This window comes from Paenibacillus sp. FSL K6-1217 (assembly GCF_045040735.1).
GTDB lineage: Bacteria > Bacillota > Bacilli > Paenibacillales > Paenibacillaceae > Paenibacillus_AQ.
In genome coordinates, this window is the sequence record NZ_CP150271.1 from 5,127,251 (window position 1) to 5,242,593 (window position 115,343).

111 protein-coding genes, 1 tRNA gene, 6 rRNA genes and 2 riboswitches (1 of these 120 cut by a window edge) are annotated in these 115,343 nt (G+C 51.7%); of the genes, 96 read left to right on the forward strand and 22 right to left on the reverse strand.

Annotated elements, in window-relative coordinates; translation table 11 throughout:
• The 5 genes from jag to MHH28_RS22660 form a co-directional block, all read right to left on the reverse strand.
• A protein-coding gene (gene jag / locus MHH28_RS22640) for an RNA-binding cell elongation regulator Jag/EloR (protein ID WP_405105765.1) crosses the window boundary here: on the reverse strand, positions 1–185 show its 5' portion. It extends 550 nt beyond the left edge of the window; 185 of the gene's 735 nt are visible here — the first part of the coding sequence; it begins with the start codon at positions 183–185; its stop codon lies beyond the left edge, outside the window.
• Entirely contained in the window at positions 182–1,120 is a 939-nt protein-coding gene (locus MHH28_RS22645) for a YidC/Oxa1 family membrane protein insertase (protein ID WP_405105767.1), read from the reverse strand. The genes jag and MHH28_RS22645 overlap by 4 nt, the downstream gene beginning before the upstream one ends.
• An 87-nt stretch (positions 1,121–1,207) precedes the next feature.
• A complete protein-coding gene (gene rnpA / locus MHH28_RS22650) occupies positions 1,208–1,558 on the reverse strand; it encodes a ribonuclease P protein component (RefSeq protein ID WP_405105769.1) in 351 nt (116 codons plus the stop codon).
• A 356-nt stretch (positions 1,559–1,914) separates the two neighbouring features.
• On the reverse strand, positions 1,915–2,049 hold the full coding sequence (gene rpmH, locus MHH28_RS22655) for a 50S ribosomal protein L34 (RefSeq protein ID WP_039295761.1): 135 nt from the start codon (positions 2,047–2,049) through the stop codon (positions 1,915–1,917).
• 98 nt (positions 2,050–2,147) lie between these two features.
• On the reverse strand, positions 2,148–2,342 hold the full coding sequence (locus MHH28_RS22660) for a hypothetical protein (protein ID WP_405105772.1): 195 nt from the start codon (positions 2,340–2,342) through the stop codon (positions 2,148–2,150).
• Positions 2,343–2,799: 457 nt separating this feature from the next.
• Here MHH28_RS22660 and dnaA point away from each other — a divergent pair, with 457 nt between their 5' ends.
• The 6 genes from dnaA (at position 2,800) to gyrB (ending at position 9,124) form a co-directional block, all read left to right on the forward strand.
• Complete coding sequence (gene dnaA / locus MHH28_RS22665) at positions 2,800–4,146, forward strand: chromosomal replication initiator protein DnaA (protein WP_405105774.1); 1,347 nt, start codon at positions 2,800–2,802, stop codon at positions 4,144–4,146.
• 196 nt (positions 4,147–4,342) lie between these two features.
• Positions 4,343–5,485: a DNA polymerase III subunit beta gene (gene dnaN, locus MHH28_RS22670; protein WP_173134714.1), complete on the forward strand. Its 1,143-nt coding sequence runs from the start codon at positions 4,343–4,345 to the stop codon at positions 5,483–5,485.
• 47 nt (positions 5,486–5,532) lie between these two features.
• The gene (yaaA, locus tag MHH28_RS22675; protein WP_340945799.1) at positions 5,533–5,763 is read left to right on the forward strand and encodes a S4 domain-containing protein YaaA; all 231 of its coding nucleotides are present in this window, start codon (positions 5,533–5,535) and stop codon (positions 5,761–5,763) included.
• A gap of 20 nt (positions 5,764–5,783) precedes the next feature.
• The gene (recF, locus tag MHH28_RS22680; protein ID WP_405105777.1) at positions 5,784–6,902 is read left to right on the forward strand and encodes a DNA replication/repair protein RecF; all 1,119 of its coding nucleotides are present in this window, start codon (positions 5,784–5,786) and stop codon (positions 6,900–6,902) included.
• Positions 6,903–6,918: 16 nt separating this feature from the next.
• Positions 6,919–7,167 carry an extracellular matrix regulator RemB gene (gene remB, locus MHH28_RS22685; RefSeq protein WP_036728071.1) on the forward strand — a complete coding sequence of 83 codons (249 nt, stop codon included), beginning with the start codon at positions 6,919–6,921 and terminating at the stop codon, positions 7,165–7,167.
• A gap of 46 nt (positions 7,168–7,213) precedes the next feature.
• A complete protein-coding gene (gyrB, locus tag MHH28_RS22690) occupies positions 7,214–9,124 on the forward strand; it encodes a DNA topoisomerase (ATP-hydrolyzing) subunit B (RefSeq protein ID WP_405105779.1) in 1,911 nt (636 codons plus the stop codon).
• Between the two features lie 91 nt (positions 9,125–9,215).
• Here the strand turns inward: gyrB and MHH28_RS22695 are convergent, their stop codons facing one another.
• Positions 9,216–10,112, reverse strand: a complete 897-nt coding sequence (locus MHH28_RS22695) for a YheC/YheD family protein (RefSeq protein WP_405105781.1) — start codon at positions 10,110–10,112, stop codon at positions 9,216–9,218.
• Positions 10,113–10,407: 295 nt separating this feature from the next.
• Here MHH28_RS22695 and gyrA point away from each other — a divergent pair, with 295 nt between their 5' ends.
• From gyrA to MHH28_RS22725, 6 genes are all read left to right on the forward strand, one after another.
• Positions 10,408–12,951: a DNA gyrase subunit A gene (gyrA, locus tag MHH28_RS22700; protein ID WP_405105783.1), complete on the forward strand. Its 2,544-nt coding sequence runs from the start codon at positions 10,408–10,410 to the stop codon at positions 12,949–12,951.
• 159 nt (positions 12,952–13,110) lie between these two features.
• Positions 13,111–14,211, forward strand: coding sequence for an HD-GYP domain-containing protein (locus MHH28_RS22705; RefSeq protein WP_405105785.1), 1,101 nt, complete (start codon positions 13,111–13,113; stop codon positions 14,209–14,211).
• Between the two features lie 433 nt (positions 14,212–14,644).
• Positions 14,645–16,205 (forward strand): 16S ribosomal RNA (locus tag MHH28_RS22710).
• Positions 16,206–16,541: 336 nt separating this feature from the next.
• Positions 16,542–19,467, forward strand: a 23S ribosomal RNA gene (locus MHH28_RS22715).
• A 132-nt stretch (positions 19,468–19,599) separates the two neighbouring features.
• Positions 19,600–19,716, forward strand: a 5S ribosomal RNA gene (gene rrf, locus MHH28_RS22720).
• Together the 16S, 23S and 5S rRNA genes form the textbook arrangement of a ribosomal RNA operon.
• Before the next feature lie 275 nt (positions 19,717–19,991).
• Positions 19,992–20,411 (forward strand): hypothetical protein, encoded by a 420-nt coding sequence (locus MHH28_RS22725; protein WP_405105787.1) that lies wholly within the window; start codon positions 19,992–19,994, stop codon positions 20,409–20,411.
• A gap of 80 nt (positions 20,412–20,491) precedes the next feature.
• Here MHH28_RS22725 and MHH28_RS22730 read toward each other — a convergent pair whose 3' ends face one another.
• Positions 20,492–21,016: a hypothetical protein gene (locus MHH28_RS22730; RefSeq protein WP_405105789.1), complete on the reverse strand. Its 525-nt coding sequence runs from the start codon at positions 21,014–21,016 to the stop codon at positions 20,492–20,494.
• Between the two features lie 222 nt (positions 21,017–21,238).
• Here MHH28_RS22730 and MHH28_RS22735 point away from each other — a divergent pair, with 222 nt between their 5' ends.
• The 10 genes from MHH28_RS22735 (at position 21,239) to rsmI (ending at position 28,945) form a co-directional block, all read left to right on the forward strand.
• Positions 21,239–21,424, forward strand: coding sequence for a sigma factor G inhibitor Gin (locus MHH28_RS22735; protein WP_405105791.1), 186 nt, complete (start codon positions 21,239–21,241; stop codon positions 21,422–21,424).
• A 218-nt stretch (positions 21,425–21,642) separates the two neighbouring features.
• Positions 21,643–23,265, forward strand: coding sequence for an aminotransferase class I/II-fold pyridoxal phosphate-dependent enzyme (locus MHH28_RS22740; RefSeq protein ID WP_405105793.1), 1,623 nt, complete (start codon positions 21,643–21,645; stop codon positions 23,263–23,265).
• Positions 23,266–23,907: a dTMP kinase gene (gene tmk / locus MHH28_RS22745; protein WP_405105795.1), complete on the forward strand. Its 642-nt coding sequence runs from the start codon at positions 23,266–23,268 to the stop codon at positions 23,905–23,907.
• Between the two features lie 115 nt (positions 23,908–24,022).
• Entirely contained in the window at positions 24,023–24,352 is a 330-nt protein-coding gene (locus MHH28_RS22750) for a cyclic-di-AMP receptor (RefSeq protein WP_036723983.1), read from the forward strand.
• A gap of 38 nt (positions 24,353–24,390) precedes the next feature.
• Positions 24,391–24,834, forward strand: a complete 444-nt coding sequence (locus MHH28_RS22755; protein WP_405105797.1) for a YaaR family protein — start codon at positions 24,391–24,393, stop codon at positions 24,832–24,834.
• Positions 24,835–24,851: 17 nt separating this feature from the next.
• Positions 24,852–25,826: a DNA polymerase III subunit delta' gene (gene holB / locus MHH28_RS22760; protein ID WP_405105799.1), complete on the forward strand. Its 975-nt coding sequence runs from the start codon at positions 24,852–24,854 to the stop codon at positions 25,824–25,826.
• Positions 25,827–25,974: 148 nt separating this feature from the next.
• Positions 25,975–26,775, forward strand: a complete 801-nt coding sequence (locus MHH28_RS22765) for a stage 0 sporulation family protein (protein WP_405105802.1) — start codon at positions 25,975–25,977, stop codon at positions 26,773–26,775.
• 31 nt (positions 26,776–26,806) lie between these two features.
• A complete protein-coding gene (gene yabA, locus MHH28_RS22770) occupies positions 26,807–27,169 on the forward strand; it encodes a DNA replication initiation control protein YabA (protein WP_405105804.1) in 363 nt (120 codons plus the stop codon).
• Between the two features lie 97 nt (positions 27,170–27,266).
• Complete coding sequence (locus tag MHH28_RS22775; RefSeq protein ID WP_405105806.1) at positions 27,267–28,043, forward strand: tRNA1(Val) (adenine(37)-N6)-methyltransferase; 777 nt, start codon at positions 27,267–27,269, stop codon at positions 28,041–28,043.
• On the forward strand, positions 28,040–28,945 hold the full coding sequence (gene rsmI / locus MHH28_RS22780; RefSeq protein ID WP_405105808.1) for a 16S rRNA (cytidine(1402)-2'-O)-methyltransferase: 906 nt from the start codon (positions 28,040–28,042) through the stop codon (positions 28,943–28,945). Before MHH28_RS22775 ends, rsmI begins: the two co-directional genes overlap by 4 nt.
• A 786-nt stretch (positions 28,946–29,731) precedes the next feature.
• On the opposite strand, the gene MHH28_RS22785 is transcribed toward rsmI, so the two are convergent.
• On the reverse strand, positions 29,732–29,986 hold the full coding sequence (locus tag MHH28_RS22785) for an AbrB/MazE/SpoVT family DNA-binding domain-containing protein (protein ID WP_019914502.1): 255 nt from the start codon (positions 29,984–29,986) through the stop codon (positions 29,732–29,734).
• 275 nt (positions 29,987–30,261) lie between these two features.
• Here MHH28_RS22785 and MHH28_RS22790 point away from each other — a divergent pair, with 275 nt between their 5' ends.
• From MHH28_RS22790 to MHH28_RS22850, 13 genes are all read left to right on the forward strand, one after another.
• A complete protein-coding gene (locus MHH28_RS22790) occupies positions 30,262–31,545 on the forward strand; it encodes an HD domain-containing protein (protein ID WP_405105811.1) in 1,284 nt (427 codons plus the stop codon).
• A 54-nt stretch (positions 31,546–31,599) separates the two neighbouring features.
• A complete protein-coding gene (locus tag MHH28_RS22795) occupies positions 31,600–32,370 on the forward strand; it encodes a TatD family hydrolase (RefSeq protein ID WP_405105813.1) in 771 nt (256 codons plus the stop codon).
• Positions 32,371–32,568: 198 nt separating this feature from the next.
• Positions 32,569–32,796, forward strand: a riboswitch (cyclic di-AMP (ydaO/yuaA leader).
• A 289-nt stretch (positions 32,797–33,085) separates the two neighbouring features.
• Entirely contained in the window at positions 33,086–34,246 is a 1,161-nt protein-coding gene (locus tag MHH28_RS22800; RefSeq protein WP_405105815.1) for a 3D domain-containing protein, read from the forward strand.
• A gap of 162 nt (positions 34,247–34,408) precedes the next feature.
• Positions 34,409–34,960: a ribonuclease M5 gene (gene rnmV, locus MHH28_RS22805; RefSeq protein ID WP_405105817.1), complete on the forward strand. Its 552-nt coding sequence runs from the start codon at positions 34,409–34,411 to the stop codon at positions 34,958–34,960.
• Entirely contained in the window at positions 34,957–35,841 is an 885-nt protein-coding gene (gene rsmA, locus MHH28_RS22810) for a 16S rRNA (adenine(1518)-N(6)/adenine(1519)-N(6))-dimethyltransferase RsmA (protein ID WP_405105819.1), read from the forward strand. The genes rnmV and rsmA overlap by 4 nt, the downstream gene beginning before the upstream one ends.
• A gap of 75 nt (positions 35,842–35,916) precedes the next feature.
• The gene (gene yabG / locus MHH28_RS22815; RefSeq protein ID WP_405105821.1) at positions 35,917–36,825 is read left to right on the forward strand and encodes a sporulation peptidase YabG; all 909 of its coding nucleotides are present in this window, start codon (positions 35,917–35,919) and stop codon (positions 36,823–36,825) included.
• Positions 36,826–37,097: 272 nt separating this feature from the next.
• On the forward strand, positions 37,098–37,373 hold the full coding sequence (gene veg / locus MHH28_RS22820) for a biofilm formation stimulator Veg (protein WP_036696386.1): 276 nt from the start codon (positions 37,098–37,100) through the stop codon (positions 37,371–37,373).
• A gap of 324 nt (positions 37,374–37,697) precedes the next feature.
• Positions 37,698–37,874: a small, acid-soluble spore protein, alpha/beta type gene (locus MHH28_RS22825; RefSeq protein ID WP_173140693.1), complete on the forward strand. Its 177-nt coding sequence runs from the start codon at positions 37,698–37,700 to the stop codon at positions 37,872–37,874.
• Between the two features lie 156 nt (positions 37,875–38,030).
• Positions 38,031–38,885: a 4-(cytidine 5'-diphospho)-2-C-methyl-D-erythritol kinase gene (gene ispE, locus MHH28_RS22830; RefSeq protein ID WP_405105824.1), complete on the forward strand. Its 855-nt coding sequence runs from the start codon at positions 38,031–38,033 to the stop codon at positions 38,883–38,885.
• Between the two features lie 111 nt (positions 38,886–38,996).
• On the forward strand, positions 38,997–39,824 hold the full coding sequence (gene purR, locus MHH28_RS22835) for a pur operon repressor (RefSeq protein WP_405105826.1): 828 nt from the start codon (positions 38,997–38,999) through the stop codon (positions 39,822–39,824).
• A 210-nt stretch (positions 39,825–40,034) separates the two neighbouring features.
• Complete coding sequence (gene spoVG, locus MHH28_RS22840; RefSeq protein WP_036696395.1) at positions 40,035–40,322, forward strand: septation regulator SpoVG; 288 nt, start codon at positions 40,035–40,037, stop codon at positions 40,320–40,322.
• A gap of 244 nt (positions 40,323–40,566) precedes the next feature.
• On the forward strand, positions 40,567–41,967 hold the full coding sequence (gene glmU, locus MHH28_RS22845; protein ID WP_405105829.1) for a bifunctional UDP-N-acetylglucosamine diphosphorylase/glucosamine-1-phosphate N-acetyltransferase GlmU: 1,401 nt from the start codon (positions 40,567–40,569) through the stop codon (positions 41,965–41,967).
• A 108-nt stretch (positions 41,968–42,075) separates the two neighbouring features.
• Complete coding sequence (locus MHH28_RS22850; protein WP_019914487.1) at positions 42,076–43,029, forward strand: ribose-phosphate diphosphokinase; 954 nt, start codon at positions 42,076–42,078, stop codon at positions 43,027–43,029.
• A gap of 101 nt (positions 43,030–43,130) precedes the next feature.
• On the opposite strand, the gene MHH28_RS22855 is transcribed toward MHH28_RS22850, so the two are convergent.
• Entirely contained in the window at positions 43,131–43,337 is a 207-nt protein-coding gene (locus tag MHH28_RS22855) for a hypothetical protein (RefSeq protein WP_379254216.1), read from the reverse strand.
• An 85-nt stretch (positions 43,338–43,422) separates the two neighbouring features.
• Between MHH28_RS22855 and pth the strand changes: the two genes are divergently transcribed.
• The 47 genes from pth (at position 43,423) to MHH28_RS23090 (ending at position 96,400) form a co-directional block, all read left to right on the forward strand.
• Positions 43,423–43,983: an aminoacyl-tRNA hydrolase gene (pth, locus tag MHH28_RS22860; protein ID WP_405105832.1), complete on the forward strand. Its 561-nt coding sequence runs from the start codon at positions 43,423–43,425 to the stop codon at positions 43,981–43,983.
• A 90-nt stretch (positions 43,984–44,073) separates the two neighbouring features.
• The gene (locus tag MHH28_RS22865; RefSeq protein ID WP_405105834.1) at positions 44,074–44,304 is read left to right on the forward strand and encodes an anti-sigma-F factor Fin; all 231 of its coding nucleotides are present in this window, start codon (positions 44,074–44,076) and stop codon (positions 44,302–44,304) included.
• A gap of 132 nt (positions 44,305–44,436) precedes the next feature.
• Positions 44,437–47,961 carry a transcription-repair coupling factor gene (gene mfd, locus MHH28_RS22870; RefSeq protein WP_405105836.1) on the forward strand — a complete coding sequence of 1,175 codons (3,525 nt, stop codon included), beginning with the start codon at positions 44,437–44,439 and terminating at the stop codon, positions 47,959–47,961.
• Positions 47,948–48,991: a peptidylprolyl isomerase gene (locus MHH28_RS22875; RefSeq protein WP_405105838.1), complete on the forward strand. Its 1,044-nt coding sequence runs from the start codon at positions 47,948–47,950 to the stop codon at positions 48,989–48,991. The genes mfd and MHH28_RS22875 overlap by 14 nt, the downstream gene beginning before the upstream one ends.
• 455 nt (positions 48,992–49,446) lie before the next feature.
• Complete coding sequence (spoVT, locus tag MHH28_RS22880; RefSeq protein WP_405105841.1) at positions 49,447–49,989, forward strand: stage V sporulation protein T; 543 nt, start codon at positions 49,447–49,449, stop codon at positions 49,987–49,989.
• Positions 49,990–50,212: 223 nt separating this feature from the next.
• Positions 50,213–51,865, forward strand: coding sequence for an oligosaccharide flippase family protein (locus MHH28_RS22885; RefSeq protein WP_405105844.1), 1,653 nt, complete (start codon positions 50,213–50,215; stop codon positions 51,863–51,865).
• Positions 51,866–51,937: 72 nt separating this feature from the next.
• Positions 51,938–53,437: a nucleoside triphosphate pyrophosphohydrolase gene (gene mazG, locus MHH28_RS22890; protein ID WP_405105846.1), complete on the forward strand. Its 1,500-nt coding sequence runs from the start codon at positions 51,938–51,940 to the stop codon at positions 53,435–53,437.
• A gap of 286 nt (positions 53,438–53,723) precedes the next feature.
• Positions 53,724–53,996 (forward strand): HU family DNA-binding protein, encoded by a 273-nt coding sequence (locus tag MHH28_RS22895; RefSeq protein ID WP_405105848.1) that lies wholly within the window; start codon positions 53,724–53,726, stop codon positions 53,994–53,996.
• Positions 53,996–54,274, forward strand: a complete 279-nt coding sequence (locus MHH28_RS22900) for an RNA-binding S4 domain-containing protein (RefSeq protein WP_036723951.1) — start codon at positions 53,996–53,998, stop codon at positions 54,272–54,274. Before MHH28_RS22895 ends, MHH28_RS22900 begins: the two co-directional genes overlap by 1 nt.
• Before the next feature lie 159 nt (positions 54,275–54,433).
• Positions 54,434–54,718, forward strand: a complete 285-nt coding sequence (yabP, locus tag MHH28_RS22905) for a sporulation protein YabP (protein ID WP_405105850.1) — start codon at positions 54,434–54,436, stop codon at positions 54,716–54,718.
• Positions 54,715–55,284, forward strand: coding sequence for a spore cortex biosynthesis protein YabQ (gene yabQ, locus MHH28_RS22910; protein WP_405105852.1), 570 nt, complete (start codon positions 54,715–54,717; stop codon positions 55,282–55,284). Before yabP ends, yabQ begins: the two co-directional genes overlap by 4 nt.
• Positions 55,285–55,309: 25 nt before the next feature.
• On the forward strand, positions 55,310–55,645 hold the full coding sequence (locus tag MHH28_RS22915) for a septum formation initiator family protein (RefSeq protein WP_405105854.1): 336 nt from the start codon (positions 55,310–55,312) through the stop codon (positions 55,643–55,645).
• 125 nt (positions 55,646–55,770) lie between these two features.
• Entirely contained in the window at positions 55,771–56,271 is a 501-nt protein-coding gene (locus tag MHH28_RS22920; protein ID WP_036696437.1) for a S1 domain-containing RNA-binding protein, read from the forward strand.
• A gap of 519 nt (positions 56,272–56,790) precedes the next feature.
• Positions 56,791–59,298, forward strand: coding sequence for a stage II sporulation protein E (gene spoIIE, locus MHH28_RS22925; protein WP_405105856.1), 2,508 nt, complete (start codon positions 56,791–56,793; stop codon positions 59,296–59,298).
• Positions 59,299–60,035: 737 nt separating this feature from the next.
• Positions 60,036–60,782: a hypothetical protein gene (locus MHH28_RS22930; RefSeq protein WP_405105858.1), complete on the forward strand. Its 747-nt coding sequence runs from the start codon at positions 60,036–60,038 to the stop codon at positions 60,780–60,782.
• Positions 60,772–61,710 carry a serine/threonine protein kinase gene (locus tag MHH28_RS22935; RefSeq protein WP_405105860.1) on the forward strand — a complete coding sequence of 313 codons (939 nt, stop codon included), beginning with the start codon at positions 60,772–60,774 and terminating at the stop codon, positions 61,708–61,710. The genes MHH28_RS22930 and MHH28_RS22935 overlap by 11 nt, the downstream gene beginning before the upstream one ends.
• A 79-nt stretch (positions 61,711–61,789) precedes the next feature.
• Positions 61,790–63,232: a tRNA lysidine(34) synthetase TilS gene (gene tilS / locus MHH28_RS22940; RefSeq protein ID WP_405105862.1), complete on the forward strand. Its 1,443-nt coding sequence runs from the start codon at positions 61,790–61,792 to the stop codon at positions 63,230–63,232.
• Between the two features lie 45 nt (positions 63,233–63,277).
• On the forward strand, positions 63,278–63,817 hold the full coding sequence (hpt, locus tag MHH28_RS22945) for a hypoxanthine phosphoribosyltransferase (RefSeq protein ID WP_036696450.1): 540 nt from the start codon (positions 63,278–63,280) through the stop codon (positions 63,815–63,817).
• A 111-nt stretch (positions 63,818–63,928) separates the two neighbouring features.
• Complete coding sequence (ftsH, locus tag MHH28_RS22950; protein WP_405105865.1) at positions 63,929–65,974, forward strand: ATP-dependent zinc metalloprotease FtsH; 2,046 nt, start codon at positions 63,929–63,931, stop codon at positions 65,972–65,974.
• Between the two features lie 243 nt (positions 65,975–66,217).
• Positions 66,218–67,156 carry a quinolinate synthase NadA gene (nadA, locus tag MHH28_RS22955; protein WP_036723934.1) on the forward strand — a complete coding sequence of 313 codons (939 nt, stop codon included), beginning with the start codon at positions 66,218–66,220 and terminating at the stop codon, positions 67,154–67,156.
• Between the two features lie 39 nt (positions 67,157–67,195).
• On the forward strand, positions 67,196–68,812 hold the full coding sequence (nadB, locus tag MHH28_RS22960; protein WP_405105867.1) for an L-aspartate oxidase: 1,617 nt from the start codon (positions 67,196–67,198) through the stop codon (positions 68,810–68,812).
• Positions 68,802–69,674 (forward strand): carboxylating nicotinate-nucleotide diphosphorylase, encoded by an 873-nt coding sequence (nadC, locus tag MHH28_RS22965; RefSeq protein ID WP_405105869.1) that lies wholly within the window; start codon positions 68,802–68,804, stop codon positions 69,672–69,674. Before nadB ends, nadC begins: the two co-directional genes overlap by 11 nt.
• Positions 69,674–70,441, forward strand: coding sequence for a type III pantothenate kinase (locus MHH28_RS22970; protein WP_405105871.1), 768 nt, complete (start codon positions 69,674–69,676; stop codon positions 70,439–70,441). Before nadC ends, MHH28_RS22970 begins: the two co-directional genes overlap by 1 nt.
• A 51-nt stretch (positions 70,442–70,492) precedes the next feature.
• Positions 70,493–71,377, forward strand: a complete 885-nt coding sequence (hslO, locus tag MHH28_RS22975) for an Hsp33 family molecular chaperone HslO (protein ID WP_405105873.1) — start codon at positions 70,493–70,495, stop codon at positions 71,375–71,377.
• A gap of 9 nt (positions 71,378–71,386) precedes the next feature.
• Positions 71,387–72,331, forward strand: coding sequence for a peptidylprolyl isomerase (locus MHH28_RS22980; RefSeq protein ID WP_405105875.1), 945 nt, complete (start codon positions 71,387–71,389; stop codon positions 72,329–72,331).
• A 173-nt stretch (positions 72,332–72,504) separates the two neighbouring features.
• Positions 72,505–73,443, forward strand: coding sequence for a cysteine synthase A (gene cysK, locus MHH28_RS22985; RefSeq protein ID WP_405105877.1), 939 nt, complete (start codon positions 72,505–72,507; stop codon positions 73,441–73,443).
• A gap of 165 nt (positions 73,444–73,608) precedes the next feature.
• Positions 73,609–75,234, forward strand: coding sequence for an anthranilate synthase component I family protein (locus MHH28_RS22990; RefSeq protein WP_405105879.1), 1,626 nt, complete (start codon positions 73,609–73,611; stop codon positions 75,232–75,234).
• Entirely contained in the window at positions 75,231–75,812 is a 582-nt protein-coding gene (gene pabA / locus MHH28_RS22995) for an aminodeoxychorismate/anthranilate synthase component II (RefSeq protein WP_405105881.1), read from the forward strand. The genes MHH28_RS22990 and pabA overlap by 4 nt, the downstream gene beginning before the upstream one ends.
• Positions 75,809–76,687 carry an aminotransferase class IV gene (locus MHH28_RS23000; protein ID WP_405105883.1) on the forward strand — a complete coding sequence of 293 codons (879 nt, stop codon included), beginning with the start codon at positions 75,809–75,811 and terminating at the stop codon, positions 76,685–76,687. Before pabA ends, MHH28_RS23000 begins: the two co-directional genes overlap by 4 nt.
• Positions 76,684–77,541 (forward strand): dihydropteroate synthase, encoded by an 858-nt coding sequence (folP, locus tag MHH28_RS23005; protein WP_405105885.1) that lies wholly within the window; start codon positions 76,684–76,686, stop codon positions 77,539–77,541. The genes MHH28_RS23000 and folP overlap by 4 nt, the downstream gene beginning before the upstream one ends.
• 33 nt (positions 77,542–77,574) lie before the next feature.
• The gene (folB, locus tag MHH28_RS23010) at positions 77,575–77,937 is read left to right on the forward strand and encodes a dihydroneopterin aldolase (RefSeq protein WP_076082833.1); all 363 of its coding nucleotides are present in this window, start codon (positions 77,575–77,577) and stop codon (positions 77,935–77,937) included.
• A gap of 9 nt (positions 77,938–77,946) precedes the next feature.
• A complete protein-coding gene (gene folK, locus MHH28_RS23015; RefSeq protein WP_405105887.1) occupies positions 77,947–78,498 on the forward strand; it encodes a 2-amino-4-hydroxy-6-hydroxymethyldihydropteridine diphosphokinase in 552 nt (183 codons plus the stop codon).
• Complete coding sequence (locus MHH28_RS23020; protein WP_341183134.1) at positions 78,450–78,659, forward strand: helix-turn-helix transcriptional regulator; 210 nt, start codon at positions 78,450–78,452, stop codon at positions 78,657–78,659. The genes folK and MHH28_RS23020 overlap by 49 nt, the downstream gene beginning before the upstream one ends.
• A gap of 45 nt (positions 78,660–78,704) precedes the next feature.
• A complete protein-coding gene (dusB, locus tag MHH28_RS23025; protein WP_405105889.1) occupies positions 78,705–79,721 on the forward strand; it encodes a tRNA dihydrouridine synthase DusB in 1,017 nt (338 codons plus the stop codon).
• A 224-nt stretch (positions 79,722–79,945) separates the two neighbouring features.
• Positions 79,946–80,425, forward strand: coding sequence for a transcription elongation factor GreA (gene greA, locus MHH28_RS23030; RefSeq protein WP_405105891.1), 480 nt, complete (start codon positions 79,946–79,948; stop codon positions 80,423–80,425).
• A 164-nt stretch (positions 80,426–80,589) separates the two neighbouring features.
• A complete protein-coding gene (gene lysS, locus MHH28_RS23035) occupies positions 80,590–82,104 on the forward strand; it encodes a lysine--tRNA ligase (RefSeq protein WP_405117216.1) in 1,515 nt (504 codons plus the stop codon).
• 407 nt (positions 82,105–82,511) lie between these two features.
• Positions 82,512–84,072: ribosomal RNA gene (locus tag MHH28_RS23040) — 16S ribosomal RNA — on the forward strand.
• 232 nt (positions 84,073–84,304) lie between these two features.
• Positions 84,305–87,232 (forward strand): 23S ribosomal RNA (locus tag MHH28_RS23045).
• A gap of 122 nt (positions 87,233–87,354) precedes the next feature.
• Positions 87,355–87,471: ribosomal RNA gene (rrf, locus tag MHH28_RS23050) — 5S ribosomal RNA — on the forward strand.
• Between the two features lie 423 nt (positions 87,472–87,894).
• Positions 87,895–89,352, forward strand: coding sequence for an IMP dehydrogenase (guaB, locus tag MHH28_RS23055; protein WP_405105893.1), 1,458 nt, complete (start codon positions 87,895–87,897; stop codon positions 89,350–89,352).
• Positions 89,353–89,479: 127 nt separating this feature from the next.
• Positions 89,480–90,874 carry a D-alanyl-D-alanine carboxypeptidase family protein gene (locus MHH28_RS23060; RefSeq protein ID WP_405105895.1) on the forward strand — a complete coding sequence of 465 codons (1,395 nt, stop codon included), beginning with the start codon at positions 89,480–89,482 and terminating at the stop codon, positions 90,872–90,874.
• Between the two features lie 118 nt (positions 90,875–90,992).
• Positions 90,993–91,874 (forward strand): pyridoxal 5'-phosphate synthase lyase subunit PdxS, encoded by an 882-nt coding sequence (pdxS, locus tag MHH28_RS23065; RefSeq protein ID WP_405105897.1) that lies wholly within the window; start codon positions 90,993–90,995, stop codon positions 91,872–91,874.
• Between the two features lie 18 nt (positions 91,875–91,892).
• Entirely contained in the window at positions 91,893–92,477 is a 585-nt protein-coding gene (pdxT, locus tag MHH28_RS23070) for a pyridoxal 5'-phosphate synthase glutaminase subunit PdxT (RefSeq protein WP_405105899.1), read from the forward strand.
• 90 nt (positions 92,478–92,567) lie between these two features.
• Positions 92,568–93,857 carry a serine--tRNA ligase gene (gene serS / locus MHH28_RS23075; protein ID WP_405105901.1) on the forward strand — a complete coding sequence of 430 codons (1,290 nt, stop codon included), beginning with the start codon at positions 92,568–92,570 and terminating at the stop codon, positions 93,855–93,857.
• A gap of 65 nt (positions 93,858–93,922) precedes the next feature.
• Positions 93,923–94,011, forward strand: a tRNA-Ser gene (locus tag MHH28_RS23080).
• A 134-nt stretch (positions 94,012–94,145) separates the two neighbouring features.
• Positions 94,146–94,379, forward strand: a complete 234-nt coding sequence (locus MHH28_RS23085; RefSeq protein WP_405105903.1) for a hypothetical protein — start codon at positions 94,146–94,148, stop codon at positions 94,377–94,379.
• Between the two features lie 461 nt (positions 94,380–94,840).
• Positions 94,841–96,400 (forward strand): IS1182 family transposase, encoded by a 1,560-nt coding sequence (locus MHH28_RS23090; protein WP_405105905.1) that lies wholly within the window; start codon positions 94,841–94,843, stop codon positions 96,398–96,400.
• 112 nt (positions 96,401–96,512) lie between these two features.
• Here MHH28_RS23090 and MHH28_RS23095 read toward each other — a convergent pair whose 3' ends face one another.
• The 3 genes from MHH28_RS23095 to MHH28_RS23105 all read right to left on the reverse strand — a co-directional run bounded on the left by MHH28_RS23095 (position 96,513) and on the right by MHH28_RS23105 (position 98,397).
• Positions 96,513–97,115, reverse strand: a complete 603-nt coding sequence (locus MHH28_RS23095; protein WP_341027853.1) for a DUF1906 domain-containing protein — start codon at positions 97,113–97,115, stop codon at positions 96,513–96,515.
• A gap of 188 nt (positions 97,116–97,303) precedes the next feature.
• The gene (locus tag MHH28_RS23100; RefSeq protein ID WP_405105907.1) at positions 97,304–97,861 is read right to left on the reverse strand and encodes a hypothetical protein; all 558 of its coding nucleotides are present in this window, start codon (positions 97,859–97,861) and stop codon (positions 97,304–97,306) included.
• A 314-nt stretch (positions 97,862–98,175) separates the two neighbouring features.
• Entirely contained in the window at positions 98,176–98,397 is a 222-nt protein-coding gene (locus tag MHH28_RS23105; RefSeq protein WP_405105909.1) for a hypothetical protein, read from the reverse strand.
• Positions 98,398–98,542: 145 nt separating this feature from the next.
• Between MHH28_RS23105 and MHH28_RS23110 the strand changes: the two genes are divergently transcribed.
• The 3 genes from MHH28_RS23110 to MHH28_RS23120 all read left to right on the forward strand — a co-directional run bounded on the left by MHH28_RS23110 (position 98,543) and on the right by MHH28_RS23120 (position 99,374).
• The gene (locus tag MHH28_RS23110) at positions 98,543–98,752 is read left to right on the forward strand and encodes a hypothetical protein (protein WP_405105911.1); all 210 of its coding nucleotides are present in this window, start codon (positions 98,543–98,545) and stop codon (positions 98,750–98,752) included.
• Between the two features lie 78 nt (positions 98,753–98,830).
• Entirely contained in the window at positions 98,831–99,196 is a 366-nt protein-coding gene (locus MHH28_RS23115) for a hypothetical protein (protein WP_405105913.1), read from the forward strand.
• Positions 99,197–99,209: 13 nt separating this feature from the next.
• Positions 99,210–99,374, forward strand: a complete 165-nt coding sequence (locus tag MHH28_RS23120; protein WP_200869261.1) for a hypothetical protein — start codon at positions 99,210–99,212, stop codon at positions 99,372–99,374.
• Here MHH28_RS23120 and MHH28_RS23125 read toward each other — a convergent pair.
• Positions 99,367–99,648, reverse strand: a complete 282-nt coding sequence (locus tag MHH28_RS23125) for a hypothetical protein (protein WP_405105915.1) — start codon at positions 99,646–99,648, stop codon at positions 99,367–99,369. The two genes, MHH28_RS23120 and MHH28_RS23125, sit on opposite strands and share 8 nt — an antisense overlap.
• A gap of 248 nt (positions 99,649–99,896) precedes the next feature.
• Between MHH28_RS23125 and MHH28_RS23130 the strand changes: the two genes are divergently transcribed.
• Positions 99,897–100,511, forward strand: a complete 615-nt coding sequence (locus MHH28_RS23130) for a recombinase family protein (protein WP_405117218.1) — start codon at positions 99,897–99,899, stop codon at positions 100,509–100,511.
• 79 nt (positions 100,512–100,590) lie between these two features.
• On the opposite strand, the gene MHH28_RS23135 is transcribed toward MHH28_RS23130, so the two are convergent.
• Both MHH28_RS23135 and MHH28_RS23140 read right to left on the reverse strand, forming a co-directional pair.
• Positions 100,591–101,457, reverse strand: coding sequence for a septal ring lytic transglycosylase RlpA family protein (locus tag MHH28_RS23135; protein WP_235218517.1), 867 nt, complete (start codon positions 101,455–101,457; stop codon positions 100,591–100,593).
• Positions 101,458–101,613: 156 nt separating this feature from the next.
• On the reverse strand, positions 101,614–102,351 hold the full coding sequence (locus MHH28_RS23140) for a hypothetical protein (protein ID WP_405105917.1): 738 nt from the start codon (positions 102,349–102,351) through the stop codon (positions 101,614–101,616).
• A 187-nt stretch (positions 102,352–102,538) separates the two neighbouring features.
• Here MHH28_RS23140 and MHH28_RS23145 point away from each other — a divergent pair, with 187 nt between their 5' ends.
• The 6 genes from MHH28_RS23145 (at position 102,539) to MHH28_RS23170 (ending at position 106,055) form a co-directional block, all read left to right on the forward strand.
• Entirely contained in the window at positions 102,539–102,811 is a 273-nt protein-coding gene (locus MHH28_RS23145) for a hypothetical protein (protein WP_405105919.1), read from the forward strand.
• 83 nt (positions 102,812–102,894) lie between these two features.
• Positions 102,895–103,485 (forward strand): hypothetical protein, encoded by a 591-nt coding sequence (locus tag MHH28_RS23150; protein ID WP_405105921.1) that lies wholly within the window; start codon positions 102,895–102,897, stop codon positions 103,483–103,485.
• A 10-nt stretch (positions 103,486–103,495) separates the two neighbouring features.
• Positions 103,496–103,879: a DUF2326 domain-containing protein gene (locus tag MHH28_RS23155; protein ID WP_405117220.1), complete on the forward strand. Its 384-nt coding sequence runs from the start codon at positions 103,496–103,498 to the stop codon at positions 103,877–103,879.
• A gap of 470 nt (positions 103,880–104,349) precedes the next feature.
• The gene (locus MHH28_RS23160) at positions 104,350–104,691 is read left to right on the forward strand and encodes a hypothetical protein (protein WP_076162064.1); all 342 of its coding nucleotides are present in this window, start codon (positions 104,350–104,352) and stop codon (positions 104,689–104,691) included.
• A gap of 12 nt (positions 104,692–104,703) precedes the next feature.
• Positions 104,704–104,856, forward strand: coding sequence for a small acid-soluble spore protein P (locus MHH28_RS23165; protein WP_036698929.1), 153 nt, complete (start codon positions 104,704–104,706; stop codon positions 104,854–104,856).
• A gap of 104 nt (positions 104,857–104,960) precedes the next feature.
• On the forward strand, positions 104,961–106,055 hold the full coding sequence (locus MHH28_RS23170) for a DUF6612 family protein (protein ID WP_405105924.1): 1,095 nt from the start codon (positions 104,961–104,963) through the stop codon (positions 106,053–106,055).
• 76 nt (positions 106,056–106,131) lie between these two features.
• Here the strand turns inward: MHH28_RS23170 and MHH28_RS23175 are convergent, their stop codons facing one another.
• Positions 106,132–106,707, reverse strand: coding sequence for a GNAT family N-acetyltransferase (locus tag MHH28_RS23175; RefSeq protein WP_405105926.1), 576 nt, complete (start codon positions 106,705–106,707; stop codon positions 106,132–106,134).
• 41 nt (positions 106,708–106,748) lie between these two features.
• Positions 106,749–107,258, reverse strand: coding sequence for a tRNA adenosine(34) deaminase TadA (gene tadA, locus MHH28_RS23180; RefSeq protein WP_405105928.1), 510 nt, complete (start codon positions 107,256–107,258; stop codon positions 106,749–106,751).
• A 299-nt stretch (positions 107,259–107,557) separates the two neighbouring features.
• Here tadA and MHH28_RS23185 point away from each other — a divergent pair, with 299 nt between their 5' ends.
• Both MHH28_RS23185 and rluF read left to right on the forward strand, forming a co-directional pair.
• Positions 107,558–109,888 carry an ATP-binding protein gene (locus MHH28_RS23185; protein ID WP_405105930.1) on the forward strand — a complete coding sequence of 777 codons (2,331 nt, stop codon included), beginning with the start codon at positions 107,558–107,560 and terminating at the stop codon, positions 109,886–109,888.
• On the forward strand, positions 109,875–110,576 hold the full coding sequence (rluF, locus tag MHH28_RS23190; protein WP_405105932.1) for a 23S rRNA pseudouridine(2604) synthase RluF: 702 nt from the start codon (positions 109,875–109,877) through the stop codon (positions 110,574–110,576). The genes MHH28_RS23185 and rluF overlap by 14 nt, the downstream gene beginning before the upstream one ends.
• A gap of 73 nt (positions 110,577–110,649) precedes the next feature.
• Here the strand turns inward: rluF and motB are convergent, their stop codons facing one another.
• Together motB and motA are read right to left on the reverse strand one after the other, a co-directional pair.
• Positions 110,650–111,477 carry a flagellar motor protein MotB gene (gene motB, locus MHH28_RS23195; RefSeq protein ID WP_405105934.1) on the reverse strand — a complete coding sequence of 276 codons (828 nt, stop codon included), beginning with the start codon at positions 111,475–111,477 and terminating at the stop codon, positions 110,650–110,652.
• Complete coding sequence (gene motA, locus MHH28_RS23200; protein WP_405105935.1) at positions 111,461–112,261, reverse strand: flagellar motor stator protein MotA; 801 nt, start codon at positions 112,259–112,261, stop codon at positions 111,461–111,463. Before motA ends, motB begins: the two co-directional genes overlap by 17 nt.
• Before the next feature lie 203 nt (positions 112,262–112,464).
• On the opposite strand from motA, the gene MHH28_RS23205 reads away from it, so the two are divergent.
• Positions 112,465–112,758 carry a hypothetical protein gene (locus tag MHH28_RS23205; RefSeq protein WP_405105937.1) on the forward strand — a complete coding sequence of 98 codons (294 nt, stop codon included), beginning with the start codon at positions 112,465–112,467 and terminating at the stop codon, positions 112,756–112,758.
• Positions 112,759–112,970: 212 nt separating this feature from the next.
• On the forward strand, positions 112,971–113,246 hold the full coding sequence (locus MHH28_RS23210; RefSeq protein ID WP_405105939.1) for a 4a-hydroxytetrahydrobiopterin dehydratase: 276 nt from the start codon (positions 112,971–112,973) through the stop codon (positions 113,244–113,246).
• Positions 113,247–113,377: 131 nt separating this feature from the next.
• Here MHH28_RS23210 and MHH28_RS23215 read toward each other — a convergent pair whose 3' ends face one another.
• The 3 genes from MHH28_RS23215 to MHH28_RS23225 form a co-directional block, all read right to left on the reverse strand.
• Positions 113,378–113,734 (reverse strand): c-type cytochrome, encoded by a 357-nt coding sequence (locus tag MHH28_RS23215; protein ID WP_405105941.1) that lies wholly within the window; start codon positions 113,732–113,734, stop codon positions 113,378–113,380.
• Positions 113,735–113,861: 127 nt separating this feature from the next.
• Positions 113,862–114,347: a GNAT family N-acetyltransferase gene (locus tag MHH28_RS23220; RefSeq protein ID WP_405105943.1), complete on the reverse strand. Its 486-nt coding sequence runs from the start codon at positions 114,345–114,347 to the stop codon at positions 113,862–113,864.
• Between the two features lie 254 nt (positions 114,348–114,601).
• Complete coding sequence (locus tag MHH28_RS23225; protein WP_405105945.1) at positions 114,602–115,093, reverse strand: C40 family peptidase; 492 nt, start codon at positions 115,091–115,093, stop codon at positions 114,602–114,604.
• A 4-nt stretch (positions 115,094–115,097) separates the two neighbouring features.
• Positions 115,098–115,240: riboswitch (cyclic di-AMP (ydaO/yuaA leader) on the reverse strand.
• Positions 115,241–115,343 lie beyond the last annotated feature (103 nt).

Genomic DNA, 115,343 nt, shown 5'->3' on the forward strand with positions numbered 1-115,343 from the left:
GGTGCGGCTTCCGGGATCAAGGTTAATTCCACCTTGGCTCCCTTCGCACCGATCAATCCAAGGAATCCTTTTGACGGCTGTTCAAGTACGTTGACCGTTACCCGGTCCTTGTGAACTCCAAGCTGATTAAGTCCCCGTTCTACAGCTTCTTCAATGGTTTTCCCTGTCGCGACGACTTTGCTCATTTTGACTTTTTGACCCCCTTCTTCCCGTTGCTTCCGTTTGCTCTGGCATTGGGAGTTACATCTTTGCGGGCGTTAGAGTTGCTGGTCTTGTTCTTCGTCAGGTTAACATCCTTGCTCTTGCTGTTGCCTGCATTGGCAGCAGCGGTGGCAGCGACAAGTGCTGCTTTGTGCTTATCATTGTTGCGGTACAGGAAGTAGTTCTGAATAATAGTGTACAGATTACTATAGAACCAGTACAGCGGAAGTGCGGACGGGAAGTTGTAGGACATGATGAAAATCAGAACCGGGTATACCATCATCATGAACTGCATTGGACCCTGCTGTTGTACCGGGTTCATTTTGGTCATCATACGGGTCTGGATGAATGTCGTTGCAGCGGCAAGGAGCGGCAGGATGAACAGGTGATCGGGTTTGCCGAGCTGCAGCCACAGGAAGTCATGCAGTCTAAGATCCGGATTGTAATAGATTGAGTTGTATAGGGCGATGAAGATCGGCATTTGCACGATCAGCGGCAGACAGCCCGCCATCGGATTGACCTTGTTCTCCTGGAACAGGCGCATCGTTTCCTGCTGTACCTTTTCGGGCTCATCTTTATATTTTTTCTTAATCTTCTCAAGTTCCGGCTGAATTGCCTGCATGGCGCGCGAACTCTTCACCTGCTTAATGGTAAGCGGCAGAATCAGCGTACGGACAATGATAACCATTACAAGAACGGCTAGACCATACTGGCCATCGAACCATTTCGCAAAAGTATCCAGGGCAATGGCGAAATAATACACTACATTACTCTGCCAGAAGCCTCCATTTTTCAAATCCTCCGTAGTGTGCGTCACTGTTGTCGCAGACGGAGAGCATCCCGACAGAACAGCGATCATTAGAACCATTAACCCGAGGAGAAGAAACATTTTTCCTCGCTTAGTCTTCATTAGAGACACTTCAAAACCCCTCTCATAAACATTCCATTGCACCGTAAATCATAACATAATTATGGATACAAATAAACAAGCCCTCTTCAGGCTCTTTTACTTGCGTAAAGCCTTGAGCAGCTTGGCTTTGCGCAGCACATGCAGCACGCTTTTCTCCAGCTCTCCGTAATCCTTCGACAGCGCTCCTTTTCTGACGATGAACACGATGTCCAGATTTCCGGCAATTTCCGCCTCATGATGGCGGACAATCTCCTTGACCAGCCTTCTCATCCGGTTACGGACTACGGCATTCCCGACCTTCTTGCTGACGGATATGCCTACCCGGAATCGCTCCACCTCTCTTCGGGGGAACCAATACACCACATACTGATGATTCGCAAATGACTTCCCATGGCGGTACACTCGGCTGAAGTCGGCACGGTTTCGTAATCGTAAACTTTTGTGCACGGGAATCTCCTATTCAAATACCGGAATTGCCCCAGGCTCCGGAATTTCATCTTCTAATTAGTATTGTCATTCAAGGCAGACCATAAACGGTAACCGCTGCGGTCCTGGAGGCACCCTGTTAGACAAGTATAAACGGCTTGTGGAACCTGCAATTTAAAAAAAGCCCCGCAGTAGCGTTATCATCCCCTGCAGAGCCTATCATTTATTGTTGCAGCAGCAGAAGTAGTGCCCGGTTATCCGCCCGCTGAGCGTCATCCAATTCTGCGCTATATATAGAAGAGAAATAAAAATACCTAATCATTTATACAAATTCAGCGTAAAAAAGGACCACAGCAGTGGTCCCAAAGTGGCCTATCTTACGCACTCAAAACTTTTCTGCCTTTCAAGCGGCGGGCTGCCAGCACTTTGCGGCCGTTTTTCGTGCTCATTCTTTTGCGGAAACCATGCACCTTCTTGCGTTTGCTCACATTTGGTCTGAATGTCGGTCTCATGTATTGCACCTCCCTTACAGGAACATAATTACTGTCATATTAGCAGAAACGGACTAAGCCGCCCTTAAAGTAGGGACAGTATCTACAAGTATTATCAATTAAATTTGGAGACATATCCTCACAGAAAACACCTTTATATATTTAAACACATCATTGCCGTAAAAGTCAACCTTGTCTCTCTCTCCCTCTTTTTTCAGCTTCCTTCTTTTTCTTGATACCGCCTCTATACCCGCCGCAAATTTATCCCCAGCATGCCCGCCCCCGCAGATCTTACCTAATAACCGCTTATCCACAACGGGGCACTTCCAAAATAATAATCCACAGGCCTGTCCAGTTATCCACCTGTGATTAATTGTGAGCAGAATTTGCTCACAGGTGAGCACAACCTGTGTATAAAAAAAATCGCGTCTCCGCAAAATCTGTCGAACGGTAAACAAATTATCAACAATATGTAGTGGTGTGCTTAAAAATTATACACAAGTGATTGAATTTGTGGATAAAATAGCGTGGCTCATTGAAAAATAAGGGGCGTTTTGCTATGATGGTATTACTTTTGAATGTGAATAGATTTGTTTGTTCAATAAATTATCAACAAGCTGTGGATAAAGTTGTGAACAATTCAAGTTTATCCATATTTTTTTGTCTCTTGAACTTGCATACTGGGGATAAGATTCAGCACCAACCCATTTTCTTCGACATTTCCACTCATGGCTGATGCCACATTTGGAAGATTTAAAGGAGTGACAGTCTGTGGACAGCCATACTTCCGAATTATGGCAGCAAATTTTATCGATTATTCAAACCAAACTAAGCAAGCCGAGCTTTGATACCTGGTTCAAGGCCACCAAGGCCATGACGTTCAATTCCCAGGCTCTTATCATCTCGGCGCCTACAACCTTTGCCGTAGAATGGCTGGAAAGTCGCTATACCAAACTGGTAGGAGCAACGGTATACGAAGTTACCGGACAGCAGGTGGACGTCAAATTTGTAATTGAAGAGAGCAAGCCCTCCGAGCCTGTTGTTCAGCAAAGCGCGCCTACTCCTGTCGTTTCACGGGAAGAAGCACAGACCCATTTGCTCAATCCGAAATACACCTTCGACACGTTCGTGATCGGTTCAGGCAACCGTTTTGCGCATGCAGCCTCGCTTGCTGTAGCCGAAGCGCCAGCCAAAGCCTATAATCCCCTGTTTCTGTATGGAGGCGTAGGTCTCGGAAAAACTCACCTGATGCATGCGATCGGCCATTATGTGCTGGAGCATAACCCCAACAATAAGGTGATTTACATCTCCTCCGAGAAGTTCACGAATGAATTCATTAACTCTATCCGTGATAACCGCGGCGAAAGCTTCCGCAACAAGTACCGCAATGTTGACATTTTGCTGATTGACGACATCCAATTCCTGGCCGGCAAAGAGTCAACGCAGGAGGAATTTTTCCATACGTTCAATGCCCTTCATGAAGAACGCAAGCAAATTATCATCTCAAGCGACCGGCCTCCGAAGGAAATTCCCACGCTGGAAGAACGGCTGCGTTCCCGGTTTGAATGGGGTCTGATTACAGATATTCAGCCTCCCGATCTCGAGACGCGGATTGCCATTCTGCGCAAGAAGGCCAAGGCGGAGAACCTGGATATCCCGAACGAAGCCATGATGTACATCGCCAACCAGATCGACACGAATATCCGGGAGCTTGAAGGTGCGCTGATCCGTGTAGTGGCTTATTCTTCGCTGACGAACCAGGATGTGACAACACATCTGGCCGCCGAAGCGCTGAAGGATATCATTCCTTCGAGCCGTCCGAAGATGATCACCATCAACGATATTCAGCAAAGGGTCGGTGAATACTACAATTTGCGCATGGAGGACTTCAAAGCGCGGAAACGCACGAAGGCCGTCGCTTTTCCAAGGCAGATTGCCATGTATCTCTCCCGTGAGCTGACCGATTATTCGCTGCCCAAGATCGGCGAGGCCTTCGGAGGACGCGATCATACGACTGTTATCCATGCCCATGAGAAGATTACGCAGCAATTAAAGGTGGACCAGGAGCTCTACAAAGTGGTAAATAATCTTTCGGAGAAAATTAAAAATCCTTCCTAAGAGGAACAAAGAGCCTATACACAATCTATACACATGTGGGTAGGCTTAATTTTATGCTGTTTAGCGACTTATCCACATAAACGGAGCCCCTACTACTAATACTATTAAATAACTATAATAATTCATCTTCTAAGAGCAGGTTTCAAAGAGGAATTACGTACACCCATTTCCCAATTTTTCAGCTAGGAGTGAAATCATGAAAATCAGCATTCTCAAAAATGAACTCAACGAATCCATAGGACATGTCTCTAAGGCGATCTCCAGCAGAACCACAATTCCTATTCTGACCGGCATTAAGTTTGAGGTCAGCCATCAGGGCGTTACCCTGACTGCAAGCGATACGGATATTTCCATTCAATCCTTCATCCCTGCCGAGAATGACAGCCAGACGATCGTCAAGGTAGAGCAGCCGGGCAGTGTAGTGCTTCCCGCCAAGTTTTTCGTTGAGATTATCAAGAAGCTGCCCTCCAAAGAAATTCACATGGAAGTCAAAGAAGGCTTCCAGACCTACATCTCCTCCGGTTCTACGGAGATCCAGATTGTGGGCCTTGATCCTGAAGAGTTCCCTGTTCTGCCAAGCATTGAGGAGAATGAGACCATCTCCATGCCCGGTGATCTGCTGAAGAATATGATCAAGCAGACCGCTTTCTCCATCTCCACCCAAGAGACAACACCGATCCTGACAGGCATTCTGTGGAATCTGGCCGACAATGAATTCAAGTTCACGGCTACCGACCGCCACCGGCTCGCCACCAGAGCTGCACACCTGGAAGGTACCGAGAGTATCCAGTTTGCGAATATTGTCATTGCCGGCAAAACGCTGAACGAGCTCAGCAAAATTATCCCTGATCAGAATATGCTGGTGGATATTGTCGTCGCCGATAACCAGGTCCTGTTCAAAATCGACAAAGTGCTGTTCTATTCGCGGATTCTGGATGGCATTTATCCGGATACTTCTAGAATTATTCCAACCACCTACAAAACAGAACTAACTTTGGACACTAAAAAATTAAGCGAATCGATTGACCGCGCTTATTTGCTGTCCCGTGAAGAAAAAACGAATATCGTCCGCATGCAGACCCTGGAGAACGGCGATGTGGAGATCTCCTCCAGCTCGTCAGAGCTGGGTAAGGTCCGTGAGGAGCTGGAAGTGATCGATTTCAAAGGCGAGCCGCTGCGCATCTCCTTCAACTCCAAATATATGCTGGATGTGCTGAAGGTCGTGGAGAGCGAGCAGCTCGTGATCGCCTTCACCGGTATGATGAGTCCGATCATTCTGCGGCCGCTCGACGAGAGCCGCAGCCTGTATGTGATTTTGCCGTACCGGACAACTAATTAACGCCCTGTTCATCAACATGTGGATAAGTGGCTGAAAGGATTAAAATCATGAAAAAAATAGTTATCCACAGTGGATATATTAAGCTCGACCAGTTCCTGAAGCTTGCAGATTGTGTATCCACAGGGGGAATGGCCAAGGCGCTGCTGCAGGAAGGGCATGTGCAGGTGAACGGAGAGGTTGAAGAACGCCGTGGCCGGAAGCTCTACCCGGGTGATAGAATAGAGGTACAGGATAACGGCGTGTTTGAAGTTGAGGGCGGCGGAGTCAAGGAGGAGTAACCCTAAGGAGGAACAGGCTCTTGTTTGTCAAAAATATCGGACTGCAGGATTACCGTAACTATGGGCTGCTGCGTCTTGAGCATCTGGGCGATGTGAATCTCATTCTCGGGCAGAACGCCCAGGGCAAAACCAATCTGATGGAGGCTCTGTTTGTCCTTGCGATGACCAAAAGCCACCGGACCTCCAAGGACAAGGAGCTGATCTCTTTCGATGCCCCGTCGGGCTCCGCACAGATTGTTGCTGAAGTGGAGCGTAAATACGGGGATCTCAAGCTTGAGCTGACCCTGTCCCCGCAGGGCAAGAAGGCCAGAATTAACGGGCTGGAGCAGCGCCGGCTAAGCGAATTCGTAGGCTCGCTGAATGTGGTGATGTTTGCTCCGGAGGATCTGGAGATTGTCAAAGGCACTCCGGGAATCCGGCGGCGGTTCCTTGACATGGAGATTGGCCAGGTCCAGCCGAGCTACCTGTTCCATCTGCAGCAGTATCAGAAAATTCTCGTCCAACGGGGCAATCTGCTGAAGCAGCTATGGGGCAAAGAGGCTGGCGGCAGGGAGCTTCTGGACATATGGGATGCCCAACTTGTAGAACATGGTGTTAAAATCGTCAAAAAAAGGAAACAATTCATAAAGAAGCTGCAAATATGGGCAGAAAGCATCCACCGGGGCATCACAAACGGCGGAGAAGAGCTCAAACTGCTCTATGTCCCCTCGTTTGGTGAGCGTGAAGAGGAAGATGAAGCTGTCTTATTGGACAATTTTATGTTAAAGTTATCACAAACAAGAGATCAGGAAATCAGGCGCGGCATGACGCTGACGGGTCCCCATCGGGATGACCTGTCCTTTTTTATCAACGGAAGAGAGGCTCAGGTCTACGGTTCCCAGGGACAGCAGCGTACGGCAGCTTTATCGCTCAAGCTGGCGGAAATTGAACTGATCCATGAGGAGATCGGAGAATATCCTGTGCTGCTTCTTGATGATGTTTTGTCCGAACTTGATCCCTATCGTCAGACCCAGCTCATCGAAACCTTTCAGAGCAAGGTGCAGACCTTCATCACCGCTACCGGTGTAGAGGGACTGAATGCTGATAAATTAAAGGGTGCAATCCTGTATCATGTTCATGGCGGCAAAGTGGGGCTATAAAGAGCGGAGGAAGACCATGTATATTCATTTGGGCGGAGAAAAAATTATTCGATCCTCAGAGCTGATTGCTATATTTGATATATCGATTGAGAAATCCTCCAAGGTATCGAAGCAGTTTATGACTCATTCCCAGCAGGATAAGAAGCTGGAACGCATTGGTGAAGAGGAAGCGAAGTCTATTGTCGTAACCAGGAATACTGTCTACTACTCCCCGATCTCCTCCTCCACTCTCAAAAAAAGAGCCAAGATCTTGTTAGAAATATAAGGTTCCACAAGTTACATGAGATAATCTGAAAGAAGTAGGTGAAGGCATGTCAATGAATCAACCGACATATGATGAGAGCCAGATTCAGGTACTGGAAGGGCTGGAAGCGGTCCGGAAACGTCCCGGCATGTACATTGGCTCCACCAGCACCAAAGGTCTGCATCATTTGGTCTGGGAGGTTGTCGATAATAGTATCGATGAGGCGCTGGCAGGTTTTTGCGACCGGATTCAAGTCATAATTACTGAAAATAATAGTGTGACTGTTATTGACAACGGGCGGGGAATTCCTGTCGGTGAGAACGTCAAGCTGAAGAAGTCCACGCTTGAAGTGGTCATGACTGTCCTGCATGCGGGCGGTAAGTTCGGCGGCGGGGGTTACAAGGTGTCCGGCGGTCTTCACGGCGTAGGGATATCTGTGGTTAACGCCTTGTCCGAGAAGGTAGTCGTTACCGTCAAGCGTGACGGGCATGTCTACCAGCAGGAATACAACCGCGGCGTGCCGCAATATGACATCCGAGTGATTGGGGATACAGAGGAGACGGGGACCACCACCACCTTCCACCCGGACCCGGATATTTTTACCGAAACCACTACTTTTGAATACTCCACGCTCCTTACCCGTATCCGGGAGCTGGCCTTCCTGAACAAGGGCATTGAGTTGTCACTGCTGGATGAACGGACCGGGGTCAACAATACGTTCAAGTATGAAGGCGGTATTGTGGAGTATGTGAAATACCTTAACGAGAAAAAAGAAGCTCTTCATGAGGATCCCATCTACGTGGAAGGCTCACGGGATATGATCGCGGTTGAAGTGGCTCTCCAATATAACGATTCATACACAGAGAACATCTATTCGTTCGCTAATAATATCAATACCCATGAAGGCGGAACGCATGAATCCGGCTTCAAGAGTGCCTTGACGCGGATCATTAATGACTACGCACGCAAGGCCGGCGTAATCAAGGACAGCAGTCAGAATCTGACCGGGGATGATGTCCGGGAGGGTCTGACGGCGATTATCTCGGTCAAGATTCCTGAGCCGCAGTTCGAAGGCCAGACCAAGACAAAGCTCGGCAACAGTGAAGTCCGCGGGATTGTAGAATCGCTATTCGGCGAGAAGCTGCAGGAGTTCCTGGAAGAGAACCCTGCCGTTTCGCGCAAGGTGCTAGAGAAGTCATTGCAGGCTTCCCGTGCCCGTGAAGCGGCCAAAAAGGCCCGTGAGCTAACCCGCCGCAAGAGCGCGCTTGAAGTCAGTGCCCTGCCGGGCAAGCTGGCGGATTGCTCCTCCAAGGATGCATCCATCAGTGAGCTGTACATCGTCGAAGGTGACTCTGCGGGCGGATCTGCCAAGCAGGGCCGGGACCGTCATTTCCAGGCCATCCTGCCGCTGCGCGGCAAGATCCTGAACGTTGAGAAGGCCCGGCTGGACCGGATCTTGTCCAATGCGGAAATCCGGGCAATTATCACTGCTCTCGGAACCGGGATCAGCGATGATTTCGATCTCTCGAAGGCGCGTTACCACAAGGTGGTTATCATGACCGATGCGGACGTTGACGGTGCCCATATCCGAACGTTGCTGCTGACCTTCTTCTACCGTTACATGCGGAAGATTGTCGATGCGGGATATATCTATATCGCCCAGCCGCCGCTCTTCAAGATCGAGCGCAACAAGGTTGTGCGCTATGCACAGAGCGAGCGGGAGCGTGATGAGATCATTTCCACCTTCGGCGAGAACGTGAAGGTTAACGTTCAGCGCTACAAGGGTCTCGGTGAGATGAACGCCGCTCAGCTCTGGGACACTACGATGGACCCTGAGAGCCGCACCATGCTGCAGGTGACCATTGAGGATGCCATGCTGGCGGACAGTATCTTTGACACCCTGATGGGGGACAATGTCGAACCGCGCCGCGAATTCATTCAGGAGCATGCACAATCGGTCAAGAACCTGGATATTTGATCAGTTTACAGCGAACCTCCGGATCATCCCTTGCGGGTGAAGCCGGAGGTTTTTTATAACAATAAGAGGCTTGCCAGTTGAATACATAGAGCTATACGTTGGATACGCGGGATACGCGCTTGCGGCGGCTGGGCACGGCCTTCCGGCTGGGCTTCAACCGCCCGTAGGCCACAGCATAACGGTGTATTCTCCGGTAGATCGCTTTGTTCGGGAACAGTTTGAAAACAATGAGTGAGGGTAAGGTGTTGACTTCAAGCAGCCATAGATCGTGATGCTGGTCCATAGCTACATCAAGCCCGAGCTCTTTGAGGCCCGGATAAGCCGTTTCGAGCTGCGCCCCGATTCTGACGCCCAGAGATTTCAGCTGCTGGATGGTTGCAGACATTTCGTCAGAACTCATATGCTCCTTGAACAGGGTATCTACCGGGAAAACACTGCCCCCGCTGTGATAATTCGTAATCACCTTCTGCGGCGCGGCGACCCGGCCAAGCATGCCTGTAGACTCCCAGCTGCCCTGAGGATTCTTCTGGGTAAGCACGCGCAGGTCGAAGGGACGGTTCTGATGCTGAAGCAGATCAATGCCTTGCTGGATCAGGTAGGTGCGGTCTCCAACCCGGGGCAACAGCGCAGCATGAAGCTCCTCGGGGCTATGAAAGACCTCGGCATCCTTTGCATAGCGCAGGATATACATCAGCTTCGGCTCTGCCGGTACTTCTGCTTCACTGCTTTCGGATTCTGCTTCCGGCTCATCGGTATCAGGCTGCTGCCCGCTGGGACTTAAGTGCACTATCCTTTGCTCGGCTCTCATCACTCCGCTGCCATAGGTGCCGCGGTCGGGTTTGATATATACCGTGCCGTGCAGATGAAGCATTTCTTTAAGCTCCTCCAGGCCGTATTTACGCGTTTCGGGAATGTAGACCGAGAGGTGACGGTTTTGCAGAATGACTTTCGTTTTTGCCCATTTACTGGACACGCGCTGAATCTTCATGTTCTGCCTCCGTTTCTTTACGCATAGCGAATTTTCAGGACAAGAAAGCTAAATAATGTTATAATATAAGGATATGAGATTATGCTTTTTGGGACGAAAACAGGGGCATGAAGCCAATCCTCTTGTCTCTACAGTCTATGTACTGAAGACAGCAGCGGAGAGGGCGTATATCCTTATCCGTACTAAAAGAAAATCAATATAGACGATAACAGGCTATCATGTTTAATTGTGCTGGTTTTGTGAAAGTAATATAATATAGGGTAGCGGTTTTTAACTGAAGGAGGTCCACCAACTCATGGCTGAACAAAATAACCCGCAAATCAGGGATCGGGACATTGGCGTGGAAATGCGCGAATCCTTTATGGATTACGCAATGAGCATCATTGTAAGCCGGGCTTTGCCGGATGTGCGGGACGGACTCAAGCCTGTTCACCGACGCATTTTGTTTGCGATGTCGGAACTTGGAATGTCCTCGGATAAGCCACACAAGAAGTCAGCTAGAATCGTCGGTGAGGTTATCGGTAAGTATCACCCTCACGGTGACTCGGCAGTCTACGAAACAATGGTACGTATGGCACAGGATTTCTCCATGCGCTATATGCTTGTAGACGGTCATGGTAACTTCGGTTCCATCGACGGAGATATGGCAGCTGCGATGCGTTATACCGAAGCGCGCCTGTCCAAAATTGCCGGAGAAATGCTCCGTGATCTGAACAAGGAAACGGTTGATTTCGCTCCCAACTATGACGGCGAAGAGAATGAGCCTGTAGTTCTGCCTGCACGTTATCCCAACCTGCTGGTCAATGGTGTAGGCGGGATTGCGGTGGGTATGGCTACCAACATTCCTCCGCATAATCTCGGTGAGGTCATTGACGGAGTACAGGCGATGATCAAGAATCCGGATATTACACCTATGGAGCTTATGGAATATATTCAAGGCCCGGATTTCCCGACAGCCGGTTATATTTTGGGCCGGGAAGGAATCCGTCAGGCTTACCGCACCGGACGCGGATCGGTTACCATGCGTGCCAAAGCGGTCATTGAAGAGAATAACGGCAAGGCAAAGATTATTGTGCATGAGCTTCCTTACCAGGTGAACAAAGCCCGGCTCGTAGAGAAGATTGCGGAGCTGGTGCGTGAGAAACGCATCGAGGGCATTACGGATCTGCGTGATGAGTCTGACCGTAACGGAATGCGCGTAGTGGTTGAATTGAGACGGGATGTGAACCCGAGCGTTGTACTCAACAATCTCTACAAGCATACCTCTATGCAGTCCACCTTCGGGATCAACATGCTGGCGATCGTCAATAAGGAGCCGAAGATTCTGAACCTGCGTGATGTACTGTATCACTATTTGCAGCATCAGATCGAAGTCATACGCCGCCGGACCATCTTCGACCTCAAGAAGGCGGAAGCACGGGCACACATTCTGGAAGGTCTGCGGATAGCACTGGATCATCTGGATGAGGTTATTGCCCTGATCCGCGCCTCACGCACCACCGACATTGCCCGTGAGGGCCTGATGGAGACCTTCAGTCTGAGCGTAGAGCAGGCCCAGGCGATCCTCGATATGCGGATGCAGCGCCTGACCGGTCTGGAACGCGAGAAGATTGAGAATGAATATAACGAATTATTGGCCAAAATCGCTGAATACCGTGAGATTCTGGCTAACGAGCATCTCGTGCTGGATATTATCAGCAATGAGCTGCAGGAGATTCGGGATAAGTACTCCGATGACCGCCGTACAGAAATTACGGTTGGGGAAGAGAGTATTCTTGACGAGGATCTGATCCCGCGTGAAGAGGTTGTAATTACAATCACCCACACCGGTTACATTAAGCGTCTTCCGGTCAACACCTACCGCAGCCAGAAGCGCGGCGGGCGCGGTGTCATCGGGATGGACACCAAGGACCAGGATTTTGTGGAGCATCTCTTCGTGAGCAACTCCCATAACTACCTGATGTTCTTCACCGATAAGGGTAAGGTGTACCGGATCAAGGCCTATGAGATTCCGGAGCTTGGACGCACTGCCCGGGGGACGCCGATCATCAACCTGATTCAAATTGAGCAGGGTGAGAAGATCAGCGCGGTCATCCAGGTGGAGGAAGCAGACAGCGATAAATACCTGTTCTTCGCTACCCGTGAGGGAATTGTGAAGAAGACGCCTCTGGAAGATTACAATAACATCCGCAAGGGCGGCCTGATTGCCATCAATCTCCGTGAAGAGGATTCACTGATTGAAGTGAAGCTGACCGACGGTGAGCAGAATCTGATTATCGGGACTGCACGCGGAATGTCGATTACCTTCTCGGAGAATGATGTGCGCTCAATGGGCCGCAGTGCTACCGGAGTGAAGGGGATTACGCTTGATTCCAATGACCATGTCATTGGCATGGACTGCGTAGATCCGGAGCTTGAGGTGCTGATCGTAACCACCAAGGGCTACGGCAAGCGGACGCCCGCCGGTGACTACCGGTCCCAGACCCGTGGCGGTAAGGGTATCAAGACGATTAACCTTACGGACAAGAACGGGCCGGTTGTCGGGCTGAAGGTTGTCAAGCAGGACGAGGACCTGATGATTATTACGACCAGCGGTACCCTGATCCGTACCAGTATGGACGGAATTTCTACAATGGGCCGGTACGCACAGGGCGTGAAGCTGATCAACATCCGCGAGGATGATGCAGTGGCCACACTGTGCAGAGCGGACAAAGAGGACGAGGAGCTGTCAGAGCACGAGGACGGCGAAGACTTCATTCAAGAAGTTCCGGCAGAAGGCGATGGCGAAGCCAGCCAGCCTGAAGCGGACGCTGTGGACGAAGACGACAATCTCGAATAATATTTTGCAGGAGAGCATGGGTTTCTGATCTACAGAAGCCTATGCTCTTTTTTTGCACCCTCGCAATGAGTAAACGGGAATTCTCTATCTAGCCGCTTCCCGGGTTCCATACTATAATTAGAGAATTACAGGTGTCACCGACATAAAGGGGCTTAAGGTATGCCAAACATATCCGTTGGAGAGATCAAAGCGGGTTCAAAGATTATTAAGGATGTAATCACTCCTTTAGGAGGAGTATTGTTCGGGAAGGGCAAGATCATTCTGCCCCGGGATATTGAGATTTTGCAGGCTTTTTTGATCGGACAGGTTGAGGTTGAAGGGGCGCAAGGAGAAGACAAGACGACAGAGAGCGCAAAACCGGCAGTGAAGCAACAAGCCGCCAAGACAGGTGCCCTGATTAATGAGTCGGTGCTGGCCAAGAGTAATTCACCGCTTCATGATGAGTATGAGAAAATGCTGGTGCTGATCAAGCAGAGCTACCGTGCAGCCGCCGCTGCGGCACTTCCGATCTTCGAGCTGCGGAGTCAGCTTGAGCTGCTGATTACCCATTTGAAGGACTATCATGTCTTAAAGTTTGCCCCGCGCGTGCTGTTAGATCAGGAATATAATTATCATAATGCGGTCTTGTCTGCCCTGACTTCTTATAGGATCGCCCAATGGTGCGGATATCCCCAGAAGGATTGGCTGCAGGCTGCTTTTGCCGGCTTACTGCATGATATCGGCAACATTAAGGTAGACGAAGCGCTGCTGCAGAAGCCGACTCCCCTAAGCGGTACAGAGATCGACGAAGTTCGCAGACATACTACATACGGGTATCAGCTGCTGCGCAATGTCACAGCGATTAACGAGGGGGTCAGACTGGCCGCCTTGCAGCACCATGAGAAGATAGACGGGTCAGGCTATCCGCTTAGGCTGGATGGCTCCCAGATTCATTTCTACGCCAAGATTGTTGCCGTCGCCGATATCTTCCATGCCATGACACTGGGAAAAGCCTACAGAAAGGCGCAGTCGCCTTATCTGGTACTGGAGCAGCTGCAGAAGGAGAGCTTCGGCAAGCTAGATCCGGTGATTGTTCAGACCTTCATTCAAAAGACTACGGACTTATACAACGGTACACGGATACGGCTCAGCGACGGACGTCATGGGGAAATCATATTTACCGACCGTAACAACCCGACAAGACCCATGGTTCAGGTTGAAGGCAACATCGTTAATCTGGTCAATGAACGGGAACTGCATATTCAGGAGATTATTGCTTAAGCACGCGGATAGAGGAGCTGAGAGCTATGCTAACTTGTTAGCCAGGCTATGGCCGGTTATGGAGAGCATAGCTTAAGATAATGAATTGAAAATAATGCTTGCAACGAATCTCTATACATGATATATTCTATTTCTGGCCGCGAAACATCAACGCCTGCTCGACAAGAAGTTGAAAAAAAGAGCTTGCATTGATCGGTTGGATGTGATATATTATAAGAGTTGCTGGTGACGCGGTAAGCGGCGCTGACAACGAGCTTGATCTTTGAAAACTGAACAACGAGTGAGTACCCGGAAATCACTTCGGTGAGATCCAAAATTAGAGAATGTAACAATTCTCGTCAGATGTTTCAAAATGAGCAATCGCTCTTTTCGATAGTTTTCGGATGGTTATTTCCTCGAAGTGATTCGGGTGAAGTAGCCGCTCGGGAAAACCTAATTGGAGAGTTTGATCCTGGCTCAGGACGAACGCTGGCGGCGTGCCTAATACATGCAAGTCGAGCGGAGTTTGAAAGGAAGCTTGCTTCCTTTCAAACTTAGCGGCGGACGGGTGAGTAACACGTAGGCAACCTGCCCTCAAGCCTGGGATAACTACCGGAAACGGTAGCTAATACCGGATAATTTCTTTCTTCTCCTGAGGAGAGAATGAAAGGCGGAGCAATCTGCCGCTTGGGGATGGGCCTGCGGCGCATTAGCTAGTTGGTGGGGTAACGGCCCACCAAGGCGACGATGCGTAGCCGACCTGAGAGGGTGAACGGCCACACTGGGACTGAGACACGGCCCAGACTCCTACGGGAGGCAGCAGTAGGGAATCTTCCGCAATGGGCGCAAGCCTGACGGAGCAACGCCGCGTGAGTGATGAAGGTTTTCGGATCGTAAAGCTCTGTTGCCAGGGAAGAACGTCCGGTAGAGTAACTGCTGCCGGAGTGACGGTACCTGAGAAGAAAGCCCCGGCTAACTACGTGCCAGCAGCCGCGGTAATACGTAGGGGGCAAGCGTTGTCCGGAATTATTGGGCGTAAAGCGCGCGCAGGCGGTTATTTAAGTCTGGTGTTTAAACCTTGGGCTCAACCTGAGGTCGCACTGGAAACTGGGTGACTTGAGTACAGAAGAGGAAAGTGGAATTCCACGTGTAGCGGTGAAATGCGTAGATATGTGGAGGAACACCAGTGGCGAAGGCGACTTTCTGGGCTGTAACTGACGCTGAGGCGCGAAAGCGTGGGGAGCAAACAGGATTAGATACCCTGGTAGTCCACGCCGTAAACGATGAGTGCTAGGTGTTAGGGGTTTCGATACCCTTGGTGCCGAAGTTAACACAGTAAGCACTCCGCCTGGGGAGTACGGTCGCAAGACTGAAACTCAAAGGAATTGACGGGGACCCGCACAAGCAGTGGAGTATGTGGTTTAATTCGAAGCAACGCGAAGAACCTTACCAGGTCTTGACATCCAACTAACGAAGCAGAGATGCATCAGGTGCCCTTCGGGGAAAGTTGAGACAGGTGGTGCATGGTTGTCGTCAGCTCGTGTCGTGAGATGTTGGGTTAAGTCCCGCAACGAGCGCAACCCTTGACTTTAGTTGCCAGCAGGTAGAGCTGGGCACTCTAGAGTGACTGCCGGTGACAAACCGGAGGAAGGTGGGGATGACGTCAAATCATCATGCCCCTTATGACCTGGGCTACACACGTACTACAATGGCCGGTACAACGGGAAGCGAAGCCGCGAGGTGGAGCCAATCCCAGCAAAGCCGGTCTCAGTTCGGATTGCAGGCTGCAACTCGCCTGCATGAAGTCGGAATTGCTAGTAATCGCGGATCAGCATGCCGCGGTGAATACGTTCCCGGGTCTTGTACACACCGCCCGTCACACCACGAGAGTTTACAACACCCGAAGTCGGTGGGGTAACCCGCAAGGGAGCCAGCCGCCGAAGGTGGGGTAGATGATTGGGGTGAAGTCGTAACAAGGTAGCCGTATCGGAAGGTGCGGCTGGATCACCTCCTTTCTATGGAGAATCGTTTCCTGCAACGGAAACATTCAAATCGGAAGCTTTGCTTCCACAATGAACCCTTGGGTTCGAATACTCACTCGTTGGTCAGTTTTGAGAGCTCAAACTCTCAAAAGTCTGTAACTTCGATCGACACAGCCGTGTTCGACCCGAACTTACAGCATCTTGATCCTTGAAAACTGGATACCGAAACGAATTTGCGTTTTAGAACATTCCTTTAAGCTGAACTTGTGTAAACAAGTTTTGAATTAATGGCGATGCTACGATGATCTTGAAGGAAATACAGACGTTGAAGAGATTCATTGTCCGATATTTTCCTGACGGAAAAATCGAGGTTAAGCTACTAAGAGCACACGGAGGATGCCTAGGCGCCAGGAGCCGACGAAGGACGTGGCGAACAACGAAACTGCCTCGGGGAGCTGTAAGCAAGCTTTGATCCGGGGGTGTCCGAATGGGGAAACCCAGCTGTGGTAATTCGCAGTTACTCGTATCTGAATACATAGGATGCGTAGAGGCAGACCAGGGGAACTGAAACATCTAAGTACCCTGAGGAAGAGAAAACAATAGTGATTCCGTCAGTAGCGGCGAGCGAACGCGGAACAGCCTAAACCAAGGGGCTTGCCTCTTGGGGTTGTGGGACGTCTCCCATGGAGTTACAAAGGAATCGAGTAGGCGAAGAGGTCTGGAAAGGCCCGCGATAGAGGTAAAAGCCCTGTAGCCCAAACTGTGTTCCCTCCGAGACGGATCCCGAGTAGTGCGGGGCACGTGAAACCCCGTATGAATCCAGCAGGACCATCTGCTAAGGCTAAATACTACCTGGCGACCGATAGTGAAACAGTACCGTGAGGGAAAGGTGAAAAGCACCCCGGAAGGGGAGTGAAATAGAACCTGAAACCGTGTGCTTACAAAAAGTCAGAGCCCGTTTTAGGGGTGATGGCGTGCCTTTTGTAGAATGAACCGGCGAGTTACGTTTAACATGCAAGGTTAAGGTGAGAAGCCGGAGCCGCAGCGAAAGCGAGTCTGAATAGGGCGACTAAGTATGTGGACGTAGACCCGAAACCGTGTGATCTACCCCTGTCCAGGGTGAAGGTGCGGTAACACGCACTGGAGGCCCGAACCCACGCATGTTGAAAAATGCGGGGATGAGGTGGGGGTAGCGGAGAAATTCCAATCGAACTCGGAGATAGCTGGTTCTCCCCGAAATAGCTTTAGGGCTAGCCTCGGTGAATGGAGTGGTGGAGGTAGAGCACTGATTGGGTGCGGGGCCCGCAAGGGTTACCAAGCTCAGTCAAACTCCGAATGCCATTTACTTCTTGCCGGGAGTCAGACAGTGAGTGCTAAGATCCATTGTCAAAAGGGAAACAGCCCAGACCATCAGCTAAGGTCCCCAAGTGTGTGTTAAGTGGGAAAGGATGTGGAGTTGCACAGACAACCAGGATGTTGGCTTAGAAGCAGCCACCATTGAAAGAGTGCGTAATAGCTCACTGGTCGAGTGACTCTGCGCCGAAAATGTAACGGGGCTAAACACACCACCGAAGCTATGGCTAGATGCGTTGCATCTGGGGTAGGGGAGCGTTGTATACGTTGAAGGTGTACCGTAAGGAGCGCTGGAGAGTATACAAGTGAGAATGCCGGTATGAGTAACGAAAAGATCAGTGAGAATCTGATCCGCCGAAAGCCCAAGGTTTCCTGAGGAAGGCTCGTCCGCTCAGGGTAAGTCGGGACCTAAGGCGAGGCCGACAGGCGTAGTCGAAGGACAACAGTTTGAAATTACTGTACCACCGTAATCCGCTATGAGCGATGGGGTGACGCAGGAGGGTAGTGACGCGGACTGATGGATGTCCGTCTAAGCAGTGAGGCTGGTGTGCAGGCAAATCCGCACATCGTAAGGCTGGGCTGTGATGGGGAGCGAAAATTATAGTAGCGAAGGTCATGATCTCACACTGCCAAGAAAAGCCTCTAGTCAGGAGAAGGTGCCCGTACCGCAAACCGACACAGGTAGGCGAGAAGAGAATTCTAAGGCGCGCGGAAGAACTCTCGTTAAGGAACTCGGCAAAATGACCCCGTAACTTCGGGAGAAGGGGTGCCTCGGTAGGGTGAATAGCCCGAGGGGGCCGCAGTGAAAAGGCCCAAGCGACTGTTTAGCAAAAACACAGGTCTGTGCGAAGCCGCAAGGCGAAGTATACGGGCTGACGCCTGCCCGGTGCTGGAAGGTTAAGGGGAGCGGTTAGGGGTTAAACCCGAAGCTGTGAACCGAAGCCCCAGTAAACGGCGGCCGTAACTATAACGGTCCTAAGGTAGCGAAATTCCTTGTCAGGTAAATTCTGACCCGCACGAATGGCGTAACGACTTGGGCGCTGTCTCAACGAGAGATCCGGTGAAATTTTAATACCTGTGAAGATGCAGGTTACCCGCGACAAGACGGAAAGACCCCATGGAGCTTTACTGCAGCTTGATATTGAATTTGGGTACGATCTGTACAGGATAGGTGGGAGCCGTTGAGGCAGGAGCGCAAGCTTCTGCGGAGGCGCCGTTGGGATACCACCCTGATCGTATCTAGGTTCTAACCTGGTGCCCTTATCGGGTACGGGGACCGTGTCAGGCGGGCAGTTTGACTGGGGCGGTCGCCTCCTAAAGAGTAACGGAGGCGTTCAAAGGTTCCCTCAGAATGGTTGGAAATCATTCGCAGAGTGCAAAGGCATAAGGGAGCTTGACTGCGAGACCTACAAGTCGAGCAGGGACGAAAGTCGGACTTAGTGATCCGGTGGTACCGCATGGAAGGGCCATCGCTCAACGGATAAAAGCTACCCTGGGGATAACAGGCTTATCTCCCCCAAGAGTCCACATCGACGGGGAGGTTTGGCACCTCGATGTCGGCTCATCGCATCCTGGGGCTGAAGTAGGTCCCAAGGGTTGGGCTGTTCGCCCATTAAAGCGGTACGCGAGCTGGGTTCAGAACGTCGTGAGACAGTTCGGTCCCTATCTGTCGTGGGCGCAGGAAATTTGAGAGGAGCTGTCCTTAGTACGAGAGGACCGGGATGGACGTACCGCTGGTGCATCAGTTGTTCCGCCAGGAGCATGGCTGAGTAGCTACGTACGGACGGGATAAGCGCTGAAAGCATCTAAGCGTGAAGCCCCCTCAAGATGAGATTTCCCAAGTCAGTAAGACCCCTTGAAGACGACGAGGTAGATAGGTTGGAGGTGGAAGTGCAGCAATGCATGGAGCTGACCAATACTAATCGGTCGAGGGCTTATCCAAAAATTCTAACGCGCAGATTCGTTTCGGATTCAGTTTTCAGGCGATCAAGCCTGGAATGACTCGCATACACATTCATCGGCACAGCCGTGAACGACCGAATGTGATGCTCGGCGCTTGTTCCACAAGCGCACGTTTGGTGGCGATAGCGGAGGGGTTCCACACGTACCCATCCCGAACACGACCGTTAAGCCCTCCAGCGCCGATGGTACTTGGACCGAAGGGTCCTGGGAGAGTAGGACGTTGCCAAGCACACATGAGCCATTGTCGAAAATTCGACAATGGCTTTTTTTGCATTCCAGCATATATGAAAAGCTATAAAAAAGCAGGAAGAGATACGGAATATTAGTATAAAAACGCTTACAAACGAGTGACATTTTTGTTACCGACGAGACGATGGTTCCAAGTATAATGGAAAAGTGCAATAAATAAGCAAAAGCCTTAATACGAATGAACTACGTATAAATTCTAATTTGGAATTTTCTTGCGTCTTTAGATGCATGGTAGAGGTAAGGAGGATTTAAGGTATGAAGCGAACCCATCCTTTGTGGATATTAGTTATTCTTTGTATAGTTGGAGTAATGCTGGCGGGTTGCGGAACGAAAGAGCCGGCTTGGGATACTTTTAACGGTGCACTCAATGAGGAGGACTTCCCTGTTCCGAATGAGGCAAGCTCTCCCGACAGAACAACTACAAACGTAGCCATGGACTATGTGCGGTACTCCCTGCCGGGGTTGAAGGAGAAGAAAGGCGTGCCGGAGCCTTATCTGGAGGCCATTAAGGCGTGGGGCTGGGAAGAGCAGGAACAGAATGCAGACGATTCCGGGAGCTCCCGTGTTTTTCAGAAAGAAGGACTTATTGTACACCTGACCGTACATGATGACTACTTCATCGTGATGATTCCAAAGGAAAAGAAGGTCACGACCAAAGGCCTGAAGAACAGATAAAAAATCGCCGTCCGATTATGGATGGCGATTTTTTGTGTGAGCGGCCGCTTAAATTCAGCGCTATGTATATCTGGGTGGGATTACTGGGCGTAATAGGAGGCATCTGCTGCATTGAATTTGAGCATCCCGTCCTTGGCTACTCTATTCAGACGCAGTAGCGCATATAGACGGGGCAGCAGCAGCCACAGGTGGCATACCGCCAGAGAGACTGTGAAGGCGGGCGGAGCCCAGACGATGAAGAGTGCAGCTATACAAAGACCGATCCAGAGGTTATGCAGCTGTACGGTGCGGAAGATGCCATAGTTGATGTATTGATCAGGCATATAACCGGGCCAGGGCAGGCGCAGGGACGATCTCCAGCGTTTGGCGATAGGGTGTCCGGTGATCAGCAGCACGGAGCGTGAGATGACATACTGAATCCACAGCATGACAGGTGCGGCGATAATCATGAAGAGGATACTCAGCCAGGACATAAAGATACTTTCGAGCACAAGACATACAAGGGGAAGGGCGATATAGACCCGTAGCAGAAATGCTGTAATAGTAACTTTTTTGATAAGCTTGTATTGATAGAATGTGGCGGCACCCTTGGTGTTTGGTTCCATACCTGAAATTCGGACCTCCTCGCAAGTTCTCTTGTTATTAATATCGGCCTGTTCCTGCGTTTTGTTAAACAACAGGATCAGATTCACCTGCAAATTCACCGAATGGGGATCAGGCGAATATATATATTTTAGGCTATGAAGGATTAGGAAAAAACTATGAAAAGGTTTAAAATGATAGAAGGTGTACCATACTGTTCTTAAAAGAGTCAAGGTGGGATGAAAATGGAACAGCAAACCGGGCAAGCCTGCATTATCTGCGGGCAGGAAAAGGAAGAAGGCATTGTGATTGTCTCGCATTTCATCTGTGAGGACTGTGAGAGTGAGATGGTCCGTACAGAGGCTGAGGATGTGAAGTACGATTTTTTCATTAGCCGGATGAAGAAGATCAATCTGCGAATGCATGCTTAATGCACGAAGCGCAGTACCTGTAACAAGCACCAAATAAAGATCGGGCGGTGAATCTGTGTCGCGTTGGCTGCAAATACAAAGCTCCTTTTAACGGCTTCTCCGCCCTGACCGGGTGAGGGGAGCCGTTTTTATTGCTTGTGCCTTCCTTTGCGGAAGTGATAGGCGTTTGGGTGTATTTGCGTTAAAATAGAAGGTAACCCCCAGGGAAGGAAGAACTTATGGATAAGCTACAGCCTGGCAGGGCGCCTGTATACGAAATGCTGGAACAATATAGACTTAAGGGTAATATATCTTATCATGTGCCGGGTCACAAGAACGGTGAGGCTTACCGGAGTACTGTCAGTGCAGAGAGTGCAGGGTATCTCACGGAAGTGATGCGTTACGATGTGACGGAAATTACCGGAACAGATGATCTTCATCACCCGGAAGGGGTGATCCGGGAAGCGCAGGAGCTGGCAGCCGATTGTTACGGCGCGGAGGAGAGCTACATGCTGGTAGGCGGCAGCACCGCCGGTAATCTGGCTCTGATCCTGACGGTCTGTCCGGAGCCAGGAAGGCTGCTTCTCTTGCAGCGCAACGTCCACAAGTCCGTGATCCACGGACTGATGCTGGCGGGAGCGCGTGCAGTCTTCCTGGAGCCGCAGGTTGACCCGGGCAGCGGCCTCGCCGTGGCTCCGTCTGCCGAGACGGTGCAAGCGGCCCTGGCCGCTTACCCGGAGGCAGCCGGCGTCCTGGTGACTATGCCGAATTACTACGGCATGGGCAGTGACCTTGCGCCCCTCGCGCAGGCCTGTCACAAGAGCGGCGTGCCGCTGCTTGTGGATGAGGCGCACGGGGCGCATTACGGGCAGCACCCCGCGCTTCCGGCCGGGGCGCTTGCGGGGGGCGCGGACGGCGTGGTGCAGTCCACGCACAAGATGCTGACGGCGCTGACAATGGGCGCCATGCTGCATGTGCAAGGGCCATGGCTTGACCGCGCGCTGCTGCGGCAGCGCCTGGCCATGGTGCAGAGCTCCAGCCCATCCTACCCCGTGATGGCTTCGCTCGATCTGGCCCGGCGCCTGCTGCACAGCAGCGGCGCCGCTGTCTTCACGGCGGGGCTCGCCGCCGTGGATATCCTGCGGCGCGGCCTGACGGCGCTGCCGCGCTTCGGGCTGCTGCAGCCGGCTTCGCTGCAGCAGCCTCTCTGCGGCGATGCGGGCGCCGCAGGGGTGAATACGCCGCCGCTGCGCGGGGCGGCGTACGAGACCCAGGACCCCTTTAAGGCGGTCATTTATGACGCCGCTGGGGTCCTGGGGGGCTTCGAGCTGCAGCGCAGGCTCGAAGAGAGGGGGATCGTGCCGGAGATGAGCGACGACCGGCACGTGGTTCTGGCCTTCAGCCTCGGCTCGAAGGCTGAGGAGGCAGCGGCGCTGCTTGCAGCGCTGCAGGAGATTGCGGCGCAGACCTCCCTGGTAGCGCCGCAGAGGGGCGGTACCGCAGCCCAGGCAGCGTCATATCATAACACAGAAGAGGATTCACTCTCCCCAGGCGATATTTCCACGTGGAACAATTTTGACATTCCGGCAGTATCAGCTCCGGTTCAGTTCTCTACAAGGCCGGTGCCGACCGGTGAGACACAAAGCATAGCACTTGAGGCAAGCGCAGGCAGGCTTGCGGCTGAGATGGTTATACCCTATCCTCCTGGCATCCCGCTGCTATATCCCGGAGAGCACATTACAGAGTCTGTCCTGGGCAGGCTGCTCAGCCTGCGTGAAGGCGGAGCGAAATTCCAGGCCTGTGCTGATCCGGCCTTGCAGCATATTAGAGTATACAACATTCAGAAGGGCGGAGAAGTATAAGTGAAGCGAGAAGGATTCTTCATTACACTGGAGGGAGGCGACGGCTCCGGTAAAACAACTGTACTCGGCCGAGTGGCAGCTTATCTGCAGAACCATTCCATGCCCTACTTAATCACCCGTGAACCGGGAGGAATTGAGATTGCCGAGAAGATCCGTTCTATTATCCTGGACCCGTCGCATACGGCTATGGATGCCCGGACAGAGGCACTCCTGTATGCGGCAGCAAGAAGCCAGCATTTGGCGGAGGTGGTCGAGCCTGCCCTGCAGGAGGGGATTACCGTGCTCTGCGACCGTTTTGTAGACAGCAGCCTGGTCTATCAGGGGTACGCCAGAGGGCTGGGCATCGAAGAGGTGTGGGGAATTAACCGGTTTGCGACCGGCGGGAGAATGCCCGATCTTACCTTTTACCTAGATGTTGATCCCGAGGTGGGCCTGTCCCGGATAGCCGCCAATCAGAACAGAGAGGTGAACCGGCTGGATCTGGAGAGCCTTGAGTTCCATCAGAAGGTGCGTACGGGGTATGAGCTGGTCATCGGCTCTGATCCGCAGCGGATTGTGGTGCTTGATGCCAATCGCCCCATCCATATGGTGGAGCAGGATATTGTAAGGGTGCTGAAGGACAGGATATTAAAGGATTTCTAAGGTGTTTTGTCAAATAGAACATAGAGGTATAATGATTAAACAGAGCTTCGCTGCAGATTAAGCTGATGCTGTGCGGAAAGCCCTGTGAACATAACTAATAGGAGGGGATACGAAGATGAATTTGATCATTGCAATTATCCAGGATAAAGACAGCAACCGGCTATCCAGTGAACTGGTGAAGGCGAACTTCCGTGCCACCAAGCTGGCCAGTACAGGCGGATTTCTCCGTGCGGGCAACACTACCTTTCTGATTGGGGTAGATGATATTCAGGTGGATGCCGTACTCAGTGTAATCCGTAACAGCTGCAAAGTGCGCGAGCAACTGGTCACTCCGGTAACGCCGATGAGCGGAACGACAGATTCCTATTTGCCGCTTCCTGTCGAAGTGCAGGTGGGCGGAGCTACCGTATTCGTACTTCCCGTCGATCGTTTCGAGCATTATTGAGCATAATGAGCATTAGACCATAAGGGCGGTAGATATCCTTGAAGATCAACCCGGGCTACAGGCCCTTAAAAAGTGAAATGCTGACCACGGAGGCTGAGAGGCGGCCGGTTCAGCAAAAAAACTTCAATGATGTATTTCAACAGCAAAGCCAGCAGAAAACTATAGATGAGTTGAACCGTCAGATTAAAGATATTCAGCTGCAAGGCGACCGGCTCTCCAAATCCATGACCGTGCGTGAGCTGGCAATCTACCGGAACCTGATCAAGCGGTTCCTGGAGGAGACAGCCCGCCGCGGAGTGATCCTGAAGGACACCAAAGGCTGGGACCGGCGGGGCCGCGGCAAACGCTACAAGCTGCTGGAGGAGATTGACGCCTCGCTGCTGAACATGGCAGATGATTTGCTCGACAGTGAGCAGGGCCGGATTGATCTCCTTGGACGGGTTGGAGAAATCCGCGGCATGCTGATTAATCTTTCTTTCTGACAAACTTGGAGGAACCTATGTCTTTTCATGAACTATTAGGCCAGGAGGACGCCAAGCGGCTGCTTCAGAATGCCTTGCGTAAGGATGCGGTCAGCCATGCCTATCTGTTCACCGGTCCGGCAGGCAGCGGGCAGGTGAAGATGGCGCTGACCTTCGCCCAGGCCATATTCTGCACTAACAGCAAGGATGATGCCTGCGGGGAGTGTCTGGAATGCCGCAAGGTGGAGCATGGCAATCATCCGGATCTAACGCTGCTGCGTCCCGACGGGGCCAGCATTAAGATTGACCAGATTCGTGATCTTCAGCGTGTTTTTTCCTACCGCTCGGAAGGGATTAACCCGAAGGTTTATATTATAGAAGGAGCGGACAAAATGACGGTGCAGGCCGCCAACAGTCTGCTGAAATTTCTGGAGGAGCCGCCTGCCCCGGCGGTTGGTATTCTGATTTCGGATAACAGCAGTTCCCTGCTTCCGACGATCCAGTCCAGAACCCAGCGCATTCCGTTCAGCCCGCTGCATCCGGATATTATGCTGCAGGCGTTGTCCGGGGAAGGGGTTCCGGTGCCGCTGGCGCGCTGCGCGGTATCACTGACTGCCGGTCTTGACGGCTGCAGGGAACTTTTGGCACAGAATTGGTTTGCAGAAATGAGAAATCTAGTGTTACAATTAGCGAAGGAGTCTCTGGGCAAGGGCAGCTCCGCGGTGGCAACCGCAGGACCGAAGCTGTTCAAGACAGGACTTGGTGAACATTTGGATATTCTCTTCAGCATGTTCCACTTATGGTTCAAAGATATGCTATACTTCCTGTACCGAAAGCACGAAAGTATCGTTTTCATAGATCAGTTAGACTTTATTTCCAAGGCTGCCCGTCAGCGGAGTACGGAACAATGGGTGGCTTACATGGAATTTGCGGCGGAGAGCAAGCGGAAGCTTCGTTCCAATGCCAATGCCCAGCTTTGTCTGGAGCAGTTCTTAATCCGACTGGAAAGCTAAAGGTTCGGATTATTTATGATACATCCTCCGGATACATCCTTAGCGCCTGGAAGTACGGGTTTAGCGGACGAGGAAGGACAAGCATGAGTCATTAGGGAAGCAGTCTTGCTTAAGGGTTCCTTTTACCGTCAAACAAGGGGGTTAATTTTTGTACAGCGTAGTAGGTGTCCGCTTCAAAAAAGCGGGTAAAATATATTATTTTGATCCACTTGATTTCCCGATTGAACGCGATCAATGCGTAATTGTTGAGACTGCAAGAGGGGTCGAATACGGTAAGGTTGTCGTTGGCAAAAAAGAGGTGCAGGAAGCAGATGTTGTACTGCCGCTCAAGAAAGTCATGCGCATTGCCGGTGAAACCGACGCGCGCGTGGTGGAAGAGAACAAAAGTGCTGCTAAGGATGCTTTTACCACCTGTTTAAATAAAATCCGCGATCATGGCCTCAAAATGAAGCTGGTGGATGTGGAGTTTACGTTTGACCGCAACAAAATTATTTTTTATTTCACGGCCGAGGGCCGCGTGGATTTCCGCGAGCTGGTAAAGGATCTGGCCAGTATTTTCCGTACCCGCATTGAACTCCGGCAGATTGGTGTACGTGATGAAGCCAAAATGCTAGGCGGACTTGGACCCTGTGGACGGGTGCTCTGCTGTTCCTCCTGGCTTGGTGATTTCGAGCCGGTGTCCATCAAGATGGCGAAGGATCAGAATCTGTCGCTTAACCCGACCAAGATCTCGGGATTATGCGGACGGCTGATGTGTTGTCTGAAGTTTGAGCATGATAACTATGAGAGCACGAAGGAAGAAATGCCGGCTGTAGGCAAAATGGTCGTTACCTCACTGGGTGACGGTAAGGTCGTCGGTATCAATGCCGGAAGCCGCACGGTTCATGTGCAGCTGTTTGAAGTGGGCAAAGTTAAAGAACTTCCAATGGATGATGTTGTCGTCAAGTAAACCATTATAAGGTTACTTTCGGGGTGGAAACTTGGAGAAGAAAAATATATTTGCACACATGCAGGAGATGGAAGCGCAGATGGATGAGATGCGCACCACTCTGGGCGATTGGAAGCAGACGGTCAAAGAGCTGATGGAAGCCAATCAGAAGCTGAGTCTGGAGAATGAACAGTTGCGTATCATATTGAAAAGAGAAGCGCCTGTAGATAAGGCTGCGCTGTCTGCGGAGGCAGAGGCTATACTTGCTGCCGAAGGGAAAGCGGAGGTTGTCGGGGAAGGCTACGATAACCTGGCCCGGCTGTATCACGAAGGCTTTCACATCTGCAATGTCTACTTCGGGCATTTGCGGACGGAAGGCGATTGTCTGTTCTGCCTTTCTTTTCTTAATAAATGAGGATATCCAGCCGTAGGAGATTGTCGCCTACGGTTTTTTTGAATATAAGGCTATGCTTCCGAAGCATACACTCAACCCAAACTTTTAGGAGATTACAATGACCCATTCATTTAACAATACATCTGTACCCCTACGTGAAGCAGAACGGATCGATGACCTGCTCACCCATGATCTGAGAATTATCCAGAGTGACGAAGTATTCAGCTTCTCGATGGATGCCGTGCTGCTGGCCCGGTTCGCCAGTGTACCGCCGCGCGGACGTGTGCTTGATCTGTGTACGGGCAACGGGGTCATTCCTATGTTGCTGACTACGCGGACGAAGGCTTCGATTGAAGGTATAGAGATTCAGCCCCGTCTGGCGGATATGGCCCGGCGCAGTGTATCGCTTAACGGCTTGGAGGAGCGGGTACAGATTCATGAGGGTGATTTGCGGGAGCTTCATCATACCGCAGGCTATGGCGTATATGATGCGATCACAGTTAATCCCCCTTATATGCCGCTGAACGGGAGCGACCTGAAGCTGAATTCCCATCAGGCGATGGCCCGCCATGAGATCGGCTGCACGCTGGAGGAGGTCATTCAGGCCTGTGTCCGGCTGGTCCGTACCGGAGGCAAAGTCAGTATGGTGCATAAGCCGCAGCGTCTCGTGGACATTATCAGCCTGATGCGCAAGCACCGGCTGGAGCCGAAGCTGATCCGTTTTGTGCATCCCCGTGCCCATCTGGAGGCGAACATGGTTCTAATCGAGGCCGCGCGGGACGGGAAGCCGGAGGTGCGTTTACAACCGCCTCTAATCGTATATAATGAGGACAATCAATACTGCCCTGAGATTATGGATATTTACTACGGAAACAAAGAGGATGCCAGCCAATGACTATACAATGCCAAAGCAGCTTTCAAAATAACCATGACGGAGCGAAGCCGGAAGGCTGCGGCTGCCTGTATCTGGTGGCTACGCCGATCGGCAATCTGGAGGATATGACCTACCGTGCAGTACGTACGCTGAAGGAATGCGATATTATCGCCGCTGAGGATACGAGACAGACGCGTAAACTGCTGAGCCATTTCGAAATTACACCTTCCATGCTGTTCAGTTACCATGAGCATAACAAGGCCGCCAGTGGCCCGGAGCTGATACGCTATATAATAGAAGGTAAAAATCTGGCACTCGTCAGCGATGCCGGTCTGCCGGCGATTTCCGACCCTGGTGCTGAGCTGGTAGCTCTGGCTGTCAGCCATCAGATTCCGGTGATTCCGGTGCCTGGGGCGAATGCCGCATTATCGGCTTTGATTGCCTCAGGACTGCCCACCGCCAGCTTCACGTTCATCGGCTTCCTGCCCAGAGAGCGCAAGGATATCCGGGCCGTTCTGGCACCTCTCCGTTCTGCACAGGGGACACTGCTCTTCTATGAGTCTCCGCACCGCGTGGCCAAGACCCTAGTTCATTTGCAGGAGGCCTTCGGCAACCGCCGGATTACACTGGCCCGTGAGCTGACCAAGCGGTATGAGGAGTTCCTGCGCGGATCGATTGAGGAGTGTCTGGCATGGCTGGAGGAGCATCCCCCGCTTGGCGAGTATGTAATCGTGCTTGAGGGAGAGAGCAAGGAGGAGGCGGAGCTGGCCGAGTCTTCCTGGTGGCGCCAGCTGAGTACTGAGGAGCATGTGGCTCATTATGAGGCCTCAGGCTTAACGCGTAAGGATGCTATGAAAAAAGCAGCGTCCGACCGTGGCTTGGCCAAGCGGGATATTTATAACGAACTCCTGGAGCGGAGTTAGAACACTGTGGTGTTGTAGTTATTAAAATTCCAGTAAAAGCCTAAAGATGGGTTTAACCATTTGAACATCCAATGAAATAAATGTATTCCTTACACTTATATGGAAAATATCTGTTCAGAATATAGTTATTCAAATTTTTCAAGACATTTTTTTTATCATTGATTCACGCCTTAAGTAACTAGTACCTCATCAGATTTAAAATAGTGGAGCAGATGCAATTCCCCTTCAAATTGCATCTTTTCCAAGCGGGGGTTGTTCTTTAGGGGCGTTTGGCTTAGCGTAACGGACTGAGGCGCTCTTATCCGGGAAGAAAGTCGTCACTTGGGCGATTAACGGACCCCAAGGACCTTATCCCCTGCAATTCAGCTCCAAAACGACTCGTAGAAGGATGATAAGGTCGCCTGAGTCCGTTACGCTGCATAAGGTGGCGTTCTCGTGGGAATAAGGTCTTTTCGGTCCGTTAGATTTTTTGGGATGATAGGGTTGCATTATCTGACACTGCGCATGACAAGGCCTGAGGAATCACCGCAGGGAGGCCGAAAAGGGCCGGTCCACCGCCGAACCCCGCTTCCTTCCGCGTCCGCTGCAGAGATCCGCCAAGCTTCCGGGTGTCCAGAGGGCCGGGGCCCTTGGGGAGGGTTTGGGAGGGTAAGAGTCAAAAGGGGCACCGGGGGAAAGTCCCCGAAAAACACATAAAAAAATACCTCCCGCGCGAACGGGAGGCCAAGGAGATATAAAAAGGTTAGAATTAACAATTGGATTAGTTCCTATTATACCCTATTTAATTTAGTTTGTCACAGGGGTAGGGATAGCCGAAATGCATTCATGACAAACAATTTTACCTTTGAAGTAAGTTACATTCTCAGCATTGCCGCAGAAAATGCAAGCAGGTTCGTATTTCTTAAGCATGATCCGCTCACCGTCCACGTAAATTTCGAGCGCATCTTTTTCTCCAATGCCCAGGGTGCGACGCAATTCAATTGGAATAACGACCCGTCCAAGCTCATCTACCTTACGTACAATTCCTGTTGATTTCATCATTACAATCGTTGCTCCTCTCAATGTTCAAAAGCGTCAATATTCGACATTCTTCACTGTTTTATGATATTTATAATACCAACCATTCCCAAAACAGTCAACCTTTTTTCAGGTTAATTTTAAGGAATCTTTTGAGACCACATTTATTCCGCGATTGATCAGGCAAATCATCCTAAAAAAGCGTATAAAGGTTTTTGTCGATTTGTCAGTCGTTTAATCGCTAATATTCGACAAAGAGCGACAATATATTATATAAAACAAGAAAAGGAGACGATTTCATGAAGCAACCGCTGTCAGAAGAGAAGGTATTTAAGGACCCGGTTCACAACTACATCCATGTACAGGACACCATTATCTGGAGACTGATTAATACCATGGAGTTCCAGCGGCTGCGGCGCATCCGGCAGCTTGGCACCTCGTACCTGACCTTTCACGGGGCCGAACACAGCCGGTTCTCCCACTCTCTGGGTGTATATGAGATTACGCGGAGGATTATCTCCCAATTTGAACGGAGCGGCTACAAGGACTGGATGCCGGAGGAGAGACTGCTTACCCTGTGTGCGGCGCTGCTGCATGATCTGGGGCATGGCCCCTTTTCCCACTCTATAGAAGAAGCTTTCGAAATGGATCATGAAGACTGGACCTGCCGCATCATTCTGGAGGATACGGAGATCACGGCGATTCTGCGTGATGTGGCTGAAGATTTCCCCGGTAAAGTGGCTTCGGTCATCTCCAAAACCTATGAGCACGAAATTGTTGTCAATTTGGTGTCGGGGCCGCTTGATGCGGACCGGATGGATTATCTTCTGCGGGATGCATATTATACAGGGGTGAATTACGGCACCATCGACATCGACCGGATTCTGCGGATGCTGCGCCCTTATGACGGCCGGGTGGTTGTGAAGGAATCAGGAATGCATGCGATTGAGGATTACCTGATGTCACGGTACCAGATGTACTGGCAGGTCTATTTCCACCCTGTAACACGCAGCTCGGAGATTATTCTGCGGCAGATTCTCCGCCGGGCCAAGGAGCTGGTGCAGCAGGAGCATGCTTTCCGGTTCATGATTGAGCCGCTAAGCGACCTGTTCAGCGGAGAGGTCACGGTAGAGCAGTATCTCCTGCTGGATGAAGCCTTGATGCAGACGGCCTTCATGCAGTGGACGCTGGAGGAGGATGCCATCCTGAGCGACTTGTGCAGCCGGTTTATCCATCGTAAACTGTATAAATATGTGGAGATGGAGCATCTGGATGCAGGCACGATTGACGAAATCCGCCGCAGCTTCGCCGATGCCGGACTACGGCCCGATTATGACCTGGAAATTGATTATCCCACCGATCTTCCATATGATGTGTTCCGTCCGGGAGACGGTTTTGACAGCAAACAGATTCTGCTTCTGGACAGGCATGAGCGGCTGCGGGAAATCTCCGAGGTCTCGGATATTGTACGCTCCATCAGCGGCATTCACCGCGGCAGATACCATTTATATTTTCCGCAGGACAGGCTGCAGCAAGCCCTTCCACAGCTCCCGCCGTCCATCGCAGAGATTTTTGCCAAATAATCAGCTTAAGCTTGGAATTATAGATAGAACAACAGGCCGAAAGGATGTAATGAAATGCAGTTATTCGACACACATACCCATCTGGATGCTCCGCAATTCGACGAAGACCGCGAAGAGGTCATTGCCCGGGCGCTGGAAGCTGGAGTCAGCAAGATGATCAACATCGGCTTTAACCGGGACACGATACCGACGACTATGCAGCTTGCCGAGAAATATGATTATATTTATGCAGCCGTAGGCTGGCATCCCCAGGATGCCATCAGTATGAAGGACGGAGACCTGGAATGGATTGCCTCCCTGTGCGCTCATCCCAAGGTGGTCGCCATCGGGGAGATCGGGCTGGATTATTACTGGGACACCTCCCCTAAGGATGTGCAGCATGAAGTATTCCGCAAGCAGATCGGGCTTGCCCGTGAGCTGAAGATGCCGATCTGTATTCATAACCGTGATGCGCATGAAGATGTGATCCGCATCCTCCGTGAGGAGAAGGCGGACGAGGTTGGCGGCGTAATGCATTCCTTCTCCGGCAGCTGGGAAAGTGCCAAGATGTGTCTGGACCTGGGCTTCCATCTTTCCTTCGGAGGACCGATTACGTTTAAGAATGCAAGGGTGCCCAAAGAGGTGCTTGCCCAGACTCCGCTGGACCGGCTGTTGATCGAAACGGACTCGCCTTACCTGACTCCGCACCCGTATCGGGGCAAGCGAAATGAGTCCGCTCATGTGAGACTGGTAGCGGAGGCAGCCGCGGCAATAAAAGGGATTGAATTACAGGAATTGGCGGAAATTACGTATGCGAACGCACTGGAACTATTTGGAATACTCTGAAAACAGGAGTAAAATCGGTGAAAAATGAAGTATAGCGGATATATTAAACTTTTATGACGCCAAAACGGCCGAATATTACAATATTTTAATCAATTTTTTACGTAAACGTGGTTGAATCGTCCTTTACAACATGTATCAAAACAGGATATCATCTTTTCAGTGCAGTGAGCTGTTGTAACTGTGACAGTCACTTTTTCATGGATCGTCTCGCTGAGTCTCCGAACGGAGAACGGGGGAACCAATAATGCTCTGCCGCATGAACGTACAAGAGTAAGACACAGAATTGCCGCAGGCATTATTTGATTTCTTTACGTGGTCTTTGGGGTGAATTTGAGGGCAACCGCCGTGAGCGGGTGACCTAAGATAGGGCGTCTCTCTTATGCCCGAACCCGACAGCTAACCCCGTAAGCGCAAGTAAGAGAGGAAACCTCGTGCATAAGCATTCCGACGTATTTGACACCGGAGAAGCCACGAAAGAGTCCTCTAATGAGCTCTTTTTAGGCTTCTTTTGTTTTGAATAATGCGAATGCTCCCGGCATACTGTTATATAACAGATCTCCGGAAGTCATTATGCCGAGCAGGCGATCCATGAGCAGGAAACGCTGAAGGAAGTGCGGGCGTATCCTGTTGCAATCTCAAACCTAGTTTCGTCAGAAGTGATACAGTCACCTTGAACTAACTTGGACGACGGGGCTATGTAAGGAGGATGGAGAGAGTGGGCGTATTCCAACCAGAGGTATCCCATGATTCGCAATCATCCAGCAGGTCTTTCGCATTACGGTTGAAGCAAGTAAATCCCCGCGTAGTTTTACTTGCCGGTGTGGCAGCGATTGTGATCGCACTGTTAATTCTGCTGTACGTACACGGTCAGAGCAAGAAAGAAATTACTCTAGTAATAGACGGACAGGTACAGACACTGGAGACGCGGGAAGCGCTGTTCAGTGATGTGCTGGCTAAGGAACAGATTTCGCTGCAGGCGCATGATGAATTATCTATTGGCCTTAGTGATGAAATAAAAGACGGCGACCGTATCGTGATTAACACTGCGCAAAAGTTCGCTCTTACCGTAGACGGGAAGACCGAGACGTTATTTACGACCGAGGATACCATTGGTCAGGCCATCGACAAATTGGGCTACAGCCTGGAAGGCCTAGACAAGATTTACCCTTCGCTAGAAACCGCAGTATCTGCCGACATGGAAATCAAAATTGTCCGTATTAACAAGGATGTGGTTCAACGGACAACCAATTTGCCTTTCCGGGTAATCAAGACAGCAGACCCCTCGTTGACCAAGGGAACCGTAAGAGTGGCACAGGCAGGTAAGCCGGGCGTCATGATCCAGCACATCGAGAAGATCTATCAAGATGGCGAGCTGGCATCCATGCGCATGATCGGCAAGGAAGTACAGACGGTAACCAAGGATAAAGTCATTGCCATTGGAACCAAGCCGCTTCCCAAACCCGTTCCTGTTGTTGCCAAAGTTTCCAAACCTGTAACAACCTCCAAGTCATCTAAAGCCAGCGCAAAGGCCAGCAATGTTACCAGTAAGGCTGGTGTGGATTTCGAATACAAAAGAATGATTAAGAACGTATCGATGACCGCGTATTCCTCGCAGGAACCGGGTATCGGAACACGTACCGCCTCCGGCACACGCGTAACGGAAGGCCGCACTATAGCTGTAGATCCAAGGATTATACCGATTGGCTGGTGGGTGTACATTGAGGGATTAGGGTTTCGCCGAGCAGAGGATACCGGCGGTGCCATCAAAGGCAACAAGGTGGACGTCTATTACGATTCACTGAGCCATGCCCGTAATTTCGGCCGTAAGTCGCGGACACTCTATGTGATCGGACCTGTGAAGCCGGAGTTGAACTAGGGCGGAAAGTCTTTTGCAAATTAGCGGTTAATACGATATAGTGAGGGAAGCACTTACGAAACTCTAGAGAGCTGCCGCTCATCACTTATACATTCTTTAGCCAAAAAGAAGGGGAGCGAATCCTCTTCTTTTTGCGTTCTGGAGTAAGGAGTAAAATTATTTATGATTAAAGAGCTAATTGTGGTTGAAGGGAAAAGCGATACCGTTGCCGTTAAGCGTGCGGTAGAGGCAGATACGATTGAAACCGGGGGCTCGGCCGTGGACCGCAAGGTCATTGCCAAGATTACACTAGCTATGGAGCGCAGGGGAGTAATCATTCTTACAGACCCCGATCATGCCGGAGAGCGAATCCGCAAAATCGTCGCGGCCAAGGTGCCGGGCTGCAAGCATGCCTTCATCCCGGAGAAGGATGCCACCCGTAAGGGGGATATTGGGATCGAGAACGCGTCGCCTGAGGCTATCCGCCATGCGCTGGAGCATGTGCATACCTCCTTCGAGGGAGCGCCGGCCATCATTGGGCTGGACGAGCTCATGGCTGCAGGGCTGATGGTGCATCCCCGGGCGGCCGAGCGCAGAATGCAGCTTGGCAATCTGCTCGGTATCGGTTATTGCAATGGCAAGCAGCTGTACAAACGTCTGGCGATGTTCGGCATTACCCGCGAAGAATTCGCGCAGGCCCTCGCCCAAATTGATCAGGGAGGCATTACTTCATGAGCGGTACCGAGAACATCTCGTCCCCAACAAGAACCAAAGCGATAATTCAGCGTTACGGCTTCTCCTTCAAAAAAAGCCTGGGCCAGAACTTTCTGATTGATCAGAATATTCTGGACAAAATAGTGGATGCTGCCGGTCTTGATAGTACAGCCGGTGCGCTGGAGATCGGCCCGGGTATCGGAGCCTTGACGGAACGGCTCGCAATGACGGCCGGAGCCGTCACTGCGGTGGAGATTGACCGCAGGCTGATTCCTATCCTTAGGGATGTCTTGTCGCCCTATCCCCATGTGAAGGTCCGTAATGATGATGTGCTCAAGGTGAACCTGCAGGAGCTGTTCGCCGAGGATTTCGCGGGCAGGGACCGGGTAAGTGTCGTAGCCAACCTGCCGTATTATGTGACTACACCTATCCTTATGAAGCTGCTGGAAGAGAAGCTGCCGCTGGATAACATCGTCGTGATGATCCAGAAGGAGGTTGCCGAGCGTATGGCGGCGTCTCCGGGCGGCAAGGAGTACGGCAGCCTGAGTATTGCCGTGCAGTATTACAGCGAGCCTGAGCTGGTCTGTATCGTGCCGCGTACGGTGTTCATCCCGCAGCCGAATGTAGAGTCTGCGGTGATACGCCTGAAGGTCAGAGAGCGTCCTCCGGTGGAGGTAGCCGACGAGAAGCATTTCTTTGGTGTGATTCAGGCGTCCTTTACCCAGCGGCGCAAGACGATTGCCAATAATCTCAAGGCCCGCTTCTTCCCGGAAGAAGGGCGTGAGCGCCTGGAGGCGCTGCTGGCTGAAGCTGGCATTGAGCCCTCACGGCGCGGCGAGACGCTCAGCATTGAGGAGTATGCGCGGCTCAGCGCGGTTCTTCTGGCTGCCGGAATCGAATAGAATACAATAAACCCTCCGGCTGGATGAACCAACCGGGGCCTTTGCCCATAACATGGGGTAGAGGTGGTGGTTGTAATGAATCTAGGAGACTTGGTCATTCGTAAATCCTATGGCGGCGATGTGACCTTCCGGATAGACAATATACTGCAGAATAGAGCGGTCATCAAGGGGACGGAGTTCCGTCTGTTGGCGGATTCCCCGCTGGAGGATCTGGTGCAGGTGCCGCCTACACGGGTTACCGAGCGGGGACAGCGTGCGCAGATCAAGGCAACAGAATCTCTGACCTGGCTGCGCAAAGACCGGCAGGTCCAGAGCCAGCGGAGCGGAGAAAGTGTATCGGGGTCCACAGGAACCTGGGGCCAATCTCCGAAGGAAGCGGCTTATTTTGAAGTGCCGGGCAAGGTCCTGCATCTGGATGGAGATGCGCTCTATCTGAAGAAGAGCCTGAGTCTCTACGAGCAGCTGCGCATCCCGGCGGAGGGACATCATGTCCATGAATCCAAAATGGCGGAGACGCTGTACCGTCTGCTGCCTAGTGTACGTCCCGATATCGTAGTGATTACCGGCCATGATGGAGTACTTAAGCAACAACAGAATTATGATCTGTACAGTCTGAGCAGCTATAAGAATTCACAGAATTTCGTGGCAGCCATTCGGGTAGCCCGTGAATATGAGCGGAATTTCGATGCCCTGACAATCGTAGCCGGAGCCTGCCAGTCGCACTTCGAGGCGCTCTTAGGCAATGGTGCCAACTTCGCCAGCTCGCCGGGCCGCATCCTCATTCATGCTCTGGACCCGGTGTATATTGCTGCCAAGGCCTCATTCACTTCCATCCGGGACACGGTGAACTTAAGCGATACCCTTAACCATACGATCAGCGGTAATCAGGGGATGGGCGGAATTGAGACACGCGGCAGCTTCCGTATCGGAATGCCCCAACTGCAGAATCTGGCTACGCTGAAGGTTGCCCCTTCGGTGCTGTAACCGGATAAGGGATAACTGAACAGGTGGCAGGAACAGGGTAGGCATTCGTGCTTATCCTGTTTTTGTTGGAGCAGGGCGGCAGCCTTCGGCAGAAGGACAGGCTATGAAGCAGCCGCAATCATTACCGCTAACAAGGTGCTTATGACAGGACTTCCATCGTCAAAAAAAATTCCGTTGACATCTTTTTTCTCATCATCTATAATTATTTATTTAATTTGACAAAGGGTTAAAGAGGTTGTATAATGGACAAGGAAAGAGGTGGTCGTCAGGCAATGGCTAATAACGCGCTGTTGGAAATTAAACGCAGTCTTGAAGCTCACGTCGGTCATAAGATCACGTTGCGGGCTAACGGTGGCCGTCGCAAGACCGTTGAACGCACCGGTGTCCTGGAAGAAACGTACCCTTCTGTATTTATTGTCAAACTCGATCAGGAGCAGCAGACATTCAAGCGGGTCTCCTATAGCTACGCCGATATACTTACTGAATCTGTGGAAATCACAGTTACCGAAGACGATGGGCAGATGCGGATTATGTATATCAAAGCTTAGCGTCATGACAGTCTCCCTGTAGGGGGGCTGTTTTTTGATAGAATTTTTATGTTTTGGGGTCCCCGCAAAGTACCTGAGTCATCACCTACGCTAAAGCCCCACTTTGGGGGGTTATTTTGAAAGATAAGAATTTATATGCTTCGCGCTATCATTATCCTTATCTTTCTCGCTGAAACGGTACCGTCCTTACAAAGGACGGCAATGCCGTTTCCACTTGCATGGCGGAAAGCTTCCTGAATTATGCTGGATGACACTTGCCCCTTGGCTGCATACTACATAGGCAGTACGTTCATCATAGGGCAGTATACAAGGGAGGAATTTGTAATGAGCCGCAGAAGACGGAGCATGATGTCGGAGGAATTGAAGACGGAGCTGGCCAAGGAGCTCGGGTTCTACGAAACGGTCGAGCAGGAGGGCTGGGGCGGAATCCGCGCGGTCGATGCGGGGAATATGGTCAAGCGGGCCATTCAGCTGGCAGAGCAGGCTGCGCGGAAATCGTAGCTGATGGCGGCATGGATGCCGCACCGGGTATCGCCTAATGGCGGTACCTTTTCTGCTTGATAGAACCGGATGTTTATTTAATGGACTTCACTGCCAGTTTCTCATATAATATGTTAAGTTGTTTTGTACGGGAAAAGCTGAGGGTGGGTGAACGCCTTGAAAATGTATGAGAAGGCACCGGCAAAAATTAATCTGATGCTGGATGTGCTGCATAAGCGGGCTGACGGATTTCATGAAGTGGAAATGATAATGACGATGGTCGATCTGGCGGACCGGCTGGAGCTGTCGGAGCTGAAGCGGGATTCGATTATTATCTCAAGCCAGGCCGGATATATTCCGCTGGATGAGAAGAATCTGGCCTTCCAGGCTGCAAGGCTGATCAAGGACCGGTATAACGTCAGAAGCGGCGTACATATTCATCTGGACAAAAGAATTCCGGTTGCTGCCGGCCTCGCCGGAGGCAGCAGCGACGCCGCAGCCACGCTGCGCGGCCTGAACCGGCTCTGGCGCCTCGGCATCCCGGTGCAGGAGCTGCAGGAGCTGGGCGCCGAGCTGGGCTCGGACGTCCCGTTCTGTGTCACAGGAGGCACCGCCCTGGCTACGGGCAGGGGAGAACGGCTGACGAGAATCGCGAATCCGCCGCAATGCTGGGTCATTCTGGCGAAGCCGCCGATCAATGTATCGACGGCTGAAGTATACGGACGCGTGCGCGCCGCCAACATAACGGTCCATCCGTCTGCGCTCCGGATGCAGCAGGCCCTGGAAGCCGGTGACTTCTCAGCCGTCTGTGCAGGCCTCGGCAACGTGCTGGAGGATGTGACCTTGAAGCTGCACCCTGAGGTGCAGCAGCTCAAGGAAGCGATGCTGAAGCTGGGTGCGGACGGCGTACTGATGTCGGGAAGCGGCCCGACCGTATTCGGCCTGGTCTCCAAGCAGTCCAAGGTGGCAAGAATCTATAACGGACTGCGCGGATTCTGCAAGGAAGTCTATGCCGTGCGTTCACTGAGCTAGGCGGAACGGAACCGTCCTCTGAAAAGGGTGGCAAAGCGGTTTCCGCTTGTGCAAATCCGTACAATAATGATATTATTCATAGTAATATTCGGTTTTGGCGAGGAGCATTCCGTGAAAAAACTTAAACGAAGCCAGCGGTTAGTTGACATGACCCAATTTTTACTGGAGAAGCCGCATGATCTCCTGCCGCTGTCCACATTTGCAGAGCGGTATGGTGCGGCGAAGTCATCGGTCAGCGAGGACCTGGCTATTATAAAAGAGGTATTTGAAGGCGAAGGGATGGGCGAGCTGCAGACACTGGCCGGGGCAGCGGGCGGAGTACGTTATATTCCCCGGATGCCTATGGACATGGCGCTTGCCTTCGTGAACCGTCTGTGCGGGCAGCTTGAGCAGAGTGACCGGATTCTGCCGGGCGGTTATCTGTATATGTCCGATCTGCTCGGCCTTCCGTCCCTGATGGAGCAGGCGGGCAAGATCATTGCCACCGCCTTCTACGGCGTGGAGATTGATGTGGTTATGACGGTGGAGACCAAAGGGATTCCGCTCGCTTATGCAACGGCTGCACAGCTGGGACTGCCGGTTGTGCTGGTCCGCCGTGACCATCAGGTAACAGAGGGCTCGGCTGTAAGCATTAACTATGTATCGGGTTCCCATAAGAGTATTCATACGATGTCCCTGTCCAGACGGGCGCTGCGCGAGAAATCAAGGGTGCTGATTGTCGATGACTTCATGAAGGCGGGCGGCACCGTACGCGGAATGGTCGATCTGCTGGGTGAGTTCAATGCAGAGGTGGCGGGTGTAGGTGTGCTCGTAGAGTCCGGCGCCGTGGAGAATGAAGAACGGCTGCTGCATGACTACGTGTCGCTGGTGAAGCTGACCGAGGTGGACTCCAAGGTACGGCGCATTTCGGCCTTCCCGGGCAACTATTTCTCCTCCTGAAAGAGCGGCAAGCCCTGATTCTGAAAATTGGTGCATAATGTCGAATCGGTGAGGATTCTTAAGATAACTGCACGAAATCTGTCGAAATCGAAGGTTGGGCAAAAATAATCTTCTTAATCAGGCATTATTTGGAATGAAAAAGAAGGAATTCGCATTGCTGTGTGGAATTATACACCAAGTCTCTGATGGAAAAAGGTGGTGAACACACACATGCAAATTACGGATGTCAGACTCCGCCGCGTCAACTCTGAGGGGAGAATGAAAGCAATCGCATCCATTACAATCGATAACGAGTTTGTTGTTCATGACATTCGCGTCATCGACGGGAATAACGGGATGTTTGTTGCAATGCCCAGCAAGCGTACACCTGACGGAGAATTCCGCGATATCGCACACCCGATTTCTTCGGGAACGCGCGAAAAGATTCAATCTGCGGTTCTGGCCGAGTACGAACGTGCCGCTACGGAGGAAGAAGAAGTTATTGAAGAGGGAGCCTGAGCTGTTGAAGCACTGACTTCCTAGGATGTGCTGCCTCCCCAGGGCAGCATTAGCCCATACCGTTTTGTATGTTTCGGGGTCCCCGCAGAGTACCTGGGTCAGCCTCGAAGCCAAAGCCCCACTTTGTGGGGGGATTTTATTGGGGTTCGAAGAAAAGGGAACCATGCAGGCATGGTTCTCTTTTCTTTTTGCCCGGAATGAGATATATTCAGTAGTGAGTTCAAGAAGTAGGAGGTTGGCATTCTTGAAAAGAATGGCTGTTGTACTTGCTGCAGGTCAAGGCAAGCGCATGAAATCTAAATTATACAAGGTGCTGCACCCTGTCTGCGGTAAACCGATGGTAGGGCACGTGCTTGATACAGTGAAGGCGACCGGATGCCAGCGTAACGTAATTGTCGTAGGGCACGGCGCCGAGAAGGTTAAGGCATACTTAGGCGAGGATGCCGAATATGTACTGCAGGATGTCCAGCTTGGAACCGGCCATGCCGTCAAGCAGGCCAAGGATCTTCTTGGCAGTGAAGAAGGAACCACGATTGTCATCTGCGGAGATACGCCGCTTGTCATGAGCGAGACGCTCGAAGGCATGATGGCGCTGCATGAAGCGCAGAATGCTGCTGCAACTGTCCTTACTGCGGTGATGGAACAGCCAGCCGGATACGGCCGGATTATCCGCGGCGAAGACGGCGGAGTGCTGAAGATTGTGGAACAGAAGGACTGCACGGAGAGTGAAGCGGCGGTTCACGAGATCAATACAGGAACGTATTGTTTTGATAACGCCAAGCTCTTTGCCGCGCTGGAGAAGGTTACGAACACCAATAACCAGCAGGAATATTATCTGACGGATGTCATCGGCATCCTCCGGGGCCAGGGCGATATTGTTCTGGGTTATCAGGCCCATGATGCTGCAGAGTCCATCGGTGTGAATGACCGCCTGGCGTTATCTGAAGCCGAAGGCTATATGCGTCAGCGCATCAACCGGGGGCATATGCTCGGCGGAGTCACTATCATCGACCCGGCTTCCACCTATATCGGGGCAGATGTTGAGATTGGAGCAGATACGGTGCTGTATCCGGGCACGGTCCTCAAGGGTAAGACAGTGATCGGTGAAGATTGTGTGATCGGTCCGGCAAGTGAAATTGAAGACTGCGTGATTATGGACGGAGCGGCTGTGAAGCATTCCGTGCTGAATCAGGCTCAGGTCGGCACACGGGCTTCCGTTGGGCCTTTTGCGTATTTACGTCCGGGCACCGTTCTGGGTGAGGATGTCAAGATCGGCGACTTCGTAGAGATCAAGAATGCGACAATCGGCGACGGCTCCAAGGTATCTCATTTAAGCTATGTCGGTGATGCTGAGGTCGGCAAGCATGTCAATATCGGCTGCGGCGCGATCACCGTTAATTATGACGGCTATAATAAGTTCAGAACAGAGATTGGTGATGATGCCTTTATCGGCAGCAACGTGAATCTTGTCGCTCCGGTTACGGTAGGCAAGGGCGCATTCATTGTCGCCGGCTCCACCATCACGCGTCCGGTTTCAGAGAACGATCTGGCGATTGCCAGACCAAGGCAGGAGAATAAGCCGGGGTATGCAGAGAAGATCCGCTCCCGGGCCAAAGCGAAGAAAGACCAGCATAGTCCATCGTAAAGCTGTAAGCGAAAAAGCAGCTGTAGGCCTAAAGCGCCGGACGGACTTCTTGCACATCCGCGCCGGCACTTTGGCAAGTTAAATTCCGTCACGGAGGGTTTATATTTTATGACTTATTGTGATTCCAAACTCAAGATTTTCACCTGCAACTCCAATCCCAAGCTGGCCAGCCAGATTGCCGATTATATCGGTATTCCGATGGGCGAGTCCCATACAACCAGCTTCAGTGACGGAGAGATCCAGGTTAAGCTGTCGGAGAGTGTCCGGGGCTGTCATGTCTATATCGTACAGTCCACCTGCGGACCGGTGAACGACAATCTGATGGAGCTTCTGGTCATGGTAGATGCCCTTAAGCGTGCCTCTGCGAAGAGCATCAATGTCGTAATTCCTTACTACGGATATGCCCGTCAAGACCGTAAGGCCCGTTCCCGTGATCCGATTACGGCCAAGCTGGTAGCGAACCTGATTGAGAAGGCGGGTGCACACCGCGTCATTACTATGGACCTTCATGCGATGCAGATTCAAGGCTTCTTCGACATTCCTGTGGATCATCTGCTGGGTGTTCCGATTCTGGCCCAATACTTCCGTTCCAAGCAGATTCAGAACCCGGTGGTCGTATCTCCTGACCATGGCGGTGTGGTACGGGCCAGAAAGCTGGCCGACTTCCTCAACGCTCCGTTGGCGATTATCGACAAGCGCCGTCCTGAACCGAACGTCAGTGAAGTGATGAACATTATCGGTAACATTGAAGGCAAAACAGCGATTCTGATCGATGATATTATCGATACGGCTGGAACGATCGTGCTGGGAGCCAATGCTCTGATGGAAGGCGGCGTGAAGGAAGTCTACGCCTGCTGTACCCACCCTGTATTGTCCGGCCCGGCGCATGAACGTCTGGAGAACTCTCCAATCAAAGAAATTATCGTGACGGATACCATTCCCATCCGCAGCAGCAATCCGACTTCCAAGCTCAAAGTGCTGTCCGTAGCCCCGCTGATGGGCGAAGCTATCATTCGCGTGCATGAAGAGCTGTCGATCAGCAAGCTGTTCGAAATCGAATAGGCTGCAGGCAGATCAGCAGAAAAAGGGTTACACCTCCGCGCTGCGGAAGATGTAACCCTTATCGGCGTGATACAGAGGCCGGGACTTATGCTAATTAAGCTTCAGTATCCCGGACGGGAGATGAAGGTGAAGAGGCTGCGGTTGTACAGCGTACCCTGCAGTTCTACGAAGCCTTCGTCCACGGCTGTAATCACACCAATGTCTACGTGCGCGTTCCCCCTATAGACTTCAACAGGCACAGCATATTGAATATGGTACTGGAAATGGCGCTGCAGTGTTAAGATATCGCCCTGATGTGGCATGTTCATCACCTGTCTCCGGAGTATAAACTTATTGTACCAAAAACGGAACTCTTCTGCTGAGAGTACCGGGTGGAAAGGAAAAACCTTACTTATGAAATGGATTGTTGGACTTGGGAATCCCGGACCGCAATACGCGAAGACCAAACATAATGTCGGCTTCATGGCCCTTGATGAGCTTGCGTCCAGACACGGAATTGCCTTTAACCAGAACAAATGCAAATCGGTGATCGGCGAAGGGATGATCGGCGGTGTCAAGACGGTGCTGATCAAACCGATGACCTTCATGAACCTGTCGGGGGAAGCGGTACGGGCTTATATGGATTATTATAAGGTCCGGCTGGAAGATATGATTGTGGTCTATGATGATCTGGACACGGAGCTTGGCAAGATCAGGCTGCGCTATCAGGGAAGTGCCGGCGGACACAATGGCATTAAGTCAATCATACAGCATACGGGCACCCAGAGCTTCAACCGGGTGCGGATGGGCATATCCCGTCCGGAGCCGGGCTTTGCTATAGTGGACTATGTACTGTCTACCTTCGCCAAGAAGGATGGAGCTCAGCTTGCGAGCATGATAAGTGATACTTGCGATGCTGTGGAATTCAGCCTGCAGCACACCTTTGAACAGACCATGGCCAAATTCAACGGATGAAATACAAGGTATAGGGTTCAGGAGCCTGCGGCTAAAGCGATCCCCGGCGGGGCATACTGGAGGTATATACTACCTTCAGGAGGCATATAGATGGCAATACACTATGTATGCAGGCACTGCCGGACGTTCTTAGGGAGCATCGGCAGAAGCGATATCACAGAGATGCAGCTTGGGCTGCAATCCTTGACCCCTGCGGAGCGCAGAGATATAATAGCGTATGATTCAGACGGCGAGATTACGGTGAAGGTGACCTGCGATTACTGCAAGCAGGCGCTGGACAACAACCCCGAGCTCAGCCTGCTGGCCAGTCCGCTTCAGTAAGGTGGAAGCGCCTGTCTCTATCGTCATCCGCAAGCCTTGGCCTTATCCGCTAAGGCTTGTTTTCGATTCCAATTATAACAGGTGACAGCGGCGTTGCCGCTGTCAGCCTGTTTAGTAAGAGAGGTGCACCTGTTGTTACAAGGTCTTATAGAAGCTTTTTCCAAGGATACTGATTTCCAGTCTGTCACCCGTGGTATCGCTGCAGGGATGAAGGAACAGCTCATCTCCGGTCTGTCCGGCTCGGCCAGACAAATCATGCTTGCTGCACTGCATGAAGAGACGGAGCGTCCGCTGCTGGTAGTGACCCATAATATGTTCTCGGCCCAGAAGATGGCTGAGGATTTACAGGAAGCGCTTTCCCCGGAACGGGTGCTGCTCTATCCGGCCAATGAGCTGGTGGCGGCTGAAGCCGCTGTCTCAAGTCCGGAGACGCTGGCCCAGCGGATCGATGTATTGACGCGCTGTGCCAGGGGCTTCCGCGGAATCGTAGTGGTTCCTTACTCCGGCGTACGGAGGCTGCTCCCCGCTCCACATGTCATGGCTGAAGCCCAGCTTACGGTATCGCAGGACGGAACCCTATCGCTGGATGACTTCCTCATGTCCATGATTGAGATGGGCTATGAGCGGGTGGAGCGTGTTGAGAACCGTGGCGAGCTAAGTGTGCGCGGCGGCATTATCGACTTCTATCCCATGACCTCTCCACTGGCTTACCGGGTGGAGCTGTTTGATGATGAGGTTGACTCCATCCGTACCTTCGATCCTATGGATCAGCGCTCCATTGATAAGGTCCGCAGTGTGAAGATCACACCGGCGAAAGAGATTATTGCCGATCAGCTCCGTCAGGATGCGGCTTCTTCCGCTGCGTCTGCGATGCTGGAGCGGCAGCTTGAGAAGATGAGTGACCGTCAGGCCAAGCTGCGCCTGCGTGAGGAGATGGGCCGGGAGCTGGAGATGCTGCGGCAGGGCACCTATTTCCCGGAAGTCTATAAATATATTAGTCTGCTGTACCCTGAACGCTCTCATCTGTATGACTACATGGCTAAGGATACCTTGCTTGTTCTGGATGAGCCGGCCAGACTTCTGGAGACCGCCAAGCAGCTGGAGCGGGATGAGTCGGAGTGGAATCTGCACTTGCTGCAGAACGGCAAGACACTGCCTGAGCTGCATCTCTCTGTCGACAGCGATACTATTATGTACCAGCGTCCGTTTCAGAGCTTGTTCATGTCGATTTTTCTGCGCCAGGTTCCGCATATTCAGCCGCAGAACATTCTGGGCTTCATCAGCCGCGGAATGCAGGATTTCCATGGCCAGATGAACGTGCTGAAGTCCGAGATGGAGCGCTGGCACAAGTCCGGCGTGAAGGTCATTATGCTGGCGAACGGCGAGGAGCGGATGGAGCGCATCCGCCGGGTACTGGATGACTACGGCATTGAAGAGCCGACGATCCTGCAGGGCAACCTGGGCTCCGGCTTCGAGCTTCCTTCGATTCATCTGGCGGTTATCACAGAAGGTGAGATGTTCTCGCAGAAGCAGCGCAAGGCGCGGAAGGTCTCCAAGGGCATTGATAATGCCGAACGGATTAAGAGCTATACGGAGCTGAAGATCGGGGATTACGTGGTTCACCAGAATCACGGAATCGGTAAATACATGGGCATTGGGACGCTTGAGGTCAGCGGCATTCACCGCGATTATATGCACATCCTCTATGCCGGAGGCGACAAGCTCTCTGTTCCGATTGAACAAATTGACCTGATTCAGAAATATGTCGGCTCGGAAGACAAGGAGCCGAAGGTATATAAGCTGGGCGGCAATGAATGGACCCGGGTGACCAGCAAGGTGCGGAGCTCGGTCCAGGATATCGCCGATGATCTGATCAAGCTGTACGCGGAACGCCAGAGCGCACTCGGCTATGGCTTCGAGAAGGATACGCAGGAGCAGCGCGAATTCGAAGAGATGTTCCCTTATGAGGAGACCCGTGACCAGCTGCGGGCGATCGAAGAGATCAAGAAGGATATGGAGCAGAACCGTCCGATGGACCGGCTGCTCTGCGGCGATGTAGGCTATGGCAAGACAGAGGTGGCGATCCGGGCCGCGTTTAAATCGGCGATAGAGGGCAAGCAGGTGGCGGTGCTGGTGCCGACGACGATTCTGGCGCAGCAGCACTATGAGACCTTCCGCGAACGCTTCGCCCATTATCCGCTGAATATTCAGGTGCTGAGCCGGTTCCGCAGCCGCAAGGAGCAGAATGAGACGATCAAGGGAGTACGCCAGGGCACGGTGGATGTGGTTATCGGTACACACCGGCTGCTGTCACAGGATCTGGTCTTCAAGGACCTGGGCCTCCTGATTGTCGATGAAGAGCAGCGTTTCGGCGTGACTCACAAGGAGAAGCTGAAGAGGCTGAAGACCAATGTCGATGTATTGACTCTGACGGCAACGCCGATTCCCCGCACACTGCATATGTCGATGCTCGGTGTGCGCGACTTGTCGGTTATTGAGACACCGCCGGAGAACCGCTTCCCCGTGCAGACCTATGTTGTGGAGCACAGCCAGACGCTTACCCGGGAAGCGGTAGAGCGCGAGCTGGCCCGCGGCGGGCAGGTCTACTATCTGTACAACCGTGTACAGGGCATTCAGGAAATGGCGGCGCAGATCTCCATGCTGGTGCCGGAGGCTAGAGTGGGTATCGGGCATGGACAGATGTCGGAATCGGAGCTGGAGAAGACAATTCTCGACTTCCTGGACGGAGAGTATGATGTGTTGGTCAGCACCTCTATTATCGAGACCGGCGTCGATATTCCTAATGTAAATACACTTATTGTTCATGATGCTGACAAAATGGGCCTGTCCCAGCTGTATCAGCTGCGCGGGCGCGTCGGACGTTCCAACCGGATTGCGTACGCCTATTTCACCTACCAGCGCGATAAAGTGCTGACAGAGGTGGCGGAGAAGCGGCTGCAGTCCATCAAGGAGTTCACGGAGCTCGGGTCAGGCTTCAAAATTGCCATGCGAGATCTCTCCATCAGGGGAGCGGGCAATCTGCTGGGGGCGGAGCAGCATGGCTTCATTGCCTCGGTCGGCTTCGACCTGTATTCGCAGATGCTGGCGGAGGAAATCCGCAAACGCAAGGTGAGCGTGCTTGGCGAGGAGGATACTTCGCTGAAGCAAGGCAATACGGTCATTGATTTGTCGATTGACGCGTATCTTCCGTCCGAGTATATTTACGACAGTATCCAAAAAATAGAAATCTATAAAAAAGTGGCTGCGGTGGCCTCCTTCGAGGATGCCTCGGAGCTTGAGGATGAGCTGCTGGACCGGTTCGGCGAATTGCCGGAGGCCGTGATTAATCTGCTCTCTGTGGCCCGGCTGAAGGTGTACGGCAAGCTGTACGGCATGGAATCCATGGTCCGTCGCGGGGATGAGGCTCTGCTTAATTTCCACGAGGGCAGCCTCGGGGGTTTTGATACGGCAAAGCTCGCCAAAGTTGGTAATAGCTTTGAAAGGCGTGTACAATTTGATAAGGATGCCAAGGCTACGATCCGTATCAAAGCGAAGGATTTAGGTGACAAGGAGCTGCTGGATGTGCTGGAGCAATTCCTGGCGGCCGCCAAGCAGTCTTTAAAATCGAAGGGAGAATTACACAATGTCGTTAAATAAAAAATCGTGGAAGGTACTGGCGGTCTCACTGACCGCAGCCCTGTCCTTCTCCATGCTTGCTGCCTGCAGCAATAAAAGTGATGATAAGGCGGTGGCAACGTATAAGGGCGGCACCATTACCGAGAAGGAATTCAATCTGGATACCCGCGTAATGAAATTCCTGTCCCCTGAGCAGGCGCAGTATCTGGAGATCGATATGTTCAAGGAGTCCATCCTGAAGCAGGAGGTCGCGTTCGAATACCTGGCGGACAAGGCCACGGATGAAGCAAAGAAAGCTGCGGAGAAGGAAGCCGATACACAGATCGGCTCTATCAAGACTGCGCTGGGCGACAAATACAAAAGCACGCTGAAGGAACAGGATCTGAGCGAGTCGGACCTGCGTTCCTATATGCAGCGCGTACTTACCGTATATCAGGACATGCTGCTGAAATTAACGGACGAGCAGGTCAAGACCCATTATGAAACCAACAAGGCTGATTATAGTGTGGCTACACTGCGCCATGTCCTGGTTGGCCTGACGGATAGCGCGGGCAAGGAGCGGACCGATGCCGATGCGCTGAAGCGCGCCCAGGAAGTGAAGGCGAAGCTGGATGGCGGTGCGGACTTTGCAGCCGTTGCCAAGGAATACTCGGATGATACCGGCACGAAGGAAACCGGCGGTGAATATAAGGACAAGGCTCTGGGGGAATATGTAGCAGAGTTCAAGGCTGCGGCCCACAGTCTTCCGCTGAATACGATCAGTGAGCCGGTCAAGACCACCTTCGGATATCATATTATCAAGGTGGAAGCCCGCAAGGACACTACCTTCGATACGCTGACTGCCGACCAGCTGAAGGCCGTTAAGAACGCTGCGGCTTCTGCCAGCCTGGAGACCTTCCTGGAGAAGAACCTGGATAGTCTGGAGATCAAGATCAATCTGCCGAAGAGCTCTCCTGCCGCAGATACACCGGCAGCTACACCGGCACCGGCTGCGGGTAGTGACACGCCAGCCGCTACAGATGCACCGGCCTCTACGGAAGCCGCTAAATAAATCTATATAAATTGAACTAAAAAACTTAGCTTAAGGGAAAAGTGGCGGAAGGGAATTTTGGAACTGGAGGAGCGGTAGCAACAGCGGCCGGAAGTCCAAAACTTCTCTGGAGTCACGGCAATCCCAAAACATAAAAACCATTAGTCAATTTATATAGTTGGACAAGCCGCCTGATGCGCCAAGCATCCGGGCGGTTTTTTTCTGCCAATATAGAGCACTATGCGGAGAATACGGCGGCGGTATAGAAATACTGGATTGTGTCCATAACTGGAAATACGCCAGGCCGGGGCGTTCTAATTCTGTATGAACTATTTTATGCGGGCTGGAGGATGTATAAGGAACTGGGAAGAGATGAATACTATGGTCAGCTATTACGATAAATCACTGGGATTAACCATTCCCTTAATGGACAGTAGTTGGACCATACTTCTTAAGAAAGCGGGGCAACATGTGAAATGAAAGCTACTGGAATTGTAAGACGTATTGATGACCTCGGACGAGTTGTTATCCCCAAAGAGATCAGACGCACCTTAAGGATTCGTGAGGGCGACCCTCTGGAAATTTTTGTTGACCGCGATGGTGAGGTCATTCTTAAGAAATATTCGCCGATTGGTGAATTGGGCGACTTCGCCAAGGAGTATGCAGAGTCATTGTATGAAGGAACAGGGCATATTACCATGATTACGGACCGGGACACGTTCATCGCGCTCGCCGGCGGCTCCAAGAAGGATTATCTGGAGAAGCAGGTCGGTGTGCTGCTGGAGAAGGTTATGGAGAGCCGTAAAACGGTGCTTGAGAACAATGGAGGCAGCTATGACATCAGCAAGGACCATACGGAGCTGTTATCCACTTATGTGGCAGCACCTATTATCTCCGGAGGAGATCCCATCGGCTGCGTAGTGCTGCTGAATAAGGATGATTCGGTGAAGATGGCCCAGATGGAAGTGAAAATGGCGGAGACAGCCGCAGCCTTCCTGGGCAAGCAAATGGAACAGTAGTCCGCTGGTGATTGGCTGGCGATTGAGAGCCCCGCTTTTCCTTTGGTTATGATAACCGTAGGGAATGGCGGGTTTTTGCTGTGGAGCGGCCCGCTCAGGAAGGAACGGTGAACGGAAGCAGGCATTTACACTTCTACCCTTAGATAAGTTATAATATAGAAATTCATTCGCTTAAGTTCAAGCTCTATATTATGGCAGTTATGGCTGTAGAAGCAGGTAAACAATGACATCCAATTCTCAAGGCTCGAAGCTGCTGCAGGGCGCTTTTATTCTTAGCGCGGCAGCTATTTTCTCGAAACTGATCGGTACGCTCCAGAAGATACCGCTGCAGAATCTGGGCGGTGACGCCGCATTCGGCATCTATAATACGGTCTATCCGCTGTATACCATCCTGGTCACGGTGGCGATGCTTGGATTGCCTGCGGCCATCTCGCGGTTCGTGGCCGAGGCTTCCGCAGCACAGGACCTGCAGAAGGGGCGGCGGGTGCTGCTCCGCTCAGCGGGAATTACAGCAGCCAGCGGACTTATCCTCGGCATTCTGGTCTACGCCAGGGCTCCGCTTATTGCGGTATGGGTCGGGAGCGCCCATATTGTCCCCGCGCTGCGCAGCAGCGCCTGGGGACTGGCGGTGGTGCCGCTGATGGCGGCGCTGCGCGGCTACTTCCAGGGACTGCACAATATGATGCCGACCGCAGTGTCACAGGTGGCCGAGCAGTCGGTGCGCGTCGCGGTCATGATCGCGCTTCTGTTGTATCTGAGCGCCGCAGGCGCAGATGCGGCAGGAATCGCCGCCGGAGCAATGCTGGGACCCGCCGGAGGCGGGATCGCGGGCCTTGGCGTAATGCTGCTGTATTGGCGCAGCCACCGCCGGGGCTTGCAGGACAGGCTGCCCCAAGCCCCGCTTAAGTACACGGCAGCACCCCCTGCACGAAGTGCCAAGCAGGACGTTCCGGCCCGCGAGCTGCTGGCCTATGGCCTCCCGGTTATGCTGGGCGCGCTGGCGGTGCCGTTAATCGGCCTGGTCGATGTCTTCACGGTACCCCGTCTGCTGGCGGGGAGCGGCAGCAGCGGGACGGAGGCGATGGCCCAGTTCGGCATCTATAACCGCGGGCTGCCGCTCGTGCAGATTGTAACGATGCTGGCGACCTCGCTCTCGGTCGTCTTCATCCCGGCGCTGGCCGAGGCGAAGTACCAGCGGGATGAGGCCTTGATCCGCACGCGCATCACGCTGTCGCTGCGCTGGTTCTGGCTGCTCGGGCTGGCCGCCTCCGTAGGCCTGGCCGTGCTTGCAGAGCCGGTGAATACGGCTCTGTACGGGGACGCCGCCGGCAGCGGCGCGATGACCTGGCTGGCCTTCACCGCCGCCGGCGGTACGGTCAGCATCATCTCCGCCGCGCTGCTGCAAGGCCTGGGCGCCGTGCGGGCGCCGGCGCTGACCCTGCTGGCCGCCGCTCTGCTTAAGGCGGCCCTCAACCTGCTGCTCGTCCCGCAGCAGGGCATTACCGGTGCGGCCATCGCCGGCGTGGCCGCACATCTCTTCGCAGCAGCGCTGAACGTGCTGCTGCTCTACCGGCAGGGCCACCTGCGGCTGCGCGCCGCAGATGTCCTGCTGAAGCCCGCGGCGCTGCTCGCGGGCCTGGGGCTGGTGGCCGCAGCCGTGAGCCACGGCGCAGCCAGGGCGGCAGACGCCGCCGGCTTCGGCGGCGGGCGGGCCGCGGCCCTGGCGCAGAGCCTGCTCGGCGTGCTCGCAGGCTGCGCCGTCTTCGCACTCGGCGCAGTGGCGCTGCGGCTGCTCAGCGAGAGCGAGCTGCGCCAGCTTCCGGGCTTCGGCCCTCGCTTAGCGGACAAGCTGAAGAAGCTGCGCCTGTTCCCTTAAGGCGCTGACCATACATAGCGCAGCCGCCTTCGCGAATAGCAGCAGGCGGCTGCCTGGAAGGAGTAGACTGGCATGAGTGCAACATTAACGATCGTCGGCCTGGGCTCCGGGAATCCGGACCGGCTGACACTGGGCATCATCAAGAAGCTGAAGGCGGCCTCCGCCGTATATGTGCGGACTGCAGAGCATCCTGTCATGGCTGCCCTGGCGGAGCTGGAGATAGCCTGGCAGTCCTTCGACGGGCTGTATGAGTCGCTGTCATCCTTCCCTGAGGTCTATGAAGCCATTACGGCAACATTAATGGAGAAGGCTGCGGCTGCTCCGCAGGGCACGGAAATCGTCTATGCCGTGCCGGGGCATCCCATGGTGGCCGAATCCGCCGTCTCCCTGCTGCGCGGGCGCTGCCCGCAGGCGGGCATTGAGCTGAATATCCTTGGCGGCGAGAGCTTCCTCGATGAAGCGTTCGTCCGTCTGGGCTTCGATCCGATTGAAGGCTTCCAGCTGCTGGATGCCTCCGGTATCCGCAGCTCCCAGCTTCACCCGGAGCTGCACACCCTGATCGGACAGGTCTATGACACCTTCACCGCCTCCGAGACCAAGCTCTGCCTGATGGAGCTGTATCCGCCCGAGTATGAGGTGATTGCCGGACATGCGCTTGGCGTAGAGGGCGAGGAGCGGATTGACCGTGTGCCGCTGTACGAGCTGGACCGGCTGGAGAGCTATGGAAATCTGTCGCTGGTATATGTTCCGGCCAATCGTGCGGACGAAGCGCGTAACCGCACCTTTGCCCGGCTGCATGAGATTGTCGATATTCTGCGGAGTCCGGAGGGCTGCCCCTGGGACCGTGAGCAGACGCATGAATCCTTGCGCAAGAACCTGATCGAGGAGACCTATGAGGTGCTGGAGACGATTGACGAGGATGATCCGGACCATATGAAGGAAGAGCTGGGCGACCTGCTGCTCCAGATTATGCTGCACTCCCAGATGGAGGAGGAGCTGGGGACCTTCAGTGTCTACGATGTCATTGAGGGGCTGAATGAGAAGCTGCTGTTCCGCCACCCGCATGTATTCGGTGATCAGGCGGCAGGCAATGCCGAGGAAGCGCTGCAGAACTGGGAAGGGATGAAGGCCGAGGAGAAGCGGCGCAAAGGCGTGAAGCCCGAAGACCTGTCCGCCCTCAGCGGGGTTCCGAGGGATCTGCCGGCACTGATGAAGGCGTACAAGCTGCAGAAGAAAGCATCCAAAGTTGGATTCGACTGGGACAATACCGGCGATGTCCTGGCCAAGATCCGCGAGGAGATTGACGAGCTTCAGGAGGCGATTGAGACGGGACAGTCGGCCGAGGAGCAGATGCTGGAGCTGGGCGACCTGCTGTTCGCAGCTACCAATGTGGCGCGCTTCATCGGAGCCGATCCGGAAGAAGCGCTGACCCGCACCAACCGCAAATTCGTTGCCCGGTTCCAGTATATTGAGCAGCGCCTGCGGGATCAGGGGGGACGGCCTCAGGACAGCTCTCTGGAAGAGATGGAAGCCCTGTGGCAGGAAGCCAAGGCGGAAGAGCGGAAACAATAGATTCCAGAATTATAGTCTTCGGCGGTATAACCCGTGTGTTTCACGGCAATGCTGTGACTACGGCGCGAATCTCTGATTTAAAATGCAGTGAGAGGTTTATAATGTTATAGTGCTAGAAGCCCCATATCCTACGCAAGATGTTACTTTTTCAAAAAAAACGGCGGATCGTGGCAGGAATTGAGGGCGGAATCCAGAATATCATAAAGACGAAATGACGATTTGCGGTGATTTTTCCGGCAAACCCGATTTTCATTTATTTTTTGTATCCTAGGAGGAACTTCAAATTATGAACAAGACAGATCTGGTAAACAACATTTCCGAGAAAAGCGGATTGGCCAAAAAAGACGTAGAAACCGTACTCAACGGAGTTCTGGGCGAAATTACAGAAGCTCTCGCAAGCGGAGATAAAGTACAGCTGATCGGCTTCGGTACTTTTGAAACGCGCAAACGTTCCGGCCGCACCGGCCGTAACCCGCAATCGGGCACACCTATCGAAATTCCTGAATCCACAGTGCCGGCCTTCAAGGCAGGCAACAAGCTCAAAGAAGCCGTTAATTAATGCGTCTGGACAAGTTCCTGAAGGTCTCCCGTCTGATCAAGCGCCGCACCGTGGCCAAGGATGTGTCCGAACAGGGCCGGGTGTTGATCAATGGGCGGGAGTCCAAACCGAGCAGCACGGTGAAGATCGGTGACGAGATTACCGTGCAGTTCGGCCAAAAGCTTGTGACGGTCAAAGTGGAAAAGCTGGTGGAAACCACCCGCAAGGACGAGGCCGCCGGCATGTATACCCTGCTCCGTGAAGAGCCGGTTGCCAAAAGCACCGGACTCGACTGGTAGCAGATCATCAAAGCGTAAGGTTAAGAGGTATTCCCGCAGCCGGAACACGGCGTTGCGGGATGCCTCTTTTTTCTTGAATAACGGATTTCACTTATGCTTACCTGTTCTATACCCTGTCCTTCCTTCATAGATTAGAACCAAGAAGGAGGGGTACATGCTATGATGGAGCCAACTAAAGTCAACAAACAGCATGATCTGCACATGCGTAGCCGTAAGCAGATTGAGCTGACAGGTGTGCAGAATGTGGAGAGCTTTGACAACGAAGAGTTTCTTCTAAGTACAGAGCTCGGCCAATTGACCATTCGGGGTACTCATTTACATATCAAGAATCTAAGTCTGGAGAATGGAATGCTGTCGCTTGAAGGCAATATTCATTCCCTGATTTATCAGGACCCCGGTGCGCAAGGCAAAAATAAAGGGATTCTCCGCAAGCTGTTTAAATGAATCCCTCCGTTCAATGGATCACTCTGTTCTATATGATTCTGGCCGGCATTGCCATGGGACTGGCCTATGACAGCTACCGGGTGCTGTCGCTGAATCTGAGGTTTCCCCGTTGGCTTAATGCGCTGCTGGATCTGCTGTATTGGATAGGGGCTGCCCTGCTGGTCTTTCGCATGCTGTATGCCGGAAACCAGGGACAATTGAGGTTTTATGTCGTTCTTGGCCTCTTTCTAGGTGTATGGATCTATTTTTTGCTCTTCAGTATTACGGTGCAGCGATTTGTGGTAAGGTTAATTCAGTCGGTTCAGTATGCTTGCAGGATGCTATGGCGGTTGGTTACCATAGTCATTGGAGGTCCGATTCGCTGGCTGTGGCGCCTGGTTATGGGAACGCTGCGGCTGCTCGGCCGGGTCCTTCTTTATATTTTTAAGCTGCTGCTGCGTCTAACCAAGCCAATCTGGGTACTTCCTGTAAGGTGGGTCTCCCCGTATACATCCCGGTTCGTTCATAGCGCCCGGATCACGAGGATCACCGAGTGGATATCAGGGTGGTGGAAGCGCGGACCTTGAACCTTTGGAACTGGAGGTAAGCTGAATGAACAGATTCTCTGCGGAAGAGAAGAATACGAACCACCATGCTTCGGCCGCAGGCGCGAAGAGAAGAAAGTTTATATGGATTCTTGTGATAGCCGTATTTTTCGGCTGGGCCGGATTCACTTTCTTTGCCCAGAGCGCAGCGATCGCCGACAAGAGCGCACAGCTCGCCCGTAAGACAGAGAGCAAGGAGAGTGTAACAGCCACACTCAATCAATTGAAATATGAGGTCTCGCGTCTGAAAGACGATGAGTATATCGGACAATTAGCGCGTAAATGGTACAATATGTATCCTGCAGGCGAATTACCTATCCGTACCGAGGAATCCGGGCAATAAAAGCAGGTGAAAAGAGGCTTACGCTCTGTTGCCTTGCATTGCTCTTTACTGTATAATCAAATCACCGCAGACAGGATGGACATTATATTCGTCTGTATATTTTTAAGGGAGGATCATTTTATTCTATGGCAATTGAAGTGGGCACCAAGTTAGAGGGCAAGGTGACAGGCATCACGCATTTCGGAGCATTTGTGGATCTGTCAGGAGGTGTCACAGGTCTCGTTCACATCTCGGAGATCGCCGATAACTACGTCAAGGATGTCAACGATCATTTGAAGATTGCGGATGTAGTAACCGTCAAGGTGATCAATGTTGACAAGGACGGCAAGATCGGACTTTCCATTAAGCAAGCCGTTGATAAGCCGGCATCGGAAGTACGTCCCCCCAGAGCTCCAAGACCAGAACGTCCAAGCGGCGGAGACCGTTTCGGCGGTGGTGGCGGCAGTGGCGGAGGCGGCGGTGGATTCAATCGTGAACGGGGTGGGCGTCCATTCAAGCCTGCAGCCGGTAAACCTTCATTCGAGGATAAAATGTCACGCTTCCTGAAAGACAGCGAAGAACGGATATCTTCGATCAAGAAGAACACAGAAGGAAAGCGCGGCGGCCGTGGAGCCAAGCGCGTATAATCTGAGTCTTGCACATCATAAATAAACCGCTGGGGCATTCGTGCCCTTCGCGGTTTTTTTGTGTTTGTGCCCGCGGGCCGAATGTAGGCGAAAACCGAACACAATCGGCAGCTTTGAGGCGCGTGAACCAAATGTAATCGGAAAACCGACTACAATTTGCTCGCAACGCAGAGTATGAACAGCGCTGCCCGCCCTAGCTCTACATCGCGCGCCCAGGCTTCCGGCTATTTTTGTCGGTATAAAACAAATTGCCGACAGCATCCAAGTCATTCTCACATAACTCTAGGGCAATCGCTGACGAATGTCCGCGCGGCCCTTACCGGCAACCGGCAGCGTGACCGCATCCGCCTGCAGACGATCTTGTACCCCGTAAGGGATAGGAGGGCTTTTCCACAGAATGTCGGGACAGGCTTTTTTGTCGGAAATTTTTTACAGATCGCTCTCCGTTTCTGACAAACTTTATGAAGACCCCCGCTATATAATGAGAATCATAAAATTCATAAACGGGTGGTGCAGGGAATGAGTAAAAGCAATGTGGTGAATTTGCCGGAGTGGACAAGAGCAGGAAGCAAAGACAAAAATCAGAAAGAAGCCTTAGGTACACGCTTGAAAGCGTGGGGGGCGAAGCTGCCGGTGCTCCAGTTCATCGCGGTTAAGAAGTGGGCGCTGCTCCTGAGCCTGATGGGCTTTTTGCTGGGACGGGCCATGATTCTGGATGAACTTACCCCGTTTGCTGCTGCTTATTTCGCCGTCATTGTATTTATGCGCCGGGACTCCATGTTGCCTGTAGCCGCAGCTATTGTACTCGGCAGTCTCTTCACACCGTTTCCGGGTGCAATCGTGGTTGCTGCAGAGCTGATTATTTTTTACCTGATCTACAAAGGGCTGGAGAACTTCCAGCGGGTGGATCTGTCTTATGCCCCGCTCATGGTGTTCGTAGCTTCTTTCATGGTGGGACTGTTCCAGGTCATTATCGGTCCTTCGCTTACGTGGTATCCGCTGATGATGGCAACCATTGATGCCATACTCGGATTCGTGCTGACGCTGGTATTCCTGCAGGCGCTTCCTTTATTCACCTATAAGCAGAAAAGCAGGGCACTCCGCAATGAGGAGGTACTCTGTCTGATTATTCTTCTGGCCTCCGTAATGACCGGGCTGGTCGGCTGGACCATTAACGGTCTTTCGCTGGAGCATGTTTTATCGCGGTTTCTGATTCTGATCTTCGCCCTGGCCGGGGGAGCGCCGCTTGGCGCTGCGGTTGGCGTAGTGACGGGGCTGATCCTCAGTCTGGCCGATATCGGAGCCATCTATCAAATGAGCCTGCTGGCCTTTTCCGGGATGCTGGCAGGCATGATGCAGTCCGGACGCAAAGGGGCGGTCTCGATCGGGATGCTGCTGGGATCAACGATCCTATCCGTATATTTCATGGGACCGGGCGATGTGATGAATTCCACCTGGGAGACCTGCGCAGCCGTAGTGTTATTTCTTCTAACACCTAAGAGTATGATTACTTCCATTGCCAAATATGTACCAGGCACGGCGGATCACAGCCGTTCCCAGCATGAATATGCCCGAAGGGTCCGGGATATTACAGCAGATCGGGTCACCCAGTTCTCGCAGGTATTCCAGCAGCTCTCCAGCAGCTTCGGGCAGATTCCCCGGGCCGCAGAGGCGGGCAAAAGCGACCGTGAGATGGAGGACTTTATGAATACGGTAACAGAGGGGGCCTGCGCCGGCTGCATCCGGCGGACTCACTGCTGGGATGCCAAGTTCTATCAGACCTACAGGTATATGACGGACATGATGACCACGGTTGAGGAGTGCCCGGACATTACCGCTGCCCAGCTGCCGCCGGAGTGGAGCCGGATCTGCGGCAGGACAGGGGAGGTTCTTGATGTGATGAAAGGTCAATATGAGCTATACCAGCATGATATGCGCTGGAAGCGGCAAATATACGACAGCCGTCAATTTGTGGCCGAGCAATTATCCGGGGTCTCCCAGGTGATGGAGGATCTGGCGAAGGAGATCAAGCGGGAAGGGCAGGCGATGTACCGGCAGGAGAGCCAGATCCGGGAAGCGCTGGAGAAGCTGGGCCTGTCCATCCATACCATCGAGATTCTGAGCCTTGATCCCGGCCGGGTGGAGATTGAGGTCGTGCATGCCTACACTAGGGGCTTCGATGAATGCCGCAAAATGATCGCGCCGCTGCTCTCGGATATTCTGGAGGAGAATATCGCAGTGGTCAGCGAGACCGCCGTCCATCCCCGCGAGGGCCTGTCGATGGTGACCTTCGGCTCGGCCAAGGCTTACGAGATTAGCTCCGGTGTAGCCGCCGCTGCCATGGGAGGCGATATGCTGTCAGGCGACAGCTTCAGTACGGTGGAGCTGGGCAACGGCACGTTTGCCGTCTCTATCAGTGACGGAATGGGCAACGGGGAGCGGGCCCGGATGGAGAGCAGTGCTGCGTTATCGATGCTGGAGAAGCTGCTGCAATCGGGAATGGATGAGAAGCTGGCGGTGAAGTCCGTCAATTCCATTCTGCTGCTGCGCTCCCCGGATGAATTCTATGCGACGGTGGATATGGCGCTGATCGACCAGTATTCGGCACAGACGATCTTCATGAAGATCGCTTCCGCTCCGAGCTTCATCCGGCGGGGCAGCGAGGTGATTCCGGTGACGGCCAGCAATCTGCCGATTGGCATCATCAAAGATATCGAGGTGGATCTAGTCACCATGCAGCTGCGCCCCGGCGATATCCTCATTATGATGACCGATGGTATTTATGATGCGCCTGGATATGCCGTTAATAAGGAGATATGGATGAAACGCATGATCCAGGAGCTGGAGGGGGACGACCCGCAGGATATGGCCGATGAGCTGCTGGACAAGGTGATCCGCTATCAGGGGAATGAGGTCCATGATGACATGACCATCGTGGTCAGCCGTGTGGATCATTACCACCCGGAATGGTCCAGCCTGCATATGCCCGGCGTGGGCCGGATGGAGCGCCCGCGTACAGTTAGCTGACCAGCTAGCCATTGCCCTGACAACTAATTAGTCTATTGGGTGAGTAAGCTGGAAATGTTGCACATAATGCAGCTTGACGCTGAAGATACCCCGTTGTTTTAGTGGATTGTTGCATAAATTGCAATATTCTTTCCGCTAATTGACTTACAGGGGTAGGAATCCTACCTTTTGTGCAACATTTTCCATACCAGGAGGGATTAATGAGAGGAATGTTGCATTTTAGGCAGGATTATTAGATTCGGAGCTGGAGCTAGGGGATGAAGCATGAGGATGGGCAAAAGTATGAGTAAAAGTAACATTCAAGGGCCGAAAGCAAAGTGAGCGCTGAAAGGCCGGGTTTTGTCTTTAAATTATTCGGCGGGTGCATTCCAGTCACTCGCCAGCCCCTGCTCCTCTCCTTTTCAACCGCTGCTGGTTAGCGGACGAAATTTGAGGTTGAAGGTTTATCGTAAAATAAACGGAACGGAGAGAATTTTGGAGCCATAGAAGCGAAGCGTTCGCCTGAAAGCTTTCCGCAGGAAAGCTCGCTTCGGAAGCATATGCAGTCTTTCGATTTCAACCGCCAGCCGCGGTACTATAATCAAGAAATCGGAAGACAACAGCGATCGAAGGCCCAAAATTCTCGCAGAGACCCATTTGTACGATGGCATCCAGATCCGATTTTCAGCATTAAGCGGCGTTTGAAATCTCTCAACCTTGGCTATGCTAGTAACTAGACAAGGAAGGGAGGAATGGTCATGAAGCAAATTTTGCTGATCACGGACGGTTGTTCAAATGTGGGGGAGAGTCCGGTGCTGGCGGCAGCACATGCCCGTCAGGAGGGCATCACGGTCAATGTCGTAGGAGTCGTGGATTATGGAACCATCGGTGAACTGGGCGGCCGGGAGATTGCCGACATTGCCAAGGCAGGGGGCGGGATCAGCCGGATCGTGGGAACGCCGCAGCTGGCCCAGACCATCCAGATGATGACGCGCCAGACTGTGGTTCAGACCATTCAGCAGGCGGTAAATAAAGAGGTGCAAAAAATTCTCGGCGACGGCTCGCTGGCAGAGCTGCCTCCGCAGCAGCGTTCGCAGGTGGTTACGGTGGTTGATGAGCTGACCGAGACCTCGCCGCTGCGCATAGCGCTTTTAATCGACGCAAGCGCCAGCATGAAGCCGAAGCTTGGCGCGGTGGAGGACGCCATCCGTGATCTGGCGCTCAGTCTGGAGGCCCGGGAAGGGCGCAGCGAGATTGCCGTGTTCCATTTTCCCGGACGCTCCAGCAGTGAGGAGGCTATGCTGGATATCGACTGGACGCGGAATGTGTCCGAGGTCCGCTCCCTCTTTGCAAGACTGAAGATGCGGGGGGCTACACCGACCGGACCGGCTATTTTCAAGGTGCTGGAACATTATCGTTATGATAAAATGGATGAACATCGTGATTATCTTCCAGATGAAGATGACGGGGCAAGAGAAGGGATGATTGGTGGGTATGTCGTCTAATCCATCCTATCCGGCAGGCACAGTGATTACCGGAAAATGGCGGGGGAACCGTTATGTCGTGGAACGTGTGCTGGGGAAAGGGGCAAACGGAACCGTATATCTGGTGCAGCGGGAAGGCCGGCGGGAGCGGTATGCGCTCAAGATCGGATACGATACGCTGGAGCTGCAGTCGGAGATTAACGTGCTGACCTCGCTGCAGTCCTGCCGCAAGCGCAGCGAGCACCGGGCCCGCAAGGAATCGCCGCTGTCCTCCTACCTGCTGGAATCGGATGATTTCAAGGACCGGGACCATACGCCCTTCTATGTGATGCGTTACATGGAAGGCAGGCCGCTGCACCATTTCCTGTCCAGGAACGGTGCCTCCTGGCTGGGGCTTGTCGGAATGACAATTCTGGAGAAGCTGCAGACGCTGCATGAGTGCGGGTTCGTGTTCGGGGACCTGAAGCCGGAGAATGTCATGGTATCCAGCTACGGGGAAGCCGAGCTGATTGATTATGGCGGGGCAAGCCCCATTGGACGGAGTGTGAAGCAGTTCACCGAATGGCATGACCGCGGATTCTGGAATGCCGGCAGCCGGACAGGCGACCAGAATTATGACCTGTTTGCTTTTGCCATACTATGCCTGCGCCTGCTGAATGAACAAGGGCTGAAGTCTGCCGCCCAGCAGTTGCCGCAGACAAGGAGCGTAGAGGAGCTGATGAAGCTGGCCAGAGAGCTGCCGGACAAGAAGCTGTCCTCCTGGCTGTGCCTCGCGCTCAAGGGCGGTTTCCCCGGCTCCGCGCAGGCGGCGGATATCTGGAGAAGCCATATCTACAGGGGACGGAAGACTAAGCATGAGACGATGGCGACCCCGCGCTGGCTCAAGAATGCGTTCGGGCTGTCTTTATTTCTGCTGGCGTTCACGCTGTACTGGGTATTCCGTTTCTGAAAACTGAAATCGTACATAATCACCAAGATGCTGAGCGCCGTAGCAGGCCGCGTAAGGGATGGCAGGAAAGGAAGCCCCTATGGAGCACAAGAAAGAACTGGTTGAATCCGTAATGGAGGCTGCGGCGGAATATGAGCTGTGGGCACCGCATGACACCATTGTAGTCGCAGTTTCCGGAGGGCCGGACTCTGTGGCTCTTTTGCGTATTCTGCATGACATATCCCTGACCCGGATGCCGCTGTCGCTGATATGCGCCCATGTCAATCATGGCTTCAGAGACGAGTCTGTAGAGGAAGCGGAGTTGGTCCGGGGGCTGGCGGCAGAGCTGGGCATACCCTTTGAGCTGGCCGAATTCGATATTCCGTCCATTATCAAGGAGAGCGGGCTTGGCCCGGAAGGGGCTGCACGCGAGAAGCGTTACCAGTTCCTGATCGCTACCGCACACCGATACCGGGCGCGCTCGGTAGCGCTGGCTCATCATGCAGACGATCAGGCCGAGACGGTGCTTATGCGGCTGCTGCGGGGAAGCGGGCCTGCGGGACTAGCCGGGATGCGCTGGAAACGCACCGAGAAAAATGTGGAACTCATCCGCCCCTTCCTGCGTATTAACAAAACGGCTCTTGTCGGCTTTTGCCGGGAGGAGGGCCTTGCTTACGCGGAGGATGCGACCAATCTCCTGACGCAATACAAGCGGAATGCAGTCAGGCTGGAGGTGCTGCCTATGCTGGAGCAGCATAATCCGAGAGTGAGACAATCGCTTCTGCAGCTGGCTGAAATTGCCTCGGCGGAAGATGAATATATGGAGGCGAATGCGGCAAAATGCTTTGATGAGCTTGTTTTCACCGGGCATGGAAAATACACCTTGGAAAGAGCTGCCTTTGCGGCCATACCCTCTGCTTTACAACGGCGTTTGATTAAACTAATATTAAATTATCTGTCGGCGGATTCATCATTCATGGATTTCCCCAAGATTGAAGCAGTACGCCGGGGAGCGCTGCAGGAATACCCTACCGTCTGGACACTGGACATGGGTGGCGGTTATGTCTGCATGCGGCAATATGATACCATTGTGTTCTCGTCCAAGCCCTTGACCCGGCAGGTAAGCTATACATACCGGCTGTCTTTGACTCATCCCCGGATTAAGCTGATGGAGATTGGAAAGGTTATGACGATGAAGATGCTTGCGAGTGAAGTTTTTTTAGCACAGGAGGAGGAGTACGGGAAGAATTCGGCTTGGTTTGACAGGGACGAACTTGTCCTGCCGCTCACTATTCGTTCCCGGTTGCCTGGAGATACCATAAGGGTTATGGGATTAAACGGAAGCAAAAAGGTAAAAGATATTTACATTGATGATAAAATACCTTCTTCCGAACGGCCTGCAATTCCCCTCGTATGTGATGCACTCGGCAATATCGTCTGGATTCCGGGCGTGAGACGTTCGGTGCATGCCGCAGTAGGGCGGCACACGGCCTCGGTTCTGCTCCTGACCCTGGAAGACATGGAACAGGGCGAAGAATCGTAATGGCCGAAGTAAGTCTTTCATAGTATATCTTAGGAGGTTCGCAAGTTGCAGAATGATATTCAGGAAATCTTGATCAGCGAAGAAGAAATTCAACAAAGAATCAGGGAGCTTGGCGCCCAGCTGAGCAAGGAATATGCAGACCGCACACCTTTAGTGATTTGTGTACTCAAAGGTGCGTTTATTTTTATGGCGGATCTGGTTAAAGTGATTACAGTACCCGTTGAAATGGATTTCATGGCAGTATCCAGCTACGGCGGTACAACCAAGTCATCCGGTGTAGTCAAAATCATCAAGGATTTGGACACATCGGTTGAAGGCCGCGATGTTCTGATTGTCGAAGATATTATCGACAGTGGCCTTACACTCAGCTATCTGATTGACATGCTGCAGGGGCGCAATGCCGCTTCTGTCAATGTAGTCACTCTGTTCGACAAGCCTTCGGGCCGCGCAGTGAATCTGGAAGCCCAGTATACCGGCTTTGTCATTCCTGATGCATTCCTCGTAGGTTATGGACTGGACTATGCCGAGCTGTACCGGAACCTCCCTTATGTCGGTGTACTGAAGCCTGAGATTTATACCAAATGAACAACCCGACAGCCTTAGATCCACGGATCACTTTTCTGGATTTCCTGACAATTTGAGGAGTCCGGTCAGGCTATGGTACAATAACTTGAGCGTTGCGAGAGGAGGTAGGGGATGAATCGGTTCATCCGGAATTCTGGTTTTTATTTGATTTTATTTTTAGTCGTGGTGGGCATAGTCCAGTTTGTAAGCAATGGAAATGAATCCGCCGATCTCCCTAGATATGATGAGTTGCGGCAGGAGATCTCGAACAATAATGTGAAGAGCATGACGGTTCAGTTTGAGGGGAATGCATTTCTGGTTACTGGCGAATATAAAGAGCTGCCACCCGAGGCTAAATCGAAGAATTTCTCCACTTATGTTCCTCCTACAGACGAGGCTCTTAACGAGCTTGTGGCTGCCAGCGATAAGAACGGCATAGAACTTAGCCAGAAGAAAATGGAAGGTGACAGCATCTGGCTGACATTCCTCTCTTCCATGATTCCGCTGGTTATTATGTTCATCCTGTTCTTCTTCCTGTTCAATAATGCACAGGGCGGCGGCGGCAAGGTAATGAACTTCGGCAAGAGCAAGGCCCGGTTATATAATGAAGAGAAGAAGAAGATCAGCTTCGAGGATGTCGCCGGAGCTGACGAAGAGAAGCAAGAGCTGGTCGAGGTCGTTGAATTCCTCAAGGACCCCCGCAAATTCGCGGCGGTTGGTGCCCGGATTCCGAAAGGGGTACTGCTTGTAGGCCCTCCGGGAACAGGTAAAACCTTGCTGGCCCGTGCAGTTGCAGGGGAAGCAGGCGTTCCGTTCTTCAGCATCTCCGGTTCCGACTTCGTGGAAATGTTCGTCGGTGTCGGCGCATCCCGCGTGCGCGACCTGTTTGAGAATGCGAAGAAGAACGCACCATGTATCATCTTCATCGATGAGATCGATGCTGTGGGACGTCAGCGCGGCGCAGGACTTGGCGGCGGGCATGACGAACGTGAACAGACCCTTAACCAATTGCTCGTTGAAATGGACGGCTTTGGCGGCAACGAAGGTATTATTATTGTCGCGGCGACCAACCGCGCAGACATTCTTGACCCGGCGCTGCTCCGTCCGGGCCGTTTCGACCGTCAAATTACGGTTGACCGCCCAGATGTGAAGGGCCGTGAAGCTGTACTGAAGGTTCACTCCCGCAACAAGCCGCTGACTAAGGATGTAAGACTTGACGTTATCGCCAAGCGGACAACCGGCTTCACCGGCGCGGATCTGGAGAACCTGCTGAACGAAGCGGCACTCCTTGCTGCACGGCGTAACCGCAAGGACATTACGATGCGTGAAGTGGATGAAGCAATCGACCGTGTCATCGTCGGTACAGAGAAGCGCAGCCGCGTCATCAGTGACCGCGAGAAACGGATCGTTGCTTATCATGAAGCAGGTCATACCATTGCCGGCTACTTCCTGGAGCATGCCGATGTAGTGCATAAAGTTACCATTATCCCGCGCGGCCGCGCCGGCGGATATGTCATTATGCTTCCTAAGGAAGACCGCATGATCGTAACCAAGCAAGAACTCCTGGATAAGGTTACGGGACTGCTGGGTGGACGTGTAGCTGAAGAGATGTTCATCGGCGAAATCGGCACAGGCGCTTATAGTGACTTCCAGCAGGCTACGCGCATTGTACGTGCGATGATTATGGAATATGGAATGAGCGATAAGCTTGGGCCGCTGCAGTTCGGTGCCACCCAAGGACAGGTCTTCCTGGGCCGTGATATCGGACATGAACAGAACTACAGTGACTCCATCGCTTACGAGATTGACCAGGAAATGCAGAACCTTATCCGCAGCAGCTATGAACGCTGCAGAGAACTGCTGACCAAGCATTCCAAGGAAATGCATTTGATTGCGAACACTCTGCTCGAGAAGGAGACGCTGGAGATTGATCAGATCACACAATTGATTGAGCAAGGCTTCCTGAGCGAGGACGGCAAGCCGGAGGACGGCGAGGCTGTCGCCCATGAAGCTGGCGAGCCAATCATCGATTCGATCGGTGATGTGCGTGTGCGGATTCAAGGCAAAAATGACGAAGAATCTCCACTGGATCTGTCCAAGGACATTCCGAACAAGCAGGGCCCTGATGATGGCGACGGACCGGATGACGGGAATAAGGGCGGCGGAAGCTTGGCCTAAGCCTTACAGTAAGAAATATTGTAATGTAGTCCGGAGAACCCTGGGTTCTCCGGACTTTTCTTTATCTATAAGAATGTACAGCCTTCTCATGATAACTTATCCACCCGTTTCTCCTTGAAACAGAGCGGCTCCTTACATTGACAGGGGGTGGAACGTTGTGTACATTAGTGAATAAATATTAAATTTATCATTTATACGAATGTACTGGCGGCAAGCCATGAAGACATAAGGGGGAGAATGACCGTGGAAGCTCTGGCGCTTGAGCGCAAGCAGGAACAGAATCGTGAACTTCGTGTACGCCTCGAACAGCTCAAGAAGGAACGGAACGCCATTATTCTGGCTCATTATTATCAGCGTGATGAAATTCAGGAAGTCGCGGATTTCCGGGGAGACTCTTTCCTGCTGGCCCAGAAGGCAGCGGAGACAGAGGCAGATGTAATCGTATTCTGTGGCGTGCATTTCATGGGGGAGAGTGCCAAGATTCTGGCGCCGAACAAGACAGTCCTGATTCCCGATGAACGTGCCGGCTGCCCGATGGCTGACATGGTCAATGTGGATGGCCTGCGCAAGCTGAAGGCGCAGCATCCGAATGCGAAGGTAGTAACCTATATCAATTCCTCTGCAGAGATCAAGGCGGAGACGGATATTTGCTGCACCTCGGCGAATGCGGTTAAGGTGATTGAATCCCTCGATGCCGAAGAAATTATCTGGGTGCCTGATAAGAATCTGGGCCAATATGTTCAGGACCAGACCGGCAAGAAGCTGATTATCTGGGAAGGCTATTGCAATACTCATGACATGCTTACCGTCAAGGATGTGATGGAGATGAGAGCCAAATACCCGGAAGCCGAATTTGTTGTACACCCCGAATGCCGCCCGGAAGTAGTAGCAATGGGGGATTATGTAGGCAGCACTACCTCCATTCTGGAATATTGCCGGAAATCGGACCGCCGGCAGTTTATTGTGGGTACGGAGGATGGAACCGGGTATCAGCTGCGGCTGGACAGCCCGGATAAGGAGTTTCATTTTGCCACCAAATTCCTGGTGTGTCCTAATATGAAGGTTAATAATTTGAAGAAGCTGGTAAAATGCCTGGAGACCATGAAGCCGCAGATCTATGTACCGCCTGCTGTCGCCGACAAAGCCAGAACATCCCTAGAGCGCATGCTACAAGTCCGGTAGCATGCGCTACTCTTTCGTTGAAACAGGTGAAATGCGGTCATGATTCCACAATATTTGGTTGATTTTGATCTTCAGGGACTTCCGGTCGTAAAGACAGACTGCCTTGTCATTGGTTCAGGTATTGCCGGGTTATTCACAGCGATTAAGGCCAGCGAGGACCGGAAGGTTATTATGATTACGAAGAAGACGGTGATGGAGAGCAATACGCGGTATGCCCAGGGCGGGATTGCGGCCGTCATCTCGGAGGAGGATTCGCCGGCTTATCACCGTCAGGATACCCTGATGGCCGGTGCGGGACTGAACTCCTCTGCGGCTGTGGATGTGCTGGTCAATGAAGGACCCGAAGGCGTACGCGAGCTGATCCGGCTTGGCACTATTTTCGATAAAGAGAATGGCGAGCTGGCCTTAACCCAGGAGGGGGCACATAGCCACCGCCGTATTTTACATGCCAATGGGGATGCTACAGGATATGAGATTGTCCGTGCTCTCGCTGAGCAGGCTGCCCGGCATGAGAATATTGAGACCTGGGATGACCATTATGTCATTGACCTGATTACCGTGGACGGGGAGTGTCTGGGAGCGCTTGTCCAGCGGCCGGACGGCGGGCGGATATTCCTGCAGGCGGATGCAACGATCCTGTGCTCCGGCGGAGCAGGGCAGCTATACCGTTACACGACCAATCCTGAGGTAGCCACCGGAGATGGGGTAGCCATTGCCTACCGTGCCGGTGCCCATATCCGGGATATGGAGTTCATCCAGTTCCATCCGACCGCGCTGAGCTATCCTGGTGCTCCGCGCTTCCTGATCTCGGAAGCTGTGCGGGGAGAAGGGGCAGTGCTGCGCAATATCAACGGTGAGCGGTTCATGGATCGTTATCATGAGCTGCAGGAGCTGGCCCCGCGGGATATTGTCGCCCGCGCGATTGTAAGTGAGATGGAAATGACCAAGTCCACCTTCGTCTATCTGGATATTACGCATGAACCGGCGGATAAGGTCAAGCACCGCTTCCCGACCATTCATAAGACCTGTATGGTCTATGGCCTGGATATTACAAGTGACTGGATTCCGGTGGCTCCTGCTGCGCATTATATGATGGGGGGCGTGAAGACCGATCTGAGCGGAGAGAGTACGGTGTCCCGGCTGTTTGCCTGCGGCGAGGTGTCGTCTACAGGCGTACAGGGAGCCAACCGGCTGGCCAGCAACTCCTTGTCGGAAGCCGTTGTGTTCGGCCGCCGGATCATTGAACGAATCCGCCAGCTTCCGCCGCTTGACCGGGATACCGTCTCGTCAGCCTACCATCAGGGAAGGCTGGAAGCTCCTGCACAGGCGATTGTAGAGCGGCGGCTGAAGCTGCAAAAGGCTATGGTGCGGTACGCCGGACTGAGGCGGAACCGGGAAATGCTGAGTAAAGGGCTGGAGGAGTTAAAACGTCAGCTGCCGATTTTTAATGCTGTACTGACAACCCGGGAAGAATATGAGTTCGCCAATATGCTTACCTGCTGTCTGCTGATCACCGAATCGGCCCTGGCACGGGAGGAGAGCCGCGGTGCGCATTATCGTGAGGATTATCCGCTGCGCAGTGACGAACAGTGGCAGAAGCATCTGCTCCAAATCCGCGAACTTGGAATAGTGGAGGAATTAAGTGATGATGTTTAACGGATATAATGAAGACCTGCTTAAGGCCATTAAGGGCTGGCTGCAGGAAGATGTAGGCTCGGGGGATATTACCACCCGTACAACGATACCCGCAGGGCATGAGTCCAAGGGAATCATCCATGCCAAGGAAGATGGAATCATCTGCGGTATCCCCGTGGCTGAGCTGGTGTTCGAAGTCGTTGATCCTTCGCTTGTATTCAAGGCGCTGGTCCGGGAAGGACAGGCCGTCACTAAGGGGACTGTGATTGCTGAGGTAGAAGGCAGCACCCATGCGATCCTGACCGGAGAACGGCTTGCCCTCAATTTGATGCAGCGGTTATCTGGGGTGGCCTCGCGCACGGCTTCTTTTGTAGAGAAGCTTGAAGGGCTGCCGACACGACTGGTGGATACCCGCAAGACCACACCGGGCCACCGGATGCTGGAGAAATATGCAGTCCGCGTAGGCGGCGGAGCCAATCACCGTTACGGCCTGTATGATGCGGTAATGATTAAGGATAATCATATCAAGGGAGCCGGCGGCATCCGTCAGGCGGTAGGGCGTGCCCGTGCCAATATCCCGCACACGATGACGATTGAAGTGGAGACGGAGAGCATGGAGCAGGTCGAGGAAGCGCTTGCCGCCGGAGCGGACATTATTATGCTGGATAACATGTCCCCTGAGCAGATGGCGGAGGCCGTGGGCAGAATCCGCACCAAAGCGAAGCATGTGACCATCGAGGCTTCAGGCAATGTATCTCTGGAGACGGTCCGGGGCATTGCCGAATCGGGTGTGGATGTCATTTCGGTAGGACGGCTGACGTACTCCTTCGCCAGTCTCGATATCAGCCTGGATCTGAACGGCAAGAAGGAGGGAACCCTCTGATGATACTTGTCGTCGATATCGGTAATACGAACATCGTGCTGGGCGTCTACCGGGGCAGCGAGCTGCTGCACCATTTCCGGCTGAGTACAGCGCGCCAATCCACCGTCGATGAATATGGTGTGATGATTCATAATCTGTTCAGCATGTCGAATCTGTCGTTCCGGGATGTCGAAGGGGTCATTATCTCCTCGGTGGTTCCGCCGCTGGTTCAGGTCATCGTGGAGATGTGTGTCAAATTCATCGGCAAAGATCCGCTACTTGTGGGCCCCGGTATCAAAACCGGGCTTAATCTGCGTTATGAGAACCCGCGAGAAGTGGGGGCGGACCGGATTGTGAACGCGGTGGCGGCGATTGAGCAGTATAAATGTCCGCTTGTCGTCGTGGATTTCGGTACGGCAACCACCTTCGACTGCATTGATGCCGGAGCCAACTACCTGGGCGGTGCTATCGTGCCGGGTCTGGGCATTTCCACGGAGGCCCTTTACCTGCGGGCGTCCAAGCTGCCCCGGATTGAGCTGGAGAAGCCCAAGAAGGTGATCGGGCGCAACACTGTACATGCGATGCAGGCAGGGATTATTTTCGGCTATGCCGGTCAGGTAGAGGGCATCGTCAGACGCATCAAGCAGGAGATGAACGCTCCTGTCCTTAAGGTGATTGCTACCGGAGGGCTGGCTTCACTGATTGCCAGTGAGACAGAATGTATCGACGAGGTTAATCCGATGCTGACGCTTGAAGGATTACGCATTATTTACAACCGTAACAAATAATCATAAGGATGACCTTATACACAACAGACAGATAGGAGGAGTATGCACCCAATGGATAACAAGAAGGACCGGCTAATCCGGGGGACGGCGATGAACGGAAGAGTCAGAGCGTTCGCTGTCCGTACCACAGAGCTTGTCGATGAATTGCGGCGCAGACATGATACGTACCCGACGGCTACGGCAGCGCTTGGACGTACGGTTACGGCCGCAGCTATCATGGGGGCCATGCTCAAGGGGCAAGAGAAACTGGCGATTATGGTCAAAGGGAACGGTCCGCTCGGGCAGATTACGGCTGAATCGAATGCCCTGGGAGAGGTTCGCGGCTATGTGCAGAACCCGCATGTGCATCTGCCCAGCAACAGCATGGGCAAGCTGGATGTCGCAGGGGCAGTAGGAACGGAAGGCTTCATTGATATCAGCAAGGATCTGGGAATGAGGGAGCCGTACCGTGGCAGTGTGCCTATCGTTTCAGGCGAGCTGGGTGAAGATTTCACCTATTATTTTGCCCTCTCGGAACAAACGCCTGCTGCTGTAGGACTGGGAGTGCTGGTGGAAACAGATAATTCTGTAAGAGTAGCCGGAGGCTTTATTATTCAGCTGCTGCCCGGCCTGACTGATGAGGAGATTACGGAAGTGGAGCAGGCCGTTGGAGCCATGCCTTCGGTAACATCCGTGCTCGATCAGGGGCTTGAGCCTGAAGAGATGCTGCGGCTGCTGCTGCCGGATGCTGTAATTCTGGATGAGCTGGAGGTCCGCTTTGTATGTCAGTGTTCGCGTGAGCGGATTGAACAGACACTGGTCAGTCTGGGTGAGCATGAGCTGGAACAGCTGATCGAAGAAGATGAGACGGCAGAAGTCATCTGCCATTATTGTAACGAGAGCTATGTATTTAACAAGGATGAACTGCAGGTAATCCTCGACCAAGCGAAGTCATAGGGCTATGAGATGGTGACAAGACAGGAACGCGCGCTGCGCAATGCCGTTATATTACTCGCCGTGGCAACCCTGATGCTGGGAGGGCTTTTATTCTGGAGCCTGCGTGCCATGGCACTGCTTAAGGCAGAAGCCGCCGAAGGGGAAGCTTCGGATGTCGCTTCCGCTGGAGGACAGCCGGTCACGGAGCAGGAATGGATAGAGGAGCTTCAGAAGAAGCACGGGGAAGAAGTGCTGCTGAGCATGCTTAACCGGATCGTAGTGGGCAAGGAAGCCGCAGCACTGGGAATTACGGTTACGGATGAGGAGATTGAGCAGGAACTGAAGCGGGGAATATCCGGCTATAGCTCAGAGGAGCAATATTATCAGCAGATGCAGTCTGAGCTTGGATTATCCCGTCAGGAGCTGCGTGAGGAGACGGCCTACCGGCTGACACTCCAGGCCATAGCTACGGGCGGCATTACGGTCAGTGAAACGGAAATAGATGATTATCTGGAGCAAAATGGGGAGAGATTCACGCCCAGGAAGCAGATGCAGCTCTCTATGATCAAGACCTCCACCTATAATGAGGCTGGCACAGTGATGGACCGTCTGGAGCAGGGGGAGGATTTTGCGGAGCTGGCCCGGGAGGTCTCGATCGATGAGGAGAGCCGCCAGCACGGCGGCAGTATCGGTACGGTTGAGGAGAAGGACCCCTTCTGGCCCGAGGAGCTGCTGGAGACGGCAGCCGGGCTTGATAACGGAGATATCGCAGGGCCACTGCAGATTGACGGTGGATATGCGGTGATCCGTCTGGAGAAGCTGATCGATCCCGGGAAGCCGGATCAGGAGGAGCTGCGCGGGATGATCCGCCAGCAGCTGAAGCTGGAGCAGGCAGCGCCTTTGCAGCAGGTAGAGCGTGAACTACGGGCCAAATATGATACAGCAATAAATATTGACAACAGCCTGCAAGATTGATAATATGAAATTAAATATAAAACCTACTGATTTAGTCGGAAATATTAAGCGGTACAATTACAACTGTTAGTTACCCAGGCTTTGTGACCGGGAGCTACGGTAATATATGCTGATAGCATCTCTCATAAGTTCCGCACCCTAATTCATTTATCATTCCAAGGAGGTTTTTACTCATGGCTAAAGTCGTCAACAGTGTAACAGATTTGATCGGTGGCACACCGCTTGTCCGTCTGAACCGGATTGTTCCGGAAGGCTCCGCAGAGATCTTCCTGAAGCTGGAATACCAGAATCCCGGCTCCAGTGTGAAAGACCGCATCGCCATCAGCATTGTAGAAGAGGCAGAGAAAGAAGGCCTGCTGAAACCGGGCGGCACGATCGTAGAAGCGACCAGCGGCAATACCGGGATCGGCCTGGCGCTTGTTGCTGCTGCCAAAGGCTACAAAGCCATTATTGTAATGCCGGAAACGATGAGCCTTGAGCGCCGCAACCTGCTGCGCGCATACGGCGCTGAGCTGGTATTGACTCCGGGATCGGAAGGAATGAACGGTGCGGTTAAGAAGGCTGAGCAGATTCTGACCGAGAACCCGGATTATTTCCTGGCAGAGCAGTTCAAGAACAAGGCTAACGTGAAGATCCACCGCGAGACCACCGGACCGGAGATCGTCGAAGCGATTGAATCTGTCGGCGGCCCGCTGGATGCATTCATTGCCGGTGTCGGGACAGGCGGAACGATCAGCGGTGCGGGTGAAGTGCTGAAGAGCCAGTATCCGAACGTGAAGATCTATGCTGTAGAACCGGCCGCTTCCCCGATTCTGGCTGGAGGCAAACCGGGCCCGCACAAGATTCAGGGTATCGGTGCGAACTTCGTGCCTGAAATTCTGAACCAGGATATCTATGATGAGATTATTCATGTTGAGAATGATGAAGCCTTCGAAACTGCGCGCCGCGTAGCCAAGGAAGAAGGCGTGCTGTCCGGTATTTCCTCCGGTGCGGCTGTATTTGCTGCACTCAAGGTGGCGAAGGAACTGGGCACAGGCAAGAAGATTGTGGTCATCATCCCAAGCAACGGCGAACGTTACCTGAGCACTCCGCTTTATAACTTTGAAGTATAATTGCTGAGCACACAGCTCTTCGAAAGAGCCTGCCCTATCCGCTTCTACAGGGATACCGCAGGCTCTTTTTTCGGATAATAAGGATTTTATAAGGCTTACGGGCTTTTCAAAGTAACCCTATGTACAGTATACTGACAGGCAATAAACTATCGACGAGGCGGGAGAATGGATGTGGAGATCTTAACGGCTTGGCAGGACTGGGAGCAGTGGGCAGAGGCGGATGAAGCCTGGAGCGTCCTTCCCCTGATCCTGAGAGAACCGCAGCACAATAAGGGTTTGCCCCGCAGCTGGAAGAAGGCCTGGGAACAGGCTTCCCCCTATTCGGTTGTTCTGGAGAGCGGCAAGGGCGGGCGCTACACCTATCTGGGTCTGAGCCCGGTCTCGGTCATTGAAGGCCGGGGAGCAGGCGCGGAATGCTATACTCCCGGGGTCAAGACAGCGGGACATACAGAATCCGCCGCACTTGAAGGCCAGCCGCTGCAAGTACTGCAGGAATGGATGAAGGAATATACTTCTCCCCGGCTTACACTTGACGGTCTGCCGCCGTTCACCGGAGGCTGCATCGGATTTCTTGGCTATGATGTGGCCCGTTCCCTGGAGAAGCTGCCATCGCTGGCCAGGAACAACCCTGAATTCCCGGATTATCTCTTCATGAGACTGGAAGAGGTATGGATCTACGATGAGCAGGAGGAACTGCTCTACTGTGCAGTTCATATTCCTGTGCCGGATACGGTATCCCGCAGCCTGAACGGGCTAAGGAGCCTCTATGAGGCTGCTGTATACCGGGCGGAGCGCATGCTGGAGCAGTGGAGTCTTCTCTGCACACCGGCAGAGGGAGAGCTGGAAGCCGCCGCTGCAAGATATGCGGAGCTGACCCGCAGTGTAGAGAGCGAGGCTGAGATTACCGGCGAGTGGCCCGGTATGAGCTCAGACTTCTCTGCCGGGGCCTTCCAGCAGGCTGTGCTGAAGGTCCAGGAATACATCCGTGCCGGAGATGTATTCCAGGTCAACCTCTCGCTGCGCCAGCAGGCGCAGCTCAGGTCCACACCCGAGGACGTCTACGAATGGCTCCGTAGACTCAACCCGTCCCCGTACATGGGGCTGCTCCGCACGCCCGGCTTCGCGCTCTCCAGCGCTTCGCCGGAGCTGCTCGTCAAGCTGCACGGGGACAAGGTCAGCGCCCGCCCCATTGCCGGCACCCGGCGCCGGGGCCACACTCCCGCTGAGGACGCCGCCATGGAGGCGGAGCTGCGCGGGAGCGAGAAGGAGATCGCCGAGCATATTATGCTTGTCGATCTGGAGCGCAGCGACATCGGCCGTGTCGCTGCCTATGGAACGGTCAGCGTGCCGGAGCTGCTGACCGTGGAGCGGTACTCGCATGTCATGCATCTCGTCTCGCAGGTCGAGGGGATCGTCGCACCCGGCAAGGATGCGTACGATGTCATTGCCGCCTTGTTCCCCGGCGGCACCATCACGGGCGCGCCCAAGGTGCGCACCATGGAGATCATCGAAGAGCTGGAGCCGGTCCGCAGGGGTCCGTATACGGGATCTATGGGCTGGATTGACTATAACGGCAATATGGAATTAAATATAATCATACGCACGCTCGCAGTGAAGGACGGAACCGGCTACATTCAGACAGGTGCGGGGATTGTGATTGATTCGGACCCTTACCGCGAATACCGGGAATGCCACAACAAAGCCAAAGCGGTAGTCAAAGCCATTCTCTGCAGTGAACGCGAGCAGGAAGGGCAAGCTGCCCTGGGCGCCGAAGGAGGAAGCGCATTATGATCTTGGTCATCGATAATTATGATTCCTTTACGTATAACCTGGTGCAATATCTGGGTGAGCTGGGGGAAGACGTTAAGGTAGCGCGCAACGATGAGATCAGTATTGAGGAGATTGAGCAATTAGCTCCTGATCATATTCTGATCTCTCCGGGACCCTGCACACCGAATGAGGCGGGAATTAGCCTGGCGCTGATCCAGCATTTCAAAGGCATCATCCCCATCTTCGGCGTATGCCTCGGACACCAGGCGATCGGACAGGCCTTCGGCGGCAATGTAATTCGTGCACAGCGCTTGATGCACGGCAAAACCTCGCCGATCCATCATAACGGCACCTCCGTATTTGAAGGGCTGGAGTCTCCTTTCACAGCGACACGCTATCATTCACTGATCGTGGAACGTGAGAGCCTGCCGGATTGTCTGGAGATTACCGCCGAGACCGCTGAGGGCGAGATCATGGCCCTGCGGCATAAGGAATACCCGATTGAAGGGGTGCAGTTCCATCCCGAATCGATCATTACGAATCACGGGCATACGATGCTGCGCAATTTCCTGAAACGGAGAGCCGGAGAACCGGCATGACATATATAGGACTTAACAACAAAGCAGTCGACGCCAAAGACGCCGTGGTCTCCGCTCTGGATCACGGCTTTTTGTACGGTATGGGCCTGTTCGAGACCTTCCGCACCTATCGGGGACAGCCCTTCCTGCTGGATCGCCATCTGGGCAGAATGGCAGCGGGCTGCCGTCAGCTGGGTATTCCCTTTGAGCCGGATGTACAGGAGCTGCGGGAATGGATCCGGCTTGTAATGGACAGGAATGAGCTTAGCGAAGCGTATATCCGCTATACCGTTACGGCCGGTGAGGATATTCTGGGCCTGCCGTCCGCAGCCTATAAGCAGCCTAACCATCTGCTCTATATCAAAGCTTTGCCGATCACACCAACCGGCTTATACACGGAAGGCAAAGAACTTCAGCTTCTGAACCACCGGCGTAATACCCCGGAGGGCCCGGTAAGACTCAAATCGCTGCACTATATGAACAACATTCTGGCGAAGCGTGAATTGGCCGGATATCCCTCCGCAGAGCGAGGGGCCGAGGGGCTGATGCTGACCGCACAGGGCGAGCTCGCCGAAGGCATTGTGAGCAATATTTTTTTCATCTCCAATAAGCAGCTCTATACCCCCGATGTAGCCACCGGAATTCTTCAGGGAATTACCCGGGAAATGGTGCTTGAGCTGGCAGCGCCAAGCCTGCATGCGGAGCAAGGTTTTTACCGCTGGGAGCAGCTTGAGGCTGCGGATGAAATCTTCCTCACCAATTCCGTGCAGGAGATCGTACCGGTGAGCACCTTGTGGTATGGAGACCGGCGGATAACCATAGGCAGCGGGCGCTGTGGTGAACAGACGGCTGCACTGATGAGGCTGTACAGAGAAAGGACGGATATGCTGACATGAAGCCGATCATCTATAAGCGGAGTTACCGCTGCGGAAGCAGTGAGCTGAAATTGGGCGGGCGCACGCTCATTATGGGCATTCTCAATGTGACGCCGGACTCCTTTTCGGATGGAGGTATGTGGTCGGAGCGGGATAGAGCTGTAGAGCATGCGCTGCACATGGCAGCGGAGGGTGCTGATATTATCGATATAGGCGGAGAATCGACGCGTCCGGGTCACCAGCCGGTGAGTGCCGAAGAGGAATTGGCCCGCGTGCTGCCTGTAATCGAGAGCATTCACCGCGCCGCCCCGCATCTGCCCCTGTCCATAGACACCTACAAGGCGGAAGTCGCCCGCCAGGCCATTCAGGCCGGTGCGCATATCATCAATGATGTATGGGGAGCCAAGGCCGATCCGCAGATGGCGGCGGTTGCTGCACAGGCGGACTGTCCAATTATTCTGATGCATAACCGCCATGACCGGGATTATAACCATTTGATCACCGATATGACAGATGACCTGAACGCGAGTATTCAGCTTGCACTGGCAGCCGGGGTGAAGCCGGGCAATATCATTTTGGACCCGGGAATCGGCTTCGCCAAGGACTATACGGAGAACCTTCAGGTGATGACCGGGCTGAGCGCACTGACGGAGCTGGGATATCCGGTGCTGCTGGCCACTTCACGCAAAAAATTCATCCGCACCGCCCTCGGGCTGCCCGCAGATGATGTCTTGGAGGGAACCGCGGCTACCATCGCCTTCGGGATTGCCCAGGGCTGTCAGCTGGTGCGGGTTCATGATATCGCGGCAATGAAACGTACCGTAGAGATGTGTGACGCCATGTTATATGCAGGATCACCTGCGGTGCGCGAATAGATTACATTCTTCAAGAGAAGGCAGGTACCCTTAATGGATAAAATGAAGCTGCACCGCATGGAGTACTACGGTTACCACGGAGTGTTCGAAGAGGAACGGAAGCTCGGTCAGCGTTATTATATCGACCTGGAGCTGGAGCTTGATTTGCAGGGAGCGGGGCTCAGCGATGATCTGGAGCAGACCGTGAATTATGCCGAAGTTCATGTGCTGGTCAAAAAAATTGTCGAAACCCAGTCCTTCAAGCTGATTGAAGCTTTGGCGGAACATATTGCATCCGGGTTACTGGACACTTATACTGTTATCAATGCAGTAACGGTCCAGGTGACCAAGCCGCATCCTCCTTTTGATATTCATTTCCAGGGAGTCACTGTAGAACTGCGCCGGACGAGAAAGTGAGACAGACTGATGAACATACCTTCCACCTCTGAGGCATCAGAGGCTTATATTGCTTTAGGGGCTAACCTGGGTGACCGTCAAGACACCTTGAGAGAAGCCCTGCGCCGGTTGGAACAGCATGAAGAGATTGAAGTTGTGCGCACCTCCCGGGTCTACGAGACAGAGCCTGTCGGTTATCTGGATCAGCCTCAGTTTCTTAACATGGCGGCAGCTTTGCGCACCACGCTGGCGCCGGAGGATCTGCTTCATGTGATGCTGGACACGGAGAACCAGCTAGGCCGGGTCCGGGATGTGCGGTATGGACCGAGAACCGTAGATTTGGATTTGTTGTGGGTGGAGGGGCTGACCTTAGATACGCCGGATCTGACGCTGCCCCATCCAAGGATGCTCGAACGGGCGTTTGTCCTTCTGCCGCTAAGCGATATTCTGTCGCCGAACGAAGAGTCTTCCGGATTCCGCAGATTAATTACAACAGCGCTGCAAGACATAGACGGAAAGGCAGGAATTCGCTTGTGGACAACAAACGTATGGGAAGACGGGTCAGAGCGTTCCGGAAGCTGAAGGGCTACACACAGCAGGAGCTGGCGGATTCTGTCGGAATATCACTTGCTGTGCTTGGTGCAGTGGAGCGGGGCAACAGACGTTTGGAAGATCAAATTTTAAATAAAATTGCGGATTTTCTGGAAGTTACAGTAGAGGAATTGGCTCATCCGGCACCATAAGACCGGGCTGAACGTTATAAAATGAGGTAGGGAAGTGATTGGGCCATGCTGAAGATTGGTGAGATTGAATTGAAAAATCAGGTCGTGCTGGCGCCTATGGCTGGCGTATGTAACCCGGCCTTTCGTCTGATTGCCAAGGAATTCGGGACTGGCCTGGTCTGTGCGGAGATGGTCAGCGGCAAAGCGATCGTACATGGCAACCAGCGTACGCGTGAGATGCTGTTTGTCGATGAGCGCGAGAAACCGCTGAGCCTGCAGATTTTTGGCGGGGACCGGGAGTCGCTGGTGGATGCAGCCAGAATTGTCGATAAAGAGACCAATGCTGATATCATCGACATTAATATGGGCTGCCCGGTGCCGAAGGTGACCAAATGCGATGCCGGAGCGCGCTGGCTGCTGAATCCGGACAAAATCTATGATATGGTATCCGCTGTAGTGGATGCCGTGGACAAACCGGTCACCGTGAAGATGCGGATCGGCTGGGACAGCGAGCATATCTTCGTTGAAGAGAATGCGCGTGCGGTGGAACGGGCCGGCGGAGCGGCGGTCAGCGTACACGGGCGGACCCGTGAGCAGCTCTACACCGGGCGTGCCGACTGGAATTATATCCGCATGGCTAAGGAAGCCGTATCCATTCCGGTGATCGGCAATGGCGATGTGAACACGCCGGAGGATGCGCGGGCGATGCTGGACCAGACCGGATGTGACGGTGTAATGATCGGGCGGGGCGCACTGGGCAATCCGTGGATGCTGTACCGGACGATTCAATATCTGGAGAGCGGGGTATTGATGCCGGAGCCCGGCGCCGAAGAGAAGATTAAGGTAGCTATTCTTCATATGGACCGCCTGATTGCCCTGAGGGGTGAAGCGGTGGCAGTCCGCGAGATGCGCAAGCATCTGGCCTGGTATTTGAAGGGCTTCAAGGCGGCAGCCCGCGTGAAGGACGTTATTATGGAAGAAACGAAACGTGACGAGATGGTGCGGATTTTGAATGATTTTGTCGGTCAGCTTAAGCAGGATGAGGAGCAGAGCAGCGCGGATAGTGCACTTTTCGCCGTATGAGCCTCGCGTATTCCTGGGACTAGGCCCCGTTCCTGTGTGCTTTATTGAGTATCGCTAAACATTATATGGGGCGTCATTGACATTTTGTAGCGGTTCCAATATAATTTCACAGTATAAAATCGCCGTTACAGCAGGAGCAATGGTGAAGGAGGGTTCTGATCCCTCCGGATTCGCATATAGTATGGTGTTTTCAATAAATGTATACGACAGGAGAATCGGTTGAGATGAGCGATAAAGAAGTCATCCTTACACCGGACGGACTTAAGCGTCTGGAAGAAGAACTGGAGACCCTCAAATCCGTGAAACGCCGTGAGGTAGCGGAACGTATCAAAGTGGCGATCGGCTACGGCGATATCAGTGAGAACTCGGAATATGAAGACGCGAAGAATGAACAGGCCTTTATTGAAGGACGGGTTCTTACGTTGGAGAAGATGCTCCGCAATGCCCGTATCATTAATAGCGATGAGATTGTGACAGATGTGGTAAGCATCGGGGTAACAGTGAACGTTGAGGATATGGAGTATGGCGACATTATGGAGTACACCATCGTGGGTACTGCCGAATCCGATCCGCTGAATAATAAAATCTCCAATGAGAGCCCTGTAGGCAGAGCGATCATCGGCAAGAAGATTGGTACGATTGTGGATGTTAATGTCCCTGCAGGCGTCATTCAATATAAAATTCTTGATATCAAAATGAAGTAAGACGGTTCCGAGAGCTTCCTTAGGGAAGCTTTTTTCAAAGGAATACCAGCCGTAAAATATGGGTGAACACATACAGCTTATATTTTGTACCGGAACGGACTGTCCTCAAGATTGGGGCGGAGCCGTTTCTTCTTTTGTATAGTGAGTAAGAGAGGATGAAAAACATGACGGAAGAAATCAACAACGTCGAAACTACAGAGAATGAATTAAGTGAATTGCTGCAGATCCGCCGGGGCAAGCTGGACGAGCTCCGCGCACTCGGGATCGATCCGTTTGGCAAGAAATATGAGCGTACCGCTGCGGCTGGCGATCTTCTGGCCAAATACGACGGGCAAACCAAGGAAGAGCTGGACGAGCTAGCGCTGGAGGTTAGTGTGGCCGGGCGAATTATGGCGAAACGGGTAATGGGTAAGGCAAGCTTTTCTCATATCCAGGACCTCAGCGGCAAAATCCAGATCTATGTGCGCCAGGACAGTATCCCTGAGTCACAATACGCAGCCTTCACTATCCTTGATCTTGGCGATATCGTCGGTATCCGGGGAACCCTGTTCAAGACCAGGACTGGCGAAACCTCTATTAAAGTGGATAACCTTGAGGTGCTGTCCAAGTCCCTGCTTCCGCTTCCCGAGAAGTATCATGGTCTGAAGGATGTAGAACTCCGCTACCGTCAGCGTTATGTGGACCTGATCATCAACCCTGAGGTGCAGCAGACCTTCATTATGCGTTCACGGATTATCCAGTCGATGCGCCGTTATCTGGACTCGCTGGGCTATTTAGAAGTGGAGACCCCAACCCTGCACGCCATCGCAGGCGGAGCGGCGGCCCGTCCGTTTATAACCCATCACAACACACTGGATATGCAGCTCTATATGCGGATTGCCATCGAATTGCACCTGAAGCGTCTGATTGTCGGCGGTCTGGAGCGAGTCTATGAGATTGGCCGCGTATACCGTAATGAAGGCATCTCGACACGCCATAATCCGGAATTCACGATGATCGAGCTGTATGAAGCGTATGCGGATTACAAGGACATTATGCATCTGACTGAGAGCCTGATCGCTCATATTGCCCAGGAGGTGCTTGGCTCCCAGGTGATTAATTATCAGGGGCAGGAAGTGGATCTGTCTCCAGGTTGGCGCCGTGTTACCATGGTGGATGCCGTGAAGGAAGTAACCGGAGTAGACTTCGGTGTTCAGATGACGGATGAAGAAGCGCAGGCGCTGGCTAAGGAACACCGGGTACCGGTGGAGAAGCATATGACCTTCGGACATATTCTGAATGCGTTCTTCGAGCAGTTCGTTGAAGAGACGCTAATTCAGCCGACATTCGTAATGGGGCATCCTGTAGAGATCTCACCGCTCGCCAAAAAGAACGAAGAGGACCCACGCTTCACCGACCGGTTCGAGCTGTTCATTGTGGCCCGTGAGCACGCCAATGCGTTCAGCGAGCTGAACGATCCGATCGACCAGCGTCAGCGCTTCGAAGCACAGATTCACGAGAAAGAGCAAGGCAATGATGAAGCCCATGAGATGGATGATGATTTCATCCGTGCTCTGGAGTACGGCATGCCGCCAACAGGGGGCCTTGGAATCGGTGTAGACCGTCTGATCATGCTGCTTACGAATTCAGCGTCTATCCGTGATGTACTGTTGTTCCCTCATATGCGCAATAAAGACTGAGGATTTCTCTGATTTACAGCCCTAATAACCAAGTGAGCTGCTTAGGCAGTTCTCTTGGTACAAGGGGTTAAATACTCTGTTCTAAGGATTTAGAAATAATGCTTGCAATGAATCGCTATACATGATATATTCTATTTCTGGCCGCGAAACATCAACGCCTGCTCGACAAGAAGTTGAAAAAAGAGCTTGCATTGATCGGTTGGATGTGATATATTATAAGAGTTGCTGGTGACGCGCTAAGCGGCGCTGACAACGAGCTTGATCTTTGAAAACTGAACAACGAGTGAGTGGGAAATCACTTCGGTGAGATCCAAAATTAGAGAATGTAACAATTCTCGTCAGATGTTTCAAAATGAGCAATCGCTCTTTTCGATAGTTTTCGGAGGGTTATTTCCTTCGGAAAAACCTAATTGGAGAGTTTGATCCTGGCTCAGGACGAACGCTGGCGGCGTGCCTAATACATGCAAGTCGAGCGGAGTCTGAGAGGAAGCTTGCTTCCTTTCAGACTTAGCGGCGGACGGGTGAGTAACACGTAGGCAACCTGCCCTCAAGCCTGGGATAACTACCGGAAACGGTAGCTAATACCGGATAATTTCTTTTTTCTCCTGAGGAGAGAATGAAAGGCGGAGCAATCTGCCGCTTGGGGATGGGCCTGCGGCGCATTAGCTAGTTGGTGGGGTAACGGCCCACCAAGGCGACGATGCGTAGCCGACCTGAGAGGGTGAACGGCCACACTGGGACTGAGACACGGCCCAGACTCCTACGGGAGGCAGCAGTAGGGAATCTTCCGCAATGGGCGCAAGCCTGACGGAGCAACGCCGCGTGAGTGATGAAGGTTTTCGGATCGTAAAGCTCTGTTGCCAGGGAAGAACGTCCGGTAGAGTAACTGCTGCCGGAGTGACGGTACCTGAGAAGAAAGCCCCGGCTAACTACGTGCCAGCAGCCGCGGTAATACGTAGGGGGCAAGCGTTGTCCGGAATTATTGGGCGTAAAGCGCGCGCAGGCGGTTATTTAAGTCTGGTGTTTAAACCTTGGGCTCAACCTGAGGTCGCACTGGAAACTGGGTGACTTGAGTACAGAAGAGGAAAGTGGAATTCCACGTGTAGCGGTGAAATGCGTAGATATGTGGAGGAACACCAGTGGCGAAGGCGACTTTCTGGGCTGTAACTGACGCTGAGGCGCGAAAGCGTGGGGAGCAAACAGGATTAGATACCCTGGTAGTCCACGCCGTAAACGATGAGTGCTAGGTGTTAGGGGTTTCGATACCCTTGGTGCCGAAGTTAACACAGTAAGCACTCCGCCTGGGGAGTACGGTCGCAAGACTGAAACTCAAAGGAATTGACGGGGACCCGCACAAGCAGTGGAGTATGTGGTTTAATTCGAAGCAACGCGAAGAACCTTACCAGGTCTTGACATCCAACTAACGAAGCAGAGATGCATCAGGTGCCCTTCGGGGAAAGTTGAGACAGGTGGTGCATGGTTGTCGTCAGCTCGTGTCGTGAGATGTTGGGTTAAGTCCCGCAACGAGCGCAACCCTTGACTTTAGTTGCCAGCAGGTTGAGCTGGGCACTCTAGAGTGACTGCCGGTGACAAACCGGAGGAAGGTGGGGATGACGTCAAATCATCATGCCCCTTATGACCTGGGCTACACACGTACTACAATGGCCGGTACAACGGGAAGCGAAGCCGCGAGGTGGAGCCAATCCCAGCAAAGCCGGTCTCAGTTCGGATTGCAGGCTGCAACTCGCCTGCATGAAGTCGGAATTGCTAGTAATCGCGGATCAGCATGCCGCGGTGAATACGTTCCCGGGTCTTGTACACACCGCCCGTCACACCACGAGAGTTTACAACACCCGAAGTCGGTGGGGTAACCCGCAAGGGAGCCAGCCGCCGAAGGTGGGGTAGATGATTGGGGTGAAGTCGTAACAAGGTAGCCGTATCGGAAGGTGCGGCTGGATCACCTCCTTTCTATGGAGAATCGTCTTCTGCAATGAAGACATTCAAATCTTAAATCTAGCCGGTCGGCTAGTTACTCACTCGTTGGTCAGTTTTGAGAGTTTAAGCTCTCAGTAAGACTTGATCCTTGAAAACTGGATACCGAAACGAATTTGCGTTTTAGAACATCTTTTAGCTGGAACTTGTGTAAGCAAGTTGAAATAGTTATTAGTTGCTACAGCGATTTTCCTAACGGAAAACGCATGGTTAAGCTACTAAGAGCACACGGAGGATGCCTAGGCGCCAGGAGCCGACGAAGGACGTGGCGAACAACGAAACTGCCTCGGGGAGCTGTAAGCAAGCTTTGATCCGGGGGTGTCCGAATGGGGAAACCCAGCTGTGGTAATTCGCAGTTACTCGTATCTGAATACATAGGATACGCAGAGGCAGACCAGGGGAACTGAAACATCTAAGTACCCTGAGGAAGAGAAAACAATAGTGATTCCGTCAGTAGCGGCGAGCGAACGCGGAACAGCCTAAACCAAGGGGCTTGCCTCTTGGGGTTGTGGGACGTCTCACATGGAGTTACAAAGGAATCGAGTAGGCGAAGAGGTCTGGAAAGGCCCGCGATAGAGGTAAAAGCCCTGTAGCCCAAACTGTGTTCCCTCCGAGACGGATCCCGAGTAGTGCGGGGCACGTGAAACCCCGTATGAATCCAGCAGGACCATCTGCTAAGGCTAAATACTACCTGGCGACCGATAGTGAAACAGTACCGTGAGGGAAAGGTGAAAAGCACCCCGGAAGGGGAGTGAAATAGAACCTGAAACCGTGTGCTTACAAAAAGTCAGAGCCCGTTTTAGGGGTGATGGCGTGCCTTTTGTAGAATGAACCGGCGAGTTACGTTTAACATGCAAGGTTAAGGTGAGAAGCCGGAGCCGCAGCGAAAGCGAGTCTGAATAGGGCGACTGAGTATGTGGACGTAGACCCGAAACCGTGTGATCTACCCCTGTCCAGGGTGAAGGTGCGGTAACACGCACTGGAGGCCCGAACCCACGCATGTTGAAAAATGCGGGGATGAGGTGGGGGTAGCGGAGAAATTCCAATCGAACTCGGAGATAGCTGGTTCTCCCCGAAATAGCTTTAGGGCTAGCCTCGGTGAATGGAGTGGTGGAGGTAGAGCACTGATTGGGTGCGGGGCCCGCAAGGGTTACCAAGCTCAGTCAAACTCCGAATGCCATTTACTTCTTGCCGGGAGTCAGACAGTGAGTGCTAAGATCCATTGTCAAAAGGGAAACAGCCCAGACCATCAGCTAAGGTCCCCAAGTGTGTGTTAAGTGGGAAAGGATGTGGAGTTGCACAGACAACCAGGATGTTGGCTTAGAAGCAGCCACCATTGAAAGAGTGCGTAATAGCTCACTGGTCGAGTGACTCTGCGCCGAAAATGTAACGGGGCTAAACACACCACCGAAGCTATGGCTAGATGCGTTGCATCTGGGGTAGGGGAGCGTTGTATATACGTTGAAGGTGTACCGTAAGGAGCGCTGGAGAGTATACAAGTGAGAATGCCGGTATGAGTAACGAAAAGATCAGTGAGAATCTGATCCGCCGAAAGCCCAAGGTTTCCTGAGGAAGGCTCGTCCGCTCAGGGTAAGTCGGGACCTAAGGCGAGGCCGACAGGCGTAGTCGAAGGACAACAGTTTGAAATTACTGTACCACCGTAATCCGCTATGAGCGATGGGGTGACGCAGGAGGGTAGTGACGCGGACTGATGGATGTCCGTCTAAGCAGTGAGGCTGGTGTGCAGGCAAATCCGCACATCGTAAGGCTGGGCTGTGATGGGGAGCGAAAATTATAGTAGCGAAGGTCATGATCTCACACTGCCAAGAAAAGCCTCTAGTCAGGAGAAGGTGCCCGTACCGCAAACCGACACAGGTAGGCGAGAAGAGAATTCTAAGGCGCGCGGAAGAACTCTCGTTAAGGAACTCGGCAAAATGACCCCGTAACTTCGGGAGAAGGGGTGCCTCGGTAGGGTGAATAGCCCGAGGGGGCCGCAGTGAAAAGGCCCAAGCGACTGTTTAGCAAAAACACAGGTCTGTGCGAAGCCGCAAGGCGAAGTATACGGGCTGACGCCTGCCCGGTGCTGGAAGGTTAAGGGGAGCGGTTAGGGGTTAAACCCGAAGCTGTGAACCGAAGCCCCAGTAAACGGCGGCCGTAACTATAACGGTCCTAAGGTAGCGAAATTCCTTGTCAGGTAAATTCTGACCCGCACGAATGGCGTAACGACTTGGGCGCTGTCTCAACGAGAGATCCGGTGAAATTTTAATACCTGTGAAGATGCAGGTTACCCGCGACAAGACGGAAAGACCCCATGGAGCTTTACTGCAGCTTGATATTGAATTTGGGTACGATCTGTACAGGATAGGTGGGAGCCGTTGAGGCAGGAGCGCAAGCTTCTGCGGAGGCGCCGTTGGGATACCACCCTGATCGTATCTAGGTTCTAACCTGGTGCCCTTATCGGGTACGGGGACCGTGTCAGGCGGGCAGTTTGACTGGGGCGGTCGCCTCCTAAAGAGTAACGGAGGCGTTCAAAGGTTCCCTCAGAATGGTTGGAAATCATTCGCAGAGTGCAAAGGCATAAGGGAGCTTGACTGCGAGACCTACAAGTCGAGCAGGGACGAAAGTCGGACTTAGTGATCCGGTGGTACCGCATGGAAGGGCCATCGCTCAACGGATAAAAGCTACCCTGGGGATAACAGGCTTATCTCCCCCAAGAGTCCACATCGACGGGGAGGTTTGGCACCTCGATGTCGGCTCATCGCATCCTGGGGCTGAAGTAGGTCCCAAGGGTTGGGCTGTTCGCCCATTAAAGCGGTACGCGAGCTGGGTTCAGAACGTCGTGAGACAGTTCGGTCCCTATCTGTCGTGGGCGCAGGAAATTTGAGAGGAGCTGTCCTTAGTACGAGAGGACCGGGATGGACGTACCGCTGGTGCATCAGTTGTTCCGCCAGGAGCATGGCTGAGTAGCTACGTACGGACGGGATAAGCGCTGAAAGCATCTAAGCGTGAAGCCCCCCTCAAGATGAGATTTCCCAGTATGTAAGACCCCTTGAAGACGACGAGGTAGATAGGTTGGAGGTGGAAGTGCAGCAATGCATGGAGCTGACCAATACTAATCGGTCGAGGGCTTATCCAATTTCTAATACACAGATTCGTTTCGGATTCAGTTTTCAGGCGATCAAGCCTGGCAGGATGTTAAACCGATGGTTTGATATTTTCTGCAGCGATTTCGAGAAGCTTAGGCTTCGAAAAATCATGTTTGGTGGCGATAGCGGAGGGGTTCCACACGTACCCATCCCGAACACGACCGTTAAGCCCTCCAGCGCCGATGGTACTTGGACCGAAGGGTCCTGGGAGAGTAGGACGTTGCCAAGCACACAGGACCACTGTTGATTCTCAAACAGTGGTCTTTTTGTATATTCGGCGATGCTTAGGTTTTATGATGAACCGGTTGCTGTAGGTTTTTTAGCTGTAGTAGTAGTGTAAAGCGTTAATGGCGCTGAATCTGATCCGTTGTCCACTGTAGATGGACTTTAGTCCATGAATTCGCTTACGGGAGGGCGGGTGGCCTAATCCCTTCACAGAGTGGTGTAATATTCTTGACAGGCCATATGCCCTTTGCTAAGATAGCTCTAATATATTTTTGGACAAGTCTCTCCAACCTTAACAGAAGACACAATTATGTATAGCTCCCAGGCCTTTACCGCTGTCTATCGGGTATGGACTTGATACAGGAGTTTCTTTATTCATAAGTTGGACGGCGGGTAGAGAAAAGAATTCAGAGGAGGAATGACCCAGGTGTGGGAAGATAAGTTTGGTAAAGAGGGATTCACTTTCGATGATGTGCTGCTGGTTCCGCGTAAATCCGAGGTACTGCCTAAGGAAGTGGATTTAACCACTGTACTCAGCAAGAATGTGAAGCTGAATATCCCTTTGATGAGTGCAGGGATGGACACTGTCACAGAAGCCGCTATGGCGATTGCTATCGCCCGTGAGGGCGGGATCGGCATTATTCATAAGAATATGTCCGTGGAGCAACAGGCGGAAGAGGTGGACCGTGTGAAGCGCTCCGAGAGCGGGGTTATTACCAATCCATTCTCACTTACGCCAGACCACTGGGTATCCGATGCTGAGGTACTGATGGGCAAATACCGGATTTCAGGTGTGCCTATCGTTGATGAAGAAGGCAAGCTCGTCGGTATTCTGACGAACCGGGATTTGCGTTTCATCCATGATTTCAATATTCAGATCAAAGAAGTGATGACCCATGAGAATCTCGTTACGGCTGCTGTAGGAACCACTCTTCAAGAGGCGAAGGGCATTCTGCAGCGCCACAAGATTGAGAAGCTGCCTCTGGTGGACGATCATAATATTCTCAAAGGCCTCATTACTATTAAAGACATAGAAAAAGCCATCCAGTTCCCTAACGGTGCCAAGGATGCCCATGGACGTCTGCTGGTTGGAGCGGCGATCGGCATCTCCAAGGATACGATAGAACGGACAGAAGCATTGGTAAAAGCCGGTGTGGACCTGATCACTGTGGATTCTGCGCACGGCCATCACATCAACATTATCGATGCGGTGCGTAAGCTGCGCGAGACTTATCCTGATCTGACGATTGTAGCCGGCAATGTGGCTACAGGCGAAGCTACCCGCGAATTGATTGAAGCAGGAGCCTCCGTCATCAAGGTAGGTATTGGCCCCGGATCGATCTGTACTACCCGCGTGATTGCCGGGATCGGCGTTCCGCAGGTTACCGCTATCTATGATTGTGCGACGGTTGCCCGTGAATATAGGATTCCGGTGATTGCAGACGGGGGAATTAAGTACTCCGGAGAGATTACCAAGGCCATCGCCGCTGGTGCGGCTGCAGTCATGATGGGAAGCCTGTTCGCCGGTACGGAAGAAAGCCCAGGAGAGTCTGAAATCTACCAGGGACGTAAATACAAGGTATACCGCGGTATGGGCAGCATGAGCGCCATGAAGCAGGGCAGTAAAGACCGTTACTTCCAGGATGATGATAAGAAGCTGGTACCGGAAGGCATTGAGGGCCGTGTAGCTTTTAAAGGTCCATTGTCTGACACGGTTCACCAATTGATCGGCGGACTGCGCTCCGGCATGGGCTACTGCGGAACGAAGACACTAGAAGAACTACGCAATGATACTTCCTTTATCCGTATTACGGGAGCGGGTCTGCGTGAAAGTCATCCGCATGATGTGCAGATTACCAAGGAAGCCCCGAACTATTCCCTATAAGCCGTGAAGAATCGCCTGATTTTGCTGACAGGCAGGACGAATTCGTCCTGCCTGTCTTTTTTTGCAGATACCCCTGTGTTAGAATAGAACAAGCACTGATCTGAGTATTAAAGGAGAGTCGTAATCATTGAAGTCCAAGCGGAAACTAAGCAGTAAGCAAATTGTGATAAAGACAGTGGCAGCAGGTCTGCTTTTAAATATGTTAACCTTCCCTGCGGCTTCTGCGATGGCAGAAGCCGTAAATAAACCGGCTACCACAGAAGCGGGAACCAAAGCGGCAGCCACTCCTGCCAAAACAGCAGTAGCCAAGATTCCAACCGTGGAGTCGCTCGGACTTAAGTTGAAATCTGCGGTATTGATAGAGCCTACTACGGGTGAGGTTCTGCTCTCGCTCAACGCGGATCAGCCTATGCCTCCGGCAAGTATGACGAAGATGATGACAGAATATCTTGTTACGGAAGCGGTAAATAGCGGCAAAATTTCCTGGGATCAGAAGGTAATTGTACAGGAGAATGCGTCCAAGCAGATCGGTTCACGTATTTTTCTGGCAGCGGGTGATGAACATACTGTAAAAGAACTCTACATAGCGATGGCGGTAGGCTCTGCAAATGATGCTACAGTCGCCCTGGCTGAGCTGGTCGCAGGTTCTGAGCAGGAATTCGTCACAATGATGAACGAAACCGCGAAGAAGATGGGAATGAAGACTGCTCATTTCATCAACTCCACAGGTCTTGACCGTGCGGATATGCCGAAGAAGTTCCGCCCAGAAGCTGAAGGCGAAACCGTAATGTCTGCCATGGATGCGGCTCTGCTCGCCAAGTTCATTGTAACCGACCACCCGGAATTCACCGATTTTACGACGATCCAGTCGTATAAATTCCGTGAGCGTGATTCGAAACCGATGATTAACTACAACTGGATGCTGGAAGCCAACAAGAATATCCCCAATTTCAAGGCGTATGCTTATCCTGGACTGGACGGATTGAAGACAGGACATACCACTAACGCCGGTAATTGCTTCACCGGTACAGCGGTGCGTGACGGCATGCGGCTGATCAGCGTAGTTATGGGAGCGGACTCGGAAGCCCACCGTTTCACAGAGACGAAGAAGGTGCTGGATTTCGGCTTTAACAATTTCGAGATTAAGCAGGTAGTTGCGCCTAAGGCAGTGATTGCGGGAACTGAAACCGTGCCTGTGCTGAAGGGCAAGAATAAAGAGGTACCTGTGGTTACGGATGCGGGTGTAACGTTCATGGTTCCGAAGGGCACTGTGTCGCCGCAGATCAAAACGACAGTGGTCACGAATGATCCGGCTACGCTGGTCGCGCCGATTGCTGGAGCCAGCAAGGTAGGTAAGGTTACGTATTCCTATAAGATTGAAGGAATGTCCACGACGCAAGAGAAGACGGTTAACCTGATTACTGCCGAGGAAGCGGAGAAGGCGGGCTGGTTCAAGCTGCTGCTGAGAGCGATCGGTAATTTTTTCGGTGATCTGTTCAAAGGAATTAAGAACTTGTTCTAGGCTTGCAGGTTGCTGATCCCAGCCTGACGACAAAATCCCAGTAAATAGGTTGTATATATTACCGCCTTGCGGTAGAATTACATGTTAGATTAGGTTAGAGCTAACGGGAGGCATAGATATGGAAACAGGAACTTCACGAGTCAAAAGAGGCATGGCAGAAATGCAAAAAGGCGGCGTCATTATGGACGTCATGAATGCAGAGCAGGCGAAAATTGCCGAAGCCGCAGGCGCAGTGGCCGTTATGGCCCTGGAGCGTGTACCTTCCGATATCCGCGCAGCGGGTGGCGTCGCACGTATGGCTGATCCTACTATTGTAGAAGAGGTTATCAAGGTAGTTAGCATTCCTGTTATGGCCAAAGCCCGGATCGGACACTATGTGGAGGCCAAGGTTCTGGAATCCCTGGGTGTAGACTATCTTGATGAGAGTGAAGTGCTTACTCCTGCCGACGAAGTGTTCCATATCAACAAACACGAATTCACGGTTCCTTTTGTATGCGGGGCCAAGGACCTTGGGGAAGCCCTGCGCCGGATTAGCGAAGGAGCCTCCATGATCCGTACCAAGGGTGAGCCGGGAACGGGCAATATTGTGGAAGCCGTCCGCCATATGCGCCATATTAACAGCCAGATCCGCAAGGTGACGGGCCTCTCACCGGATGAGCTGTATCATGAAGCCAAGACGCTCGGTGTTCCTTATGAGTTGCTGCTGGAGGTTCATCAGCTGGGCAAGCTGCCTGTCGTGAACTTCGCTGCCGGTGGGGTGGCTACACCTGCCGATGCCGCGCTCATGATGCATCTGGGGGCTGACGGGGTGTTTGTCGGCTCGGGTATTTTCAAATCGGACAATCCTGAGAAATTCGCCCGCGCGATCGTCGAAGCAACCACCCACTTCACGGACTACAAGCTGATTGCTGAAGTGTCCAAGAATCTGGGCGCTCCGATGAAGGGGATTGATATCGCCACATTGACCCCGGCTGAGCGCATGTCGGAACGCGGCCGTTAATAGAGAGAAGGTTGCCCGGTGAGAATTGGAGTATTGGCGCTTCAGGGCGCTGTAACAGAGCATATTGCCAGTATTGAGAAGACCGGCGCGCAGGGCCTGCCCATTAAGCGGGTTGAGGAGCTGGACGGGGTAGAGGGCTTGATTATTCCCGGCGGCGAGAGTACAACAATCGGGAAGTTAATGCGCAAATACGGCTTTATTGAAGCGATCCGGGAGTTCTCGGGTCAAGGCAAGCCTATTTTCGGCACCTGCGCCGGTATGATCGTGCTGGCGAAGCGGATGGCCGGAGACGAAGCAGGTCATCTGGAGCTGATGGATATTACCGTGGCCAGGAATGCCTTTGGCCGCCAGCGGGAAAGCTTTGAATGTGACCTGGAGATTAAGGGGATTGCTGACCCGGTGCGGGCGGTATTTATCCGTGCTCCGCTTATTGAAGAGGTGGGCCCGGATGTCGAGGTGCTGACCCTCTATAAGGATGAGATTGTAACCGCGCGTCAAGGCCATCTGCTGGCCTGCTCTTTTCACCCGGAATTGACTGATGATTATAGGCTGCATCAATATTTTGCCGACATGGTAGAGGACAGTATGACAGCCAATCTATAGAACTGCATATAAGGACATCTTGACTCTTTCAAAGCTGCAAACAAAACAGCATTTTGAAAGAGTTTGGGCTGTTTTCAGGAGGGAAACTTTGTGTTAGATGTTAAAGTATTGCGCAGTGATTATGCGAGAGTAGAAGAGGCGCTGAATAAAAGAGGAAAGTCGCTGGATTTGATTGCCGGGTTCCCGCCGCTGGATCAGCGTCGCCGCGAGCTGCTTCAGGAGACGGAAGGACTCAAGAACCGCCGGAACACGGTATCCGGGGATGTTGCCAAGAAGAAGAAGAATGGAGAACCGGCGGATGATCTGATCGCAGAAATGCGCATGGTGTCTGACCGGATCAAAGAATTGGATGATGAAGTGCGTGAGCTTGAGGCTAAGATCGACGAGCTGACGATGAGCATCCCGAATATCCCGCATGAATCGGTGCCGGTGGGCACTTCCGAGGAAGACAATGTCGAAGTGCGCCGCTGGTCGGAGCCCAGAGAGCTTGGATTCACTCCGAAATCCCACTGGGAGCTGGCGCAGCAGCTGGATATCATTGATTTTGAGGCAGCAGCGAAGGTTACGGGTTCGCGGTTTGTCTTCTATAAAGGACTGGGTGCCAGACTGGAGCGGGCCCTGATCAACTTCATGATGGACCTGCACAGCGGGGAGCATAATTATGAAGAGATGCTGCCGCCGTATATTGTTAACAAGGACAGCCTCTATGGAACAGGACAGCTGCCGAAGTTCGAAGAGGACCTGTTCAAGCTGCGGGATACAGAATATTATCTGATTCCTACAGCGGAAGTGCCTGTGACGAACTATTACCGTGAAGAGATTATGACGGCTGGCGATCTGCCGAAGTATCATGTCGCCTACAGCTCCTGCTTCCGCTCGGAGGCCGGTTCTGCCGGACGCGATACCCGCGGTCTGATCCGTCAGCATCAGTTCAACAAGGTGGAGCTGGTGAAGCTTGCCAGTCCGGAGAGCTCCTATGAGGAGCTGGAGAAGATGACAGCCGACGCTGAGCGCGTGCTGCAGCTTCTGGGGCTGCCCTACCGCGTTCTGCTGCTCTGTACGGCAGATATGGGGTTCACCTCTGCCAAGACGTATGACCTGGAGGTATGGCTGCCTGAGAGCGGCATGTACCGTGAGATCTCTTCATGCTCCAACACCGAGGACTTCCAGGCGCGCCGGGCCAACATCCGTTACCGTAAGGAACCGAAGGCGAAGCCGGAATTCGTGCATACGCTGAATGGCTCTGCGCTGGCGGTAGGCCGCACCGTAGCTGCTATTCTGGAGAATTACCAGCAGGAGGACGGCAGTGTGCTGATTCCGGAATGCCTGCAGCCGTATATGCGCAATGTGAAGTCCATTTCTGCAAAAACAACTCAATAATAATAGTTGCATATTATTTGTGGGGCGTGGTATAATTCCTAATGCATGTGAAATTTTGATGCATTGGAGAGGTACCGAAGCGGTCATAACGGGGCGGTCTTGAAAACCGTTAGGGTGCAAGCCCACATGGGTTCGAATCCCATCCTCTCCGCCATTCCTTAAAATGCCCCGCCACATAAGATATTGTGGTGGATATGACATAAACGCACTAGACTGTTGAACAGCGGTCTGGTGCGTTTTTTTTGTGTTCGTGACCGTTAGAGGAGAATCTAACGGGAGGTATTCATTATGAATGTGAACAAAGGAAAAACAGCCCATAAACATAAACGGGGACAAAGAAAGAATAATTTAGACATCCCTCAGCGGTTATTAGACCGCCTTACTCCATCGGTCTTGGAAACGGTCCGCTCCACGCTTCAGGAAGCCGAGAAACCTCGCCCTGAGACGTTGACACTGGACAAGCTGTTTACCCGCTACTTATTGCCGCAAGGCAAGCGGCAGGGGCGGCAGAGCGCACCTTAGAAGACTACAGGAAGCATATGAACTGGTTTCGGCGTTTCTTAGCAACGGAGTACAGCGGTCTTGATAACTTTGTACCTAACCGTGATGTCATTCGTGTATGGATTTCATCTATGTTGACGGTACAGAAGTTGAAGCCATCAAAGAAGAGGCTGTCTCAAAAGCCATGAAGTGGCTGCTTGGGACAGCTCTTTAGTTTGTAGTAGGATCAACGTGAGTACTTGGGTGAACGCTGCGCGAACGGACCGTTGTTCCAATCGCTGTGGTCTCCAGATTTTTTTTCATTCCCCTAGCGGTGAAAATCCGGAGACCAAGGCGACCGCTGCCGCTTTTCCACAATCGTTCCGTCCTCTCCGCTGTTTGAGCGGGAAATGGCTCGTCCATCCTTAAAAAAGAAACAAAAAAAATCGCTCGTTTTGGCAACATGGAGGTACCACCCAACCATTCCCAAAGGAGCGATTTCTTTGTACATCCAATATACCATGGACCAACTTTGCTTGCCAATGGATCTGGAAGAAGATATCCCGAATAATCACCTCGTTCGCGTCGTGAATGCCGCCGTCAATCGGCTGGACAACGCCATTTTTGACGCGGCCTATCCCGGCGGCGGCCGTGACAGCTACCATCCTAAAATGCTTACCAAAGTCATCATCTACGCGTACACTCAGCGAATCTATTCGTCTCGCCAAATCGCCAAAGCGGTCCGGGAGAACATTCCCTTCATGTGGCTGGCCGGACGGCAGCGACCCGACTTCCGCACGCTGAATCGCTTCCGTTCCCAGCGGATGAGAAATGTCCTCGAAACGGTATTTACCGCCGTGCTTCAGTTTCTGGCTAACGAAAAATACGTGTCTCTGGAGCATTATTTTGTGGACGGCACTAAGATTGAGGCGAATGCCAATCGCTACACCTTTGTCTGGAGCAAAGCGGTCAGCAAACACAAAGCGAAACTGCAAGATAAGGTACAGGCCCTATTCGCTGACATTGACGCAGCGGAAGAGCAGGAAGAACAAAAGAACCAGGGCAAAGATCTGGCTGAATTCAGCACGGGTTCAGAAATGGACAGTGAGAAACACGAACAAGCCGTGCAAAAGCTTGAAGCTCAGCTTGCCGAAAAACCGAAAGACAAGCCCCTAAAAAAGACGGTTCGGAAGTTGTGTAAGGATTTGCTTCCCCGACTGCAGAAGTACGAAGAATATCAAAAACTGCTTGGGGACCGTAACAGTTTCAGCAAGACCGATCCAGAGGCAACGTTTATGCGGATGAAAGAAGATCACATGCGAAATGGCCAACTGAAGCCAGGTTATCATCTACAGATCGGGACCGAAAACCAGTTTATTGTGGCCTACAGTCTCCATCAAAGACCGGGTGACACCCGCTGTTTAGAACCACATCTGGAAAAAACAAAGCAATTCCTCGGGGAACTTCCAAAGACGGTCATTGCAGATGCCGGCTATGGAAGTGAAGAAAACTACGCCTATCTGGAAAAGAGCGAGATACAGGCCGTCGTGAAATACAGCACCTACCACAAAGAAAAGAGCAAAGCCTGGAAAGCCGACGTCGGAAAAATCGAGAACTGGACCTACGACGGATCCGAGGATCGCTGGACGTGTTTAGCTGGACACCCGCTGTATTTCCAACGAGAAAGCAAGGAAACCACAGAGAGTGGATACGAAATTAAGAAGCGTCACTACCAAAGTCAAAGCTGCGGAGGTTGTCCGCTAAAAGAAAACTGCACGAAGGGAAGCGGAAACCGGGGAATCGCAGTCAGTCTGGAGCGGCTTAGATACCAGAAACAGGCGAAAGAAATCCTCCGAAGCGAGGAAGGCTATCTATTGGCCGTACGTCGAATGACGGAGCCGGAAAGTGTATTTGGACAATTAAAGAATAACCGGGGCTTCCGGCGCTTTCTGCTTCGCGGCTTGGAAAAAGTGACGCTGGAGGTCGGTTGGCTTTCGCTCGCCCACAACCTGCTGAAGCAAGCAGCGAACGACCAGAAACGCAAAGGAGCGGTCCTCCAATAACGGAGAATCACTCCTTTTTTACCTGTTACGCTTTGAAGAAGCTATAGGTTTTGTTTCCACTTATAAGAATAATATTTACTTTTGGGACAGCCCCTTCTTCGTTGATTGTCTACTACAATCTCCATCCTCCAGCGTTCCCGTTGCTCTCATTCTTATCAAAAGTCCCACCGCAAATGGATTGTTCGATTGCGTACTGATAAAGGCGTCGATTGGGGTCATTCTGACCACTGCTCCAAGCACTAGCCTGCCAACGATAAATGCCCGGAATAGCTGCACCGACTGTTGTCGTTGTTCTATATCCCCCGTAAATCCCTAGCTGATAGCCGTAACTGTCGGTATAGGTTTTTACAATGTTCAAGTAAGGAATAATAGAATTACTCAGATCACTTGCGCTTGCGTCGTAGTCCACAGTAAAATAAATGGGCGTGCCAGAGGGCTGACCGGCAGCCACTGCTTGATTTACAGCAGTAGCACCGTCTGCATGAGCTTGGCTACTGGTAAAGTAAGACGCTGTTCTCGAATTGTACTGAAAAATGGAAATGATAAAAAGACCCGCATTGGAAATGGTACGTGCTTCAGCATTTTGCAAACGACTGCTGTAAAAATTCGAAGCCGCCGGTCGATAGTAGCGACCTACAAAAGTTTGACCATTGCTAACCAAGCAATTCGCCATCGATGAACTTACTACGTTTAATGTATCAACACCTGCTGCCATAATAAATTACCTCCGTCTATTTGGTATAGCAATAACCTGAACGGGGTATGGCCTTGTGGATGTGTACCCCACACATTCCAAAGGTCAGTTGGTATTGCTTAGTTATTATAATATAATATAGCGTAACGTTACGCTATATTATGGCACAAAAAAACTATCTCTTCATAGTGAGGAGATAGCTAGAAAACTTACTCTAAGGGTTCAAGCGAAGCGGCCGCTCTCTCATACTCAGCCTGAGAAAAGGTTTTTGCTGAACTCATACTAAAATACAATCCGTCTTTCTCAAAGTATAAATACGGTACTTCATTCTCTTTAGCAATCCACTCCCCAGATACATCTTTAGAAAGCTCTACTTCTTTAGTCGAAGCAATCTCGGCAGTTGGTTTAAGTTCTTCTTTGGATTGAGTGATTGAACCACGAATAAATACAATACGGACTTGATTGTCTTTAACTTCAACACGATCCATGTAATCATCGCTACCTAAACCTACTGTGGGGATGTAGACTTTATCTAATCCGGCTTTCTTAGCAGCTTCACTAATTTCATTTTTTTGTTCTGCTGTATAAGATAGTGGCTCTGCTTCTGTCATTTCTTCACCCGCTTTATTGGTCGAATTTTCATTCTGACTTTGTTCAGTTGCAGGAGTGGGTGAAGGAGTTGAAGGCGAATTTTCATTCTGACTGCATCCTGCTAATAAAGCCCCAAATAGCAGGCCGATAATCACGACTTTCCCTTTGTAGTCCATTTAAATATCCTCCTCGTTGATCTGTCACCTCATAATAATAGACTGAACTGCTCATTCAAAAGTTGCTTAATCTTCTCATATAAGTTTCTTTTTTGAAACTCTTCACAGATCCAGCGAACTAAACCAGGTAATCGTAGCTGCTAAATCCGCCAAGATTCCCCTGAGAGTTCCGTTGTACCAATGAGATCCTCACCAAGAAAAAACGCTGGAGGAGATCCTTTTCACCAATACGATATAACGGGGTACATAACGCAGTATAAACTCCATTCAATTGAATGGAGTTTATTTGCTCATAAGATACAGATAATCTAATCTCAACCGTCTTCTTTTTTATCCTGGCGAATAGCAGATTTTGATGTACTTTGATGATACGTCTTAACCATCAGTTTCATCGTCTTATCAAGCTGAGCCAAGCGTTTCTCTAATCCATCCATTTGTTTGTTGAATTTGATGAGTATCGTCTGGAGAAGAATCAGAGAAAGAGCAATGGGAAATCCAACGTTTCCGATTAACTGAACAACTGCCTGTAGATCCATAAGTAAATACCTCCCTTCTTTGGCTTTATTATATTATATTACATAACGAAACGTTACGCTATATTTTTTAAATAACATACATTATATGTTACTATGATATAAAATATATGCTATAATAGAAATAAATAATAATAGGGTGATGCGAATGGAATCGAAAGAAAAGCCTCCTAGGCTCACTGTGTATCTTCCGGAAAGTGCCAGAAAAGATTTGCTAGAGATATCGGAAAAAACTGGGTTGTCTCAAACACAACTGGTTGTTATGGCTACCCACAGTTTAATAGCTAATCATAAAGCTAAAGGCAATGCTATTTTTTCCGAATTGCTAGGAATAAGTTCAGATTTAAATGGAAATTAGTTACTAGAAGGTAGAAAATAATATTGTGAGGGGTTACGAATCGCTATATAATAACCATAGCTGATAAGGAGGGGAAATATGAAGTACAGTATTAACCTATTTGGATTTGTGGTCGATTGTGATATTAAAATTAATGGTGAGCATTTTGGTATAGAAATACCGGAGGAAAATCAGAAGGCTTTAAAAAATTACTTAATACGAGTATTGCCCAAGTATGGAAGAGAAGCTTCTAATGATTCGTCCCTAGATACTTTAGTGAAACTTGCCCTGGATGCTGAAAAAACATTAGATGGACGTATGGTAGAGCCTAAGCTGAAATTACCCTATGAGTTTCAGCCTGAAATCAAGGAAAAACTAATTGAGGCAGCCGCATTACAAGAAATATCAGCGACTCAATTATTAATTCGTATTATTGAAAATAAATACCAAGAAATTATAGGATAGGGGGTAATGGACGATGGCATATGGAAATAAGGTTAAATTTCATTATGACGTACCTGTCTATATAAAAAAGCAATTAGCTACGGCTGCAAAAAAGTTGAATATGACAGCAACCGAACTGTTATCCAAAACCATTGAAGAAGAATATGAACGTGTAATAAAGGAAAAAAAGGCTAAATGAACTTAGCCTTTTCAATGAATTGGTGCATTTTATGGATTTGGTCAATAGTAAAACATTGATAGGAATAATCTGGACTAATATTGTCATACGAAAAGGCATGGAAAATAGAATAGCTTTCCAACGGGTTGTCTTCAATTAGATAAACATACACATTAGGGATTTCTGTTGTTACATCACAATGAAATTGAGAGGTTGGGCTTGCGTCTATAATCCCCATAATATGTTGCTTTACATCTGAGGATACATTGGGCAATTGGTTTTCATAGACTAACATGAGGGACCCCCTTTTGATTGAATGCCGTTTCTGTACTTAGTCTTCCCATTATACCAAACGTTTGTTCGCATGTTAAGGGCGTAATTTCCACAGGAGTATATTTTTTACGTAGAAAAGGAAGAATATGTTTCGATTTTTCAGGTTACAATATTGACGTTTTGTTGTAGATTTTATCAAATAATGTATTATAGGGAGTTTTCAAAAGAGGTAAACAATGGACGTATGCTTTTACGAACGAAGAAAAACCAATAGAAAATAGTTCGCAAAAGTCTTATTTAATCATTCAGCTCCAAAAATTTCGGGAGCTGGGCATTGAAGATCGTTTTACTTTTGTAGATAAGCAGAGCGGGAAAGACTTTGACCGAGAACAGTATAAGGCTATGCGTCTTGTGCTGAGAGAAGGGGATTTATTATACCTGGATGCTCTGGATCGGCTGGGCAGAGACTATGACGGCAACCTCCGGGAGTGGAAATATATCACACGGGAATTAAATGCTGATATTGTATGCTTGGAAAACGAAAACTTATTCGACAGTCGCCGGTTCAAGGCCCTGGGTGATATGGGGAAGCTGCTGGAAGATCAGTTCCTTAGCATGTTAGCCTGGGGAGCTGAACAGGAGAGGAAAAAGAATCGTATTCGTCAAGCTGAAGGTATTCAAGTTGCTCAAACGAAAAGTGTGAAATTTGGTAGACCAAAGCTTGAAATTACAAAAGAGTTTATACAAACGTATTCAAAATGGAAGGCTGGGAGTATTCCCGCAATCGTTGCAATGGACGAACTAAAGATTTCAAAAACCAGTTTTTATAAGCTGGTCAAAATTTACGAGTCTGATCTATCGGGAAAAATTGAATGTGCTCAGTAAGCATCTGATCCTAAGTCTATATAGCAAAAGGCATGACTCTTTATTAATTGAGTCATGCCTTTTTTGGTTGTCAAAACGATTAGCTCATAAGTTCAATTTTCACGCTGTTTGCTCCAGACGGTTTACCAATACCTACCCATGCACGATACGTCAATTCCACTCCACGATTGGCAGGCGCGGTATCGGTTACCCGAACAACGATAGACTGGTTGTTGGAAAGGTTTGTGACTTTAATATACTTATTACGGTATGTGCTGCTCCAACTATTAGTCGATGTCATGGCACACGTTAAATCGACAGGGTGAAGCACTTCTCCGTTACCTACAGTGGTATTTGAAATATTCTGATATGCACTCAGGTCGCTGTATCCTGAACATGATGGAGAGGTTGTGCCTGCCGCAGTACCTTGGCAAGGGTGTCCGTAAAAATCACAACGAGCACTGGAAGAAATGACGCTCTGCACGGAAGCACCTGTATTTGTCGGAGCGACGAGCGCTTTAAGTGGATTGTCACCGGCTGCGCTGGCAAAGTTCGGATTAACTGCCGCACGAATTTGGTTGGCAGTCAAAAGGGCATTATGCCAAGGCATAGGGCCAGATGCTGTCATGATTGCCGTTTGGGTCGTACTTGCTCCTGAGTTGCTCCAGTGGGTCGGTTCATAGAGTTTAGACGGATGCTGTTTCCAACCATCACTGCCGTTTGTGTCGTACAGATAAGTGACCTGGCCTACATTTCGGCGTACACGTGGACAGCTAATGACATATTGTCCGTTCTCATATGATGGAGTAATAAAGTCAAGATCCCGGTTAGGATCGGCAAAAATGTAATTCAAACGCTGTTTAACGGCATCTACACGAGAAAACGTATCACCAACAATATATTTTCCGTTAATGTACAAACCATATACGTCACCAGTAATTAGATTAACAGTAGCAGTATTAGCCATGAGAAAATCCCTCATTTCATTTTAGTATGAAAGAGGTGGGACATTTAAAATAAGAAGGGTCCCGTCCTTCTCATTTCAAATTCTCTTTCTGTTTATATATTATAATGTTGCGTAACGTTACGCAACATTAAATTACAAAAAAAGCCCAAAGGCTTTTTAAGAACTGGGAACTAGAAGGTTATTTTCAATCTTCCATTCTGAAACCTCGCCTTTGGTTACTTCTGCTTTGAAAGTGTTAGATTCCTGGTCATACATCACTACTGCGGCATTCATGGCTTCATTAAGATTTACGCTTACCAGGGAATCCTTCTCTATTTTATAGATGGACGTTTCCGCTGATGTACCCACAGTAGCAACGATTTCTTTAATCCCGTCTTGGTCCACATCAGCCTCAACGGTATTGGCTTCTATATGCAACACTGTTGGGGGCGAAGTGCTGAGTGACACATAATTAGAAATTGGGGCACTAGCTCCAACAGATCCGGTCACTTTAACGTAAGATTGACCCAAAACATCAACTGTACTTGTCGAATAGTCGCTGGCCCCTTCATAGCCGATCTGTCCCATATCATAAGTTCCGTCTTTGGATTGAAGTGCAGCATAAATTTTCTCTACATCATCCTTCTTTTTATAAGTTAAAACCTTGGATTCATCAACTGCTTGACTCTTCAATTGTTTAGTTTGCTCTACTGCATTAATTTTGGTCAGTGGCTCGGCAGTTAAAGACGTTGTATACTTCAACTGAAACTGCTTTGCTTCAGGTGCTACTACATTTGTAGCAGGCTCCTCCGTTGCACTGGTAGTAATATTGGTTGTTGAAGGAGCATCTGAAGACGGGGTGCTGCATCCTGTAACCACTCCTAATAAGATTAATGCTGCTACTGTTTTTTTCATTTGAAAACCAACTTTCTTTAGTATTTGCTTGCATCTTTGACACAGATTTCAAGCAGTATAGTTTCACCTTTATAGACGATAACATTCGCATATTTGTTGTGGAAATATCCAATTTTTTTAAAAAATTATCTCGAAAATATACATAGTTGAGAACAGAGGTTTAAAATTGAAAGGAAGTGTAGTGTATATGGATTTACAGTATATCGGTGTGAATAGTAGATCCGGTCGGAAAGAATGGATTGAACGCGAGTTTGCGCGTCCTTACCGGCCAGATGGTATGGTCATGGAGGAATGGCAAATGGAACAGTACGTACCATTCATGGAAACCTTTCAGGATTGTATCGGACGATGCCCTACAAAAGAAGAGCATGATACGATTGCATGGTTATCCAGCCTTGATCCGAGTACAATTGATAGTATTCTGAGCATAATCAAAGCTGCAAAAGGTGGCTGTATGTAAATTGCTTCGATGAACCAATCAAGCAGATAGTTCCCAGAGCTAAGGGAAATGAGTTAGGGGCGTTATTTTTCTTGCTTCATTTCATGCAACTTAATAAAGACGGCATACTCTTGAAGAGTGGAAAACCTGCAACTATATCTGATATCGCGGATAGATTGGGCAAAAAAGAAAGACGAACCAAGGAAATTATAGGTAAGCTAGTTGACCTTGGTTTGATAAATAAAGGCGGAAATAACACAAGAAATACTACCTATAGCATAAGCGAGGACTACTTCATTATGGGCGGATTTGAAGGGGGAAGGGATGGTAAAGGTATGTTCTCAAGGTTATATCAATTACAATCCAGGGGGCAGTTAAAGAATATCACCTTAGAGGATGCGGATATCTTACTAAGAATACTCCCGTATTTTCATTGTCAAAAGTATTATTTGTGCAGTAATCCGTATGAAATGGATGCGGACGAAATCCATCATCTAAATGAAACTGTACTTGCCGAATTAATTGGAGTGCACCGAAACACGCTAATCAATCGTATGAAGTGCCTTGTGAGGGCGGGGTATATCTTCAAGGGTGTAGGTATTGGAAACGCTTATTTCTTTCAAGTAAATCCAGATATTATCACAAGAGAAGTAGACCCAGATTCACCTGATGCCCGAGTATTAAGACAGCACTAAGCCTGGTGGAATTAGAATTACTAATAATGAAGGTGAAAATACCTTAAGATACAATATTACTGCCAAGATTCAGGATGATTCCTCTGACGGTGTAAACGAAGTGAAAATCTTTTGTTTCGATATGACATTATTACTGCTTCAGCTAAATCATAATGTAAAATTTATTTTTCACGACAGTAGATTATTTAGTAATATGGACCCACGGCAGAGGTATACTCTTTTTAAATTGGCATATAGAAAGTCACAAGAACATGATTTACAATACATTGCATCTGTGAATGAGGATACAATAGAATCGTTTAGGGATTTAATGAGTGAAGAAGAATATAAGGAAATTGTTACAGACAATATAATTTTGACCCTGACTGATGAATCAGAAATAGTAAACTTCTAGGAGTACAAGTTGATATGGAATACGGGAAATAAGGTTTAAATTGAATAAATTAAGCATATCCGAGCTTAACGTGTATTTTAATGAAAGGTTTTTTATTTTGGAAGTTGACTTCTTGTTTCTACGATAATAAACTGAGCTTATCCAACGGTCACGTACCGAAACGAACGTTTTAACTCAGACCGTTGTAGCGGTTCAACAATAAAGTGTCATAAAGTCAATCAGCATAAGGGATTGCGGGTTTTACAGCGAGGGGCGGTCTTGAAAACCGTTAGGGTGCAAGCCCACATGGGTTCGAATCCCATCCTCTCCGCCATTCCTTTACATTTAAATAAGTACAGATAGAAGCCGTTCTCTCACGAGGACGGTTTTTTTGTATCCGCTAAAGCTGCTTTTTCACTGGAAGGTGTTCCAGCGGGAATAAAAATCCGGCTTTCTCCGCAATGTATTAGGGAAGGAGGCTGATAATAAAGATGGACCGACAATTGCAAGTAGATCAGCAGAGTCTGGTGTCTGCCTGGCAGGAGCGGCTGCCGGAACTGATGGAGAATGGGGACAGCTTCAGTGTGCAGGGGGATGCGGCGAACCAGAACAGTCTGCTCATCCATTTCAATGCCGCGGGACGGCAGGGGTACTCTCTGGATTTCCGCTGCACCTATGTGGATAGCCGCGAGGTTGCCGTAGATTTGCTTGACGCCGAGCAGGCCGGGGTGCATGCGGATGAGCAGCTGGATGCTGTTCAGCTATTGGCGCAGCAGTATACAAGACAGATTCATGAGTGCGCACAGGCCCTTCAGGGCTTAACTAATCCATAGGAGGCTAACCCAATGAGCAAACCCAAGAGCATGCCTGTACCCGGGGTACAGCAGGACAATCAGGGACCGCGCAAGGAACACCATTCTTCAGGACCAGCGCCGTTATCCGGGTCTAAAAAGGTGAAGCAGGCCAACCATGTGGACCACAATAATCCTCAAGGCTGATAGGCTAATGGAACGAAATTACTGAGAAATGTTTCTCATATTTGCCAAATGGTTTATCATTAGGGAGGGGACAGAATTTTTTTACATGGGAGAGGAGAAAAATAATGAATAAAAAATGGGGGTTATCCGCTGCCGCACTGTTACTTACAGCTGCAGTAATTCTGCCGGGATGTGCAAAGAAGGAGGAGCCGAAAGAGGCCTTAACTTCTGCTGCATCCAAAGTCACAGCAATGGAATCTTACGAAATGAAGTCGAAGATCACCATTAATGATCTGAAGATCGACACGGGTACGAGTGAGGCAGATGCTTCGACTGGTCAGATGCTTAGCATGCTTAAGAACGCCGAGCTGACAGTGGAAGGCGTCTATCAGAAAGAGCCGATGCAGACAGAGCTTACGATGGTTCTGAACTTAAAGGGGGATATGGCAATGTCCTTCACGGTTCCGATGGTAATGACCGGGGAGAAGATGTATGTCAAAGTACCGTCGATTCCATTCCTGCCGATTCCGGAGACCATCGTGAATAAATATGTGGAGCTGGATCTGAAGGAGCTGGCAGAGCAGGGAGGAACTGAATTCAATCCTTCGGCCATGGATACGGCAAAAATGCAGAAGCTGTCCAATGAGGTGGTGAACACCTTACTTGGCGAATATGACGAAGCCAAATACTTCAATAATATCAAACCCAAGGATGCCGGCCTGCCTGAAGGCGTAGAAGCCAAGCAGGTAGTTCAATTCCAGGTAACCAATGACAATGTTAAAGAGGCGCTTACAATCTTAGTGAACAATGCGCTGCCGAAGATCATTGATGTTCTGGGCAAGGAAGAATATAAGGATCTGCTGCAGATTGAGCCTGCGAAGCTGGCCGAAGCCAAGGAGCAGCTTCAATCCAGCGAAGCCCGTGCAGAGTTCGACAAGAACTTGGCCGATCTGAACAAGTATCTTACCATTAACCAGTTCCACCTGAATACTGCACTCAATAAGGATGACTTCCCGGTATATCAGGATATGCTTATGGACATTAAGGTGAATGATCCTGAGAAGGGCGAGAACGTCACACTGTCGATGAATGCAAGTAACCAATACAGCAAGATCAACGAGAAGCAGACTTTCAAGATTGGAATTCCGAAAGGCGAAGAGGTTATTACCCTGGAGGAGCTGCAGCAGCAGTTCGGAAGCACAGGTACGGGTACTTATTAATACCATAGTTCCGCACGCCAAAAAACCCGTATGAGCAAATTTCGCTCATACGGGTTTTTGTGTGGACATATGAAGGTTAAGGGGATTCCTGTCCCTCTGGCAGGAACTCCTCAGCCAGAATGGCGTAAGTGCGGTGGTCCTGCCATTCCCCGTTAATCTTAATGAAGCGGCGTGCGAGTCCTTCGGCCTGGAAGCCGTTCTTCTCCAGCACTCTGCGGGAACCTGTGTTATGGGGCAGGATGGCAGCCTGTACCCGGTGTAGCCCCAGAGAGCGGAAGGCGTACCCGAGGATCAGGTGTACGGCTGCACTGGTATAGCCATGGCTCTGCTTCTCATGATCGATCATATAGCCGATATCGCAGAATTGCCCGACTCCCCGCACTATGTTAGAGATGGTAATCTGGCCGATCAGTTCCCCGCTGAGCAGATAAATACCGAACATATACGCCCGGTCCAGCCCGGCTTCCAGGATACGCTGGTTAATCAGCTGATGCTGGCTCTCCAGCGTGAAGTAATCTTCATCGCGCAAGGGCTCAAATTGCTGATGTGCGGTGCGGTTGCGCAGACGAAGCTTCAGCAGCTCCTCGGCATCGGTAAGCTCCAGCAGCGAGAGATAGATCCCCTGTGCGTTGTTATACAGCTTGTAGGACATCAGAACTCCTCCTTATGAACAATATAGGTATGGTTTGGCCTTTAGAGCTTCGCAGGCCGCTTCCGCAGCCGGCGGAAGAAGGAGGTCAGCAGCTCCGCGCATTCTTCTTGCAGCACGCCCTGAATGACCTCTGTACGGTGGTTAAAGCGTGACTCCTCCAGCAGGTTCATCAAAGTCCCTGCACAGCCAGCCTTAGGGTCTGGAGTGCCATATACGGTAAGCGGCAGCCTGGACTGCACCATGGCCCCTGCACACATGGGGCAGGGCTCCAGTGTAACATAGAGCTGGCAATCCAGCAGACGCCAGGAGCCGAGGGCTGTACTGGCTTCCCGGATCGCCACCATCTCCGCATGGGCAGTGGAATCGAGCGTCGTCTCGCGCAGATTATACCCCCGGCCTATAATTTGGCCCCCCTGGACAACCACGGCACCGATCGGTACTTCGCCCAAGGCCTCGGCTTTACGGGCTTCGCCTATCGCTTCTGTCATCCAATGTTCATGAATGGCCCGCTGATCTGCCGACAGTTCTTCAAGCCTGATATTCAAATTCATCTTCCCTTCTTCTATGCCCATTGTACAACGAACAAATATTCGTTCTTAACAAATTGTGGACAACTCTGTGGATAACGACCGACTTATGCACAAATTTGTACACATCGCCCTTTAGCAAAATGTTTATATGTGCATAACCTGTGGATGGTTTCCTACTCATTGTAGAGAAACTGTCTGGATAATTCAATATCTGCCAGTGCCCGGATGGGGGGAAAGGCTTTTCAAATGGAAGGCCAAAAGGTATGATTATGTTGAATGCCCGCTAGGATTTACCAGCGGATAAGAGGTGAACTATACGCTTGTCCATTAAAACGAAATTATCAGCGATTATTTTTGGCTCGGTGCTGTTAATCTTGATGCTTAATCTTACACTGAATCTGTATACTGCCCGGAGTAATCTGCGTAGTGAAAGTGTAAGCAACATGAAGATTACTGCGAAGCAGGTTGCCGTGTCGGTGGAGCAGAGCGGCTACAGCTCGAATTATGTGCAGGATAAAATTGCCCAGAACCTGCGGCTGACCGCCATTCTGGCGTCCTATGAGCTGGACCCGGACATCAGGAATATTAATAATGAACAGTTGAAGGCGCTATCTGCCAAGCTGGGTGTGTCGAATATCTCGCTGCTGGTGAAGACTGCGGATGATATTATCGTAGCCAAATCTTCAGATCCTGCGGAGATTGGACTTTCGACCAAAGGCATGGGTTTTTGGTATGTGGCTTTTCTGGAGCTGTTTGCAGGCCAGCGGGTATCTGTCGATCAGGGGCAGTCCCTGGAGAATTTCTGGTCCGGGCCGTTTGAATATTCAACCTCCAATCCGGAATACATTGATAAATGGGGCTATTATTATGACGGGGCTCGCAATTATATCATAGATCCGTTCGTCCGGAGTACTGCGGTAAGCGATTATGTCAAAATTATGAGTCCCGATGAGATTATCCAGGAATCCACAGCGGTCAATCCCGGAATTCTGGAGATCACGGGGATCAATCCGAAGACATTTGGAGCCCCGAGCATGCTGCCTGACGGCGCAGATCCCAATAACACCAAGCTGCGGAACCGGCCTATCCAATACGGCACCTATACATACGGCAATGTTGCAGAGGATAAGGCGGCCATCCGCGAAGCATTGAACACGGGTGAGCCGGTCACACTGGATACGAAGGCGCTGGGTAAAAGAGTGCTCAAAAGCTTCATTCCGATTGAGCGGCCGGGAGCGGCGGATTATGTGATCAGCGTAGTTATGGACTACCAGGCGATCTCTTCCGTGATCCGGGAGCAACTGTTCAATAATATCACCACCTCGGTGCTGCTGCTTATTATCTTCCTTCTGGCCAGTTATGTTCTGGCCGGTGTAGTTACACGCCCGATTCAGGATATACTGGCTAAGGTCAATGATGTAGCCAAGGGCAAATTTGAGCCCCCGCTGAATGTATCCAGCCGGGATGAGCTTGGACAGCTGGCCCAGCGCATCAATGCGATGACCTCGCATTTGCTGCAGCACACCAACCGGCTGGGGCAGACACTGGAGGAGAACCGTGCGGTGAAGGAGCACCTGGAGTCGGTGATTAACGGCACTTCAGATGCCATTCACACCGTGGATATGGAGGGCCGCATCATCAGTACGAACAGAGCGTTCGAGGACCTCTATGGATGGGGCGCTGCGGATGCTCTGGTCAAGCCGCCTTATCTCGTTCCGGCCACCGTGCAGGAGCAGGAGAGTATACGATTGCAGCAGCTTAAGGACGGGGCATCACTGCCGCCTGTTGAGACCGTCAGGCTGAAGCGTGACGGCTCCCTGGTGGAGGTCAGCGTCAGCAGCTCGGTCATCCGGGATGAAGAGGGCCAGCCGCAGTCGGTTGTACATGTATCCCGTGACATGACGGAGCGCAACCGGATCGAGGAGCTGCTCAGACGCTCGGAGAAGCTGACTACTGTCGGCCAGCTGGCCGCAGGGGTGGCCCATGAGATCCGTAATCCCTTGACCACCCTGCGGGGATTCCTGCAGCTGCAGCAGGAGAAGAAGGTTCTCGTTCCGCTGCATATTGATCTGATGCTCTCGGAGCTGGACCGGATCAACATGATTGTCAGTGAGTTCCTGATTCTGGCGAAGCCGCAGGCTGTTCATTTCCAGCAGAGGGATCTACGGCATATTGTCGGCGATGTAATCTCCCTGCTGGATAGCCAGGCCCACCTGTTCGGCATTGAATTCGCCACACTTTTCTCGGGAATGCCCGCCATGGTGCACTGTGAAGAGAATCAGCTGAAGCAGGTATTCATCAATGTAATCAAAAACGCGATTGAAGCAATGCCGGACGGGGGAACGATCACCGTGGAGCAGCATCAGCAGGATGATTCCATAGTCATCGTAATCACGGATGAGGGCGGAGGCGTCCCTGAGGATATGCTGCCCAAGCTGGGGGAGCCGTTCTTTACGAACAAAGAGTCCGGAACGGGTCTCGGCCTGATGGTCAGCCAGCGGATCATTCAGGCCCACAAGGGCAGCCTGGAGATAAGAAGCGAGTACGGCCGGGGGGCACAGGTGATCATCAAGCTGCCTGAAGCGAAGGAGCCGGTCCCTCCGGCCGGGATGAATATAGAACGGAGTGAAGACGAACATGAGAATCAATAAATTCATCAGTGAGACAGGCTATTGTTCACGCCGTGAAGCAGACAAGCTGGTCGAGGCAGGAAGGGTCACCATTAACGGTGAGCCCGCTTCTCTGGGCAGCCAGGCCGAAGCCGGGGATATAGTGCTGATTGACGGTCAGGCGCTTCAGACGGGCGGCAGGATCGTGTATATTGCTCTTAATAAGCCGGTGGGCATTACTTCTACCACAGAAGCGCATATTCAAGGGAATATTGTCGATTTCATAGGACATGAGGAGCGGATTTTCCCAATCGGCCGGCTCGACAAGGATTCAGAGGGATTGATTCTTCTGACGAACGACGGGGATATTGTTAATAAAATATTGCGCGCGGAAGGCAAGCATGAGAAGGAATATATAGTCACCGTAGACAGACCTGTTACGCCGTCTTTTCTGACCGGCATGTCTACCGGTGTGAGGATTCTGGGCAGCAAGACACTTCCCTGTGAGATTACGCGGATCAGTGAGCGGGTATTCCGCATAGTGCTGACCGAAGGCAAGAACCGGCAGATCCGCCGCATGTGCAGCGCCTTCGGATATGAAGTGCGGCGGCTGCAGCGCATCCGGGTGATGAATATCCGTCTTGGCGCGCTGAAGACCGGGGAATGGCGGGAGCTATCCCGGGAGGAGAAGCAGGAGCTGGGGGCTATGCTGAATTATCAGCTGCACTAAGCTGCAGAGCGGCAGGCCAAACTAAAAGAGCTGTTCTGACCGGCCGGATAGGCCCTTCAAAACAGCTCTTTCTTTATTTGCCTGGAACGGCCAATTGAGAAACATCCGTGGTCTCTGCGGCAGCATCCTTATATTTACGAAGGATAGACACTTCTACCCGGCGGTTCTTGGCCCGCCCCGCAGCCGTAGCATTGGAAGCGATGGGATGATATTCGCCAGAGCCGGTCGGGCTGAACTTCATCGGATCCAGGTTGGGATTCAGCAGCAGAATCTTCATGAACTCAAGGGCACGATCTACACTAAGATCCCAGTTCGAGGAGTATGTGCTGTTGGAGATAGGAACATTATCCGTATGTCCTTGCACCAGCACCTCATAATCGGGAAATTGCTGCAGCATGTTCGAGATCGACTTGGCCAACTGGCGGGATTCGTCCTTCACCATAGCCTGTCCCGAAGCGAACAGGGCATTGTCGCTAATCGTGATCATCAGCTGGGACTGATTCAGCTTCGTGCTGAGCAGATCGGTCATTCCGTTGTTCTTGATGTACTGGTCGAACTGCTTCTTCAGCTTCTCCAGATCCTCCTGCTCCTTGGCACGGAGCTTGGATAGATCGGAGGTTCCGGTGTTCTTGGCGATCACGCTGTTCAATTTATCCTGCTTGCCCTGGTCCAGCTGGGTGCTGGTCGGAGAATCCGAACGGTACTCCAGGACACCGCCGCCTCCGCTGAGCGCTGAATTGAAGGCTTCAGCCATTTGCTGGAACTTCACGGCGTCCGTAGCGCTCATGGCATACATAACCAGGAACAGCGCCACCAGCAGGGTCATCAGATCGGAATAGGGAAGCAGCCAGGATTCATCGGCATGCTCTTCATGTTCCTCATGCCTAGTCTTTTTGCTCACTGGAAGCCCCCTCCTTCTCGCTCAGCTTGGCACGCTCGGACGGAGTCAGGAAGACGGACAGCTTCTGGTTAATGGCGATGGTAGACACCCCGGACTGAATCGAGAGCAGACCCTCCACCATCATCAGGCGGACTTCAATCTCGCGCTTTGAGATCCGCTTCAGCTTGTTGGCCATCGGGTGCCACATGACATAACCGGTGAATATCCCGAGCAGGGTCGCAATGAAGGCGCCGGCAATCGCGTGGGCCAGGACGTCCATGTTACTCATATCGCCCAAGGCGGCAATCAGCCCGATAACAGCCCCGAGTACCCCCAGTGTAGGTGCGTACATCCCGGCCTGGGAGAAGATCAAGGCCCCGGCCTTATGTCTGTCTTCCGTGGCATGAATATCTTCCATTAATACATCACGGACGAACTCCTGATCGTTGCCGTCTATAATCATCCGCATGCCGTTTCGGAGGAAGGCGTCTTCAATCTCATCGACGTTGGACTCCAGGGCAAGCAGCCCTTCACGGCGGGTGATGGACGCCCATTCCATGAACATCGTAATGAGTTCAGGCTTACCGACCATCTTTTTCTTCACAAACAGGATCTTCATCAGCTTAGGGAAATTCTTGACTTCCGACATCGGAAAGGCCATGAAGATTGAGGCAGCCGTGCCAAGAAAGATAATGACATAGGCAGCGGGGTTGTTCAAGCTTGCAAGTGGAGCATGCTTGAGTATCATCCCCCAGATTACAGCGACAAGACCAAAAACCAGGCCTAGAATTGTTGAGATTTCCATTTATGCACCTCGTCCATGAGAATTAAGAAGTGATCGACTAACCGCGTAATTCGTCCTTGAACCGCGGGAGAACACTCTGTTCGTAACCAAATCACGTATATTCTTCTTTATCGACATCATTCCCTTTTTTGTGAAGTGATTTTTTCGGCTATAATAGATAAGGTAGGTTATTATTCATCAGCGAAGAAAACGGAGTGATTGATGTGGGAGTTAAGCATGGCAGAGATTACGGTGAAATTCTTGTGGAACTGACAGGAGCCGTTGGAAGGATTGCAGACGGGTACATTTTTTTTGAGATGGAGCCTGAAGAGTGGATGAATCTGCCGGAGGAATCGAGGCAGGAGGTCTGGGAGGCGCTTGCGGAAGACCTGTTCTATGCGCTGGGCAATGAGCCGGTGATACAGGTTGGCAGCGGCGTTGTCATGTACGATAAAGAAACACACCGCATTAATATTCTGCTTGGCGATGAGGATCTGGCTTCGGTCGTTCTGGTATAAGCGGGAGAAATTGCGGCAGCGGGTTTGTCCCGGGCATCCGGCCATGTTAAAATTGGAAGTGGAGTACTAATCGCCGGGATGACAGAATACACTTAATCAAAAAAATCTTTGGCCTGGCACATCCCTTGGACTTTCAGAAGCTGAGGGATGTTTTCGTTTGAAGCAGAAGAGCAGGCTCTTTGAACAGTTAACTTAGCAAGGGAGGAAACGAATTGCAATTTACAGAGGAAGAACTGCAGGCGCAGATCGGCAAGCTTGAAGGCTGGAGACTGGAAAGGGATAAGCTGGTACGCAAATATATGTTCAATGAATATATGAAGGGCATTGCTTTTGTGGATGAGGTGGCTGCCATTTCGGAAGCCTTTGACCATCACCCGCATATCACCATTGATTACAAGACCGTCGTTCTGCGGCTGGCTGTAGATGTGGAGAAGCTCGATCTCCGCCAGGCTCGTGAATTCAATGAAGCATTCGAGAAGAACCGTTAGAGGACAAGGTCCTTAGGGAGACAACAGGATCATTTGAATGAATAGAAATGCCCGTGCGAGGATTATTCGTAATCCTCGTCACGGGCATTATGCTTAGAAATGAAGAGTCTGGTATGAATACAGTCACCGGGTTATTTCTTCTCGGCCAGCCATAAGGCTACGTTCGCAATCTCTTCCGGGGCCAGCCTGTCTTTGAAGGAAGGCATCTGTCCGCGGCCCTTGGTAACAATGCTGTAGATCTGCGGCGCATCATGTGAAGCGCCCTCTTGCTGCAGGCTGGGGCCCGCCCCGCCCTGAAGCTGGTCGCCGTGGCAGGAGATACAATTGGCCTTCACTGTGGCTTCTGCGGCCGCAGCGTCCAGCACAACCTCCGGCATCGTCGGTTTGTTCTCTTCCGCCACCTCGGATTTACCGGGCAAGGTAAACATTAAGATTACTGCAAAGGCACAGGCGGCAAAAAACAAACCGCTCATGATCCATTTCTGCATCTGCATCCGTCCCTCCATGTAAGCTGCTGTCTCCATTATAGCGGATGGTGAAGCGTTATCATAGTATTTGTGTCAAAAAAATGAACTCAAATGATCCATTTATTTGAAAATGCCGTTGCCTCCGGTGCTATTCCTCATAGACCATGCAATAAAAAGGCTTATTGCCGGTCGGGGTCCGGCGTTCATAGGTATCCGTTATGGTGAAACCGCATTTCTGGTAAGCGCGGATGGCGCGCTGATTCCAGGTCAGCACTTCCAGATCGATCTCACGCTCCGGGTAACGCGCCCGTGCCGCCGTAACAATAGCCTTCATGAACAGATGCCCCATTCCATGGCCGCACAGATCGGGCCGCATGCCGACTCCAAGCCGGACTACCCCCTCCATCGGGAAGAGCTGGGCGAAGCCGCACAGATCGCCTTGCCCGTTCATTACGGACACATATTGCTCCTGTCGCAGCTGCGGGTCCCCGAACTCCACGCCCAGCGCCTGCATCTGCTCCCAGGACATCCAGCCGTAAATATTATACGGAGCTTTGTAGGTCCAATCACAGATCTCAGCGGCGTGCTGCGGCTCCATAGGCACAACGTAAAAGGTTAGCGGAGAACTGATCATTAGGGAGGTCTCCTTCCAGCGGACATATATTCATCTTACTATTAATTATATACAAAAACAGCCATTTTCGACGCAAAATCCTTGGGGAAATACGGAAACTTGACAAACGCCAAAATATATTTTCCGAAAGTGCAGAAACGGTGTTTACCAAATATAGAGCGGGGTAAGTAATTTTATAGACAAAAAAAGCCCTTCTCCTAAGATTTCGGCAAAAATCTCGGAAAAGAGCGTAGGTTACAAAGTCTTATTCTACCTTATTCTACATCGTCGTTGTCTTGGGAATCGGATGCTACATTCTTGAAGGCATCTGTACTCATGATTCGCTTGGCGCCAACGTAGCGGTTGACGTAATAGCTGTCACTCAGCGAACTGATGGTTACACCACGGGATGATGAGGCATGGGCGAATTCGCCGTCACCGACATAAATACCGACATGGGACACACCTTTACCGCTGGTATTAAAGAATACAAGATCGCCCGGTCTCATCTCATCACGGGACACGGCAGAACCCATCTGATACTGGGAACCGGATTGATGGGGCAGGTTAATGCCGATCTTATCAAAAACATACATTGTAAATCCGGAGCAATCAAACCCGTTAGTCGATACACCGCCGGACACGTATTTGGTTCCGATGGCTTTGTCGATCACTTTATCCATTTTGGAATCCGCGAAAGCGCTTCCTGCTCCGATGGTGAAGATAATGGACAAGCTTAGTACTGCGGCTGCTAGCTTCTTCTTCAAAAGTAAATACCCCTTCCAATGCCTACGAGGTTAGCTTAAGGGTTCGGTTGAAGGTCCCCTATGACCCCTCTTAGAATAGGAGGTCAATTCACCCAAAGTGGTTCCCCCGTTTCCCTAACTTATTAGGGAACTCGGCACGACTGTTGATTAGGATTAGCTGTTCATTCAATACATGACAAAACCTTTGTTAAAAGCGATTCAATAATTACAAAAATGTTACTAAAAGATCACTGCGATAATTGTAACAAAG

What these genes read in the sequence shown, in the direction of transcription:
- nadC (WP_405105869.1), top strand. Translation starts at nt 68,802, where the DNA reads ATGATGTTTAACGGATATAATGAAGACCTGCTTAAGGCCATTAAGGGC.
- MHH28_RS22900 (WP_036723951.1), top strand. Translation starts at nt 53,996, where the DNA reads ATGCGTCTGGACAAGTTCCTGAAGGTCTCCCGTCTGATCAAGCGCCGC.
- rnmV (WP_405105817.1), top strand. Translation starts at nt 34,409, where the DNA reads ATGATTAAAGAGCTAATTGTGGTTGAAGGGAAAAGCGATACCGTTGCC.
- tadA (WP_405105928.1), bottom strand. Translation starts at nt 107,258, where the DNA reads ATGAATTTGAATATCAGGCTTGAAGAACTGTCGGCAGATCAGCGGGCC.
- MHH28_RS22895 (WP_405105848.1), top strand. Translation starts at nt 53,724, where the DNA reads ATGAACAAGACAGATCTGGTAAACAACATTTCCGAGAAAAGCGGATTG.
- MHH28_RS22980 (WP_405105875.1), top strand. Translation starts at nt 71,387, where the DNA reads ATGGTGACAAGACAGGAACGCGCGCTGCGCAATGCCGTTATATTACTC.
- pth (WP_405105832.1), top strand. Translation starts at nt 43,423, where the DNA reads ATGAAATGGATTGTTGGACTTGGGAATCCCGGACCGCAATACGCGAAG.
- spoVT (WP_405105841.1), top strand. Translation starts at nt 49,447, where the DNA reads ATGAAAGCTACTGGAATTGTAAGACGTATTGATGACCTCGGACGAGTT.
- MHH28_RS23160 (WP_076162064.1), top strand. Translation starts at nt 104,350, where the DNA reads ATGGACCGACAATTGCAAGTAGATCAGCAGAGTCTGGTGTCTGCCTGG.
- MHH28_RS22795 (WP_405105813.1), top strand. Translation starts at nt 31,600, where the DNA reads ATGCAGTTATTCGACACACATACCCATCTGGATGCTCCGCAATTCGAC.
- MHH28_RS23170 (WP_405105924.1), top strand. Translation starts at nt 104,961, where the DNA reads ATGAATAAAAAATGGGGGTTATCCGCTGCCGCACTGTTACTTACAGCT.
- MHH28_RS23140 (WP_405105917.1), bottom strand. Translation starts at nt 102,351, where the DNA reads ATGAAAAAAACAGTAGCAGCATTAATCTTATTAGGAGTGGTTACAGGA.
- MHH28_RS22750 (WP_036723983.1), top strand. Translation starts at nt 24,023, where the DNA reads ATGAATTTGATCATTGCAATTATCCAGGATAAAGACAGCAACCGGCTA.
- MHH28_RS22920 (WP_036696437.1), top strand. Translation starts at nt 55,771, where the DNA reads ATGGCAATTGAAGTGGGCACCAAGTTAGAGGGCAAGGTGACAGGCATC.
- MHH28_RS23115 (WP_405105913.1), top strand. Translation starts at nt 98,831, where the DNA reads ATGAAGTACAGTATTAACCTATTTGGATTTGTGGTCGATTGTGATATT.
- folB (WP_076082833.1), top strand. Translation starts at nt 77,575, where the DNA reads ATGGATAAAATGAAGCTGCACCGCATGGAGTACTACGGTTACCACGGA.
- MHH28_RS22850 (WP_019914487.1), top strand. Translation starts at nt 42,076, where the DNA reads ATGACTTATTGTGATTCCAAACTCAAGATTTTCACCTGCAACTCCAAT.
- dnaN (WP_173134714.1), top strand. Translation starts at nt 4,343, where the DNA reads ATGAAAATCAGCATTCTCAAAAATGAACTCAACGAATCCATAGGACAT.
- spoIIE (WP_405105856.1), top strand. Translation starts at nt 56,791, where the DNA reads ATGAGTAAAAGCAATGTGGTGAATTTGCCGGAGTGGACAAGAGCAGGA.
- MHH28_RS22990 (WP_405105879.1), top strand. Translation starts at nt 73,609, where the DNA reads ATGGATGTGGAGATCTTAACGGCTTGGCAGGACTGGGAGCAGTGGGCA.
- MHH28_RS22885 (WP_405105844.1), top strand. Translation starts at nt 50,213, where the DNA reads ATGACATCCAATTCTCAAGGCTCGAAGCTGCTGCAGGGCGCTTTTATT.
- MHH28_RS23120 (WP_200869261.1), top strand. Translation starts at nt 99,210, where the DNA reads ATGGCATATGGAAATAAGGTTAAATTTCATTATGACGTACCTGTCTAT.
- mazG (WP_405105846.1), top strand. Translation starts at nt 51,938, where the DNA reads ATGAGTGCAACATTAACGATCGTCGGCCTGGGCTCCGGGAATCCGGAC.
- MHH28_RS23175 (WP_405105926.1), bottom strand. Translation starts at nt 106,707, where the DNA reads ATGTCCTACAAGCTGTATAACAACGCACAGGGGATCTATCTCTCGCTG.
- MHH28_RS22825 (WP_173140693.1), top strand. Translation starts at nt 37,698, where the DNA reads ATGAGCCGCAGAAGACGGAGCATGATGTCGGAGGAATTGAAGACGGAG.
- MHH28_RS22855 (WP_379254216.1), bottom strand. Translation starts at nt 43,337, where the DNA reads ATGAACATGCCACATCAGGGCGATATCTTAACACTGCAGCGCCATTTC.
- MHH28_RS23100 (WP_405105907.1), bottom strand. Translation starts at nt 97,861, where the DNA reads ATGGACTACAAAGGGAAAGTCGTGATTATCGGCCTGCTATTTGGGGCT.
- folP (WP_405105885.1), top strand. Translation starts at nt 76,684, where the DNA reads ATGAAGCCGATCATCTATAAGCGGAGTTACCGCTGCGGAAGCAGTGAG.
- ftsH (WP_405105865.1), top strand. Translation starts at nt 63,929, where the DNA reads ATGAATCGGTTCATCCGGAATTCTGGTTTTTATTTGATTTTATTTTTA.
- folK (WP_405105887.1), top strand. Translation starts at nt 77,947, where the DNA reads ATGAACATACCTTCCACCTCTGAGGCATCAGAGGCTTATATTGCTTTA.
- MHH28_RS22785 (WP_019914502.1), bottom strand. Translation starts at nt 29,986, where the DNA reads ATGATGAAATCAACAGGAATTGTACGTAAGGTAGATGAGCTTGGACGG.
- MHH28_RS22875 (WP_405105838.1), top strand. Translation starts at nt 47,948, where the DNA reads ATGTCGTTAAATAAAAAATCGTGGAAGGTACTGGCGGTCTCACTGACC.
- MHH28_RS23150 (WP_405105921.1), top strand. Translation starts at nt 102,895, where the DNA reads ATGCAACTTAATAAAGACGGCATACTCTTGAAGAGTGGAAAACCTGCA.
- MHH28_RS23165 (WP_036698929.1), top strand. Translation starts at nt 104,704, where the DNA reads ATGAGCAAACCCAAGAGCATGCCTGTACCCGGGGTACAGCAGGACAAT.
- tilS (WP_405105862.1), top strand. Translation starts at nt 61,790, where the DNA reads ATGGAGCACAAGAAAGAACTGGTTGAATCCGTAATGGAGGCTGCGGCG.
- pdxS (WP_405105897.1), top strand. Translation starts at nt 90,993, where the DNA reads ATGGAAACAGGAACTTCACGAGTCAAAAGAGGCATGGCAGAAATGCAA.
- spoVG (WP_036696395.1), top strand. Translation starts at nt 40,035, where the DNA reads ATGCAAATTACGGATGTCAGACTCCGCCGCGTCAACTCTGAGGGGAGA.
- hslO (WP_405105873.1), top strand. Translation starts at nt 70,493, where the DNA reads ATGGATAACAAGAAGGACCGGCTAATCCGGGGGACGGCGATGAACGGA.
- lysS (WP_405117216.1), top strand. Translation starts at nt 80,590, where the DNA reads ATGACGGAAGAAATCAACAACGTCGAAACTACAGAGAATGAATTAAGT.
- MHH28_RS22865 (WP_405105834.1), top strand. Translation starts at nt 44,074, where the DNA reads ATGGCAATACACTATGTATGCAGGCACTGCCGGACGTTCTTAGGGAGC.
- pabA (WP_405105881.1), top strand. Translation starts at nt 75,231, where the DNA reads ATGATCTTGGTCATCGATAATTATGATTCCTTTACGTATAACCTGGTG.
- holB (WP_405105799.1), top strand. Translation starts at nt 24,852, where the DNA reads ATGTCTTTTCATGAACTATTAGGCCAGGAGGACGCCAAGCGGCTGCTT.
- MHH28_RS23085 (WP_405105903.1), top strand. Translation starts at nt 94,146, where the DNA reads ATGAATGTGAACAAAGGAAAAACAGCCCATAAACATAAACGGGGACAA.
- yabQ (WP_405105852.1), top strand. Translation starts at nt 54,715, where the DNA reads ATGAATCCCTCCGTTCAATGGATCACTCTGTTCTATATGATTCTGGCC.
- MHH28_RS22730 (WP_405105789.1), bottom strand. Translation starts at nt 21,016, where the DNA reads ATGGAACCAAACACCAAGGGTGCCGCCACATTCTATCAATACAAGCTT.
- MHH28_RS23000 (WP_405105883.1), top strand. Translation starts at nt 75,809, where the DNA reads ATGACATATATAGGACTTAACAACAAAGCAGTCGACGCCAAAGACGCC.
- rluF (WP_405105932.1), top strand. Translation starts at nt 109,875, where the DNA reads ATGAGAATCAATAAATTCATCAGTGAGACAGGCTATTGTTCACGCCGT.
- MHH28_RS22735 (WP_405105791.1), top strand. Translation starts at nt 21,239, where the DNA reads ATGGAACAGCAAACCGGGCAAGCCTGCATTATCTGCGGGCAGGAAAAG.
- gyrA (WP_405105783.1), top strand. Translation starts at nt 10,408, where the DNA reads ATGGCTGAACAAAATAACCCGCAAATCAGGGATCGGGACATTGGCGTG.
- MHH28_RS22930 (WP_405105858.1), top strand. Translation starts at nt 60,036, where the DNA reads ATGAAGCAAATTTTGCTGATCACGGACGGTTGTTCAAATGTGGGGGAG.
- cysK (WP_405105877.1), top strand. Translation starts at nt 72,505, where the DNA reads ATGGCTAAAGTCGTCAACAGTGTAACAGATTTGATCGGTGGCACACCG.
- MHH28_RS23220 (WP_405105943.1), bottom strand. Translation starts at nt 114,347, where the DNA reads ATGATCAGTTCTCCGCTAACCTTTTACGTTGTGCCTATGGAGCCGCAG.
- MHH28_RS22915 (WP_405105854.1), top strand. Translation starts at nt 55,310, where the DNA reads ATGAACAGATTCTCTGCGGAAGAGAAGAATACGAACCACCATGCTTCG.
- greA (WP_405105891.1), top strand. Translation starts at nt 79,946, where the DNA reads ATGAGCGATAAAGAAGTCATCCTTACACCGGACGGACTTAAGCGTCTG.
- MHH28_RS22705 (WP_405105785.1), top strand. Translation starts at nt 13,111, where the DNA reads ATGCCAAACATATCCGTTGGAGAGATCAAAGCGGGTTCAAAGATTATT.
- rpmH (WP_039295761.1), bottom strand. Translation starts at nt 2,049, where the DNA reads ATGAGACCGACATTCAGACCAAATGTGAGCAAACGCAAGAAGGTGCAT.
- MHH28_RS22695 (WP_405105781.1), bottom strand. Translation starts at nt 10,112, where the DNA reads ATGAAGATTCAGCGCGTGTCCAGTAAATGGGCAAAAACGAAAGTCATT.
- veg (WP_036696386.1), top strand. Translation starts at nt 37,098, where the DNA reads ATGGCTAATAACGCGCTGTTGGAAATTAAACGCAGTCTTGAAGCTCAC.
- yabP (WP_405105850.1), top strand. Translation starts at nt 54,434, where the DNA reads ATGATGGAGCCAACTAAAGTCAACAAACAGCATGATCTGCACATGCGT.
- MHH28_RS22790 (WP_405105811.1), top strand. Translation starts at nt 30,262, where the DNA reads ATGAAGCAACCGCTGTCAGAAGAGAAGGTATTTAAGGACCCGGTTCAC.
- MHH28_RS23215 (WP_405105941.1), bottom strand. Translation starts at nt 113,734, where the DNA reads ATGCAGAAATGGATCATGAGCGGTTTGTTTTTTGCCGCCTGTGCCTTT.
- rsmI (WP_405105808.1), top strand. Translation starts at nt 28,040, where the DNA reads ATGACTATACAATGCCAAAGCAGCTTTCAAAATAACCATGACGGAGCG.
- MHH28_RS22775 (WP_405105806.1), top strand. Translation starts at nt 27,267, where the DNA reads ATGACCCATTCATTTAACAATACATCTGTACCCCTACGTGAAGCAGAA.
- MHH28_RS23145 (WP_405105919.1), top strand. Translation starts at nt 102,539, where the DNA reads ATGGATTTACAGTATATCGGTGTGAATAGTAGATCCGGTCGGAAAGAA.
- rsmA (WP_405105819.1), top strand. Translation starts at nt 34,957, where the DNA reads ATGAGCGGTACCGAGAACATCTCGTCCCCAACAAGAACCAAAGCGATA.
- MHH28_RS23135 (WP_235218517.1), bottom strand. Translation starts at nt 101,457, where the DNA reads ATGGCTAATACTGCTACTGTTAATCTAATTACTGGTGACGTATATGGT.
- MHH28_RS22740 (WP_405105793.1), top strand. Translation starts at nt 21,643, where the DNA reads ATGGATAAGCTACAGCCTGGCAGGGCGCCTGTATACGAAATGCTGGAA.
- MHH28_RS23110 (WP_405105911.1), top strand. Translation starts at nt 98,543, where the DNA reads ATGGAATCGAAAGAAAAGCCTCCTAGGCTCACTGTGTATCTTCCGGAA.
- MHH28_RS22935 (WP_405105860.1), top strand. Translation starts at nt 60,772, where the DNA reads ATGTCGTCTAATCCATCCTATCCGGCAGGCACAGTGATTACCGGAAAA.
- MHH28_RS22725 (WP_405105787.1), top strand. Translation starts at nt 19,992, where the DNA reads ATGAAGCGAACCCATCCTTTGTGGATATTAGTTATTCTTTGTATAGTT.
- dusB (WP_405105889.1), top strand. Translation starts at nt 78,705, where the DNA reads ATGCTGAAGATTGGTGAGATTGAATTGAAAAATCAGGTCGTGCTGGCG.
- MHH28_RS23105 (WP_405105909.1), bottom strand. Translation starts at nt 98,397, where the DNA reads ATGGATCTACAGGCAGTTGTTCAGTTAATCGGAAACGTTGGATTTCCC.
- yabG (WP_405105821.1), top strand. Translation starts at nt 35,917, where the DNA reads ATGAATCTAGGAGACTTGGTCATTCGTAAATCCTATGGCGGCGATGTG.
- MHH28_RS23095 (WP_341027853.1), bottom strand. Translation starts at nt 97,115, where the DNA reads ATGGCAGCAGGTGTTGATACATTAAACGTAGTAAGTTCATCGATGGCG.
- MHH28_RS23125 (WP_405105915.1), bottom strand. Translation starts at nt 99,648, where the DNA reads ATGTTAGTCTATGAAAACCAATTGCCCAATGTATCCTCAGATGTAAAG.
- remB (WP_036728071.1), top strand. Translation starts at nt 6,919, where the DNA reads ATGTATATTCATTTGGGCGGAGAAAAAATTATTCGATCCTCAGAGCTG.
- motA (WP_405105935.1), bottom strand. Translation starts at nt 112,261, where the DNA reads ATGGAAATCTCAACAATTCTAGGCCTGGTTTTTGGTCTTGTCGCTGTA.
- nadB (WP_405105867.1), top strand. Translation starts at nt 67,196, where the DNA reads ATGATTCCACAATATTTGGTTGATTTTGATCTTCAGGGACTTCCGGTC.
- MHH28_RS22970 (WP_405105871.1), top strand. Translation starts at nt 69,674, where the DNA reads ATGATACTTGTCGTCGATATCGGTAATACGAACATCGTGCTGGGCGTC.
- gyrB (WP_405105779.1), top strand. Translation starts at nt 7,214, where the DNA reads ATGTCAATGAATCAACCGACATATGATGAGAGCCAGATTCAGGTACTG.
- yaaA (WP_340945799.1), top strand. Translation starts at nt 5,533, where the DNA reads ATGAAAAAAATAGTTATCCACAGTGGATATATTAAGCTCGACCAGTTC.